Source organism: Erwinia sp. AC075 (assembly GCF_979253995.1).
Window position 1 is genome coordinate 2,396,168 of record NZ_CEEDEU010000001.1, and the last position, 111,805, is coordinate 2,507,972.

Sequence of the window (111,805 nt, forward strand, 5' to 3'; positions counted from 1 at the left end):
CATCGTCGATAGATTCTGAACCTGCGGCTTTCGCCAGCGGTAACGCCAGCCATTCGCCGATGACCGGAATGTGTCCTCGCTGATAAACCTCCAGCGCGGCCTTTTCCAGACGGGCAAGATTAGCGTCAATCAGCGCTTGTTTTCCTTCGGTTCCGCTACGGTAGGGACCTGCGATAATAATCAGCTGCTTATTCATCGTAACCTCGTAAAATGACTTTTAATGCCACGTGATAAAGTAACATGATGGTTTTACCATCAACGATAAGGCCATTTTCGACTGCGGCAAGCGCGTCTTTCAGGGGCATTTCCAGCACTTCAATGTCTTCCCCTTCAGCCTCTATTCCACCGCCCGCGCTGGTCTTGTCACCTGCATCATATTCAGCAATGTAGAAGTAGAGTTTTTCGGTAACCGAACCCGGACTCATATAGGCTTCAAACACTTTCTGTACCGTAGAAATTTTGAAACCTGTTTCTTCTTCGGCTTCCGCTTTTATGCGTCTTTCAGGGTCCATGTTATCCAGCAGACCGGCCGCTGCTTCAATCAGATAACCCTCGTGACCATTCATAAACACTGGAAAACGAAACTGACGAGTCAGGATTACCGTTTCCCGCTCACGGTTATAGAGCAGTACGGTGGCGCCATTGCCCCGATCGTAGACCTCACGCGTTTGTTGCTGCCAGTCACCGTTTCGCCGTTGAATATCAAAGGTGTATTTCTTTAAAGAATACCAATCATCGGAAAGAATTTTTTCGTCGACGATCCGTACTTCTGCACGTTTTGGTTGCATACTTACTCCTCCATACGTAGGATTATCATCATAAGCAGCACACTCGTGCAAATTCAAGCAATATCGTGCAAACCAGGGATAATGACATGCTCACCAGCCAACGGAAACAACGCATCCTTGAACAGCTTCTGAAGGAAGGACAGGTGCTCTCGAAGGATCTGAGTGTTCGCTTTGAGGTCTCAGAAGACACCGTTCGGCGTGATTTACGCGAGCTTGCCGCGGAAGGCCGTTTGCAGCGTGTGCACGGAGGTGCGCTGCCTTCCTCTTCAGCCACCGCCACGTTTTCCGAGCGTAAGTCATTAAAAACTGATGCTAAAAGGAAGGTTGCGCAAAAAGGGGCAGAACTGATCTCTTCAGGCCAGGTGGTGATTATTGATGGCGGCACCACCACCTCAGAACTCATTGCCTGTCTCCCTGATGACCTGCGCATCACCGTGGTTACGCACAGCCCGAGCATTGCTCTTGGGCTCATTGAGCACCCTTCAATTGAGGTGATTTTGATTGGCGGACGGCTGTTCAAACACTCAGTTGTAACCGTTGGTGCAGCAACAATTGAAGGCATTGGCAAAATTCAGGCCGATATTTTCTTTATGGGTGTCACCGGCGTCCATGCCGAGGCGGGATTAACCACCGGTGATTACGAAGAAGCGTGCATCAAACGTGCATTTTCCGGCAGAGCGGCAGAAACGGTCGTGCTGGTCTCTCCTGAAAAGATCAACGCCGCGTCACCCTTTGTTATTGGTGACCTCGGGTTGATCGACACGATCGTGGTGGATAGCGCAGCCGATGAGAATTGGGTTCGCAGCATTGAAGAAAAAGGCGTCACGGTGATGAAAGCGTAATTGCACGACCTTGCAGGGTGTTCCGGCAATGAACGGCCTGGATTAGTTTTAGCGCAGAAAAATTCGCGCTAACTAACGCCATCATTCCCCACCAGCCTGGTTGTATGGCGATCGTCATTGCTCTTCAGACAGCATCCGCCCCTGACTGAAACTCCACTCCCCGGCGCTGTTGAACTGAATCATTACCATCACATCATCCGGATCAATATTCAGGCCACCGTGCAGCCTGTCGCACAATACGCGGCTCAGGTTTTGCTTTTGTGCAAATGAACGCGGCCTGCCCGCAAGGATATGAAACTGAATAAAATTATCGCTACGTCCGCCACTTTTATAATGGCGGTCAAACACGCGGAGTCTGGCAGGCAATTCTTCGAAAACCTGAAAGCGATCGCGGGGCGGCACGGCAAACTCCTGCTCAAGACTCTGTTGCAGGATGTCGGAGATCTGCATTATCTGCACGTGGCTGTATCCCTGGCGCAATATGATTCGCGTAAAAGGCATCTCTGTTATTCCTCTTCCAGACAGGTCAGGGCAGAAACTGCGGCTGGCCAGCCAGCGTAAAATGCCAGGTGCGTGAAGGCTTCGACGATCTGTTCACGCGTCAGGCCATTTTGTTGCGCGAAGTCGATATGCCAGGGCAACTGTTGCACGCGGCCCAGCGCTGTCAGCGCACCCAGCGTAAGCAGGCTGCGTTCGCGCGGCGTCAGCACTTCACGTTTCCAGATATCATTGAAAAGGATCTCCTGACTCAGTTCGGCCAGCTTCGGCGCCAGCTTTGCCAGGGTTTCCCGATTAAGGGATTTCGCCATCATCTTTCTCCTTATTGACAGTGAAGCGAGTCTGACGAAATACTTTCATCCTGAAAATCAAATTAAACGCGATCATAAGTCCCGTTTATCAGGATGATTATGGAAAAGTTAAGTCTGACCCTGGATCTCGATGCCCTGCGCAGCTTTGTGACCGGCATTGAGTGCGGCAGTTTTGCGCTGGCGGCAACCCGGCTTTGTCGTTCCACCTCCGCAGTCAGCGCGCAGCTGAAGAAACTGGAACATCAATGCGGCGCCGAACTGATGGTTAAGAACGGACGCCATCTGATGCTAACCCCTAACGGAGAAATCTTAATCGGTTATGCCCGTCGGCTGCTGGCGTTGAATGATGAGGCGCAGCGTGCAGTGAAAGGCGAGCTGTTACAGGGGGAAATCCGCATTGGGTTGCAGGAAGACTTTGGCGAGTCGCTGATGCCCGGCATCCTCGGCGAATTTACACGCCACCATCCGGGAATGCGGATTATTGCCCGCGTGGACCGCAACCAGGCGCTGCTTAATGCGCTTGATAATAACGCTCTGGATATGGCGCTGTTATGGCAGCCGGAGAACGCACAGCGTGAGGGAAAACTGATTAGCCACTTCCCGCTTGAGTGGATACAGCATGCAGAATTTGACGTCAGCACGCTGCTGGAGCATGGCGAACCCTTGCCGCTGGTGATGTTTGATAGCCCGTGCCTGATGCGCACACCTGCCCTCGCCTGCCTGGACCGGGCTGGCATTCCCTGGCGGGTGGTATTTGTCAGCCACAGCCTGAGCGGTATCTGGGCGGCGGTTCAGGCAGGACTGGGGATTACCGTCCGGACGCGCGTGGGGATGCCGGGTAATCTGCGCGTGACGGGCAGCATTTTGCCTTCGCCGGGGAATCTGGGGATTACGCTACAACAGGGACAACGGAATGAAGCGAATGCTGACGCGCGGACGGTACTGGGACACCTGATGGAGCAGGCTCTGCTCAGCGTGAAGTAAAGATTACTTTTACCCCTGACCTTCATCACGGCGGATTGTTTGCCATAATTCCATGCGGCTCAGACTTACAGACCGCCATGACCGAGCTAAACTCGTTTGGTATCAGCCCGATGATGAATTAACGAAACAAGGGATCCGGCACGATGACGGTAAAAACAATTCTGCTTACAGGTGCCAGCGGCCGTATTGGGCGCACCTATTTTAATAAGATGCGCGAGACCTATAACTTTATTCTTACTGACCGGAACGTACCGGACTATGAGATCGAGTCGCCTCACCGGTTTATTGCCGCGGATCTGTCGACGCCGGGTGTGGCCGCAAAACTGCTGTCCGCAGAACCCCCTGATGCGATCGTGCACCTGGCCGGCATTCCAGACGCCGATGCGGAATTCGAACAGCTCTTGCCGGCCAACATCCTCTCCATCACCTGGCTGCTGGAAGCGGCGGCTGCCACCACATGTCGTCGCTTTGTTTTTGCCAGCAGTGCCCAGACCATTGAAGGATATCCGGTTGACGTGCAAATCTCTCCGGGTATGGCCGTCGCGCCGGCCAATCTGTATGGCGTCACCAAATGCTACGGCGAGGCACTCTGTTCTTTTTATGCCACTCAACATGGCCTGTCATCTGTCGCGCTCAGGATCGGCGCCTTTGAAACCCGACATGCGGATGCACTCAACAATGCCCGCGACTACAGCGCCTGGCTCAGCCCGGAAGATGCCGTGAAGCTCATCACCTGCGCGATTGAAGCGAGGGATATAACCTTCTTTATCGGCTACGGCATTTCAGATAACCGCTTTAAGCGATTCGATCTGTCCGAGACCCGCAAGGTGCTGGGTTACCAGCCGGTCGATGATGCCTTCCGTGAGTTTTATCCCGGGCCGGAGCTTTTCCGCTAACCGGATCACGCCCGTAGCCTGATAAAGGTTTCATTAAAGGTTGTGGGCCGATTGGCCGATATACGCAGTCACAACCTTCTTTACCTGAACGCGTCATCGATAATTCCCGCTCAATTATGCAGGCAAAATGGCATCGTAGAAACCGCTGTCAGACAGGCCCGCGTCAGCAAACACCGGATCCAACCATCATGAACACTGTGATCAAACCTACCCTCTCCGCCGTTTGGTCCATGGACGCCCAAGGCTTATGCATCGCCAGTCAGGAAAGCCCCGCAGGCCTGATGCCTGCGCTGAAAGGCGTCACGCTTTGTGCCTGGCTAAGGCTGGCACAGGCAGATGATGATGCGAAGATCGCGCTGCAACTGGCTGCGGCGTTGGAATGTGTGACGCCTTTTAGTCTCGAAGTGCCTATCCAATGCCTGGACGGAACGACGCGGCGGGTGATTGTCTCCGGCCTGCCGGATCGCCAACCCGGTGTGCCTCGCCTGCGTTACAGCGGCTTTATTCTGGATATCACCGCACAGCGCAAAGCGCTGGAAGACGCGCTGCGCACCGCGGCGGAATATCGTCTGTTGATTGAAAACAGTACGGATTTAATCGCCCACTGTGACGCGGACGGCAGGTACGTTTCGATTTCGCCCTCTTACAGCAAAATGATCGGCTGGTCAGCCGATGAGATGACCGGCCAGCGGGTGGTGGACTTCCTGCATCCCGACGACCGCGCATCCGCCACAGAAGTATTGGAACACCTCTTCAACGGCGGCGAATTACCGGACGTGGTTGAGGTGCGCAAGCTACATCGCGATGGCCATTACATGACGCTGGGCACCAAGGCCTGCAGCGTTAGCGATCCTTCCTCAGGCAAAAACATCGGCGCCGTGCTGATTTCGCGCGACATTACGCGTGATAAGGAAAGGATGCGGAAACTCGAAAAGCTGGCGACTCACGATACGTTGACCGGATTGCCCAATCGGGCCTGGATCAACGAACAGGTTAGCTGCATGCTCTCGCAGGGCGAAGATCGGGCCTGGACAACGGTGCTGTTTATCGATTTGAATGGGTTCAAGGCGGTCAATGACTCGATGGGGCACGCGACGGGAGATGTCCTGCTGCAGCGGGTCAGCGAGCGGCTACAACACTGCATGCGACCGGGCGACTCGGTGGCACGTATGGGTGGAGACGAATTTGTGGTGGCAGCCAAGTGCAGCAATCGCGAGGTGGCGTCGACAATTGCCCAACGCCTGATCGACAGTTTGATAGAGCCCTTTTCTATCAATGGCATCAAGGTACAGGTCGGGGCGGCAATAGGCATCAGCCTCGCACAGTTTGGCACCGCATCGGCCAAAGTGTTATTTGATAATGCCGATAAAGCCATGTACCAGGCGAAGGCCCGGGGTGACGGGTCATATCAGTTTTTTGAGCCACCCGCAGAATAAAAAAAGCCGCCTTCGTGAACTGGACCCCGTTAAATAGTGAGATCCACGTCAGGAAGGCGGCAGATTTAACTGAAATAGCAACGATCAGTGCGGGCGTCGGTCGGGTTTGTTAACACTCTCCTGGACATACAAGGTGCCATCGCTGTGCAAGGTGCCGATACGGCCCGCCTCCAACAGCATTGCTTCTAACACCTCTTCCAGTGCATCTGTACCATGACGCGTTCGCAACAGAACAATTTGCTGACATATGGTTTCTTTACACGTGCCTCCGCGCAAGGCGGATGTGAGCATCAACGAGGCCCACCTTTTGACTTCCGGGTCTGTGAGCATAAGACCTCCTTCACCCATTATTGGGTAGCTAAAGTATAGCTCAGCTGGGCCTTAAGGATGGACGACGAACAGGGATTTACAGTGCGGGCAAAGTAGCGTTTGTTCACGGTTCACTTTGTCGAATGACTGTTGTGATGATTTACCGCAAACCGGGCATTTTGTTTGAGAGGTCCCTTTGGTCATTCTGCCCATGAGCTGATTTAAGAAGGACATTATCGTCGACCTTTTTGGTGAATGGGCCTAATCATACCACCGCTGATTATTTTTTATTCTGTTCGTTCTCGCATTCTGCATGAAAGCCCTGCTTTGCTAGTGCTGCCAGTTTGGCAACGCCCGTTGGTATCAATGTTGCATCAGCCCTGAACGTCATTACGGCAACATTTTGCTTTCAGGGGTTGGTATGAATTTAAATACTTATAAATATTTCAATGAGGTAGTGGCCAGCGGATCGATTCGTCGCGCCGCCGATCGCTTGCACGTCGCCCCGTCGGCCATCAGTCGCCAGATCGCATTACTCGAACACAGCCTCGGCGTTATGCTGCTGGAGCGCACCAACACCGGTATCCGGCTGACGCCCGCAGGCATGATGCTGGAACGCTTTACCCGAAAAATGGTACGGGATTTAGATCGTATCCATGAGTCGATTAAAAATTTAAAAGGCCTGCGCGAAGGGGAAGTCAAAATATGGGTGATTGAAGCGGTGGTTCAGGCGATATTACCGCGCATAGTGACTGAATTTAATGAAAATTACCCAGCCATTCAGTTCTCCATATATAGCGAATCCTCCGACCGGACAATTGAAGCGATCATGCGCGATGAGATTGATATTGGCATCGTTTTTAACATGGGTGAACGCCCCGGCATCGAGGTGATTAAACGCTGCGCTGCACCAATTCAGTGCCTGGTGTCACCGAAACACCCGCTAGCCGACCATGATTCTCTGACGCTGGAAGATATTTGCGCCTGGCCAATCGCCCTGCCCGTCTCCAGCTTCGGTCTGCGTCAGACCTTCGATAAAAATATTCGCAACCTGCATCTGAATCCGCAATCGATTGTGAACACCAATAATCTTGAGCTGACCAAAGCAATGGCGATGGCGGGCAGAACCTTAACCATCGGCCCAGAACAGATCGCCACCAAAGAGATCCAGCAAAATCTGCTGCGCGCCATTCCCATTGAAAACGAGGCGATGCAATCCGCCACCATCGAAATCTGCGTGCATCGCGATCGCTCTCTCTCCTTCGCTGCCCATCAGTTTCTGAAGCATATCTGCAAAGAGATTGGTTAATTCTGCCAAACCGGCGGGCGTTCTAAAACAGTCAACGCGGCGTGCTGCATTCGGTATTACATCACCGCCCGGCGGGCGTGATATTTATTTAGCCATCGAAGACTTCACGCACCTGACCTGGTCAGGCAAGACGCTAACGAGGGTAGAACCATGCCGAGCATCATGACTAACGGGATACTGACCCACTATGAAATTCAGGGCACGGGTCCGGCCATTGTCTTTGTCTCCGGATTGGGCGGAACGGCGGCCTACTGGCAGCCGCAGATTGCGGCTTTTGCCAAAGACTTCACCGTTCTGACCTACGATCAGCGCGGGTCTGGCACGACTGAACATCCCGCCGGACCATACAGCATTGAAACGCTGGTCGACGATCTGTTTTGTCTGCTTAGCGAACTGAAGCTGGAACGGCCGATCCTGATTGGCCATTCCACGGGTGGCGCCATCGGCCAGATCCTCGCCGCGCGTCATCCTGACCTGCTGGCCGGCATGGTGATGTACGCCAGCTGGGCGAAGTCGGACCGGCATTTCAACTGGTGTTTCCGTATGCGCCGCGCGCTGCTTGTGGGCAGCACGGTGGAAGAATATGTACATGGCAGCGCATTGTTCCTTTACCCACCGGATCATGTAAGAGCCAATGCCGAGGTGTTGTCCCCAGCGTTGTTGGCCTCGGCCGCCAAATTTCCGCAGCGCGAGGTGGTGCTCAGCCGCATTGACGCCATTATGGCGCACGATGCTATCGCCTGTTTGCCGCTGATCGCCATCCCGACGCTGGTGCTCTGCGCACAGGATGACGTGCTGACCCCACCTTACCAGTCGCGCCTGCTGGCTGCGGGCATCGCCGGATCGGAACTAAAAATCGTCCCGCAGGGCGGACACAGTCTGTCTGAAACGGAACCCGCATTGTTTAACCAGATTACGTTTGGGTTTGTGGCAGCCATCCACAGCCCGGCAAACGGAGGTGCTTATGAGCAACCACGAATCGCGTAACGTTGAGTTTGGCGTCTTTCTCCCGGTCGGTAACGGCGGCTGGATCACCTCTACCAACAGCCCTCAACTGCCGGCGACCTATGATTACAACCGCGACGTCACCGTGCTGGCGGAGCAATTAGGATTTGATTTTGCCTTGTCGATGGCGAAATGGCGCGGCTACGGCGGTCCGTCTAAACACTGGGACGTCACGCTGGAAAGCCTGACCACCATGGCGGGACTGGCGCAGGCCACCAGCCGAATTGGCGTGTGGGGAACGGTGCATACCATGGTTTTCCATCCGGCGGTAGTGGCCAAAATGACCGCTGTGCTCGATCAAATCTCTAAAGGGCGCTTTGCGCTGAATATCGTTTCGGGATCCAATCCCACCGATCAGGGGCAGATGGGGCTGTGGATGGATCTGGATCATGGCGAACGCTATGAGCTGGCGGCGGAATGGCTGGAGGTGCTTAAACGCCTGTGGACCGAAGATCGGGTCGATCATCAGGGTAAGCACTACCAACTGACCGACTGTATGTCGAACCCTAAACCGGTTTCCCCGCCACCGATCATCTGCGCCGGCGCCTCCGACCGGGGCTTCCTGTTCACCATCGAACATTGCACCGGCAGTTTTATGCTCGGCTCAGACCCCGACGATTTTATTAAAACCGGCCTGCGGGCCAAAGAGCTCGCGGCGCAGCAAGGTAAACCCGACTTCAAAACGTACGGGCTGTTTACCATCGTTCCGGGCGCAACCGATGCTGAAGCGCAGGAGCGGGTGGCCTTCTATGACGCCGGCGTCGATACCATCGCGCTGGATAACCAGACGAGTGAATATTCCGGCGATAAAAGCTTCAAGCAAAACACCATGGCTCAGCGTTTCGTTTCGCAGGGTGAGCAGCGTAATTCGATGACGCGCGCCGCACTGGTTGGCTCTCCGGAGACGATCGGCAACAAGCTGGCGGCGATTGTTAAAGGGGCACAGCTGGATGGCGTCACTGTGATTGTGCCGGACTTCATCGATGACCTGCGCACGGTCGGCACCGAGGTGCTGGAGGTATTGGAGCTGCATGGCGTCGATACCAACGCCCGTGCCTGGCAAAAATCTGTAAAGCGTTGATCGGTAGTCACCTTCAGGCTGGGCCTGTCTCAGCCTCTTATGAATCACCTTTGCCGCTTCGCGGCTCGCCAGGAGTTGAGCTATGAAAATGAAAATGATGTTGGCTTTTGCGGTCTCCTCAGCAATAAGTTACGGCCCGGTTGCGCACGCAGATGACAGCAAACCGCGCGTTGCCGCGTTGTTTACCCAAACCGTCAGCCAGGGCTCTTGGGATATGGCCGGCTATTCCGCATTCAAATCCATGGCGACCAAAGACGGTTTCGCCCCCAGCTATCTTGAAAACACCACCTATGAATCCGCGCCTGCGGTGCTGCGTCAGCTAGCGTCGGATGGCGTGAAGCTGGTTATAGCCCACTCATCCGGCTATTCCGCGGCGATCAAGGAAGTGGCCCCCGCCTTCCCCGGCACCCAGTTTGTACTCTATTCCTACGAGAGCACTACGGCGAACCTGCCGAACTACTCCGCCTGGTCGGTCGACTGGGATGAATATGGCTTTGTGCTCGGTGTGCTGGCCGCGTCTGCCAGTAAGAGCGGACATATCGCGGTGATTAGCGGTGAACCGATCCCGTCGGCTGAACGCACCGTGCAGTTCATCAAAAAAGGGGCGGCTTACGTCAACCCTAAAATCCAGGTCGACTCGGCCTATGTCGGCTCCTTCACTGACGTGGCCCGCGCAAAAGAAATTGCTACCGGCACCATCGCCCGTGGCGCCGACTTTATCATCCCAGCGGCAGATACCGCCGATGCCGGTATTCAGCAAGCGGCCGATGATGAAGGCGTACTGACTATCGGCTCCTATACCGATCAATCAAAATCCTTCCCGAACGCGATCATGACCTCCACGGTGATGAACTTTGACAAGTCGTATGCCGATATCGGTAAGCACTTTGCTGACCACCAGCTGGGCAACCGCATTATCACCGAGAATTTAGCCACCAATGGCTGGTCGCTGAAAACGCCGTTTGCCCATGTCGGCAAAGACGTTGAAACGAAAGTGTTTAAGGTGATTGACGATCTGAAGGCTGGCAAGATTAAGATTGAGGAATAGCCGCATGTCCAGCCCCGTCATCGAACTTGATCACGTCTCGAAGCGCTACCCAAACGGTTTCGTCGCGCTGAATAAGGTCTGCATGTCTTTTTATCCAGGCGAGATCCACGCGCTCCTAGGCGAGAACGGGGCCGGCAAGTCGACCTTGATGAATATTCTGTACGGCGTGCACGAACCGAGTGAAGGTGGCGTGCTTATGGCTGGACGCCAGGTGATCCACCGCCAGCCTGCCGATGCGATAGCCAATGGCATCGGCATGGTTCATCAGCACTTCAAGCTGGTCAGCCCGTTTACCGTTGCCGAGAATCTGGCACTGGTTGCCAGGGGCGAACGCCGTAAAGCGCTGCGGCGGGACGGGGACATTCGCGCCTTTATGCAGGGCTATGGCGTCGATCTCGATCCGCACGCCATCGTCGGCCAGCTACCGCTGGCATTGCAGCAGCGCGTCGAGATCCTGAAAGCGCTGGTGAATGACACCCGCGTGCTGTTGCTGGATGAGCCCTCCACTATCCTTACCCCGGCTGAAATTGTGGCGCTGTACGACACGGTGCGGCGTATCTGTAAAAAAGGCACGGCGGTGGCGGTGGTGACCCACAATGTCGACGAAGTGCTGGCTAACGCCGACCGTTACACCATTCTCCGGCGCGGCAAAACCAACGGCACGGGCATGACTAAAGACTGTCGTGCTGATGAGCTGGTCGAAAAGATAGTTGGCCGTGCGGTCGCCAGCGGCACGCGGCTGGGCAGCCAACGCCAGCCCGGCATTGAGCGGATGCACGTCAGCGGGGTCAATTTACGTCCTGCCAGTGGCTCGCCCGGACTGAGCAATATCAACCTGACGCTACGCCAGCAGGAAGTGATTGGCATCGCCGGGGTGGAAGGCAACGGGCAAACCGAACTGTTTGAACTGCTGGCGGGCCAACGAGTGCCAGAGAGTGGCGAGATCACCCGCTGCGGCGAGGAGGTGACGGTGGCGCTGGTGCCACAGGATCGCCATCACGAAGGGTTATCGCTGGATTTGCCGGTTAGCCATAATTTGCTCTATCCGAAAATTATGCAGGGCCAGTACCGCCGTCTGGGGCTGCTTAACCATGCGGCCATTGCTCAGCGCGCCGGCGAAATGATCGCCCAATCCGATATTCGAACCCACTCGCCGACTAGCCCTGCCCGCGCCCTTTCCGGGGGGAATCAGCAGAAGATCGTGGTAGCGCGGGCGATGGCGGAATCGGCGGCCATCATCGTGGTTTATCAGCCCACGCGCGGGCTGGATATGGCCGCCGCAGAAGCGGTGTTAATCCGCCTCACCGAAGCGGCAGATGCCAGCACTACCGTGGTGATTATCTCCTCCAATATTGAAGAATTACTGCGCATTTCCGATCGCATCGTGGTGATGAACGGCGGCCGTTTTACCGGCGAAGTCGCGGGAGATGAGATGACTATTGAGCGAATCGGCACGCTGATGACTCAGGGTCAGGGCGTGCCGTCGCAAGCAGCAAGGGGTGAACATGTCTGAATCAATCAATCCACTGACCGAATCCAGCGCATCTTTGCGTCGCGTTATCGCCAGGCTTAGCGCGGCCAGTTCCTTATGGGTCACCCTCAGCGCCTTTATCGGATCAGCGATCCTCGGGCTGGGGTTAATCGCCGCAATGGGCGTGCCGCTACATTCCGCCATCAGCGTGGTGTGGGATGGCGCGTTTGGCTCGGTGCGCGCGCTGTCCGATACGCTGGTGTTTATGACGCCGCGGCTGCTGGTGGCGCTGGGTGCGCTGGTGGCCATTCGCGGCGGCATGTTTAATCTGGGTGGCGAAGGACAGCTGCAAATGGGCGCCATCGGCGCGATGTTGCCGTTTCTCGCCTTCGGCGATATTGGCGCTGCCCTGCTGCCGCTGGCGATCCTCAGTGGTGCGCTTTGCGGTGCGTTGTGGGGATTGATCCCCGCCGTGCTGAAAGTCTGGCGTGGCATCGATGAAATCATCGTGACGCTGATGATGAATTTTATCGCTATTTATACCCTCAAGTATCTGGTGCAAGGGCCGATGCGTCCGGCGAATTCCAACTTCAATATGTCCGCGCAGTTACCGGCTGATGGCGTTTTTGAACAGGTGATTGCCGGCACACGTCTGCACTCTGGCGTGTTCTTGGCCCTGATGATTGCCCTCGCCGTCTGGGTAATGCTGAAACATACCGCATTTGGTTTAAAACTGCGGGCCAGCGGCCAGAGCCCGCGCTTTGTGCAGTTTCAGGGTCAGTCTGCGGCAAAAAATGTGATTTCCAGTATGGCGATTTCAGGTGCAATTAGTGGACTGGCCGGGGCATTTGAAGTACTGGGCGTGCAGTACCGTCTGATTGACGGCTTCTCTTCCGGCTTGGGGTTTGAAGGGCTGGCGGTCTCTTTCCTCGCCGGTCTTGAACCCTTCGGCGCCATCATCGTTTCGCTCTATTTTGGCGCGATCAACAGTGCCGCGCTGGCCCTGCAAAGTACCTTTTCGATCCCGGCGGCGTTAGCGGATGTGCTTGGTGGCATGCCGATTATTTTCCTCGCGACCATCAGTGGCGTGATGTTGGTGAAAGGGAGGCCGGTATGGAATTCGACGCTGTAACTCTGGCCCTGTTTTTTGCCGGTGGGCTGAGGCTCTGCGTGCCGGTGATGCTCGCCGCACTGGGCGAAACCGTTTCTGAACGGGCGGGCGTGTTCACCATCGGGCTGGAAGGTCTGATGCTGTTTGGCGCGTCTGCCTCGGCGCTGGGACTGGCAGTAACCGGCTCGCCGATGCTCGCTCTGCTGGCTGGCATGGCGGGCGGACTGCTGGCGGCAGCGGTGCTGGCATTCGCCACCGTTTTTGCCCGTGCCAACCAGATTGTGATGGGCATTGGCTTCAATTTGTTGGCCATCGGCGCGACATCACTGATTCGGCAACTATGGCTAAGCGGTGCGCCGGCAAGCGGCTCAATGCGGTCCGTCTCGATGTTAAAACTGCCCTGGCTGTCGGATATTCCGGTGGTGGGACGCGCCCTGTTCTCGCAAAGCCCGGTGTTCTATCTGGCGGTGCTGGTGGGCATCGCGCTGTGGGTATTGTTCCGCTTTACTCGCGCAGGACTGTTGCTGCGGGCGGTGGGCGAAAATGCATTATCCACCGATGCCGCCGGCCACCCGGTATTACGCCTGCGCTTTTTTGCCGCGTTGTTCACCGGCCTGATGGCGGGACTGGGTGGCGCCTATTTGTGCATCGTCGCCTCGGGCGGGATCTTCGTCGACGATATGACCGCCGGTCGCGGCTATCTGGCGATTGCCATCACCATCTTTGCCCGCTGGAAGCCGCTGCGGGTGCTGATCGTCGCTGTGGTGCTCGGCCTGCTCGAGGCCCTGCAGTTCCAGGGGCAATATCTGGGCATTGATATCGCGCCGTCGCTGTTAATGGCAATGCCGTTTGTGGTCGCGCTGTTTGCCTGGATCATGATGGGTCGGGCGGGCGCGGCACCGGCAGATTTAGGTCGCCCTTTCCTCCGCGGATCGGGGCGTTAATCACTTAACACCGTGGGCGGAAGCCCCAACAGGAGTCAGAGATGAATCAGGCAATAAATCCGGAAGGTTGGATCATTGGCAAAACTGCGACCGGCCTCAATCACCTTAACTGGGGCGTGAAGTCGGGCAACCATATTTCCGTCGCTGGCATGCTCTCGACCGATCCGATTGATGGCAGCATCGTTGGTGAAGGCGATATTGAAGTACAGACGCGCCGGGTACTGGACAGCATCAAAGTGGTGTTAGAGTCGGCCGGCAGCAGCATGGATCACGTGGTGATGAATCAGATCTTCCTGCGTAATCTGGACGACTACCATAAATTCAACGAACTGTACGTCACCTACTTCCCGGCTATTTTGCCGGCACGTTTTTGCGTCAAGCTGGAAATGGTCAGGCCTGAGTTTCTGGTTGAGATTGCTACCACCGCCATCATTCCAGCCTGACGACATGGGCCGTTCGCGGAGCGGCTAAGCTTACTGCTCCGCAAGTGCAACCAAGAGGATTTGCCAGATGCAATACCGTTATATGGGCCGCAGTGGGCTAAAAGTCTCAGAGATTTGCCTGGGCACCATGATGTTCGGCGGAGTGACCGACGAGGCCACCTCGCGGCAGATTATCGCCGCCGCACGCGACAGCGGAGTCAATTTTATCGATACTGCCGACGTCTATAACAAAGGCGAGTCAGAGCGCGTGGTGGGGCGGGCGATTGCCGCCGAACGCGATCGCTGGGTGCTGGCAACTAAAGCCGGTAACCCGATGGGCGAAGGTCCGAATCAGGGCGGCATGTCACGTAAGTGGATCCGCGAAGCGGCCCATGCGTCACTGACCCGCCTGGGCACCGATTACATCGATATCCTCTATATGCACAAAGCGGATTTCAATGCCCCGCTGGAAGAGATGGTGCTGGCCTTCGCCGATTTGATCCGAGAGGGCAAAATCGGTTATTTCGCCGTATCCAATTTCAAAGCCTGGCGGCTGGCAGAAACGGTACGTCTGGCCCATCAGGCCGGCATCGCTGGGCCGGTCGCTACGCAACCGCTTTACAACCTGGTCAATCGTGAAGCAGAAGTAGAAATTCTGCCTTCTGCTGCGTATTTTGGCACCGGCACAGTTTGCTACAGTCCGCTGGCGCGCGGCATTCTGACCGGCAAGTATCGCCCGGATCAGGCACCCGATGCGGGCAGCCGCGCCGGACGAGGCGACCCGCGCATGTTGCAAGCGGAATGGCGGCCCGAGTCGCTGCAGGCTGCGAGCGAGCTGGCGGCGTACGCCGAACAGACCGGACGTAAACCAGCGCATCTTGCCCAGACATGGGTGATGCGTAACAGCCTCGTGACCAGCACGCTACTGGGTCCGAGAACGTTTGAGCAGTGGCAGGACGGTATAGCCGCGATGGCGTGCGACTGGACGGCTGAAGATGAAGCCTTTTGCGACCGGCTGGTTTCGCCGGGTAAAAGCTCCAGCCTCGGTCCGGTGGACAGCCATCACCCGATTGAAGGTCGCGTCACTCGCAGGTGACAGGCATAACATTTTAACCCATTACCGATTGTTAAAGGTTCGTTCATGACAGAGTCCAGAAGTGCCCCTGGCAGCATAATCCCGCCAGTAACCGAAGCGGCAGGCAATGTTGCCGATGCGTATCGCGGCGGGATGCGCCTGCTGCCAGCCGGTGTATGCCTGATCACCACTCATCACGACGGTGTGCACAGCGGCATGATTGCCACCGCCGTAACCTCGGTCAGTGCCGAGCCGCCAACCTTGCTGGTGTGCGTTAACCGCAATGCGTCGATGTTTGCAATGATTCAGGAGGGAGGCCGTTTCTGCGTAAATGTGTTGTCGAAAGAGGCCGTTTCACTGGTGGATATTTTCAGCAACTCCAGCCGTCGGGCGGAGCGCTTTCAGACCGGTGACTGGAGCTTTTCAGCGCAGGGGGCGCCGATCTGTGCCGAAGCGCTGGTGTCGTTTGAATGCCGTCTGGCAAAGATTGTTGACTGGCACAGCCATGGTATTTTTCTTGGCGAAGTGACCGGTGTTACCCATCCTCGTGCCGATGCCGCGCCGCTGCTGTATATGGATCGCCGTTTCCATCATCTTAATGAGCTGGTGGTGACGGAAGTCTGATCTCGGCTGGTGACCGCCCTGACACACGGTCACCGGTTCAGAAACATGTTCGCCAGAGCGGAGGATGTTGCAGAAGACGTTGTTCAGAGCGGCAACATAATAACCAGATCGATTTCCAGCATCAGTTCCGGCTCAGCGAGTGCCGATACCTTGAACAGCGTGCTGGCGGGCAATTCCAGCCCGGCGAAGAAGCGCTCACGCACCGGATGAATTTCGGCCACCAGCGCCAGATTGGTCACATAGGTAGTGGTTCGGACAATGGTATCGCGACTGACGCCTAATCCTGCCAGTAACCTGTCGATATTGGCGTACACCTGCTCAACCTGTTGCCGCATATCGCCCACCCCAACGATTCTGCCGTCCTGATCCCAGGCGACCTGTCCGGTAGGAAACACCGGTGTGCCGGGCCGGATTTTGATGTGGTTGTAGTAACTTCTGGCCTTCAACCCGTCAGGATTTATGACAGTCATAACGATCCCCAATGCACAAAAGAACATCAACATTAGCAGATTGAAACCGGTTACCGTAGACGCATTTCGTCCACGCGGCGTTGCTGATAAGGCAACGCGCTGTAAAGGAAGATGATTGCTAATCTGACCTTGCCCAGACCTTGTCGGTGAAAAGCGGAGCTTTATAACGAGAAAAGGCCGCCGAAAGGCGACCTCTTTAAATACTGCTCCCCATCCGGCGCTTATCTCCGGCACTCGCATTGGCTTAGCTCTTGAAGGGGGCGAGAGAGATTATCCCGCAATCCTTAAGATGATTCTTAGCACTTCTTGCTCTGGTTACTATTAGCCTGCTTAGCAATTAATTATTGCCCTGCCCAGCCTAAAGCTGACTAAACTTTGATCAAGGCTGTCTATCTGATGAGATCACTGTATGGTAGTCGCCTCATTGCCCTATTAATGAACATGCTGGGTACTCCTACTATCCGGCAAGTGAGAAGAAGCCCACCTTCGAGTGGGCTTTTTTTCGTCCTGATAAAGGGTAAACGGCGCAGATAATCCCCCCGCTCGGGGCAGTCATCGCCTTAGTGGTGCAGCATTTCGTCAACCACCTGCTCGTCCGTCATCTGGAACGGATAGTAGGTCGGCCAGCTGTCCATTTCGGCCAACAGGGCCTGTTGGGAAGTATTGCCGGTAAAAATATGGAAGTGGGACGATTTACGCGGACCGATAATATGGTCGCTGAACTGCACGAACTTTGGTGCCTTGCTGCTGGCATCAGAGCAGGTGAACAGATAGCGGACACCCTTCTTACCAGAGACATAGTTCAGGATTTTGTAGCCAGCATAGTCATACTTACAGCTACTGACCTGCTCGCCAACGTGGAACTCCATGGTGCCATTCTCGATGCCAATGCTCTCAATATTGGTGGCATAACCTTTGCGGTAATAGGCTTTAATATCGTCGAAGGTTTTACTTTTATCCTTCTGCGCTTTTTTTTTGAATACCGGATCCAGTTCGCCTTTCAACAGCAGCGGATAAACGGATTGCCAGACGCCATCCCAATCCTCAAGCTTGCGGTCCTTAACGTTTTTGTCGTCAAACACCCCATCAGCCGCCTTTTGCTCGATCTCCGTCAACGGCGTACCGTGCGAATGATGACCATGCGACAGCGCCTGTCCGCTAACCAGAAGACTACCCAGAGCTAACGCAAATTTTCCAAAGTGACCCGCCAAAATTGAATCCTCAAAAAGTAACAGAGGATTTAATGTTATGATATAACATATCAAAACTCAACAAGATGTGTTGAAAATGCACCGGGCGGTGTGAAGCGGGGTTAATGCAGACGGATTCAGGACGAAAAAAAACCGCGCTGATGGCGTGGCCCCCGAAATCGGGTATGGCGCACGCCATTCTGGCGGTTTATCAGAGAATTCAGATGTCTTCTCGTGGATCTACGGGCTCATCATCATCTTCAACGGGATTTTCTACATCGTCCGTGCCTAATGGCAATCCGGCTTCATCTTCATCTTCCTCCTCAGGGAACTCTGCATCATCTGGGAGTGGTTCAAGGTCATCGGGACGTTCAGACATACTCACCTCCGTTAGCCCATATGGGTGTATTAACTATAGGAGGTGCTTTTACGCAATAGGTGCCTGACATCACACATCAGGGCGAAAGAAAAAATAAGCTCAGGCCGGTGATGTTGGCACATCACGGCCAGGATTGAAGCCGCTTCAGGCGGCCCTACTTCGGCTGGGGCAAGATCTCCAGTGAATCACCACCCGCTGCGGCCAGCGCTTCCTGATCGAGTTCGGCATCAGCCTGTTCGATAAGACGCGTCACTTCCAGCAGGTTACGGAATTCGTTCAGCAAAATATCCGCATCGGATCTCAGCACATCATCTTGCGAATCAAGTACCGAATTGATGGCTTTGTTAACGCTCTCCACCATTCGGGTCATACCGCCGTTTTTACCCACCGTCAGCGTCAATGCACCGATCAGTAAGGACTGCGCTTCCACCTGTGCGGTTAACTGCTTGGATTCCGCATCCATTTTTGAAATTTTAGCGAGCATGCTAAAGATAACGTTTTTCATTGAAGGTTCCCCCTGGAAACGAAGGATATCTTACCGCTGTAGAAACTTTACTCAAGATGGGCGAGAAGATTTAATACCGCGAATAAAGCAAGCAGCGGGTGAGCGCCCGCTTCAATCGATAACAGGTGCGGTATTGTGAGTCGGTTAGCGGCGCAACAGCGCATGGCGGAATGACAAAATATGCACTTCCGCCGCGTCGGCGGCGGCCTGCCCGTCCCGTGCGGCCAGCGCGCTGATAATCGCCCGATGTTCCTCAATCACTTCCTGCATATGCCCCTCTTTCGACAGCGAGCTGGCCCAGAAGCGCTGCGATTGCGCATGCAGCACGCTAAGAATATCCATCAACATCTTATTGCCGGAAATTCTGGCCAACAGCTGGTGAAACTGGTTATCCAGCAGCATCATCTCGTCACGATCGCGGCGCTCGCTGGCCGCTTCAATCTGCTGATTGATGGCGTCGAGTTCCGACAGCTCCTGAGCCGAAATACGCGAACTGGCCAGCCGCATGCACAGCATTTCATTCGCCAGCCGGACGTCAATCAGTTCTAACGCGTCATCCACCGACAGCGGTGAAACCATCACCCCTTTGCGCGGAATAATCTGCAACAGCCCTTCGTTGGCCAAACGGTGGATGGCCTGATTCACCGGCGTCCTGCCCATCGCCAGGTCGCTCATCACCTGCGCGGTATTCAGATATTCCCCTGGCTTGTAACCCAGGGTGACCAACGCCTGCCTGAAACGGCTATACGCCTGTTCGTTTAACGATAGCCCTGACTGTTCGCTCACCGGTCGTTCCTCCGTTTCTGTGACATCAGTCTTCATATCCAGCGCGTGCTGAGAAGATTTTTAGACATTCTACACAAAACATGGCACGGAAATCGCTTATTTGATAAATGAAGTTATAGTGAAATTTCACTGTGTTTTCTATTCAATCAGCAAAAGAGGCGTTTCCCGATGCAACTTACCTTCACACTGCCATCAGCTCATAGTGTTGATAATAATACAAAAAACCACCCAGAAAGCCTGACGGTCGACATCAACAAGTTGGTGATCGCCGGATGGGCAGGACGCGATCCTGACGCTATCGCGCACCATATTAGTGAACTGGAAGCCCTGGGCGTGCCCCGTCCGAGTGCAGTTCCCCTCTTCTATCGGGTTGCCGCTAACCAGTTGACACAAAGTCATTCGGTAGAAGTGATTGGCGCCGCCAGCTCTGGCGAAGCCGAAGTGTTTATCTTCACCCATCAGGGCGAGGTGTTTGTCTCACTGGCCTCCGATCACACCGATCGTGAGCTGGAATCGCACAGTGTGGCGCTCTCCAAACAACTGTGTGTGAAGCCCGTGGCAACGCAGGCCTGGAGAATGACCGAGGTCGCCGGGCACTGGGACCAGCTGATCCTGCGTGCATGGATAAAAGAAGACGGCGAATTCCGCCTGTATCAGGAAGGCACGCTCGCCAGCCTGCGCAAACCTGATGACCTGCTAAGCCGCTATTTGCCGGATGGTGAGGTGCCGGCTGAAGGACTGGGGATGACCTGCGGCACCGTCGCGGCAATAGGTGGCATTCGTCCTGCAACGGAATTCCGTATGGAGCTGGTTGATGAGCAGTTGGGCCGCCGCATTTGCCACGACTATCACAGCCTTGAATTACCGGTTATCGCCTGAGCCTGACCCCGATCGTCACCCTTTAAAACTGGGAGTATCGCCATGAATTCTTACCCCTCTTTAAGCCTGCAACAGGCCATCGAACAACTGGAGCTTGGTACGGTGACCTCCGTCCAGCTGACTGAACAGGCACTGGCGGCGATCGCTGCTCGCGAAGGTGAAGGCTCGCGGGCCTTTACCCAGGTGTATGCGCAGTGGGCACGCGAGCAGGCTGAAGCCTCGGCTCAGCGCCGGGCGGCCGGCAACGCGCTTTCGCCGCTGGATGGTGTGCCAGTGTCGATCAAGGACCTGTTTGACCTGCAGGGTGAAGCCACCACCGGCGGCTCGACCGTGCTGGCGGATGCGCCCGTCGCCGAATCCCATGCGACGATTGTCGACAAGCTGTTGCAAGCCGGTGCGGTGATCGTCGGTAAAACCAATATGACTGAATTTGCCTATTCCGGTCTCGGAATTAATCCGCACTACGGCACGCCGGCAAATCCCTGGGATCGCGCTGCACGCCGTATTCCTGGCGGCTCGTCTTCCGGTGCCGCCGTATCGATCAGCGATGGCATGTGTCTCGGGGCAATCGGCAGCGATACCGGCGGATCGGTGCGTATTCCGGCAGCGTTCTGCGGTCTGACCGGGTACAAACCCACCGCACGTCGAATTTCAATGGCCGGCGTACTGCCGCTTTCGGCGTCACTCGACTCTGTCGGCACCCTGGCTCACGACGTCTTAAGCTGCGTCGCACTCGATGCGGTGATAGCCAACCGGCCGTTATCGCTGACGGTAAAAAATCTTGCCGACGCCCATTTTGCAGTGCCCCAGACGGGGGTGCTGGAGGGGCTGGATACCCAGGTTGCCGCCGCGTTTGAGCGGGCGGTGATGGCGCTGAAACAGGCCGGAGCCAGGGTTTCTGCCATTCCGCTGAGGGAAATCGCCGAGCTTTCCGCCATTAATGCCAGCGGGGGATTTACCGCGCTGGAATCCTGGCAATGGCACCAGCCGCTGATAGCGCAACGCGCTGAAGGTTATGACCCGCGCGTGGTCTCGCGCATTCGTCGCGGTGAAGCCCTGGGTGAAGCCGATCGCCAGCGGTTGGTGGAACAACGCGCCGACTGGCAAACGCGCGTCAGCCAGATCGTTCAGCAGTACGACGCGCTGTTAATGCCCACCGTGCCGTTTATTGCCCCGCGCATTGCCGATCTTGAAGCCGATGAGGACGCCTATTTCCGCGTCAACGGCGCGGCACTGCGCAATCCGTCGGTGATCAACTTCCTTGATGGCTGCGCCGTCTCTTTGCCTTGTTCGGCAAAGGGTCTGGCACCGGTCGGCTTAATGGTCGCGGCATTACCCATGCAGGACGACGCGCTGATGAGCTGGGCGCTGGCGATTGAGACCGTGCTTAAAGCACAGCAATAACAGACAGATAACCGCAAACACCTCTTCTCACCATGACACTGAAAACGGCAGGACTAATGATGACTTCTCCAAAAAATCAGGGCATGCTTTTTGTCGCCACCGACGTCGCCGCACAGGATGAAGCGGATTTTAACCACTGGTACGATCGCGAACACGTTGAAGAACGCGTAAGAATTGAAGGTTTTCGCTCTGGTACGCGCTATCAGTCGCTGCAAGGCGGACGCAAATATCTTGGCCTGTATAAAACCGACTCGCTGGAAAGCTTCACTTCCCCGGCGTATCACGCGGCCTTCACGCAACAAACGGCCTGGTCGCAGGCCTGTCTGCAAAAAATGCAGTCACCGATGCGCCGGGTGTGCACCATCAGCGCCCAGGTTGGCCTGGGCTCTGGCAGCCATCTCGCCATTTTGACCCTGGCCGCGGGCATCGCGGAAAGCAACATTGCCCAACTGGGTGAAACGCTGTTCGCGCAGCCTGGCTTCATTCATTCCAGCCTGTTAACGCCGGACGCGACGCTCAGCACACCGCTGCCGAAAGAATCCCCTGACAACCGGCAGCTTCTGCCGATGATGCTGATTGAATCCAGCAGCGCTGAAGCCTCGCAAAGGCTGGCGTCCCAGGCCTGTGATACGCTGGCACTTCGCCACAATGACGTCATGCATTACGCGCTCGGCTGGCAGTTGACCGCGCAGGAGGTGAAATCATGAGTGTGTCATCTACTGATACCCTGCGGCCAAAAACTGCCAGCGCTGAACAGACGCCGCCCAAAACCGGTCGTCTGGCGGCGGCCAGTTCAATCGGCACCGCGCTGGAATGGTATGACTTTACCGTCTACAACATCATGGCCGCGCTGATTTTCAACCACGTCTTTTTCCCGTCGTTTGACCCGCTGGTGGGCACCATTCTGGCCTTCTCAACCTATGCGGTCGGCTATGTCTCGCGCCCGGTTGGCGGCATGATCTTCGGTCATTTGGGCGATGTGCTGGGGCGTAAGTTCGTGCTGGTGACCACGCTGGTGATCATGGGCGTCACCACCGCGCTGATGGGCCTGCTGCCGGGCTACGCCAGTTGGGGGATCTGGAGTCCGCTGCTGCTGGTCAGCCTGCGCTTTATTCAGGGCATCGCGCTGGGCGGCGAATGGGCGGGTGCGGTGTTGCTGTCGATGGAGCATGGCAAACCGGAACAGCGTGGCCGCAACGCGTCATTCGCTCAGGTTGGACCGTCCTGTGGCACGCTGATTGGCACCGGATTGATCACGCTGGTGACGGTGTTCCTGTCGCCAGAAGACTTCCAGCAATGGGGTTGGCGTATTCCGTTCGTACTCAGCCTGCTGCTGGTGATTTTTGGCTTATGGCTGCGCCGTGGCGTTGGTGAAACGCCCGCGTTCCTGGCGTTAGAAAAAGCGAAAAATACCACCCACACGCCGGTCAAAGAGGTGTTTACTCACCATCTGCGTCCGCTGCTGGTGGCGGGCGGTGCCCGCATCGGCTCAGATGTGCTGTATGCGTTGGTGGTGGTGTTTACGCTGACCTATGTTACGACCGTGCTGCACCTGCCGCGTCCGGTGGCGCTGATGGCGACCATGCTCGGGGCGCTGGGCAACGCCATCACCGTACCGATGTTTGGCGCGCTGTCCGATCGGTGGGGACGTCGCCCGGTGTACATCATGGGCGCGGTGCTGGCGATCGCCTGGTCCTTCGTGTTCTTTATGCTGCTCGACAGCGCCCATCCGGTGCTGATCTGCCTGGCGGTTATCGGTGGCCTGCAGGTTCACGCCATCATGTATGGCCCGCAGGCGGCGTTTGTTACCGAGCAATTCCCGACCCGCGTGCGCTACGCAGGCTCTTCGTTAGCCTATACGCTGTCGGGAATTGTTGGCGGCGGCTTCGCGCCGCTGATCATTACCACGCTGTTTACCGAGTTCAGCACCACGTTAGCGGTATCCTGTTATGTCTCGGTGGCGCTGATTGTCACCTTGCTGGCGGTGTTGGCGGCGAAAGAGACGGCCAAAAAACCGCTGTAACCCCGCGTTCTGCCCCTTGAAAACGGAACTTGCGCCAGGCTTGCGTCGGCGCAGGTTCCCCTCCGCCCGTTTTTATACATAAAACCGCGATTTATTTTTCCCTCCGCGAAACTTTCCGCAGCGTGACAGCGAACTGTTTATCAACGCACTTCCTGTAACCCTGTTGGAGCCCGACATGAACCGTACAAAAAAACTTCTCTGTTCTGTGACCGCCGCTGCTGTTATGAGCCTCGCGATGCCTGCCCTCAACGCTTACGCCGCACTGCCGGTCGGCGCGCAGGCCCCGGACTTTAAACTTCAGGGCGCACTGGCGGGCAAGCCGCTGACCTTCTCGCTGCAGCAGGCATTGGCAAAAGGCCCGGTCGTGCTTTACTTCTTCCCGGTGGCCTTCAGCAAAGGCTGTACCATTGAAGCTCATGACTTTGCCGAAGCGACCGATGGCTTTAAAAAGCTCGGTGCCAGCGTGGTTGGCGTGACCGCCGGCAATACCGAGCAGATTGGCGAATTCTCAAAACTGGAATGCCGCGATAAATTCACCGTAGCCGCCGACCCAGGCGCGAAAGTGGCCAGCGAATACCAGACCACCATGCAGATCAAAGGCAAAACCGTCTCTGACCGTACCTCATATGTCATCGCGCCAGACGGCAAGATCCTGCTGAGCTTCACCGACCGCAACCCGGATACCCATATTCAGAAAGCCATGGACGCGGTGAAACAATATTCTGCTTCGCATTCCTGATCTGAGTTTGCCGGTCACCCTTTAGCCTGCTGAGGCCCGTTATGTTAACTGCTATTTTGTCCGCCTTTTTAGGCGGCATTATCCTCAACTTTATGCCGTGCGTGTTTCCGGTGATCTCCCTGAAGGCGCTGGGTTTGCTGCGTCATCAGGGCAGTTCGTCGGCGGCACGCGCCGAGGGACTGGCCTTCCTGGCGGGCGTGGTCGTCACCATGATGGCGCTGGCGGGCATCCTGCTGGCGGCGCGGGCCACCGGTGATGCGGTGGGCTGGGGTTTTCAACTCCAGTCGCCGCTGGTGATTGCCATCCTGGCGCTGATTATTTTGGGTGCGGCGCTGAATCTTCTTGGCGTCTTTGAAGTCGGGCTTTCGTTGCAGCGCGCGGGCGAAATCGAAGTCGGTCGCAGTGCGTTAGTGCGTTCGGCGCTGACCGGTGTGCTGTCGATCGTGGTTGCCACGCCATGTTCCGCGCCGTTTATGGCCAGTGCGATTGGCTATGCGCTGGTGCAGCCGCCGGCCGTCTCGCTGGCGATATTTTTCTCGCTGGCGTTGGGGTTCGCCGCACCCTTTACGCTGGTGTCACTGTTCCCGCAGCTGGCAAAACGCCTGCCTCGTCCTGGCGCGTGGATGGATGTGCTTAAACACGGCCTCGCCTTCCCGATGTTCGGTGCTTACGCCTGGCTGGTGTGGGTGCTGGCGCAACAGGCCGGTACCGGCGCACTGGCGACGATCCTCGCCTGCTCGGTGCTGCTCGGTTTTGCCGGCTGGCTTTACGGCATCGCGCAGAAACGACGTTTTCGTGAAAAATCGCACAAGCTGCTGTATGCCGTTACCGCCGCATTGCTGGTGGCAGTGATAGCGCCGGTGACCGGCATTATCCAGCCTGGCGCCCCGCTGCCTGATGGACAAACCGCCGCAGCCGTTACCCAGGTGAAATGGTCGCCACAAACCGTTGCCGAGACGCGCGGGCACGGTAAAGCGATCATGGTGGACTTCACCGCATCCTGGTGTATTACTTGTCAGGTAAACCAGCGCACCACGCTTTCCACCACGGCGGTGAAAGAGGCGCTGCTGCGCACCGGTACGGTATATATGGTTGCCGACTCGACGAAATTTAACCCCGACATTGATGATGCGATGAACGAATTCGGCCAGGGCGGTCTGCCGCTGTACGTGGTGTATCCGGCTGATGGCAGTGCACCGAAGGTGTTGCCGCAGGTATTGACCCCGTCGATCGTGGTGAATGCCCTTAACCAGGCGAGCGGCAAAAAAGCGTGATCAAAGCAGGACGTGAAAGAAAGGCGGTGGATGGTTAAATCCGGTACGCAACGTGATGAATGGCCAGAATTGATGGCGCAAGCTCAGGCTGGAAAACAGCAGGCCTACACTCGCCTGCTGACCGAGCTGGTGCCGGTGATCCGCACCCTGGTGCATAAGCACGTTGACGATGCGGTGCTGGTTGAAGACGTGATTCAGGATGTTCTGCTGGCCATTCACCGCGTCCGCCATACCTACGATCCCGCCTGCCCGTTTTTGCCGTGGCTGATGGCCATTACCCAGGCGCGATCGGTGGATGCGCTTCGCCGACGCGGCCGCCAGCGTCACTGGGAAGTGGAGGAAGAAGACGCCGCCGCCACCTACCCGTCGACGTCTTTTGTCGAGCCTGAGCGGCCGGAAGCGCGGGAAGAGCTGAGCCTGTATCTGAATCAACTCTCATCCCGACAGCGGCAAATCGTTGAGCATGTCCATCTGCGGGAGATGACCCTGGCGGAAGCCGCCACGCAGAATAATTTGACGGTTCCGGCCGTAAAGTCACTTTTGCATCGCGCATTGACCAATCTTCGCCGTTTTGGAGCAAAGCATGACCGATCATAATGCCTTAATTGAAAAACTCAGCCGCAGCGCGGCGCCGGTAAAAAGGACGGCACCCACCGGGTGGCGCGTGGTCGCCGCGATAGTGATGGCCCTGCCCTGCGGCGCAGCGGCCAGTTTGCTGGTGCACCGCAGCCTGACCGACTGGTCTCAGCCTGGGATGGGATGGGCGATTTTTCAGCTGGTGCTGGCGTTTATCGCCGGAACCCTGGCGATCCGTAATGCCTTTCTGACCAGCATTGCCGGTCGCCGACCGTTGAGCTGGAAATGGTTTGTGCCGCTGGCGGTGTTGTGGCTCGGCAGTATTCTGTTCAATATGCGCAGCGTTTCCCCGATTCATGGCCAGGGTGAAGGCACCAATTGCTACCTGTTTATGCTGGTAGTCAGCGTGCCGATGGCGGCAATTATGATTGGCTATCTGCGTCAGACGCGGGCAATTTATCCGGTAAAAAGTCTGGCTGCAGCCGGCGCCGGTACGGCGTGCATGGCCTTAGTGATGCTGACACTGTGCCATCCAGTTCATCTGGTTATGCCGGATTTGATCCTGCATCTGCTGGCCTTCGCGACCATTGTACTGACCACGATTGTTGTCGGTCGCAGGCTGGTCGTTCTGTAAGAAAATCCGCGACCGCAACACTTCGAAATGGTTCAACACATTCTTTTGCATTGCCAATCAAAATGATTATACTTCTCATTCGTTTTTTGGTGCGTTCAGGAATTTTCTTGCTCTGCATTGTGCGAAGTAAAAATAATAAAATCATTTTGAGGGTAAATAATGTCCTTTGCTCCTTGCTCTTCCCAGGGAACTCGCGCCAGCGGATCCAGATTCACCCCCGTTTCCACGCCGTCTTTATCACTGCTTGCCGTGCTGATTGCCTCTGCGTTGCCGGTTTCCGCCGCAGAAACGGCGCAGAAAGAACAAAACCTGGTGGTCAATGCCGCCACGGATGACAGCAGCAACACCGCAGACACCGACTACAACGTCCCCGTCACCCGCGCGGCCACGAAACTGGCCCTGACCGCCCGTGATACGCCGCAGTCGATAAGCGTGATCACCAAACAGCGTATGGAAGATCAAAAGCTGGAAACGCTGAACGATGTGCTGAAAAACACCACCGGCATCTCTGAATTTAACTCCGGCGCGAACCGCAGCAATTTCTATTCGCGCGGATTTATGATCGATAACTATCAGGTTGATGGCGTTCCGGTGCTGGTCGATCCGCGCTGGAATATCGGTGATACCCTCTCTGATACCGCGATTTATGATCGGGTCGAAGTGGTTCGCGGCGCAACCGGTCTGATGACCGGTGCCGGCAGCCCGGCGGCCTCGGTCAACATGGTGCACAAGCATGCGGACAGCAAAGAATTTGTCGGCAACGTCTCGGCCAGCTACGGCACCTGGGACAATCAACGCTATGTCGCCGATTTATCTGCGCCGCTGACCGAGTCAGGTAACGTCCGCGGCCGCATTGTGGCCGGCTACCAGGACGGTGACAGCTGGCTGGATCGCTATCACAGCCAGAAGAAATTCCTCTACGGCATAGTGGATGCGGATCTGACCGACTCCACCACCCTTTCCGTCGGGTATGACTACCAGGAAAACCATATCTCGGGCAACACCTGGGGCGGTTTGCCAACTTACTATCTGGATGGCAGCAGAACCCATTACGATCGCAGCACCAATACCGCGCCAGACTGGGCGTATAACGACAGCGACTCGAAAAAGGTCTTCGCCAGCCTGAAGCAGAGCTTCAATAACGGTTGGGAATTTAACCTGAGCGGCAGCCACACCGAAGCGACGATGGACAGTAAAGCGCTGTATATCGACGGCTACTTTGATAAAAATACCGGTATCGGCGTCGGTCCTTATGCGGGTTACGACCTGTTAGGCGGCACCGGTTATAACAGCGCCAAACGGAAAGAAAATGCGCTTGATGCCTATGTCAGCGGACCTTACGAGCTGTTGGGTCGTCAACATGAGCTGATGGCCGGCGTGAGTTATATCCGCCAGAACGATCGTTATTTCAGCGCCTTCACCAACCTGACGTCAGCCGATGTCGGCGACTTCAACAACTGGGGCAATTATCCGGAACCGGACTGGGACGATCAGGCCCTGTCGGAAGACAACACCATTCATCAGAAGTCAGCCTATATGGCAACACGCATTTCGCTGGCCGATCCGCTGCACCTGATCCTCGGCGCGCGCTACACCAAATACAGCGCAGACACGCTGACCGAGAATACCGAGAAGAACAACATCACGCCGTATGCCGGCCTGGTGTATGACATCAACGATACCTGGTCTGCTTACGCCAGCTATACCTCGATCTTTAAGCCGCAGACCTACCGCAACGCCAGTGGCGCTTACCTTGCGCCGGTGACCGGGAAAAGCTACGAGACCGGGATTAAAGGCGACTGGATGAACAGCCGCGTAACGGCGTCGCTGGCGGTCTTCCGTATCGAGCAGGATCACCTTGGCACAACAGATTACGCGATTATCCCAGGCACCAGCGATTACGCTTACTACGAGCAGGATGGCACGGTCAGTAAAGGCGTCGAGTTCGAAATCAATGGTGCGGTGACCGACAATCTGCAAATGACCTTCGGTGCTACCCGTTATGTGGCGAAAGACGGCGAGGATCAGGCATTGAATCCGACCCAACCGCGCACCTCGCTGAAACTGTTCACCAGCTATCGCCTGCCGATGCTGCAGGATCTGACGGTAGGTGGCGGCATCAACTGGCAGACTCACACCTGGGATCATGTTGACGGTCCAGACGGTGCCAGCACGATTTACGCCGAGCAAGGCAGCTATGCGCTGGTGGATCTGTTCAGCCGCTACCGCGTGACTAAGCAACTGTCGGTGCAGGCGAACCTGAACAACCTGTTCGACAAGAGCTACAACATCGACGTCGGCAGAAACACCGTTTACGGCGAGCCACGTAACGTCTCGGTTACCGCCAACTACAGCTTCTAATCTGCTTTCTGCCTGCCTCAGCAATGGGGCAGGCTCTCCCCTTTTATGCCTGGCGCGGTATACTGGTGCCGACTTTACACCGCATTGCAGGGATCCAAGCCATGACGTATGACATCTTAATTTTGACCGGTACCGGGGGTGACTTAGTCAGCTTCCAGCAATATGAGGGCGGCCCAGGCTTCCCGGCAACCCTGACCTTCGACGATGAGCCTTATGACTTAACGTTGTTCAGCCTGGGGGAAAAGCGCTACCTGATCGCGCATAATCAGCCCATTGAGCATGACGTTGCCGAAGAGGTGATTGGTCAGTTCTCACCAAGACCGGTTTAATCCCGGTTCCAGCAACGACAAGCCATCCAGCGGATGGTTTTTTTTTGCCAAAATTTCAGGTCTCCGCTTCATTAACCCGGTAAGAAAACACCTACTTTTTCAATGGAATTTTTCTTCCAAAGTAATCACAAAATGAACATAAATTGCTTAAGAAATGTACTAATCATGCGTTCCAGAGTTGAGCGGGTTTGAGGGGAATTTGCAGACGTCATTATCATCAAACATAAATTCAATAAAAATCATAAAGTTGCGCATTTGATCTGAAATAGACAAATCGAACAGAAATACCAAAAACCGCCAGTAACGAAATCAATCAATCGCAGTGTGACGTAAGTAGAATTTTTATTTCAAACATAATGCTATCTTCTTTGACGATATCGCTCGGTGAGTACCTCACCGTTGGATAGCCAGAAACGGGTCCCCAGTCAGCCATTGGCACCCTTTGTTGTCATCAGATGAGAACAGAGATGAAGCCATCATGGGTTTTTAACCGTTCCGGCTTTAAACGGATAATCAAATAAAAGGTAGAAATATGTCTTTGGCGATGCACCTTAATCAACATCAGAGAAAACGATTACATCAGATTGCGCTGGTTGCTACGTTTGGCGGTTTGCTGTTTGGTTATGACACCGGCGTCATTAACGGGGCGTTCTCTTCACTGAAAGAGAATATGGCCCTGACGCCGACCACCGAAGGCCTGGTAATGAGCGTGCTGCTGATCGGTGCCGCCATCGGCAGCGTCTGTGGGGGAAAGCTCGCTGACTTCTTTGGGCGTCGAAAATATTTACTCTGGCTCTCCTTTATCTTCTTTATCGGGGCGATCTGCTCCGCCATGGCTCCTAACGTCACCACTCTTCTGCTGGCCAGATTCATCCTCGGTTATGCGGTAGGCGGCGCCTCGGTCACTGCCCCCACCTTTATTTCCGAAGTGGCCCCGACCGAAATGCGCGGCAAGCTGACCGGGCTGAATGAGGTGGCGATCGTGATTGGACAGCTGGCCGCCTTTGCCATCAATGCGGCCATTGGTTTCATGTGGGGACACCTGCCGGAAGTCTGGCGCTATATGTTAATGGTGCAGGCGATACCGTCAGTATTACTGCTGGTGGGGATGTGGCGTTCACCTGAGAGCCCGCGTTGGCTGATCAGTAAAGGCCGTCGCGAAGAAGCGCTGGTGATCCTGAAACAGATCCGTCCCGAAGCGCGTGCGGTAAAAGAGTACGAAGACATCATCACGCTGATGGAGATTGAAAAAGAAAAGAAGCTGCATACCCGTGGTGCCATGGAGATTATCTTTAAGACGCCATGGATCCTGAAACTGCTGCTGGTGGGCATTGCCTGGGCTGCGATTCAGCAAACCACCGGCGTTAACGTCATCATGTATTACGGCACGGAAATCCTTAAAACGGCCGGCTTCTCGGAAAGAACATCGTTAATCTGTAACGTGCTGAACGGGGTATTCTCAGTTGGCGGTATGCTGTTTGGCGTGCTGTATCTGGTGGATCGCTTTAAACGCAAAACGCTGATCGTGTCGGGTTTCGCCCTGATGGCAACGCTGCACCTGTTAATCGCTGCGGCGGACTATTATCTGACCGGCGATATGAAGGCAACCACTATCTGGCTGCTGGGCGCACTCTTTGTGGGCGTGATGCAAGGTACGATGGGCTTCCTGACCTGGGTGGTGCTGGCTGAACTCTTCCCGCTGAAAATCCGCGGCCTTTCGATGGGTATTTCGGTGTTCTTTATGTGGGTGATGAATGCCATCGTCAGCTACCTGTTCCCGGTGCTGGAGGCTAAACTTGGCCTTGGACCGGTGTTTCTGATTTTTGCCGTCATCAACTATCTGGCCATCGCCTTTGTGATAATCGCTTTGCCAGAAACATCCAATAAATCGTTGGAACAACTTGAAGAAGAGCTGTCTGCGGGTAATTGATACCTTCACACTTTGGAAAATGAAAGGAGACGGGCAATGATAGATACGATTACCGTAGAGAATCTTCATCTGGGATGTCAGGCAAAAAATAAGGCCGATGTTTTAGCGATGGTGGGGAAAGAGTTTAAGGCCAAGGGTTATGTCAGCCAGGACTGTATCGCTTTCCTGAATGAAAGGGAGCATCAGGTCTCTACCTTCCTTGGCAACGGAATTACCCTGCCCCACTTACCGAAATCGCAAACGGGCATCATCCTGAAAACCGGCGTGGAAATCTTTCAGTTCCCCGACGGGGTGATCTGGGACAGAAGCAACGTGATGTTTATCGCCATCGGCGTGATTGCTAAAGAGAAAGAACACATTGATGTGTTGAAAGACGTTGCGTCGATTTTCAGTGATGAAATCATTTCCAATGCGTTGTCGCTGATTTCCAATAAAAACGACTTCCTGCGCATTCTTAATCGCAAATAGCGCGTAGCCCCGCAGTGTTGTGTTGCGGGGCTAGGTTTATTCGTCACAGATAACCAACACGCTGACTTTATCGTCATGGTGCATATAGAGCACAATATAATCCGTCACCATTTCGGTGAGTTCATTGTTATTGTTAAAGGGGAAGAGTGTATGATGCGATTTCAATCTGGCATTACCCTAAATTAAACAACTTCCCATAGCGACGCCCAATCACATCAAAATAATTAACATCGGAAAATTTGTGATTCTCTCGGATCCCTGCCGTGTTATAACACTGAAGAAGGCTATTTATAAATAAACAGATTAAACTGAAAAAAATCAACTCAACACTAATCGTTACACCATCTCTGCGACAAATCGCCCATTTTCAAGCTCTATCTCCCCTTCTTCTTTCAGATCCTTCAATATACGGCATATCGTGCTTTTTGATAAATGTGAGCTGTTTGATAGCAGATATAAGACGGAGTATCTATTCTTCAAACGCATTGGGAGGTTTTTCCACATATTCAAAAGCGCGATGACCTGTTCACGGGCGTCAGCTCTGCTCACCATAAGATAGTTCATTAGATCGGTATAATGTCCTGCGATGATATTCATCACATCCGCATGCGAATTATTATAATTGATCACCCGCCAGAACTGATCGTAATCAATTGTTTTTATTATGCCGTAATCAATACGCTCAAGAAAAAGTGGTGTGGGTTCCAAGGCCGGCGTTGCGCCAATGACATAGGGAGCAGACACAATGCTGAGAATTTTATTCTCATTAATCGTACGTAAAAGGAAATCGCCTTCAGTGATAAAAAATACTCTCTGGCAATTCTCTTTATTCAAAAAATAGTGCCGTTTTCCTCTGACCACTTCATCAGGCGCTGCAACGGTGCTGTAGCATGATAAAGCAGTAATGATCCGGTTGTGGTTCCTGAGCAAGCACTGAGACATACTTCACCTTCATTAATTTCGGATAAATGAAAATCGAAATACCCCTGCGGCTAACCAGAAGTTATTTCGCTAACCAAAATATCTCGAAACCTTCAAAGATAGAATATAATGCAGAAATAAATACATACTCAGGATTTTGTATCGCCAATCATGCATAATTTATAAATTAGTATCGCCTGCGAATACGGCGGGCTGCTGTTGCTTAGTATGAAATCAAAAACCTGCCGCTCCCCTTGAGTCTTTACTCACATGAAAGCGTTGTGGTCATGATGCCTTCATAAAGGCCAGGGTATGTGGTATCAGGGACACTCTCCAACTGCAGATAATAGTCGTTGGTGAGTTCACCTTGCCACTGCCCATCAGCCGCATTCCACAGATTAGATGAGGAGGTATCCATAACGGAATACTTTAGCGTTCCCCCGCCAGTGTTTTTAATTAAGCCACTGTTGCTATCATGTTCGCCTGGCCTAAATGTCACCTTGCCATTTCCAGATGCATTTGAGCTGACCAGTATGTTTTTTTTCGCTTGCCCCGTTGTAAGATTGCCGAGATCGGCCGTCGTATTTACATCCAGGGCACAAACTGAAGCAGCGGGTAAGGTCGCGCCGCCAATACTGCTAAATCCCAACTGCGAATTCCCCCAATTATTCTCATCCGAAGCGACTATTTTAATATTTATCGACGTATCTTTTTGAGATATATTTTGTAATCTTCCTGTAAGTGATAATCCCGTAATCACCGGATTGGTTCCACCTTCCACTGCCTGCCCATCAAAGGTGGGTACATTCACCCAATAGGCGGAGTTATCCCAGCACTGCCACTGATCGGCATCCTGGCATAACGGTAGTTTTGCACTGAAAGAGCCTTGAGTGGTTGTGATCACGACATCACCGTAACCAATTATCCCTGGGTTACGTCCATTAGGTATTAGTATCAGACGCGTGAAGCCCACCTTTTTGTCAATAACTGGGTACTCCCCCTTGTTATAAAGTTTTAAGCCAGTTATTGGGATCTCAACAATACTTGATGCCTGTATAGTCATTGCTTCACAAGGTATAACTGCACTAAACGCAACGACGTACAACAGCCCTGACAGGCGTTTTGAGCACTGCCTGGCCTCACTGTGATTTCTGAAATTCATCATTTATTCTTCTTACTCTTTTGTAGTACGGAGGTATCCCATCCTCTGTATTTTCTACACTATTAATTCCTGGGAGCCACTTGTTATTGCTTCTACAGACTCCCGATGGGTTATTTATTTCTACAAATACTCAAAATTCATGTTCACCACGGTCATGAAACTCCCCGCAGCCACGGTATCTTTTGTACCTACATAAGATGCTTTGTAATTCAGGGTATTGTCCGCGGAGGGTGTCAGGTTGCTGGTTTCTGTCACACTGCCATCGGGGTTGTATTTAGTCGTTCCATTGGTCTGATAAAAATAGAGTGCGACGCCATCCGCACCGCCGTCACTTTTAGCAATAGCGTTGCCGAAAGCCTGGTTATCCTCGCTGTCAGCACTCCCCCAGGCGCTCACCTTCACGGCAGATGCGGCGGTGCCGCAATCTTTCAGCACGATACTGATATTTTTATCACCGCCGGTGACCCCTTTACCGCGAATGTCCCGGTCAGCAATATCATTAAGCGTGACTGTCTGTGTTGCAGAGCCACTGCTCATAGTGCAAGTGTTCGCAACCACTTTCCCGGTAATAGTGATAATCGCCGTATCTGTTGCCGCATAAGCATTTCCCATTCCAACCGCAATCAGAAGTAATGCCGAGTGAGAAAGTTGAGTAAGGACACCCTTTCCGCGAGTTTTCATGTTTTATCCTCTTATCTGGATTATTGATTGCGCTTTTTGCGCGATGGCTTGGCTACTGTCCTGATTTATCATTTGCAGTTACTGTTAATTCTGATCACCGGATCGCGCTGTTCCTTTGTTGCTGACGGCAGACGATAATCGCCAACGCACTGTTTATCGACTCCCCACTGTGCGATGACTGTTCCCTTATCCGGCATGCCTGACAGATAAACCTGCCCACCATCCCCAACTATCCCGCCACGCTCGCCAGCCTTGACGATAGTGCCGAACGGAAGCGGTTTGCCTGCGCTGGTCAGGGTCATCAGAACCCGGCTACCTGAATGGCCTTTAAATCCGGCCTTCACCACGGCACCACGGGTAGGCACCACGCGGGTTACCGTAGAATCCATATCGGTTTGATCATCCAGTGAGCCGGTATCGATGGCGATACGATTCTCACGATAAGCGGAGGCGTAAGGCCGCAGGGCATAACCCCGCCAGTCGGTTTTGACGCCGGTTTCATTTTCCACTTTGGCATTGGCTACCCCTGGCATGGCAACCAGCACGCTGGTTTCACCAAGTGATTGCCCCAGCGTCACGCCTTCATTGTGTAAAAGCACCCCTCCGCTGACGCCATAGCTGGTCTGCTTATAACTGTCACTGTAGCTATAGCCAAGATTGGTGCTGCCATACCCGCCACGATAGGAGGTGCTCAGGCTGCCGCTATTGCCTTCATTGCGCGTCATCCCCTGGCTGAGACTCCAGTTCAGGTTGTTATCTTTCAGTGCCGTGCCGCTCAGGCCGGCCTGATGGGAGATATCTCCCTGCTGGTTTCTGCCGGCGCTGTAGGTGGCATAAGCTGAGTGCGGGGCACTTTTGCCACCAAACAAGGTGCTAATCGGCAATGACATCGAGAAAAATAGTGAATTATCCGCATCGGCCTGACCTGTCTGTCGGCTGTAGCTATAGGTCACACCGTAGTTCACCTGCCCCATCGCCCCGTTAAACCCCATCTGTAGAGAGTCGTAATGGCCGTCAGTGTTCCAGTATGTCTGCCTTACGCCAGACAGGAATAAAGAGCCATGATCGCCCGCTCGCTGGGATACGCTGGCCTGGATTTTTGCCCGCTTGTTGTTATAGAGATTGTAATAATCGGTGTAAGGCTGCTTCACCAAGCTGCCGTCGGCCGCGACGGTGTCAGCCTCATATCGCCAGCCTTTCATGCCCTTTAGCGCCGTTTCATCCAGCGTATGGAAACCTTCGGTCGAATAGCGATAGCCGGTTAGCTGGAAACTGGTTCCCAAAGTATTAAGGGAGCGCGCATAGAGAAAGCGTAACGAACGTCCCTGATATTGATTACCATCGGCCAGCGTGCTGTTGGCCTGGGTAATATCCGCCGAGATCGCCCCCAGATAACCGAGGTTGAATCCCAGACCTAATAAGCCCGACAGATAATTTTCGGCGTACTGCATACCGCCGTAGCCAGTCATGTTATGCGGTAAGCCGCTGATAAGCGTGGCCTGCACAAACACTGGGCTGTTATAACTGTCGCTTGATGAACGGTACTGACCCGCCGTCAGGCTGTATTTCATCCGCCCTTCGCGCTGCAAAACGGGTACCGACGAATACGGCACGGTAAATACCCGAACGCTGCCATCGGCCTCAGTCACGGTGACTTCAAGATCGCCGCTGGAATAGACCGGGAAAAGGTCGTCAATGGCAAATGCACCAGGCGCAACAAACGTCTGATACACCGTATAGCCGTTCTGCCGGATATTAACGCGGGCGTTAGTATTGGCCATCCCTCTGATAACCGGCGCGAATCCCCGCATACTATCCGGATACATGCTGTCATCCGTGGCAATTTGCACACCTCTGAAGGCGAGAGAATCAAAGATATCGCCATCCGACGTGCCGTCCCCCAGCATCAGGTTGCTGCGCAAGGGAATGATGGCACGTTGGGCATAGGTATAGACGTGCTGCCACTTGCGGTAGTTATAGCGGTCACTGCTGTACTCATTCCACGTGCGGTAGTCGCGCAAACGCCATGGCCCCACGTTGATGCCGCCCTTAAGATTCAGATAGGTGTTGCGGCTGTCACCATAGCGCCCGCGGTTGTTACTGCCGCTGAAGCTGTAATTCATCATTGCCGCATTAATACCTTCGTCCCAGCGTTCCGGCGAAATATATCCTTGGGCGCGGGTACGCAACGCGGCTTGCGGTACGCTGATCTCCAGTCGCTGGCGCTGAAAATCGAAAGAGGTAAAGGCGCCGGGTATAAATTCTCCCGGAGAAATACAGGTGTCGCCAACGTCGGCCGGAATTTGCCGAACGTCTACGCCAAGCTCTTCCAGTTCACTGCGATTCAGACAAGCCATTAGCCCGGTGCTATCACGCACTTCTCTTTTGTTCCTGGCGTCTGGCGCATCAATAAACATCAGGCTGCGCTCGTTAACGCGGGTACCGTTAAGGTAAATATCCACTTCATAGGCGCCCGGAAGCTGATTACCTGCATTTTGCAAACGCGTCAGATCGGCCACCATCGCCGGATCGGAAGAGATCAGTTCAGGGGCAAAATAGAGCTCAGCATGCCCTGATGATGGAAACAAAGCGGCTCCCATCAGTAATGTCATGATGGACATCGGAAGACGAACTGGAGAATTCAGGGTGCTGACTGTTTTTTTATTATGTGATATTTGCATCTGAATACCTGTATTTCTGCCTGTAAACGCCTGTCGGAAAAAGAGCGCTATTTTATTTCTGCACGCATTTCTGGTGTGGCGGCACCGAAATCATTGATGGTTCTGAACGTAATACTTTTCCCAGCACTGGCCACGAGTGGCAGAGAGAGAGTGCCTTTAGGACTGACCATCGAATCGGGCAGTGTCTGATTGCCGACTTTCATTTTGGCCAGCGTGATGTGATACGGCGTGGGATTATCAATGCGCAGCTGTCCATTTATGCGTGAAAAGGTCAATGATTCAGGCGCCTTGGCCACATCTGGCTTCAGGCCTGCCGGACGAACAAAAAGCTTGATGCGCGTGATGGCGGCGAGCATCAGGATGTTTTTATTCTCAATCTCTTTTTTATCCATAGAGGGGATAGATTTGGTATTGAAGTAATAAAGACTTTCTTGATCCTGACGGATTGGTTTGCCGACATACATCAGACGCAAGGTGTTCTCATTACCCGGACCGCTGACGTAAATTGGCGGGGTAACGACAAAATCCTGGCTCTTCTGCCCGTCCGGTTGTTCAACCCATGACTGCACCATAAAGCTGGCCCGATCGGCGGTATTACGTACCGACATAGTGACTTGTTTCTGACCCGCCGGATAAATGACCCTCGTGCCGCCCAGCGTAATTCCGCCCGCACTGGCAAGAGAAGGAATCAAGCAAGAGGTAGACATAACAACAGCACACAAAATATTTCTTAAATGATAATTAAACATGGGATGCCCTGTAAAAAAGTCATTGAAAAAATGCCCGCGCAGTAGTTAAAAAACTACGCAGGCGGCATAAAATTAATTACTCGTAGCTAACCTGGAAATTAACCGTGGAGTTAGCGGAGCCTGCAACAACACCATCAGCGGTAGCAACGTAAACCGCACTGAATGGAATTTCGTTGGTGCCAGCCAGAATGCGCTGGACATCTGTGGCAGTACTGCCGTTCACATTCACCGCTTTGTTATTCTGTAATATCTGGATACCGACGTTTTGTGCCGCGGTCGTGGTATCGCCCGCGCCGTTGGAAGCAGGCTGGATAGCCAGTGTGGTAGCTTCCCCAGTGGTCGCACCGTTAAAGATGATGGACGCACTGGTATAACTGGCTGTCGTTTTCGGATCGCTCTTTTCGATACCGCTCAGGTCACAGCCGGTAAGTTTAATGGTGAAAGGAACAGCGGAGCTCGAGTCTCCTTTTGACGCAAGACGGTTGGTAGGAACCTGTCCAAGTTTCACCGTCTGACCGTCTGTGACGTTGTCCACTGCACAAGGTGCAGCAACCACAGAACCGGTAAAGTTGATCTTGCCGCCATCAACGGTTACCGGATCTACTGCGGCCAACGTTGAGAAGGAAAAAATTGCGAGTGCAGGAATCAATGATGCAATAATATTTTTTTTCATACTTACAAGTCCTTAATGATTTAATAAAGGAATGAAAATACTTAACCAAGATAAGTGATGTTTTTAGAACTCAACATTTAAATTAACGACAAAGGCAAAATAAACAATTAGTTCATCTTTTACTTCGTCCCCTATTTGGAGAGTGATTATTTCCAGAGGACGAATTTGAGAACTTATTTGACGAGAGTAATTCTGTCTAAAACTGCATTCTTCGTCAACCTGGCGATTAAAGGGTATTATTAATCAAAAAAGCACAAGGAAAGGCCCTTAAGCCCGATGTAAAGAAATGTGTAAAGCAATGTTTCCTCAGGGAATACATACCCACCATAAAAGCCGTTAAATGACGATAGCTAAGGCGTTCGATAAATAAAAAGCGCGTTTTTATCTTAAGCGGATGAAAATATCGATTCTCAGATGGGGATGAGATGGATGCTTTTGTTAATAGCCTGTAAGCGAGATGCTATGCGCAGCACTTTAGGCTATATTTATTTTTGGTTACTTTTGCAATGAGTTGATTAAATTTGAATGTTTTTAATGATAACCTGCAGCAAGCGATGCATCGCCAGGATGCGCATTCTCTGTGCCGCTAACAACATCTCCCACACCTGGTCGACTGCCATTGTCCATATCGTCAGCGTGCTGCTTGCCCAGCAATTATTTCACGCAACCGTAATATCCTTCCTGTGTATCAGCGGCAAAAAGTGAACCCGATACCATTACCATTGGCAATGTGAATAAAATTTCTTCCGTGTCTAAGTATCTCTGGTTGTGAATATAACAAAGGATGCGTCTTATTGGTTTGGCTTACTACTTTAACCCGGTAAACATTAAGTAACGCGGTTTACGCAAACTAATGGCATCAGCAGCTGGGGCACCAGGTATTTTTACCTGTGCCATCGGAGACAGGGGAATAAACCATGAAAAGCCTTGGTTATTAAGCTGATAACGGACCAGTAAGGGACGGCTTAACATTGAATAAAACGTTAGCACTGCAAGATATGCCCGCGCGTACTGAAATAATAAGGTTTAATATGGACATGTACGGTGAGGTGGACTGGTTGGCATTAGATCTTAAAGCAGGGATATTCTGAAAGTAAACCGACAGGGAGATACTAAAAGAAGAAACAGAAGAGAGTATGGTACGCGCTTCATGATGCCAAAGTATGCAAAGGCTTGGTAAAGGGTACAAACCCAATCTGGTCCCATCAGATTGTCGGCCGGCGCCCCTCGTAAACGCGTCGGGTGTGAAAGGTTACTTTGCCGATCACATTTAGCTCATCCAGCATTATTCCCTCTATGCCATTTAGATCCAGTCAATAATCAATTCCTAAACCATACCTACACCAGAAAACTCCGAACTTGGATGACATAGGAACATGCCTGGAGTCATTCCTGTTCATGCATAGTAGGCTAAAAATTCTACACATGCGGATTACTGCTTGTGTAGTGCAAGAGTAAAACTGTTCCAATTCCCGGCTCCACGGCCGGGTTTTTTATGGCTCAAATTTGAGCAAGGGCATGTTGAAATGATACTTATCGTCACGATAAAAACTGCTAGCTTTCTAAAGATTTTTAGCTGATATCTTTCGCATCCGTGATTATTTGTACGCGAATTTCTTTGTGATTCTGAACTTCAGGAGCCGACCATAGTGTCGGTTTTTTTTCGCCTGTGATTTACAGTTTAGCATGGCACTACTATGGTTATATCAACGATATTCATCGTTGAACTTATTAGATCCACCCCTGTGCTAAAATAAGTTGAGCCCGCCGCCATGCGGGCTTTTTTTTGTAATTTTTTAGCCGTTATATTATTGGCCGATTGTCTTCGTGGAAGGTCAGGCCATTCTATGAGCTGGCACGTCGTTCCGCATATCAGGATGAAGAGGACTTCTATTCATATGAATAGAAGCCATTGATTAAGTTGTAATTTGCCGCGCCTACTCCCTTCTCAGTTGCCACAATCACCGTCTGAAACTGGGATCTGGTTTCTGGCATTGCATCTCCTACAGAAATCCACTTCATTGCATTCCCCCGTGTTGTAGGAGGAGAAATCCTAATATGACCATGCTGCAAAAAAACGCATAAAGGCTGATCTTTTATCAGGATTCCTATTGTTAAACTTAAGAGTATATTAACTGTGGGGTTTTCCCAACTGGCAAAATTACTAACAGGAACACAATGAAAAAAGTTACAGCAATCCTTCTGGTATCAATCCTCGGCATCATGTCTGCGTCAGCTTTAGCATGCCCAAAAGGACAGCATCCACATGGTGGAACTGGCTCACATCATAAAGGTGGCTATTGTTCTTTTGATTAAAGACTGGTTGGGCAAGGATGCCCATAGATTAAAAAAGGCCCACCAGAGAGGGCTCGTAACAACAATCTAAGGAGAGATAATATGGGGGAAACACACAACAACCTGTTCATCATCATGTGAATAATCTCCTTCTTCCCATGCCAGAGAATGGTTAGGAAAGCAGACTTAGGATGGCCAATGGCTCTGGTTCTTTCAATTCCAGTGATCCACTACATCTCGCTCTACTTCTTTGCTTTCAGGAAGTGGCCTAGCTTACCTAAAGCTTGCTCCCAGAAAGCAAAAACCCGCCTGGTGGCGGGTTTAATATAAGGTATCTTTACTCATCACATTAACTATGTGATGGCAAGAGTCGGAACTGAATGCCCTTCCCTTAACTGCCCTATTATCTTGCCTGCCGCCCTTTCGCCTTAAAGCTCGAAACAGAGCATATCCCCTGACATTGGATTAGAGCCGGAGAGAGAATGGCCTCTTCTCTACCTCCTAAAATAATCGCCCGAAAAATAAACCGCTCATGTGAATCAATTCGTCAGATGGCTAAACGGATGGGCATCCGCTTCTTAACTGCTCGCGGTGTGGGTCTGCTAGCAAAATCCTAGCCAAGTTTATGACACAAACACTGTATTTATATACAGTATTTTGCTTTGAAAATGATTAGTTTTCGGTTACTATTTTTCCTGAGTCAATACGATAAACTACTAAACTGAAAAGGAATTAATCATGTCTGATACAGCTGAACAACTTGCTAGTCAAGCAATTGAAAAAGTCAACGAATTGAAAGAGCTCGCTATTAATGCGGACGTAGCGCTGAGCGATGCGCAGTCACAGATTGAAGGCTATTTCAATCAGGTCGGGGAATTAGAAAGCAAAGTTGACGATCTCGAAAACCGCTGTGAAGTGTATCGAAACGAGATTTTGACCGATAGCGAGATGATTGGTTTAGCCATTGAAATCATGGATAAGATTAAATCAAAGAATGATTCTGGTGTTTTCACTATGCCTATTGATGAGCAAAATCAGCTCAATGAGACATTGATGTACCTTAAGCAACGCAAAGAAAGCATTGAACAGTATCGTACTGCCACCGATCCCAAACCACGCACCTATGAACAATATCGTAATCCGTAATACATATTTTTGATTAATGTGACCGCCTTCGGGCGGTTTTTTGTTTTCTAAATTCAGGAGCCACCTCATGCATGCAGACATAACAGACCAGCCCGCTGAGCTTGAAGAACTGGAAAGGACTATCGCTTTGGCTAACAGGCAGTAGGCGGAACCGCCGTCACCCATTTGCCGCAATGGCAATTGTGGGGAGCCATCTCAGCCGGGCGCGAGCTACTGCTGCCCGGAGTGCAGGAAAGATGATGAGCTTAATCAGTGGGCAGGCAAACAACGGAGGGTGACATGACTGAAGCAGAGAAAACCTTTGAGCACTACATGGATGAGATTATCCAGTGGGCAGGCCAGACCGGAAAGCGCCGCTTAATCTGGACCATACCGCGCTGCACTCTGGCCCGTGAGGTGTGGATGGAATTGCACGACCAAAGAAAAGCTGAGCTATCGCGGATAGAGAAACTCGGTGATTTTCCCAGCGTGACTTTTGACGAAGCCTGCATGCGCTGGCTTGAAGAGAAAGCACACAAAAAGTCACTGGATGCCGATAAAGGCCGGATGGGATTCTGGCTGATTCACTTTGAGGGTGTTCTGTTGAAGGACATTACCGAAGCGAAGATTTACACCGCTGTAAGCAGGATGAATAACAGGAAGTCTGAGGAGCGCTGGAAACAGCGGGCTGCAGGGATGCAGAAGAAGGGAATCGATATGGGGGTTTATAAACCGGAGCCGGTTTCAACTTCAACGAAGGCGAAGCACCTGGCTTTAATGAAAGCATTGATGCGGGCGGCGGAGCGTGACTGGAAGTGGATCGAAAAAGGGCCGGTAATTAAGGTTCCTCAGGAAAGGAAAATGCGGGTTGATTCAAATACTGCATGGAGAGCCGCACTTGTTCGGGCGGGTATAGAGGACTTCCGTTTTCACGACTTGCGACATACGTGGGAGAGCTGGCTTATTCAGGCAGGAGTGCCACTGTCAGCATTGCAGGAAATGGGAGGTTGGGAAAGTATCGAGATGGTACAGCGTTATGCTCATCTGGCACCGAACCATTTGACCGAGCATGCACGTCATATTGATGCGATTTATAGTGCCTCTGTCCCAAATCTGTCCCACAAGGAAAATTTGAAGTCAGGGTGAGTCTTGCAACTCATTGAAATATAATGGTACGCCCTACAGGATTCGAACCTGTGACCTACGGCTTAGAAGGCCGGTGCTCTATCCAACTGAGCTAAGGGCGCATTGGGAACTGCGTCGAATTATACGGTGCGCACCTGCTGAGTCAACGATTTATCGGGCTGACGCGCTCTGTTGCTGCACTATTGAACAGTGTGCCTTGAAACTGTGCCTGACAGCAGCGTCCGCTTCTGACAAAATAGGCACCAATCCCCGTATTAACTCAACACAGATGGATCCCCTCTCTGATGGTAGCAAAGATTATTGACGGTAAAACGATTGCGCAGCAGGTGCGACAAGAGGTTGCGGTAAAAGTACAGCAGCGTCTGGCCGCTGGAAAACGCGTCCCAGGCCTGGCAGTCGTTCTGGTCGGTGAGAACCCGGCCTCGCAGATTTATGTCGGCAGCAAACGCCGTGCCTGTGAAGAAGTGGGGTTCCTCTCCCGCTCCTACGATCTGCCCGCCTCCACCAGCGAAGCCGAGCTGCTTGAACTGATCGACACGCTGAATCACGATGGCGAAATCGACGGGATCCTGGTTCAGCTGCCTTTGCCGGCCGGCATTGATAACGTGAAGGTGCTGGAAAGCATTTCGCCGTCGAAAGACGTGGATGGCTTCCACCCGTATAACGTTGGCCGCCTGTGTCAGCGTGCGCCTAAGCTGCGCCCTTGTACGCCTCGCGGCATCGTTACCCTGCTCGAACGCTACAACATCGATACCTTCGGTATGAATGCCGTGGTGGTGGGTGCGTCCAATATCGTTGGACGTCCAATGAGCATGGAGCTGCTGCTGGCCGGCTGCACCACCACCGTTACGCACCGCTTCACCAAAGATCTGCGCCACCATGTGGAGCATGCCGATCTGCTGGTGGTTGCGGTGGGCAAACCGGGCTTTATTCCGGGTGACTGGATCAAACCGGGCGCGGTAGTGATTGATGTGGGGATTAACCGCCTCGAAAGCGGCAAAGTGGTGGGAGATGTCGACTTCGACGCCGCCTCTGAGCGCGCTTCTTATATTACCCCAGTACCAGGCGGCGTAGGCCCGATGACCGTGGCAACGCTGATTCAGAATACGCTCTACGCCTGCGAAACTTTTGATGATGGAGCAGTAGAATAATGGCCACTTTCTCTTTAGGTAAACATCCGCACGTCGACCTGTGCGATCTGCTGAAGCTGGAAGGTTTAGTTGAAAGCGGCGCGCGCGCTAAAGCGCTGATTGCCGAGGGCAATGTCACCGTTGATGGCGTGGTGGAAACCCGTAAACGCTGCAAGATTGTCAGCGGTCAGACCGTGGTGTTTGAAGGTAACAGCATCGCAGTCGTCGAATAATGCCTGCTGCCCCACCGCACTGGTGGGGCTCTTGATCCTACAGCACCACCGTTTCCCCTTCCCTTTGCGCCAGCTGATAATGGCGAAGCTCACAATGCCTGCCAATTTGCTCCGCCAGTTGGGACGAGTGGCTGGTGACCCAGATCTGGCTGTATCGGCTTGCTTCAGCAATTAACAACGCCAGCGCGGGCAACAAATCCGGATGCAGACTGTTCTCCGGTTCATTGATTGCCATAAACGTCGGCGGCCTTGGGCTGAGCAGCGCGACCACCAGGCACAGAAAACGCAGCGTGCCATCGGACAGTTCTGCCGCATCAAGCGGACGCAGAATGCCTTCACGCTGCATCAGCATCTGAAAGCGGCCACCCTGCTCTTCCACAAAGAATTCACTGCCCGGAAAGGCTTCCGCCAGCACCGAATACAGCAACTCGGTATGCCCACGCTCGCGCAGCGTTTCAAACGCCGCGGCCAGATTATGGCCGTCATGCGCCAGCACCGGGGCGCGGATGCCGACCTGAGGCGCGCGAATCGGCGATCCCGGCCAGACGGCAAATTCATGATAGAAACGCCACTTGCGCATATTTTCGCGCACCTGCGAGACTTCCGGATAAAGATGGGGATCGGACAGTTGCGAAAAAACCGACTCTTCTTCATGTAATGAGGAAGGATAGGCTATCCGCTCGCCCTGAATATTATTCAGGAAGGCCGCCTGGTTTTTGCGTTCTAATAACAGCGAGGACGGTCGACGGCGTTGACCGGATAACCAGATGTGCTCGGCCTTGACCAAGGGATCAAGGTTAAAAAGGCTGATCAACGGCTCGGGAAAACCAATTTCCAGCTGATAGGCGTAATCTTCCATTTCCACGCCCAGCACCATCCGCTTGCCGTTGCGCTTGTTTTCGCCCCGTTTCGGCGCACCCGCCCACATCGTTTTCTGGATACCGCCCTCGTCTGCCAGCGCGGCCGATAATCGCCCGCTCGCCGCTTCGTGCAGCAGACGCACGGCTTTATACAGGTTCGATTTGCCACAGCCGTTCGGTCCGCTAATCACATTCAACTGCGAGAGCGGCAGTTCGACATCGCGAATGGAGCGGAATCCCGCCAGTGAGAGTTGCTTAATGGTCATAAACGCCTCCTGCAGATAGCAAAAAGGGGCTTTCGCCCCTTATGGTGTTGACTGCCGTATCACCCGATTACTTGCGACGCCAGCTGGTACCCTGCGGGCCGTCTTCCAGCACGATGCCCATCGCCACCAGTTTGTCGCGCGCCATGTCCGCCTGCGCCCAGTTCTTCTCGCGGCGCGCATCCAGACGCTGTCTGATCAACGCTTCAATTTCTGCCACTTCATCATCGTTGCTCTGCGCGCCGTTTTGCAGGAACAGCTCCGGATCCTGCTCCAGCAGGCCCAGCACGCCAGCCAACTGGCGAAGTTTAGCCGCCAGGCCGTTAGCCGCCGACATATCTTCTGCTTTCAGGCGGTTCACCTCACGCGCCATATCAAACAGCGCGGAATAGGCTTCCGGGGTGTTGAAATCGTCGTCCATCGCTTCGCGGAAGCGCGTTTCAAACACCTCGCCACCGGCAGGCTCAGCGCTGCGGTCGGTGTTGCGAATGGCGGTATAAAGACGCTCCAGCGCCGAACGCGCCTGCTTCAGGTTATCTTCGCCGTAGTTCAACTGGCTGCGATAGTGGCCTGACATCAGGAAACAACGCACGGTTTCTGCATCGAAGTGCTGCAACACATCACGCACGGTAAAGAAGTTATTCAATGACTTGGACATCTTCTCGCGGTCAATCATCACCATGCCGGAGTGCATCCAGTAGTTGACGTAAGGACCTTCGTGAGCACAGGTGGATTGCGCAATCTCGTTCTCATGGTGCGGGAACATCAGATCCGATCCGCCACCGTGGATATCAAAATGCTCGCCCAGCTGTTTGCAGTTCATCGCGGAACACTCGATGTGCCAGCCAGGACGGCCTTCGCCCCATGGAGAGGACCAGCTTGGCTCGTTGGCTTTCGACATTTTCCACAGCACGAAGTCCATCGGATTGCGCTTCACGTCCTGCTCAACTTCCACGCGCGCGCCTGCCTGCAGCTGCTCAAGATCCTGACGGGATAACTGGCCGTACTGCGGATCGCTTGGCACCGAGAACATCACATCGCCGTTGCTGGCCACGTACGCATGCTCGCGATCGATCAGCTTACTGACGATCTCAATGATCTCGCTGATATGGCGCGTGGCACGCGGTTCCTGATCCGGCGGCAGAATATTCAGCGCGGCAAAATCCTTGTGCATTTCGCCGATCATCCGGTTAGTCAGCACCTCAACGGTTTCGCCATTTTCATTGGCGCGCTTGATAATCTTGTCGTCAATATCGGTGATATTGCGGACATAATTGAGTGAATAGCCGAGATAACGCAGATAACGTGCTACCACGTCAAACGCCACAAACGTTCTGCCGTGGCCAATATGACACAGGTCGTAAACGGTAATGCCGCACACGTACATGCCGATCTTACCTGCATGAATAGGTTTGAATTCCTCTTTTTGACGACTCAGGGTATTAAAAATCTTTAGCATTGAGACATTCCGTTTTGACGTGTGCGGGTTAAAACCAGTAAAAGGCTTATTCTGACGTATTGTTAACGGAAGCGCCACGCAAAGCAAGGTTATGCCCCGTGCCGTTTATGCACTGGTGCTGACTCGTCATCACATTTTGTGATATAAAAGCCGTCTATTAATTGCGTACTGGCGCCCTCGTGCTGCCGGTGCTGCTCTACCATTCACACTTCCAACCTTTACAGGATGAGAACATGGTCACTTTCCAGACAAATCATGGCGATATCGTTATCAAAACCTTCGATGACAAAGCGCCAGCTACCGTAGCTAACTTCCTGGATTATTGCCGTGAAGGTTTCTACGACAACACGATTTTCCACCGTGTCATCAATGGCTTTATGGTTCAGGGCGGCGGCTTCGAGCCGGGCATGAAGCAGAAAGACACCAAAGAAGAAATCCAGAACGAAGCCAGCAACGGCCTGAAAAACACCAAGGGTACGCTGGCAATGGCCCGTACTCAGGCGCCTCACTCGGCAACTGCGCAGTTCTTCATTAACGTGGCAGACAACGACTTCCTGAACTTCCGTGACGAAAGCCTGCAGGGCTGGGGTTACTGTGTGTTTGCTGAAGTAGTTGAAGGCATGGACGTGGTAGAGAAAATCAAAGCGGTCGCCACTGGCCGTAGCGGTATGCACCAGGACGTTCCGAAAGAAGACGTTGTGATCCAGAAAGTCACCGTCAGCGAATAATGCCTCACACGCTGTTTATCGCAGATTTACATCTGTGCGCAGAAGAACCGGCAATTACTGCCGGTTTTCTTGCTTTTTTACGCCGTGATGCGTTGCATGCCGATGCGCTGTATATTCTCGGCGACCTGTTTGAAGCCTGGATTGGCGATGACGATCCTGAACCGCTTCATGCTGAGATCGCGGCCGCACTGCTGACCCTGAAGCAACAGGGGGTCCCCTGCTATTTTATTCACGGTAACCGCGACTTCCTGGTTGGCAAACGCTTTGCCCGCGCCAGCGGCATGACCTTATTGCCGGAAGAACAGGTGCCGGAACTTTACGGAAAGCGCATGTTGATCATGCATGGCGACACGCTCTGCACCGACGATCAGGGCTATCAACGCTTCCGCAAAAAAGTGCATCAGCCCTGGCTGCAATGGCTGTTCCTTGCCCTTCCTTTATTTGTCCGCCAGCGGATTGCGCTGAAGATGCGCGCAGGCAGTAAACAGGCGAACAGCAGCAAAGACGTGACCATCATGGACGTGAATGATGAAGCCGTAAAAGCCGCGATGACCCGTCATCAGGTGCAGTATCTGATCCACGGCCATACGCATCGCCCGGCAATTCATCCGCTTGAGGTGAATGACCAGCCTGCCGAAAGACTGGTGCTGGGTGCCTGGCATCACGAAGGTTCAATGATCCGCGTTAGCGAAGACGAAACCACCCTTATTTCCTTCCCATTCTGAGCCCTAAAAAAATCCCGCAAATGCCCGTTTCATGCCTGAGCAAACGTTTTCCTTGATGTCGAGTCATGCTATTCTCTTTGCCCTTCCCATCTGACCGCCTAAACGGCTTTCAGGTGACGTATGTACAATCACAGGAGTCAGACCCGCATGTCATCCAACGCCGCGCAGGCCCGCATCGCTATTGTTATGGGTTCCAAAAGTGACTGGGCAACCATGCAATTTGCCGCCGAGATCCTCACTACTCTGGCTGTGCCCTTCCAGTGTGAAGTCGTTTCGGCGCATCGCACCCCGGACAAGCTGTTCAGCTTCGCTGAGCAGGCTGCGGATAATGGCATTCAGGTAATCATTGCTGGCGCTGGCGGCGCGGCGCATCTTCCGGGCATGATTGCGGCGAAAACGCTGGTGCCGGTGCTGGGCGTGCCGGTGCAGAGCGCAGCGCTGAGCGGCGTCGACAGCCTTTACTCCATCGTGCAGATGCCACGCGGTATTCCGGTTGGCACCCTGGCGATTGGTAAAGCCGGTGCGGCCAATGCGGCGCTGCTGGCGGCGCAGATTCTGGCCACCCACGATGCGGAACTGCGTTCACGGCTGGCAGCGTGGCGTCAGGCACAGACCGATGAAGTGCTGAATAACCCGGATCCGCGGGAGGAAGCATGAAGCCGGTCTGCGTATTAGGAAATGGTCAGCTGGGCCGCATGTTACGTCAGGCTGGCGAGCCGCTGGGCATCGCCGTCTATCCGGTAGGATTAGATGCCGAGCCGGAAGCGCTGCCGATCCAACAAAGCGTGATCACTGCGGAAATCGAACGCTGGCCGGAAACCGCCCTGACGCGCGAACTGGCGAACCATAACGCCTTCGTGAACCGCGATATTTTCCCGCGTCTGGCCGATCGCCTGACGCAGAAACAGTTACTGGACCAGCTGGGTCTGGCCACCGCGCCCTGGCAGCTGCTGGCGGAGGCCGCAGAGTGGCCGCAGGTGTTCAACACCCTCGGTGAACTGGCCATCGTTAAGCGCCGCACCGGCGGTTATGACGGTCGTGGCCAGTGGCGTCTGCGCGCGACGGATACGGATTCATTGCCAGCCGATTGCTACGGTGAATGCATCGTTGAGCAGGGCATCAACTTCTCTGGCGAAGTGTCGCTGGTGGGCGCACGCGGCCATGATGGCAGCACCGTTTTCTATCCGTTGACCCATAACCTGCATGAGGACGGCATTCTGCGCACCAGCGTCGCCTTCCCGGATCCTGACGCAGCCCTGCAGAAGCAGGCCGAAACCATGCTGTCAGCCATTATGCATGAGCTGAAGTACGTCGGCGTGATGGCGATGGAGTGCTTTGTGGTGCCGGAAGGCCTGCTGATTAATGAACTGGCGCCACGCGTTCATAACAGCGGGCACTGGACGCAAAACGGCGCGTCCATCAGCCAGTTTGAACTGCATCTGCGGGCGATCCTCGATCTGCCTTTGCCGAAGCCGGTGGTCAGCACGCCGTCAGTGATGGTTAACCTGATTGGCACCGCCGTGAATCTGGACTGGCTGAATCAGCCGCTGGTGCACCTGCACTGGTACGAAAAAGAGGTTCGTCCCGGCCGCAAGGTGGGCCATCTGAACCTGTCGGACGTGAGCAAACCGGCGTTGCAGGCCGCTATTGAGGCGCTGGTGCCGCAGTTACCCGCTGAATATGCCAGCGGCATCGCCTGGGCGGTTGAGAAATTGCAGGGCTGATGGGAAAAATCTGGCAGGAACGTCGGACAAACGGACGATTTTCCTGCCCGAGCTGCAAAAGGACAGTCCTTAACTGTACTTAAGTATGGCTATCAATTGCCTGGCAAAAAACGTATTGTATTGGCGAACAAAAATATAAATATTCTTTATTATTAGTACATTAGATTTAATTTGCCAACACCAAGGGAACCAGTACCAAATTCGTTGTGTATAAAAAGGTAAATAATATTCACCTTTACGATACCCCTGATGCGATCTGGTTCACCCTTACCGCCCCGCCCTTCTCTGCCAGTCTGACATCAAAAACGCCTGATTTTTCCGCCGACTTCTCCGACTTTATCAAGCGGTGCTTTTCCCGCGATCCTTTGCGCGCCGGGGTTAGGCGAATGTTTGGAGTTATGATAAAATTCTGTATTAACTATGGAAGAAATATTTTCCCAGGGAGATAATGACATGGCTAAATTATTTTTTGATAATCAGGCTATTAATACGTCAGTCAAAGAGTATCTGGAAAGGAAGCTGGTCCAGTTCAATAACATTAAATACGCCTATGCCATTATGAGTAAAAGGAATCCGGCGGATTTCTCCATTATCTCTAACCGGCAGGAGTGGTTTAAGGTTTATATCGAGAACAATTTCCAGTTTATCGATCCGGTGTTGATTACCGCTCTTTACCGTATGACGCCTTTCTCCTGGGATGAAAACCTGATGCTGAATAAAGGCGTCAAGGTACCCAAGCTGTTTGATATGGCAAGAAACCACGACATTATTAACGGTTATACCTTTGTGCTGCATGACCATAATAATAATCTGGTGGTGCTGTCGATTATGCTGGATAAACACTGCGACGATAATATTGAAGAGCTGATCCAGCTTAACAAAGATAAATTGCAGATGTTATTGATCACCACGCATGAAAAGCTGACACAGCTCTATCAGGAGCAGTCCAGAAAAGCCGATTTCGAAGAGATGAACACCCGCGAACTGTTCACCAGCCGCGAAAACGAGATCATTTACTGGGCCAGCGTCGGCAAATCCTACCAGGAAATCGCCCTGATCCTTGGGATCAAACTCACCACGGTGAAATACCATATCGGCAATGCGGTGAAGAAGCTGGGCGTAACCAATGCTAAACACGCCATCCGTCTGGGGATAGAGCTGAACCTAATCCGTCCGGTGCTTCCTGACGGGGAATGACAGCGGCCAGCTATCCAGTTCGCAGCGTAATGCGGGAACCTTCGCTTTCACCAGCGCCATCAGCGTTGACTGGTTCCCGGCATCGACAGGCATAAAAATCAGATAGATATTCTCCTGCTTCTCTGACATTGCCTGTTCCACCACCGACACCTTCCAGCCTGACTTTTTAAATATCAGGTACATCGGATGGCTGACAATGGCGTAAATCCCTTCGTAACCATAATGTCGGGCATAATTGATCATCGAGAGAAAAAGTAACGCGCTGACCGGCTGCTGCTTAAGCTCTTTCGCCTGAACCTGATCCTTATCGATAAATAACCGGCTGGCTTCGACATAATTACCCTTCGGCAGATCAATATTTTTAAACCAGGATTTAAAGGTGCCGGTAATCATATTCGGGTATTTAATTTCGATAAAGCGCAGGCTGCAAATACAGGACTCTTTATAAATGCCGAAAATATAGGTGGTGCGCGGATTGTCGTATTGATCCGACTCCATATTATTTTCAGTATTGACCATCCAGTTAAGACGATCTTTGAAGACTTTTTTACGAAGAGAAAACAGCTCCTGAGATTTTAATTCAGACAGGAAATTATATTTCACATCAAGCAGGTGCAGCATACTTACTCCATCCTTAGCTAAATTTTGCGCTAATAATACCTGCAATATTAACCTGTCACAAAGCACTATCCGAGGAGGATGTGAGTCGCGAGGCGAAAAAGGATGAGGATGGCGGGGGAAGAAATGAAGCAGGCCGGAGCGATCCGGCCTGTTTTTTTAGTCTGCGTTATAGCTTCTGAACAGCGCTTTGCCTTTCAGCAACCGCACGCCAAGCCAGCCGCCGCACACCGACAGCAACACCGCGCCGGTCAGCGGCAGCGCGATCCACAGCACAAAGTCTGGCTCCCACGGGAAGTCGAACACCTTGCGCTGCAGTCCCCATAAGGCGGCCTCGGCACCCATGGCGGCAGCCAGACCGGAAACGCCACCTAACAACGCAAACTCACTCCACAGCGTCCCGCGCAGCAGTTTCTTACTGGCACCCAACGTGCGGTAGACCACTAACTCCTGTCTACGCTGGCGCATGCCAACCTGAACCTGCGCCAGCAGCAGTAATATGCCGCAGGCGGTTACCAGAATCACCATGATTTCCAGCGCCTGGCTGACCTGTGCCAGAACCTGGCTAATCTGGCGCAGGATGCTGCCGATATCCAGCAGGCTCAGGGTGGGGAATTCCCGGTTGAGCTGAGCCAGCAAGGCATTGTTGCCTTCCAGACGGAAGCTGGTCAGCCAGGTTTGCGGCTGATCGTCCAGTGCGCCAGGCGGGAAGATAAAGAAGAAGTTTGGCTTCAGGCTCTCCCAGTCAACTTTGCGCAGGCTGGTGATTTTGGCCGAGAACTCCTGCGTATCGCCGGTAAAGGTCAGCGTATCGCCGAGCTTCACGCCCAGTCGTCCGGCCAGCGCCTCTTCCATCGACACCTCGCCTTTTTTCGGCGGCCAGCTTCCTGCCGTCAGCGGATTATGATCCGGCAGCTGTTCCTGCCAGGTCAGATTCAGCTCGCGGTTTAAGGCATTATCCAACGCTGGATCGGCGGGCTTCTGGTTGATGCCAGTCAGCCGGACGCGGGCAACCGGATAGAAGGTTTGCGGCTCAACGTGATTCTTCTCCAGGAAGGTTTTCACCTGAGGCACCTGATCCTGGGTGAGATTAAGCAGGAAATAGTTTGGGCTGCCCGGCGGAAGCTGTTGCTGCCAGCGGTCCAGCAAATCCCCGCGCATCACCAGCAGCAAAGCCAGCAGCATAAAGGACAGCGAGAAAGCCGCCAGCTGGCTGAGCGTGGTCCAGGGCTGACGTAACAGCCGGTTGATTGCCAGCCTGAACGCCAGATTACGTACGCTAAGACGGCGGAGCAGCATTAATCCGCCCCAGCCAATCGCCCCCAGCAGTGCAGACAACAGGATAATCCCGCCGACCAGCGCCCACAGTAATTTGCTGCCGCCCACCAGCAACGCCAGCAGCGCAATCACCACCAACGCCATGGCCGGCAAATAGAACTTCAGCGGCCAGACATCGGCCACGACATCACGGCGCAGTACGCGCAACGGCTGAGTCGCCAGCAGCAGGCGATAAGGACGAAGGCCCACCAGCAGCGAGATGATAAACAGCGAGCCGATGGCCCACAGCCACGGCCAGACGCTGGCGGCAGGCAGTTCACCCGGCAGCACCGGCTTCAACATCCGCAGCAGCAGTACTTCAAAGCCCATGCCGATCGCCCCACCGCACACCGCGGCCAGCAGCAGCACCGCCAGCCATTGGCCGACAATCAGCTTTCTTAACGCGGCACGATTGGCGCCCAAAGTCTTCAGCACCGCAACCAGATCGTAACGGCTCTTACAGTAATGACTCATGGCCACGGCCACGGCGGCAATCGCCAGCATCAGCGTCAACAATGCCGACAGCAACAGGAACTGCTGGGCACGCACCATCGACTTGCCCAGCGCATCTTCCGAATTTTCCACGCTGATCCAACGCTGATCGGGTTTGATCTGCGCGCTGATATAGCTGTCGTAACGGCTGAGCTGCTCAGGGTTGCCTGCAAACTTATAACGCCAGGTGACGCGACTTCCCGGCTGGATCGCCCCGGTTTTACCGACGTCGGCCAGATTCATCAGCAGCCGTGGCGCAGTCTGGAATGGGTTAAAGCCCGCATCCGGCTCCTGCACCACCTCACCCGCCACGCGTAACGTGGTATCGCCGACATCCAGATTTGCGCCAGATTTCAGGTTGAGCAACGCCAGCAGACGCGGCGCGGCAAGCACGGTGCCGGCCGCAGGCTTCAGCCCCGCAGGTTCCGTGGCCAGCGTGCCAAACATCGGATAGAGATCGTCGACCGCTTTAACCGACGCCAGCTGCGGTGTATCAGCGGCAAAGGTCATGGTCATAAACGTCAGCTGGCGTCCGACCTGTAATCCCTCTTTCTTCGCTTCATCCAGCCAGGCCTGCGGCACTTCCCGCGAGCTTTGCAGCGTCCGGTCGCCGGCCATAAAATCACGGCTTTGCTGGGTCAGGCCTTTTTCCATGCGATCGCTGAGTGACCCCAACGCCAGCACGCAGGCCACGGCCAGCGTCAGGGCCAGCCAGACAATCAATAACGATGGCGATTTCCATTCACGCCAGAACCACCGCCAGATCATGCTTCCTCCCACAGCTTACCGTCGCGCACCCGTAAGCGCCGGTCGCAGCGGGCGGCGAGCTGTTCATCGTGGGTGACCAGAATCAGCGTGGTGGCAAGGTCGCGGTTAAGCGAAAACAGCAGGTCGGCAATGCGATCGCCGGTTTTACGATCCAGGTTGCCGGTGGGCTCATCGGCAAACAGCAGCGCCGGTTTGCCGTTGAAGGCGCGTGCCAGCGCCACGCGTTGCTGCTCGCCACCGGACAGCTGCGAAGGCAGATGCGTCAGGCGCTCTGACAGTCCAAGCTGAGCCAGTAACGCCTGCGCCTGTTCGCGACTTTGACGATCGCTCTCACCGCGCAGCAACGCCGGTAGCTGCACGTTTTCTAACGCGTTTAGCGTCGGCACCAACATGAACGACTGGAAAACAAAACCGACGCTTTTGGCCCGCAGTTCAGCGCGTTGCTCCTCATCCATTTTGTGCAGCGGCGAGCCCAGCAGAAAGACTTCACCTTCGGAACCGTCATCCAGCCCGGCCAGAATACCCAGCAGAGTCGACTTACCGGAACCCGACTCGCCAATCAACGCGATGGTCTCAGCCGGTTTGACAACCAGCTCAACTCCGGTAAGGATGGAAAGCTGATGCTCACCCTGACCGACGGACTTACTAAGACGATGAACTTCAAGAATGTTTTCCGCTGGCATTACCCTTTCCTGTTATTATTGGCCCTGATGTCGCTGCGCGCGACGGCGGCAGATACGCTGTTAGTGCTGGGCGATAGTTTAAGCGCCGGTTACCGGATGTCCGCCACCACGGCATGGCCCGCGTTACTCAATGATAAATGGCAGAAATCGCCCACTATCATTAACGGTAGCATAAGCGGCGACACTGCCACCCAGGGGCTTGCGCGCCTGCCCTCGCTGCTGAAGCAGCATCAACCGCGTTGGGTGCTGATAGAACTGGGAGGAAACGACGGTTTACGGGGCTTCCCACCGCAAAACATTGAGCAGGACTTGAGTAAAATTATTGCTCAGGTAAAAGCGGCAAACGCACAGCCGTTGCTGATGCAAATCCGTCTGCCGGCCAATTACGGCCGCCGCTATACCGCGTCGTTCAGTGACATTTATCCGAAGCTGGCAAAAGAAAATGCCATCCCGCTGGTGCCTTTCTTTATGGAACAGGTGTACCTGAAACCAGAATGGATGCAACAGGATGGGATCCACCCCAATCCCGATGCTCAGCCGTTTATTGCCGGGCTGATGGCCAAAGAACTGGCTCCACTAGTTAAGCATGAGTAACGGGGTTTGCAGACGGCTCACAGGTAAAGTTATGCAAAATAACAAGTTACTACTATTAATACACTTCTAAATCAATTATTTACATAACTAAATGATTTAATTGGCGACAAAATGGCGACAGCCATTTAGCGCCAATGCGATTAACTGAGTTATCAAACATAGCAAAGATGAGCGTTATCAATCCAATGTATTGACCATTCCTTACTCATTACCAAATGACAGACGTAAAAAAACCCGCTTCGTGCGGGTTTTAGTTTGATTTGCAGTTAGAGCCAAAGCGCGCCTTGCAGTGATCTATCCGGGTGAGGCGGGACTGGTTTTACCGTTCCGGGTTGCATGATGATCTTGGCTACGGTTTCTAAGGACTTGAACGTGCAACTGCAGTTGATGTTCTGACACTGGTTATATCTTTCTTTGGTATCTTTCGAGACTTGAAAACTACTGCGGGTATGCGCTGCGCCCCCACATAATGGACAGTTCATCATAGTTAAATACTCCGTTACTTGTACACAAGTGGGAACTTGTGGCGAGTATATAGATAAATTGGCCCCAATAGGAATCACTTTATTCCATTTCTATCCCATCAATTTTCACTTCAAGTTCCAGACTTGTTGTAAACCCACTGTCGCCCAGGTTATGGGTCAGCGTGGTGATGATCCATTCAGCCGCATCAATCTGCTGCTTAAACCCGCTCACCTTTACCGGCATTTCCGTATAAAGCTCCGCCCTGCCGCGCGCCAGCTCAATGGAAAACGTGGCCACGCCCCGCTGCAGCCGTTCCCACTGCATTTTGGCTGCCCGCTCAGCATTAGCCCGGCTGGCATATGTCCGGCTCAGCACCAGCACGTTTTCATCCGTGCCGATCAGATAATCACCCTGTTTGGCTTCCGGCTCTTTTTTCTTTGCCGTGGTTTTGCGCCTGCGCTTCACTTTCGTGACTTCTTTCTTTACAGGTTCCCGCGTGTGCAGCCAGCTGGCTATCACGCCCGTATAGGCATCCCGATCTGCCAGGCTGAACCGGTGGCTGTCGCCGTCCCTGCGCTGAAGGGTGATAACCGGCAACACCTTTCCGCTGGCCGTTTTCCCCTGCCCCTGACGGATAAACAGCAGGCTGCCATTTTTCACGCAGGCTAGCGCCCCGGACTGGCGCGCAAGGCGCATCAGAAAGCTGGCGTCTGACTCGTTCGTCTGGTCCAGATGGTCAATGGCAAGCTTTGCCACGTCATCACCCAGCGCCAGCTTCAGCTTGTGCCTGGCCGCAATATCGCGCGTGATGTCGCCCACCGTGACCTTATGCCATGACTTTTCACGCTTCGTGTTAAGCGTCTCGCGGAAGTCCGCACTTCGCGCGCGAAGCGTCAGCCGGTCAGGCGTTCCCGAGTGTTCAATTTCATCAACCGTGTAAGTGCCTTTGGGGATAAGCAGCTGCCCCTCCCACCCCAGCGCCAGCGTCAGCGCAACGCCACGGCGGGGAAGCTGCAGCAGGCCGTCCGCATCGTCCAGCTGAATATCCAGCTGGTCAGCCTCAAATCCACGGTTGTCCGTGAGCGTCAGGCTGATAAGCCGCTTCTCAATCTTCTGCGTGATGTCGGCACCTTCCATCGTCAGGCGGAACTGCGGCGCGCTGATGGCGCCGTTAGCCCAGGCGGAACTGTTCATTGCAGAAGCCCTCCCACCGCAGCGTTAAGCCTGCCCGCCGCGCCGCTTGCCACACTTTGCATTGCCGTTAACTGGTCGCTCAGGCTGCCAAACATCTCGCTCAGCGATTCATCCGTTCGCCGGAGCGTGAGGGTAAACTCGATACGTCTGCACGCGCCGTTACTGAAAAACTCAGTACTGGTCTTGTTCACGCTCTCGATAACAAACATGCCGTAAATGGCTCCACTTCCCTCAATCAGCGGCCACGCGCGGCCAAGCTCCGCAATCTGCTCCAGCGCGAACAGCGTCAGGCGGCCACCGGTCATTTCAGGCAACAGAACGCCAGTCAGCGTGATGGTGTCGTTATCCGGCCCCAGAAACTGCATTGACGGACGGACACCCACCCGGCTGTTAGTCGGAAACCGCCAGCTGCGCTGGTGTTGCAGCTGCTGATAGGGGGCAGTTTTCAGCATGAAAACAAACAGCCCCAGCGTCATCATCATGATTCAAACCCTCCCCTGTCACTGTAGGAACTGCGCGCGCGGGCCTGAGCCTGCCGCTCTTTTTCTTCAATCCGTCGCATCACCTCATCCACCACACTCTGATGGCTTTCGCCCGGCTGCTGCACGATGGTAAATGCAAAGCTGTTATGCACCGGGGCAGCCGCGCCGGCAGACATTACGCCGCCGGTGACACCCGCTGGTTGTGCTTTGGCGGGCAGGCTCATTGGGTGCAGTGGCCGTGCTGCGGCCGGTGTACCTGCAAGCCCCATCGCCAGCGCGGCGGACGCGGCCAGTGATGCGGTGCGCCTGCGGCTGGTGATACTGGCCGGACCGTTCACAAGCTCCGGCCCGTTCTCGCCCGCAATCCCGAACTTCCCGGCGGGAATAAAGCCGCCGCTGTCATACAGCCCGGCAAACCCCGTTGCCGATCCCGGACTCTTACCCGGCACGCCCGCCATCACCGGCGAGGCGTCACCCGGTTTCATCCAGTCAGGCAGGTAACTGGTCAGGGATGAAAGCTTGCTTTTCAGTCCCTCCCACTTCGCGCTTATGCCCGCCATCAGCCCGTCAATCATCTGCGAGCCGGCCTCCTGAAAACGGGCCGGCAGCGCCTGCACGTCAGCAACAATTTCACTCCACTTTGAACTGATGTACGTCCTGATGGCGTCCCATACGGCGCTGACCTTGGTGCTGATGCCATCCCATAAGGCGGCAAGCTTCGGCCCCAGCGTGTCCCAGTTCTGCCAGATAAGCAGCGCCCCGGCGGCTATCAGGCCAATAACCGCAAGAATCGGGTTCGCCAGCATTAGTCGGCCCAGCCATAAGATGCCGTTGCCCATCAGGCCAATCGCACCCCGGATTAGGGTGAACGCGCTGACGGTTTTAATACCCAGCACGCCGCAACTCAGGCGCAACAGGGCCAGCGGGCCAAGAATGGCGGCAGCGGCCAGCGACAGCACGCCCACGGCACTGGCCGCAATGGCAAACCCCGCGCCAAGCTTGAACAGCCCGGCGGTCAGCTGCGGATGCTGCTTCACGAAATTACCCAGCGAGGTGGCAAGGTCACCCAGCCAGTCAGACAGCCTCTTGAGGTCCGGCGCGACGGTTTCACCAATGGCGGCCATTGCGTTGGTAAACGAACCGGTGGCCGCCTCCCATTTGTTGCCCAGGGTGTTCAGTGACGCATTGACGCGCTCACGCAGGGACGCCTGATTTTCAAGCTTGGCGGCCGTTTCCCGGTAACCCTCCACGCCTTTGGAAATCATGATGTTCAGCACCTGCAGCGTCTCCGCATCATCGCCAAACATATCCTTCAGGGTGGTGAGTCGCTTTTGAGTGCTCAGGCTCTTAAGCTGCGCCAGCTGCTGATACATCTTATCGATTCCGCCGAACTCGCCCTTGCCGTTGGTGAAGTCAAACTTCACGCCGGTGCCTTTCAGGTCGCTGTTTACGCCCTTCATCTTGTCTGCGTCCATCATGCCCTGAAACACCTTACGGTAGGCGTTACCGGCAGACTCACCCGCCATGCTGGACTGATCGGCCATGACCAGCAGCGGCGCAAAGGTCTTTGAAGCCTCCAGCCCTTTCTGCTTGATGATGTCCATCGCGCTGCCGATTTTTGCATACCCCTGCAGCATATTTCCCGGATCGACACCGGCATAGAATCCCTTCTGGATGATGTCGGTCAGGGCCATCATGTCCTTTTCGCTGGTCTGCGTGGCGTCCTGCAGCTTGGCGGCAAATTCCGCCGCGTCAGTGGGCGCCATCTTCAGCTGAACGCCCAGATATGCCGTTGCCTCACCCAGCCCGCCCAGGATTGACTGCGCGCTCATACCCTGACGCCGCAGCATGGTCATCATGTTCTGAAAGTCCGCCGTGGTGCCGGGCAGCTTGTCGCCCAGCCCCACCGCCAGCTTGTTGATTTTCTCAAACTCCGGCAGCACTTTGGCCCCCGGCCCCATCATGGACGCGGCCAGCTGCGTGGAGGCATCCTCTGATTCTGCGTAAGCCCTGACCGGGGCCATCATCGTCATCCCGGTGGTCACGCCGGTGGCAACCATGCCCGCCCCGTTCCCGGCGAGGTTGTTACGCAGCTCCATCGATTTGTCATGCCGCGCCCGGATGGCGCTCAGCTTCTGCTGCCGTTCGCCCAGCTTTCGCAGCTGCGCCTGCTGGCGCTCAATTGCCGCGCTGGCACCGTTAGCATCCGTTCTGAGCCGGCGCTGCGCCGCGCTCAGCTGTTTGGTATCAATACCGGCAGTAATAAGCGCCTCGCGCTGGCGCTGAACTGACAGCCGCAGACCGTTATAAGCCTGCTGCAACTCGCTGGCGCGCCCCTTAGCCTGTGACAGCAGCTTTGCCTGCTGCGCCGTGGGTTTGTTGGTCGCCGCAAACTGGGTCGCCAGCTGCGCGGCCTCATGCCGGGCGGTTGCCAGATTCTTTTCCGTAATGGCCAGCTGGGAGCGCGTCTTGCGAAAGCCGTCAATGCGACCCGCCTGTTCGTTCAGGGATTTCAGGCCGTCTTTGCTGGCCCTGAGTGCGGCGGCCAGCTCCTTAGAGCCAGCCTGCGCATTTTTGAAAGGGCGGGTGATTTTATCCACCGCGTTAAGAACCACCTGCAGACGCAGGTTTGTATCACTCATCGTCACCGGCTCCGCTGCGTAAAACTGCCCTGTGCCGCCACTCCAGCACCTCTGTCAGTGGCATGTTCTCCGTTGCGGAGGGCGGCCAGTGAAATACGGTGGCGATGTCCGCCACCAGATCGTCAACCGTCAGGCCGTCTGGAAATCCGACGTCACCGACTTCGGCAACAAAAAAGTCACCACCTCAACCGACAGCAGCAGCAGATCGGCAGGGTCCATTTCGTTGATTTCGTGCGGCTGAAGCGCAGGCACGGAAATGCGCGGTAGCACAACCATCATCGCGTTTACGTCCATATCCATCAGCGCCTGCAGGCGGGTGCCGCGCAGCGAACCGGACTGGGGCTTACGCAGGGTGACCTGGGTGATGGTTTCTTTGCCGCGCTGGATAGGCGTATCCAGCACAACGATTTTTTGCAGCGGCAGGGTTACCGCCTGTTCAGCTTCTTTAGCCATGTTGTTCAGTTCCTGAATTCAGTGAGAATAAGCGGCAGGATTTCACCTGCCGGAGTTATCAGAGTCCCAGCGCGTTGCGGTGTGCTTCCAGCATGTCCACGCCGCCCACAATTTCGACCATGTTCACCAGGTCAACCTCGTAAAGCACTTCGCCGTTAATGGTCAGCTTGGCGTAGCTGTTGGTGCCGGACACTTTGGTGGTGCTGGACTCACCCGGTTTCCATTCTCCAGAGTCCACCTCCTTGTGGCGGCCACGAACGACCAGCTCAACGGCCTGCACTTCAGCGGTGTCATCGCGCTGGATGGAGCCGGTAAAACGCAGCTGGATACCGTCCACGGTGGTGGCTCCCAGCTGCTTGAACAGCAGCAGTTCGGTTCCGCCAATGCTAAATTCCGTATCCAGCGCGCCATCATCCAGCCCCATATCGATGTCCACAGCGCCGGGCATTCCGCCGCCACGGTATTTTTCAAACTTGCGGGTGAATTTTGGCAGCGTCACGGACTCCACGATGCCCATCCAGTTGTTTCCGGCGTTAAACAGGTTGAGGTGCTTAAGCTTGCGGGGTAAGGCCATGTTTCCGTCTCCTTATGCGCTGACGCGGCTGGCGAAGTTCACCAGATACTGGTCAGTGATACGCTGGCGCAGCAGCAGGTTTTCAAGCGGTGGCACCGGCGTGTAGTCGTAATCGATCAGCAGCTGGCCTGCTTTCAGCGTGTCTTTGGTATTCACGCTTTCGTCCAGCCAGCAGTCACCGCCAATGAGATAACCCTGGTTAACCAGCTGGCGCATTTGGGCGCGGATACCTTCAATGATGTCGCGGGCCAGTGACGGGTTAAGCGGGCCATCCACAGCCCACATGTGTGCTTCAGCCATCGTGTCGGCCAGAACCTGCGCGGTGCGCGTGTAGTTCTCAAAGGCAAACAGCGGATCGTCACTGAGGCAGCGGGAACCCCAGAAGCGAAAGCCATCCTTGCGGATAAGCGTGGTGATGTCGTTCTTGTTCAGCAGGCCCGCATCGGTGGCCGGATCCTGCAAATCCCAGAACACATCGGCGGAAATGCCGGTGACGCCGTTCACGCCCACGTTCGACAGGGTTTTGTGCCAGCCGGTCTGCTCGTCAATTTTGGCGCGCAGACCCAGCGCGCGGGCGGTGGCGTAGGCCGTTGCGTCCGCACTGGTCACGGTGTCAAAGTTGATGAAGTCCGGCCAGATTAGCATCCCTTCGCGCTGGCTGAAGTTGTCGCGATAGGCAATCGCCTCTTCAACGGTTTTACAGCCATATGCCGCCAGATAGGCAAAGCCGCGCAGGCTCTGCGCGACGGACAGCAGCTCGGTGGCCACCGCCTGCGTGTCATGCCCAGGTGCGCCAAGAATACGTGGCTTGACGCCCAGCTGCGCCTGCGCGGCCAGCAGCGCTTTCATGCCGGTGCGTTTGCCGTCAGTCGTCACGCCGCCGATGATATTGGTTGTGGTTTCTGCTTCGGTTTCGCCCTGCGCCACGCGCACAATCACGGTAACGGGTTTCGCCTGGTCGGCAATGGCATCCAGTGAACGGGCCAGCGTGCCGGATTCCCCGGCCTTGCCGCTGGCGGTCAGTACGTCAGTGACCAGCACGGGCTTGTTGAGCGGGAACATCGCCGCATCGGCATCATCGCCGGTGCAGACCATGCCCACGATTGCCGTGCTGACGGTGGTGATGGTTCGGGTGCCTTCGTTGATTTCCTCAACGCGCACGCCGTGGTGATAGTCTTGCGCCATGTAACGAATCTCCTGTTAAGGGGTTTCGCTATGGTGAGAGGTAAGGCGGGCTACTGCACTCGGTTGCCGTTGTGTGGGGAGTGGTACAAATAAAACAGGCCCGGATACGGGCCTGGTGGTTATGCTGGCATCTGCGGCCAGATGATATTGTAAGGGAAGTCGCTTGCTGCCGTGATGTCTCTCAGGAGCTGCCGGTACGCTTTGATTTTTTCTTTATAATCCGGCTCAACCGGGTAGTCATCCACCATGTAAACGTCAGTTTCTGCCAGCATGGCATCACGTTTAGCCCGCGCCATGGCTGAAAGTTGATCCGCGCCGAGTTCGGCAGGCTCCATCAAAATGACGCCCCCCTTTTTATCGACCTCCACGACCTTACCAAGCGAAATACCTTCCAGGAGTGAAGTCCACTTTTCATCGCTGATTTCAACTGAGTCGGCAGGAATGTCTTCTCCGTGAATATTTAGATCATAAAAACCAAATGTTGATGGGCTGTAGCGCTTAGTCATAACCGTTCCTCAGTAGCCGATGGCAATCCATTGTGAACCCGTAACACCCATTGTGAAGGATGTTCCATTTAGTGTTACCGCCCGGATGTTCAGGGTGGTGAGGGATGTTGCTGCAGGCCCAAATACAGTGAAGTTAGACGAACTCCACGAGCTGGAACTGATATCCCCACAGAAGCACCGGATCACCGCTTTGGGAAAAGCAACAGGGAACGTTGCCTGCCCCGCTCCGGCTGAAAGATTTAAATAACCCCACTGAATGATTAGCCCTCCCGGCACATCAGGAATACGGATGTAATCACTGCCCGCAAACGTGCGCTTCCCAAACAGGCCCATCACCGCCGCGATTGTTGGAAGAAGCTTATCGCTGTTCCCGGTCATGTCAGCAGCTGCGCCAACGTTGAGTTTTGCAGCATTCCCAAGGCCAAGATTCAGAAATACCTTCGCAAGTAAGTCACCCTCTTTAAATTCAGAAAGCGCATTTTGTCCCTGTAGGTACTGCTTGTGAGGATTGACCGCCGCGACATGGTCTTTCATAAGATTGTCTGCATAAGCTCCAACCTCAATAACCGCGGTATCAACATACTTACGCGTTGCCAGTACCACTGACGGATCAATTTTCAGGGTGATAGCATCCGTGCTGTTCACAATCAGGATCATGCGGACGGTCTGCGTGCGCCCGCTTCCCTCCTGCAGCGCTGGCTTGTAGGTTTCCGGCGTATTGCACACGGCAATCAGCGTGCCGTCCTCGGAAAACAGCCCCATCTCACGGATCCAGAATCCCCCGTCCGTTTCGGGAATAATCTGCTCTGCGACAATCTGGCTGGTGTTCGCCGGATCAATGCTCAGCGCATTGATAGCTGCCCGTCGGTTCTCATGCACCAGCGCCGTTTGTGTTGCGGTGGGCGTTGGCAGCACGCCGTTCCCGTCACCCACGGCCATCTGGGTAATGTTCAGTTTGGTGCCCAGCGCGGTGGCATTCGCAATCTTCGCCGCGCCGAGGTTAGTCACGATGGCATAATATTTTTGTGTCATGGTCCCACTTCCAGCAGATCGATAACGTGAACCGCCGCGCCGCCGTAAAGGGTGCCGCTGACGGAGATAATTTCCGGGGTGTAGGGATAAACGGTCATGTCGTCACCGTCATAGCTGGCGGCCGTCACTCGCATCTGGCCGTCAACCTGCAGATTAATGGACATCCCCAGCATATGGCGGCTACATGGCTTGGCATCGCCGATCAGCCGCTCCAGCTCCTGATAGGTTTCTTCAGTAATGCCCTGGTCCTGCACGCCGATATCCAGGCGGAACGTGCCGGGTGCTTCACCGGACTGCCACCACTCAATAATGCGAATGAGAAAGCCGAACGGCTCCACCACGCGGCGGATGGCGCTGGTTGTGCCTTTATGCTGATGGATATAAAACGCATCCAGCACCACCCGGCGCTTGACGCTTTCCGCCCAAGCTTCGTCCCAGCGGTCTACCGAAAACGCCCAGGCAAGATACGGCAGGAACAGCACCGGGCAGGTGGCCGGATTCCACAGGTCACGCAGCGGCACCTCAAGACCTGTAATCCCGCTGCACACCTCCGCCATTCGTCGCTCAAGCGTGGACGATCCCGGCGGCATTAGGCTGTTATTCAGGCTCATACCGCCTCTTCCTGATCCGCAATGGTTACAGCCGTTCCTGTGCAATAACCGGTCTGCGTGCGGTCCATAATGATGTCCGCTGCAGGTTCGATTACTTCCACCCAGTCAACACCGGCCACGCGCATCACCGCGCCATAAGACTCCCTCCGCACGCTGCGCCCCAGCCTGCCCTGCTCAGTCAGATAGGCAGCCAGCGCAGTCTTCGCAGCTGCCAGACATGGCCCGGCCGTCACGCCGTCAAAAAGATGCAGCCTGGCATCCACGCTATAACTGAAAATCTCTGCCCCCTGAGTCGTCACTCTGTCCGCCACCGGCCTGACGGTTTCGGCATTCAACGCCTTATCGACAATGGTCAGCAGATCAGCTGATGCCGTGCCGTCACCCTCACGGCTCAGCACGGTAATCAGCACCTCCGCCGGTGACGGACTGGTGGCCGACACATCCGCCACGCGCCCGTCCGCGCTCTTGGCGTAAAACTCGTAGGCCGCAGTTGGCCCGGCGACGGATAAGCCTTCAAAAGCGTTTGGCACCCTGAGACGCAAATCGTCATCAGACTCCATTACGGCATCCACCGGCGGCACGGCATCGGTATCAGCAGGCGAAATGGTCAGGCGGGATACGTTGTAGTTGGCTGCCAGTTGGTCCAGATCGCTGCTCAGAGCATAGGCAACCATCACCGCCTGCGCCGCCTCATTAATCCGCTGTAGGAGCAGGATTTCCCGATAGACGTTTTCCTGCAGGGTTTTTACCTGCGGATCGGATTCCAGCGCTAATACCCGGCGCACCGCCTCCTGTTTATCCGCCGGATAAAGTGCGATCAGCGCCTCTTTACGCTCAGCCAGCAACACCTCAAAGTCCGGCACCTGGACAACCTGTGGCGCGGGTAGTTGGGATAAATCAATTACTGCCACTGTTCACCCCCGTTGATACCGCCATGGAAACCGGTGAGCCGTCATCGCGCTGCCCGGTGATCTCAACCTGCATTGAGCCGTCAAAATCAGTCGTCAGGTTCACCGTATCCAGCCGGATACGAGGCTCCCAGCGACTGAGGGCCGAATAGGTGGCCGCCATAACCTGCAGGCGCACCACATCGTTTTGCGGCTGGTCAATCAGCACCGATAAAAGTGAACCGTATTCGCGCCGTGCCACCCTGCTACCCTCGGGCGTAACCAGAATGTCACGCACCGACTGGCGGATATGGTCAATATCGGTAATGGCTTCGCCGGTATCCCGGTTCATCCCCAGATACATCATCAGTGTGGCCCTCCGGTATTTGCGCTGCCTTTTGCCACGCCATCATGGGTATGGCCATCCGCCACCACACCATTAGAAGTCATCGCCCCGCCGCCCTGCGTCACGCCGCCGTTGATGACTACCTCGCTGTTAATTTGCGTCTGGTCTGCGGTGACAATGAATGTGCCTGTTCTCAGCTCTATGTTGTCCGACGCTTCGATCAGCACGCTCTTTATGCCCTTTATGAGCCAGCGCCCCGTGGCGGGTTCATATTCAAACCAGCCGCCGTCCGGGTACTCCGTCACGCTGCCGTCTTCAGAATTTGAGGGCGGCGGAAAAGAATCGGAATACACGGCGGGCAGCGCAAAGGCGGTTTCCAGATTGCCGCCCAGACTCAGCAGTACCACCTGCTCACCCACGGACGGTTTCCACCAGGTGCGTGAAGTCCCTGAGCGTAATGTCAGCCAGTTAATCCAGTTGGTTTCAAGGTCGCCCGTTTTCACCCGGCAAAGCCATTTATCCTTATCCACTTCCGAGACGGTCCCGGTACGGATAAGGTTGGTGATAAGGCGCATGATTTCGGTCAGTTGTGCGTTCATACCTAGAGGTTGCCATTAACAAAAAATCATTGGCAGCAATGAGTATTGTGAGATGAGCGATACAAATGTTTAGCTCTGCTGATCCATCACAAAACTGAACCAGCCGGCCGACTTGGATTTGATATTAAAAATTAGGTGAGAAATTTTTTGGGACTCTCTCACGTATTTCATAAAAAAAAAGATCAACGTTTACTAGACAATAAATTTCAGATAATTTTAGTTTAATCACATTTCCATTAGTACTTTGAGCTGAATGAGGAGCCTTGACATATAAATGGAATTTAGAGCGATTCAAATAGCGCCACCTAAGAGCTGGGAACGATTTGAAGATCTCTGCCATGCTTTGTTCAAACAGGTGTGGTCAGATCCGCTTACGCAAAAAGAGGGTAGACGAGGGCAGCCACAGCATGGTGTAGACATTGTTGGGTCTCCGATGTCAAAAAGAGATCAATTTTATGCCGTGCAGTGTAAAGGAAAAGAAGCAAATTACGGTTCATCCGTAAAGTGGCATGAAGTGCTTGCGGAAGTTGAAAAGGCTGATCATTTCGAGCCGGGAATTGAGCATTGGATCTACGCAACTACAGCGCCAGTGGATGGCAAGCTACAAGAAGAAGCCAGAAAACTCTCAGTAAAACGTTCTGAGACCGGCCGGTTTACGGTAAGCGTTTTAGGCTGGGAAGAAATTCAGTCTTTAATGGCAGAACATATTTCCGTAGTTGAGGAATTCTATCCGGAAGCAGCCTATCGATTACCCTTAATTCTTAAGGCACTTCAAGATATTTCTGACCAAAACGCAAAACCAAATACCATTAGAGAACATCTAGCCTTGGAGCCACAAAACCACACTGGATTTCACGCTACTGTCTGGCATGACATATCATTCGATGGTTCACGAGATTTGGGTCCTGCTCTTTTGGGGAGGCCTCTAGGCCCAGCAGATACAGCCGCTTGTCCGCAACTGATTGAAGTAACTCATATAGTCAACATACTTAGAACTGCGTATAGCATTCAACTATTCGGTATTCCTGGAGCTGGTAAATCTATTTGTGCTTATCAAGCAGCCATGCGGTTTTCTCAAGAAGGTTTCATAGTGAAGCGCTTGGCTAACTCAGAAGTTCAAAATATTGTTCTGCATAGAGGTGTGTTATCAGATAAAACTCTTTATCTGGTTGATGACGCACACCTTATGTCTCCCGACACACTTAGGCTCTTACAGGATGCTACCGATACCAATACTTTATTATTGTCTATTCATAATGCAGTTGAGAATCAGTCAATTCCTAGAGGCGCTTTATTTCTCGATCACAAGCGCGCTGTTAAAACGATAGCTGCAGGTTTACTTTCTAACAGAAAAACCACCTTGGAAGTTGTGCGTCGAGCCGATAACGAAATAGGCGATAGAATGATGGATACTAGCCTTGAGGATCGGATTCATACCGCTGAAGCTGGAGCAACAATGCCTTGGCAATTCTGCTTTATTCTCGGTGGAGGGTGGCGTCGCGCAAAGCAGGTTGCTGAGGCGGCCAAGGGTGTCAACGCCGATTTTGTACTGGCCATTATTGCTGCAAGGCAAATAGCTTCACGTGACGAAATTGTAAATTACGAAGACATTATAAATTTGTGTGAAGTTCATGATAATAGTTCAGAGCTGTTGAGAACGGCTCTCAACTGGCTTGTTAGTGAGCGGCTCATTTTATCACTTCATGACTGTAGAACACCGCATCAAAGGTTTGCTGCAGTAGTATTTCATCAAATACTAATAAATAGAGATAATGATGGTCGCATTGAAATATTCAATCACTTAGATAAGATTCTAAACAACTCTAAGTACCCACTGGCTGGCATCCGTAGTCTTTTACATGAAATAAAATTCGGCTATGGTGATTATCGATGGATTTGGATGGAACCACTGAAAAAAAACACCATTCACAAGATAGCTGACCGATGCTGGCATAACACAGAAAGTGAAGACCGAAACGCTTCTTGTTTAACACTGAACGAACTTGATGGATTTGAAAAAAATTGGGCAACTGCAATTATCGAGCCTAACATACCACTATTATCCGATTGGATAAGCACCCCCGGCACTGCAGGTGGTGGATTAAGTTGGTTACTCAATCACATTCGAAACACCAATCAAAATTTATTCACAAGAATTATTGCCCGAGTATCGCCAGAAAAGCTGGGGGAAATCACATCTGAGATAACTCCTGAGACTGCTTATGGAATATCAGCTCTTTTAAACTCCACATATAATCACCTAGACCTAAGATGGACAACTCGTTTAGCAAACTCCATAGATAGAAACAAACTTGAAATGTTAGCATTAGAATGGAAAAGTGAAGATTTAGCATTTTCATTCGCAAACACATGTTTTACGATAAGCCATTACGATGAGACACTTGCGTTTAATATGCTTAAGAAATACATCCCTACTGCACAAAAAATCATTTCCAAAGACCCTGTCGGTGGGATTCAAGATTTACATGACATTGTCATGGGGATGTTGCGAGTTCTAGATCCATTAGGTGTATTTACCGGCAAACATAAACCTGATGCCATTCGCTGGAAAATTGCGCGAGAAATCTGCTCCAAAATTGACACTCAACAAGTTGCAATCAAGTTATCAACGACACCAAAACGCGATTTTCAACAAGCAGCATTTTTTCTCAATTTTTTATATAAATGCGCCCCTAAGAAACTCAATCTAATTATTAACATTCTAGACTGGGAAAAAATATCTGACACTATAAGTACTGACTGGGCGAATCCTCCCCATGAGGTAGAAGTTTTCTTAGGAACATTACATGTTGAAAAATCGAAGACTCCAAAAGTATCAAAATTCATTTCAGATAACGCCGAAAAAATAATTAAATTCCCACCAAGGTTTGTATTAATGGCACATGAATCAGCATTTCGGCATATTGAAAACGGTAGAGATATCCGACTTTCCCAACATGACCATGTCGATTGGACCTTTGGCGCTTACGTAATTGAGGTCTTTGCAGATATTCGGCCAGATTTGCTTTCTTCTGTATTGAACCCCTTCATTAAAGATATTTCAAAGTCTCTCTCGAGGAGTAATCATAGTTGGTTTAATCAGGCTTACTCTTTCCTTGAATCATTACGAACCAATGCCCCAGAAATTCTTGATAAAATAATATCTGAAATAGATACTACAACCGCATATAATGGTTGGAGTGATAGCCTTTCAAAGAATAATGGGGCAAGAGCATCAGTAGCAATTCTAGTAGAACACGCCATTAACACTGAAGGAAGCATTGGCACAATGGCAAGAGATTTAAGGAAAAGATTCCCTTCAGCATCAGTACCTAAACGAAAAAATAATTTTATAAACAGTGGAGAAACCCGCAAAAAAGCTAATTAGGCTTTAAAGGAAAAATAAGATTAGAAATTTATTATCGGCTATCAAAACTAAGTATCGAGTTAATTACCCCTTTACATTACAGCTGAACATTAGATTTAATTTTTCATAATTTAGTTAATTTGTAATGATAAATTCATTCTTCAAGCCAGCGTTTTAAAGTGCCCCTCACCGCTTCTTCAACAACTCCATTCACCCCTATTAATGGGCGTTCTGCATACTTCACTTCAGTACCGCGCTGGTTCACCTTGTCCCGCAGTCCATAATGATGAACGCGGGCCAGCCTCTGAACCTGTCCGGTAAAAAAAACCTCAGCCTGATTAGCATTGGCCTGCGCTTTTAGGTACTTCGCCGTTTTAAGCTTCGTAAACATTTTACGCCGAATACGGCCTTTCTTCGTTCTGGCCGTCACGCGCTTAGGCTCCCATGACGTTCCGTCCGGCGCACGTTGTGCGGTAATGTTCGCCTGCTGAATTATGCGCACGTTCCGCGCCACCTCGCGCAGCATCCGTGAACGTTTGGCGGGTTCCAGCTGATTCAGCAGCGCGGCCAGCCAGGCATCAACCTGCTGCAAATTATCCATGTTGATGTAATGCCCAGAATTCGTCCGGCTGCTCAGGCTCCGGCACGGCCTCCACCTGCATCACGCCATCCACCTCGCGGGCGATCACCCGTTCGGTCAGCTTAAGATTCAGGCTCAGATCGCAGCGGTCATTACCAAGAATATCCACCTCAAACGTAAACAGCTTTTCCCTCTCTGCCGTATTCTGCAGCGCGTCAGGCTGGTTATCGCGAAGCCAGAACTGGACGGGTGCCATCAGCAGATTCTGATCGCCGGTGAAGTCCGTAATGACGATGTTCAGCGTGTAACGATACTCCCACGAAACGGAAGTTGCTGACGTGGCAACCAGCGAACCGTTATCCACAAACAGATGGAGCCGGTCAGGATTTTCGCGCACGTATGGCACTGCATCATTCAGGGCTTTTCGTAAGGATTGCGGCTTGTTCATCGTCTTTTTCCTGACAGGTCACTATGGTGTCCACCTTATCGGCGCAGTTCGCCCAGGCGGCTTCAGCGTCATCCAGTGCGGCCAGCAGCTCGCCATTACTTCGGGGTGCTGACGGCCCCAGGTGGCACCGGGTGATTTTGGGACAGCCACTCACGGTAAGATTCACCTCCGGCGATGGCCGGTCTTGCGCGCAGCCGGACAACAGCATCAGGCAGAAGGGAATCAGCCCATATATGAAGTTCTTCATTTTCACGCTTCAGTTCCTCAATCCGCCGCTGCCTGTCACGCAGCAGCGTATTATTTTTTTCAGCCGCGGCATAAAGCTGCGTCTGCGCCTGGCTGCTGGTCTGCGTCAGGATATTCAGGGCAATCAGCTGGCTGTTCTTCTGCGTCAGCGCCTGCTTTTTACTGTTCAGTTCTTTGCCCTGGCTTTCAATCGTGTGGCTGGCGTTATTCAGCCGCCAAGACTGCCAGCCCAGCGCCGCAATCAGCAGAGCCATAATCATGACCACCAGGCGCATCATGTACCGACACCCTTTAAGCACCAGGCCAGTTCACGCGCGCGGCGGTTATCCAGCCCCTGATTGAACACGCCTCTGACGTACACCCAGCGCGGCAGCTGATTGCAGGCATCGCGCCAGCGCTCAGCTTTCAACAGCTTCACCATCGTGGAAGTGCAGGCGTTGCCGGTGCCGACGTTGAACGCAAAAGACACCACCGCGTCATACACCTTTTGCGGCATCACCACCCCGGCACAGCGCGCCAGCGCGCTTTCGACCCGCAACACGTTGGTGATGAAATTCCCCGCCGCCTGCCGCTCCGTGATTGTCCTTCCCAACACCACGCCGTGGGTGTTTCCGATCCCGTCTGTCCAGACGCCCGCGCTGCACTGATAGGGACTGAGGCGGCAGCCTTCATAGTCCGCAATCAGCCGCATCCCCTCAACCGAGGTGTGCAGCTGCTGGAAGCCGGGCAGCGTGGCGGCAATTGTCAGCACCACACCCACGGCGCAACGCTTAACGAGTTGCAGATTCATAGTCCTCCCGACTGATACGCCCGCTGGCCAGCAGCTGGTAGGTCTTGCGTTTGTAGTACCAGCTGATGAACGCCATCAGGATCCCGACCAGCAATCCGGCCACCGTTGAAATATCCTTGAGCGACAGATCGCCCAGCCACGCCATCAGAATTGCAATGCACCAGGTGATAACGGTGCTGATTTTCTCCGCCATGATTCAGTCCCAAAGCTGAACGGTCTGAGAGGTGGCAGCAGGCGCAGAGTCCGGCAGCTCAACCTCAAGGCCGTGAGGTAAAATCGGGCCATGTTCGGCCAGTCCCGGATTCGCCTGCAGCACCTGCTCCGTCACGCCCTGCGTGCGCCCGTAGTGACGCCAGCAAAGTGCGTCCACCGTGTCATACTGCAGCGCACGCACTTTCATCAGATCAGTTCCACAATGTTGTGCGGCATATCCTGCACCCGGCTGATCGCCCAGCGCGCATCGCGCCACAGGTCACCACTGGCATCGTCCAGCACCTCCCCCCGTTTTGCGGCGGCTGCCGTGGCGTCAAAGTCCTGATAACGCTCGTTCAGCACCGCCCGCGCCCAGCACCAGACCGCATTTCGGTAGTGATGCAGGCGCTGGCTTTCCCCGGCCAGCTTTTCTGACGGCACGTCCGCAAGGCTGTTGAAACCCCTGATTTCCTGCCGTTCGCGGTAGCCATAAAGCTCCGCATTCACCTCTGACATCGCAGTCAGAACGACCTGACGCAGGCGGGCCGGGGTAACCGTGCCGTCGACGCGCATCGCCGCGCGAAAGCCCGCCAGATCGATATCCGGCCAGAAAGAGTTGTTGAGGATAATTTCCGGCGTATCCGACGCCTTTTCTGGCGCAACAAACTGCATTGTCATTGCCGTGGTACTCCTGAATTAGTCGGGCGGTGGACGGGGTTTTGATGCGGCAATGCCTGTCGCCACCCCGTGCCGCCCCGCGCGTTGGCACGTCCGGTTATCAGCTGGCGTTGCGGAGTTTCCGCTCCAACTGCTCTGTGTCTTTTTTCACGCCGCATTTGTCGTCAAGCTGCATGGCGCGTTTCAGGTGATTCAGGGCCGAAACGGGCTGGCTTTCGCGCAGCACGTAGCCAAGCGACTTGTGCAGGCGGGCGCGTGACTGGTCAGGCATATCCAGGCCATCGATCATGTCCAGCGTCTGCATCAGCAGCTCAGCATCAAACGGGATTTCGGCCAGAAGGGCGGCTTTGGCGGCATCGGCCATTTCTTCCGTCAGCAGCGTCTGCACGTTCCGGTTAAAGCCGGTAGGCATAACCCAGCCGTGTTTCAGTGCGTGGCGGCCAATAGCAAGCGCACCGGCATATTCCCCGGCATCGATACGCCACAGCATCACGTACATCAGCACGTCATCCTGACGCGTACCGTCAGCGGCCAGCACGCCCTCCGCCCAGGCGGCATATTTGGGAAGTACTTCCAGCTTGATTTCCGCTTTCTTAACCGTGGACTGGATGCCCTTCAGGCGGCGGCGGTCTTCACCCAGCTGCATCAGCATCAGGTCATAGCCTTTTTCATGGCGAACGCTGCCGCCCTGACGGGCGGCCTGTTCGGCCTGAATGCGCTGGCGGTGTTGCCGTGCGGGACTCAGGCTCATGGGTTACTCCCCTGCTTCCGGTGCCACGGCTGAGAAGTCCCCGATGGTGATGTTTTCTACCAGCGCGGCGCAGCGGTAATCCTCAACAACGTAGGCTTCGTTGACCGACTCAAAGTTTTCGATGCGGTCACGTTTCGGATTGTCGATAACCGAACGGCGGCGGGTGTCTTCCTGCCAGTAGATGGACAGGTTATCCAGGCGGGTGATCAGCACCGCATTGGCCGGGAAGTACGGCGCGCGGACTGCCTGAAGGCCACCCATGCGTTTCTGGCTGATAATCAGGTCAGCAGCCAGCTTTTCCGTATTGGCCTGATCGCTGTTGACCAGCGGGAAGTACTTGTCAGACAGCAGCTCACGGCCACAGATAACAACCAGCTCGTCATCGTCCTGGAAAATCGGATCGATAAGCTCATTGACCGCATCCATCACCAGCGCGTCCAGGTTGGCGTAAGCGCCACCTTTGCCCACCTTCACCGGTGCGGCAGTAGTAGTGCCGTCTTCTGCCGTGGTGCTGCCCAGCACGTTATCCGGCGCATCCTCACGCACCTTCTGCAGCCAGCCCTTGTTCACGTCCTGCAGCAGCTGATTCTCTGCGCGGTTGGAGGTTTTGACGCGCTTCACGCCGTTAAAGCCGATCATGATGCGGTCCAGCGACTGACGCTTGATGATCGCGTCACGGATACGCACCTGGAAGTCCTGGAACTTGGCCCACATGTCCAGCTTCGCGTAGGTCAGCGCCGTATCGAAATTGGTCTGCTCACACTTGTACTCGACGCCCGCCATTACCGTTGGATCGGTTGGCTCACGGTCTTTCGCGGTGGTGTCGGTGGTACCAGCAATGGTGCTGCCCACGCCAAGCCCCAGCAGCTCGCCGGACTGCTCGGCCACGCCGATCACGTTGATGTTGGTGAGAAATGCGGCCGACTGCTGGATCTGGTCTTCCAGCGTCTGCGCCACAGACGCCTCCACGTTGAATTTGCTCGACAGGTCAACGACCTCCACGCCGTTCAGGCGGGCCAGCTGCATCAGGTAGGCGTTAAAGGCAAAGCGGGTTTTCTGTTTCATCGGGTTTGTTGCTCCATCAGCAATTGGTCAGGCCGCCAGCCGGTACGTCACCGCCCGGCGCGCGCTGGCGATAATCGGTGCGGCTGTCCTGACGGCTCAGCTGCGCCTGAAGTTCGTTAAATGCGGCCACCTGCTCAGAGAAAGCGGTCTGCTGCGTTTGCAGCTCCGTTTCCAGCTGGCTCAGCCGTCCGGCCTGCCCGCTCAGCGCTTCATCCGTGCGACTGCTCAGGCTCTGCTGCTCGGTGGCAACCAGCTCCACCGCCTTATGCACGTCAGAAAAGCGCGCATCGTCGGACTGCTCTTTCTTGCTGAACAGCGCGGTAACGCGGGTGAACAGGGACGGCTTGTCGTCCTGGGCTTCCGTCAGTTCGATAACCGCTTCTTCGGCGGCGGAAAACAGGTTTTCAGGTGACTGCTTGCGGTTTGCCAGCGGATTACGCGTGGCCGTTGCGCTGAACGACAGGATTTCCGTTCCCAGGCTGGCCGGATCGTCAGTGGCTGCCAGGCCAATCAGATACGCCTTGCCGGTGTCGGCAAATTTCGGGCTGATTTCCATTGAGGTGAACAGCTTCTGGCCAAGCTTAACCAGCGCCACCAGACCGTCAGTCGGTTCGATATCCGCATACAGCGCCATCTTTCCGACCAGCGGCCCATCCTTGATTTCTTCAGCCGCCAGCGCCGTCACTTTGCCGTAGCGGTTAAACGTGCTGTCCGGGGAGTAAGACTTGATGTGCTCAAGGTTGATAGTGGCCGTGTACAACTCCGGGTTATACGCGGCGGCCATCTGTACCAGCCATTCGCGCGTGATTTCGCGTCCGTCCGTGGTGGCACCTTCCACCCCGATACGAAAACGTTTTGCTTTTACCGTCATGAGCCAGGCTCCGTTGAGAAATAACTCTGTGAGGCCTTATGTTTGCGGTGATGGGGGGTCTGAAACAACGGGCTGGCATTGTGGGGGGAACCACACAATCAGATGCGGCAGAAAAGGCGGCGTCAGGGCCGTATTTTGGGGCAATGAATACGACACTGACGCCCGCAGACCTCGATCCCCGCAGACAGGCTCTTATCCTGTACTTTCAGGGATACCGCATCGCCCGCATTGCTGAAATGCTGGGAGAGAAACCCGCAACCGTTCACAGCTGGAAGAAGCGCGACAAGTGGGGCGACTACGGCCCGCTTGATCAGATGCAGCTGACCACCGCAGCACGTTACTGCCAGCTGATTATGAAGGAGCAGAAAGAAGGGAAGGATTTCAAGGAGATTGACCTGCTGGCGCGCCAGTCCGAGCGCCACGCCCGCATCGATAAGTTCAGCAACGGCGGGAATGAGTCGGATCTGAACCCGAAGGTGGCCAACCGTAACAGCGGCCCGCGTAAGCCGCCTGAGAAAAACGTCTTCAGCGACGAACAGATTGAAAAGCTGCAGGAGGTTTTCCACGGTTCGATGTTCGGTTATCAGCGCAACTGGTGGGAAGCGGGCAACAGGCACCGTATCCGCAACGTTCTGAAGTCCCGTCAGATTGGCGCAACCTTCTACTTTGCCCGTGAAGCGCTGATTGATGCGCTAACCACCGGCCGTAACCAGATTTTCCTGTCAGCCAGTAAGGCGCAGGCGCACGTTTTTAAGCAGTACATCATTGAGTTTGCCCGTGAGGTGGACGTGGATCTGAAGGGCGACCCGATGACGCTCAGTAACGGCGCGTGCCTGTACTTCCTTGGCACCAACGCCCGTACCGCGCAGAGCTATCACGGAAACCTCTATCTGGATGAATACTTCTGGATCCCGAGATTCCAGGAGCTGCGCAAGGTGGCATCCGGTATGGCGCTGCACAAAAAGTGGCGGCAGACCTATTTCTCCACCCCGTCCAGCCTGACGCACAGCGCTTACCCGTTCTGGTCCGGTGCCCTGTTCAACCGGGGCCGCGCCAAAACGGATCGCGTGGACATCGACCTGACGCACGGCTTTCTTTCGCCGGGTAAGTTCTGCGATGACGGCCAGTTCCGCCAGATTGTCACCGTTGAGGATGCGGTGCGCGGCGGCTGTAACCTGTTTGATATCGACCAGCTGCGCCTGGAGTACAGCCCGCCGGAATATCAGAACCTGCTGATGTGTGAGTTTATCGACGACCTCGCGTCCGTGTTCCCGCTGGCCGATTTGCAGGCTTGCATGGTGGACAGCTGGGAAGTCTGGCAGGACTTTGAGGCGCTGGCGCTGCGTCCGTTCGGCTGGCGTGAAGTCTGGATCGGATACGACCCGGCCAAAGGTACGCAGCACGGCGACAGCGCCGGGTGCGTGGTGATTGCGCCCCCTTCCGTTCCGGGCGGCAAGTTCCGCATTCTGGAGCGCCACCAGTGGCGCGGCATGGACTTTCGCGCGCAGGCCGATGCCATCAAAGAGCTTACCCGCCAGTACAACGTGACCTATATCGGCATTGATTCCACCGGCGTGGGGCATGGCGTCTATGAGAACGTGAAGATGTTCTTCCCGGCGGTAAAAGAGTTTGTGTATAACCCGAACGTGAAAAACGCCCTGGTGCTTAAGGCATACGACATCATCAGCCACCGCCGCTTGGAGTTCGACGCGGGCCACACCGACATCGCGCAGTCATTCATGGCTATTCGCCGGGCCACTACCGCCAGCGGCAACCGTCCGACCTATGAAGCCAGCCGCAGCGAAGAAGCCAGCCACGCCGATTTAGCCTGGGCAACCATGCACGCCCTTTCCAATGAGCCGCTTCAGGGTGAAGCCGCACACACCAGCAACATCGTGGAGATTTTTTAATGAGCAAACGCAGGAACCGCAGCGGCCAGCAGGCCATTACCCGAACCGTTCAGGCCAGCGCACCGCAACAGCCGCACGCGGAGGCGTTCACCTTTGGCGATCCGGTGCCGGTGCTGGACCGGCGGGAACTGCTGGATTACGTCGAATGCGTAGTGATGGATAAGTGGTATGAGCCGCCAGTGAGCTTTGACGGGCTGGCGCGTACGTTTCGCGCGGCCGTTCACCACAGCTCGCCGATTTCAGTTAAGCGCAACATCCTGACCAGTACCTTTATCCCGCACCCGCTCCTGAGCCAGCAGGCGTTCAGCCGCTTTGTTCAGGACTATCTGGTGTTTGGTAATGCCTATCTGGAAAAGCGCACTAACCGTTTGGGCGGCGTGCTGTCGCTGGAGCCTGCACTGGCAAAGTTCACCCGGCGAGGCACCGACTTAGACACCTACTGGTTTGTGCAGTACGGCCTGACATCGCAGCCGTATGAATTCACCAAAGGCAGCATTTTTCACCTGATGGAACCGGATCTGAACCAGGAGGTTTATGGTCTGCCGGAGTACCTGTCAGCCATTCCGTCCACGCTCCTGAATGAGTCGGCCACCCTGTTCCGCCGCAAGTACTACATGAATGGCAGCCACGCGGGCTTTATCATGTATATGACAGACCCGGCGCAGAGCCAGGAGGACGTGAACAATATCCGCACCGCAATGAAAGGAGCCAAGGGGCCGGGCAACTTCCGTAACCTGTTTATGTATTCGCCGAACGGTAAGAAGGACGGCATTCAGATCATCCCGCTGTCAGAGGTGGCGGCAAAGGATGAATTCCTTAGCATCAAGAACGTTAGCCGCGATGACATGATGGCCGCGCACCGAGTACCGCCTCAGATGATGGGAATCATGCCAAGTAATGTTGGGGGATTTGGTGATGTTGAGAAGGCTAGTCGGGTGTTTGTAAGGAACGAACTAATTCCCATACAGAAACGGTTAGAAGAACTTAATCATTGGATTGGTGATGACGTAATCAATTTTACACTGTACTCATTAGAGTAAATGATATTTAGACTATGAAAAAGGAACCCCATTTCAATGGAGTTCCTTTACTCATTCAAAATCCAAACAGTGAATTACTTCTAATTGCTGGAACTTCTGCGGAATTTCTTTTTGCAGCAGGAACCATAGCTTTTCTTTTGTCGAATGCCTGATCTATAAAATATTCAGGATTAACTACAAATTGTGAAAACCTCACCAAAGAGCAAAAGACATCACTATCATTATAATGTGGCACTGTTTTTTCATAAACATGATTTTTCTTAACAAGGTATGGAAGATATAAATCATAACCGACACCTGGAGTTCTCAGACCCATTGAGCACCCACAACTCGTATCAGAGCATGTGGCAGGAGAAAAGATGCTATCGTAAAGATCATCTCGAATGACTCCCACTAGCCCATTATAACCATCACCCCATAAGGAAGCTTGTATTTCTGAGTTAACAAATTTTCTTTGCTTTGTTTCCCTACCAATCAAAACCACAGTAACAGTAGAATCTTCAAGGTATTCCTCACGGATTTTTCTCATGATACTTTCTTCACTGATAGTTGTACTTATATCCCCATCACTAACAGATTTATCTATAAATGACTCCCCCCCAAATTTCTCAATAAGATCATCTTTGAGGTCTTGCTCATTCGCATGATGATAACTTAGAAAAGTCTTGTGCATCACTACTCCCATTTTTCAATTTCTATTTCAAATTTAATAGCAAAAGATTTTTTGAAAAAATCATTCACATCCATAAAACCCTCAACAATCTTAGCAAAATGGTAATAATGTGTTTGAATTGTGCCGATAGGGGTCAAATGGTAGGATAAGGAGATAATCTTACCTTCTGAATCTTGATCTTGCGTTTGCACACAATCCTTTTCAGATATAAATTTATGCCACCGCCTGTAATTATTTTGATGTTGTGTCAAAAAATCATTGAGCGTTTTAAGGGCTTCATTGGAAATCAAGTAAAGATCTTTATCTCTTTTTCTCTTGATATTAAGTATTTTCATTTCACTTCTAATGAAGTTATAACATTCGAAATAAGAGTTCAACACTTCATCAAAGGCATCATAATTTGGATTAATTTTAAAAACGGTGCGCTTCGTATCAAAATAATTCTTTATTGATTTCTTGAACAAAATGTCGGAATTATCAAATAGAACATTAATACCACCAAAGCTTAACTGTTCAACTTTGAAAGAATAACGCTTGTGCGCGGCTCCTACTAGAAGTAGGTATGCCACAAGACACAAAATAAACACTGATAATAATGCTTTGATGATGCCAACATTTGACATGAAATTGGCAGTAAACCACCATTTCTCCATAGGAGAAAATGGAACTGAACCAATGATAGTCATGAGCAATACAAACAAGCACCCCCATGAAACCCAATACTTTAACATCGGATTATCCTTAATTTTTCTTTAATAATACTCTACATTTTGGGTGTATGGAAGTCACTGCGCGCGCTCGTACCCCCGCCACGCCTGCCCGCTTTATGAAGTGGTTTTCATGCACTGCATGACCTACGCAAAAGCCCGCCATTGCTGGCGGGCTTCAGGTAAAACGATCCTCGCGGGATCATGCGATCTCATGCAGCATAGGCATGCACTGCCCAAGCATCAGCTATAACAAGGAAAAGTCATCGTCAGCTGGCAGATTTTCCGTCACGTCTGAAGATAGCTGTTGAAGATATAAAAGACCTCGTGAAAGTGAAACAGGCTCTGGTAACTCGAACATGAAAGCGCCATCAATAGTCTTACCTAACCAGTAACCTCCCCCGTTCTTCTTTGGGCGTTGGAAGAAAACCCATCCGCCAGGAACGTATTTTGTGAGTGAGTCACCGCGATAGATTATCTGATAATTGTCGTCGCGCTTGGCCATACGTCACCATCTTTTTCAAAGCTGCCGTTACGGTTTAACATCTGAATTCTAGCCCTCTCCTACCTTCTTTCTTACGCCGTTCTTCTGGTCTCGAATCTCATCCACAATCCCAGTGAACATCTCAGCTACCCAGACCATAGCAATTTCTTTGTCGTCATCATTGTAGAGATCGTTGACCAATGAACGTGTAATCAAATCAATGCGCTGCAGCCGAATAGACTCCATGTAAAAATCTTTCATTCTCCCTCCCCAAAGCAAATACTGTATGCATGTACAGTATATAAAGTCTCATCAAATGTGAAACGATTTTTACCCTTTACTAGGATTAACCTGAGCCTTTTTGATTACATAGGTTTACCTCTCTGCTTCTCCGCAAGTAGATGAAATCTGGTAAGTAACTCTTTTGCCCTAGTTCTCTTGCGGGGCCGTAACAGCTCACCTTGTGCAGTACTGCTGAACCACATCCCGCCAATACGCGTTTCAGTTCCATCAACCAAACGTGATGCAAGTCCGCGGCTGATAACTTCGCCACTGAGATCACGCACTTGTTCAATCACACGAATGCAGGCGGACTCTTTCTTATCCGATCGCTTGAACACTTTGGCTGACTTTTGAGGCTGTTCGGAACGTATTCTGGTCAACTGCTTGCGCCGTTCCTTTCTGCTCATACTTCCAAAGTCCAAATCAGGCATAATTTCCGGTTTCGTCAGATCCTCAGATCCCGATCTCCCCGTACAGTTATTGACAGAACTCCGAGAGGGCGCATTCGCACCCTTAAGGTCAACCCCCAAATCAACGGCGATTTTTGAAACAATTTTCCACTTGGTAAGGCGGGTTAAAATAGGCGTGTCGTCGCCGACTGAAGGAGCATAGACCCCTTGAATGCGCGTGATTTCTTCTCCGTACTCGTTAGTGTCCTGGCTTGTTTGATACCAGTTACGCGCCACCAAATCTTCACGCTTAACAAACGGGCCACCCTGAGCATTTACATACTCTGCCCATTTTCCGCCGTCAGCCGCATCATGGACCGTACCAAACTCAACACTCAACCCGTGTGCAGTTTCGCTATCTGCCATTTTGCGAAGCTCACGAAACACCGTCACTGGCGCGCCACCAATAAACTGAAACTGGCGGATATGCCAACGTGCAGCCCAGGCCGAAACGGCAGGCGCAGTATCTTTAAGCTCTTTACCGCTTTCGTCATCCAGTTCGCCATCAAGAGCGTAACCGTCGATATTCTTGGAAATATACTTAGCTATATAACCGGTAGCGCTGCCTTTATCCGGATCGATGGCCTCAGCATGGAATCGTGCCTTTCTGGCTTTGTCAGTGGCAAGCTCGCTGCTGTCTTCCTGATAAGCGTAATCACGCAGAATCTGGCCGACCCTTTCAACATTCTCAGGAAGCATGAACATCAGCATGTGCCAGTGCGGCGTTGCGTCATGGTGAGGCTCAGCAACACGGATGCCAAAAATGCGAATGTCTTCACGATGAAGTTTCGCGCGTACTTTCTGCCAGACGTTACAGAGATACCGTTGCGTATCAGCGGGGCTGGCTCCGTTCCATTTGCGGTTACGGTGACCGGTTTTGATTGTTGCGTGATAGCGGGATGGGGCGGTCACAGTATAAAACTCGCCTACGTAACCCATCTCATTACAGATTTTTTCAAAGCCGCTAATGCGGTTCATCAGCTCACCACGGCGAATAGACGGATTTGCCACGCTGCCGTCGAATTTTTCGATCAGGCTTATGCGCTCCCCGGTTTCCTCGTTTTCCAAATCCAGTCCCTTTAAAAATTCGCGGGTGCGACGCTTCTGCTCACGCCATTCGATAACCGTCATGCTGCTGGCGTAAGGGGTGTGTTTTTTGCTGACGTTAGCAAGGGCGATCTGAAGATGTTCGCGCCATGAAGCAGCTATACGGCGCAAGCGGCCTTTCCACCATTTTTCCGTCTGCATACGCATAATGGCCGGCGTCACTTCTTCGGGATCAAACAGGCGAGAGGTTACTTTCTCCCAAAGCGGCGGGGTCTGCTTCAGCTCCCGCGTAATGGTGGCCGCTATCATGTAGATGCGGTGAGTGTACTTATAATCTGATTCGTCGCTGCCCTGGCCATGTGCCTGCACCAGTTCAGCGAGAAGAAAACTGGCAACATCGCCAGCCAGCAGATCAACATCCGTACGGGCCATTTCCGGCAAGCGGTTAAACCTTCTCATCAGTTCCCATAATGTGCCGGCAGCAGTAGCAGCCCGGCTGTTATCTCCAGCATTCTCAGTGAGCGCCGTAAATGTGCCCTGGTTCATTTCACCCAGGCGATACTGCGCGTTTACCAGTTCAAGGCGTGGCAATGTCCGCTCTACGAAGGTTTTCGTTAAGTAGGCATTGGCCCGCAGAACACCATGCTCTTTCTCCAGTTCGGACAAACGGCGGTTAACATCAATACGGACAAGGGCGGGCTGGGCTTCCAGTAACTCCCGCGCATGCGAAACAGCCGCGATCAGCTGATCACGGCGTTGGATTTCCTCATAGGTAAGATAGGGACTGGCTATAGCTTCCCGTGGCGCGTTCCACGGGTAAGCGTAATTCTCATTCATGATTGTGTTCACCACAGGCCGCAGTAAAAGCCTTAATAAACTCTGCAGCAGCCTGCGGTACTATCGCGTTTCCATAACCGCGCAGGCGTCCCACTCTGGCGGGAACCCCATAAGCCAGCGGGAATGAGCCGGATTCAACTGGCCGGAATTTTCCATCCCGGCAGCCGAGCCAGTCAGCACCTGACCAGAAGCTGTTATGCGGACTGGCCGGGGTAGATGCTTTGCCTGCCCGGCTAATGATCTTATCCCGCGTTCCGTGTCCGGCTGCGCATAACGATTTGTCGTTGGTGTATTCCAGGATGCCATCCACACAGCCCGCCCCAGCAAGCTGTTGATCGGCACGTTCAGGCATTCTTTCCCGTCCTTGTAGTCGCGTGTTGTCGGTGTCGGCCACGCTGCAATTTTCACCTGCTGCGGCAGGCTGCTTCCCGTCATCCCCGGAGTTATCCCAGTACCTCCCCGCTTGCCGTCCGAATGGCTGGCCGTCGTCCAACTCGCCAGCTGCGCCAGGTCCTGCAAATTCTGCTGACTTCCCTTTTCCTTGCGGCTCTTTATTTTCTCCGGGTCGCGGATCGCTGCTTTCACGTTGCTGTGTGTCGGAGTGGGCCAAGATGCGGACAGCGCCAAAGAACAGTCGATCTCTTTTGTGCGGGGCACCGACGCTTGCCGCTGGCAGTACGGACGCCCCGCAGGCGTAACCTTGTCTTTCCAGCTCAGCGAATAAATCATCGAGCCAGTGTTTTCCAATCGCTGCCGCAACCTGCTCGCCAAAGAGGATTGCAGGCTGGCACTGGTCAACGAGCTGCATAAAAGTTGGCGCGAGGTGTCTGTCATCGAGCTGTCCGAGTTGCTTTCCAGCAACGCTGAACGGCTGGCATGGGGGGGAACCTGTCCACAATGGGTAAGTGTCCGGCACACCGGCGAGGCGCAGTGCGAGACTCCAGCCACCGATCCCGGCAAAGAAGTGACACTGCGTGAATCCGTTAAGGTCTGCTGCTGTGACATCATTAATACTCCTGTCATCTACAATGCCGGGCGCAATCAGGCCCGCTTCAATGAGGTTACGCAGCCACTGCGCTGCAAAAGGGTCAAATTCGTTGTAATAGGCGGTCATGCTAAAGCACCTTTTTCCATGCCGGGGAATACAGCCGGGTTGGCATGTTTAACCTGCGTCCCTATCGGACGGCTGACACAGATAAGTTCTTCAGCGCTCTTACCTTTACCAGCGGCTACGCCAATGCTGCGCGGGGCGGTAATCTGATGAAGGTCAAACTGGCGATAGAGGCTTTTAACCAGGCGGGTGTGGCTGTTGGAAGCGATGACCGGATGGCGGGTAGCCACATCACTCAGGACAGATGCCAGCTCATACTGTTTATCTTTTCCAAAGCCTCCGCTGTGATAATCCCCAAAAGTGTCATCGTAAGGAGGATCGCAATAAACCACATCGCCAGCTTTAAGCATGTTCAGCGTTTCAGTAAAATCAGCACAAATGAACGTTGCCCGTTTTGCTTTTTCTGCAAAGGCTTTGATTTCTTCCAGCGGAAAATACGGCTCTGTGTAATTACCAAAGGGGATATTGAAATTGCCCTTCTGGTTATAGCGACACATGCCGCGATAGCCATTGCGGTTCAGATAAAGGAAATAGGCCGCGCGTTCCAGCAATGGCAACCCAAGATGATGATTAAATGCTTCGCGGATTGAGTAATAACTTTCCTGCGTGCGATTTTCCGCAAATGCCCGGAATGCCAAAATAATGAACTGCTGAGAGTTATCTTTAATCTGACGATAAAGGTTAGTCAGGTCTGGATTAACGTCCGCCACCAGATACGCCGAATAATCAGTGTTCATCATCACAGCACATGAACCCGCGAAAGGTTCAACGAGGCGATCACCCGCCGGCAAGTGTTTATTAATCTCAGCCATGATGCGTGACTTACTGCCAGCCCACTTCAACACGGTGTTCATACAGACGCCCCTCTGAAATGAGAAGCGTGTAGCTCCTCAACTTGTTTACAGGTCACACACAGCGTCACGCCAGTTAGTGCCTTGCGGCGTTCTTCGGGGATCGGTGCTTCGCATTCTTCACAGAAGAACGCGCTAATCTTCACAGGGCGATTGATCACGTTTGCCAGACTGCGGGCCAGATTCTCAGCCTCGCGCTGCTGCGCTAAATCCATTGAATCAGCCATTAGTGCAGCTCCTGCGCCTGTTTCTGAATCTCTTCAGCTTCTTCGCGAATCAGTTCAGCGGCTTCAATAGAATTCGCCGCACCACTGGCAATTTTTTCCGCAAGGAAATTAAGGCGGGATGAAAAGACGGCGGCACGATTGCGGCGCTCATCCATACGTGCAGCATTCAGCAATGACTCGATCGCTTCAGGGGTGGTTTTCATTACTTTCGTTTCAATGTTTCTCATTAACTCTCTCCAGATTTAAGGCAAAAGAATGCCCGGCGGGTTTACGCCTTTAATTTCGGTTGGTTACTTAATTAGGTAGTGAAAGCTTCTTAGGAAATAAACTCACGACTGCACGAAAATGGTTCATTGCACCTATCAGCGCGTACTTTTCATCACTCGTCAGCTCATCAAAGTCACATTCATGACGCTCTGACTTAAGGTTTGCCAGAAAGAATATTGCGGCCAGCGCACGCTTATTCTTTTCAAAATACACATCGCGCTTATCGCGCATATCAAACATGAACCGCTTAAGCTCGTCACCGCAGCTTTCACCGAAAACTTTTGTACGAAGATTTGCAATGTGGCTCAGGCCTTTGACGCGTTCCCCGGCCGTCATTGGGACAATAGCTTGTTCAGCATTGATAGCCATTTGCTCTTACTCCCTGTGGTAGTTAAACCTGCCAGTAATTCCGCCTGTGAAATTGACGGATGCCAGCGCCTGCCCTTCTCACCCATGATCCAGCCATTTCCGTAAGATGGAGAGGGATTCTGACGCTTCAAAAGAGGTGCTACAGAAAAAGCCATAGTTCCCTCAACTCAGACCGATAGAAGCAGTGATACCACTTACCGCGTCTACGGTGGATGACAACGTGGGGTTACTGTGAATACGCGCTTGCACTGCAAGAGCTGCCAATGATAGATAACGGACGCCGGCATTAATGCTGGTCACAAGCGCACTTCTACCTCCAGCTGTCATTCGACCACCTGACACTGCATATGCTGCTAGCTGGCCAACCTCCGCCGTGGCTTTCAGTGCGTAGATATCCAGCTTGTCTGCCGTCATTTCATTAACCGGGACAGATGGCAGACAGTGCATCTGAGCCAATAGCGCATCAAGCAGGCTTGCATCCTCAGTAACATCTGTCAGCCGCATAAGATCCGCACAGGTCAGTTGGTGCTTTTGATCGGGGTTGAGTTTGTTACGCAACATCTGCACGTTCATGGTGGCTTCAACCGCTACATCTGCCAGGTTATGACGCTGCGCGAACGCCCGGCACGCATCGTCAAAATGCGGGTGTTTGGAAACCTGAAAATCAAACATTTCAAAAGTTCCCTATTGGGTACAGGATGGTTCACGGCCCACGATGATCTGGAAACGATTATGTCCCAGTGCCTGACGGGTTTGGCGCTCAATGTATTTGAGGTAATGGATAGTGTTTCTGCTGTTCTTATGGGACTTCTTGTCCTGAGAAAGGATCCCCTTCTCACACCAAGAGCGAACGGTACGAGGCTTCATACCGTGCAGTTCTGCGAACTCTTTGGTGGTAAGTTTCGCTTTTGGGATATAAATTGAAATCAAGGTCGCCATCGGGCATATTCTCCTGTTAGGTCGCATGTAGTTAACATCGCGTATCACCCAGTTCGCACCTGGGATACGAAAGACAATAGGATCACATTAATCAAATGTCAATAAAAACGTTCGCAGATGGGATACAGCTGACGCCAACAGAAGGTGGTAAAGAGGCAATTGAGAGGATTTGCGAGGCTTATGGGTTCGGTAAAAGACAACAGCTAGCCGATCACATGGGGGTCTCAAAGGGAGGCATGGGAAACCGTTGGATGAGGGATACATTTCCATACGACTGGATTATCGTGTGCGCCGCTGAAACTAAAGCCTCCTTATCCTGGTTAATGACTGGTAAAGGACCGATGTTCACCCCTCAAGAATCAGATCTAATTAGTGTCAATAATATCAAAATAGTAAATGGGCTTATTGAAGATGCAAAATTTTCATTGTTCGATACGTCATTCTTAAGAAGTGATATCAAAGAACCGGTTCAACTTATCGAACATCAGGCAAGATACATTTTAGAGAGTAAATTCAACGATATTACTGATGGCCTTTGGCTGGTTGAAATCGAAGGTACAAACAGCCTGAGAAAACTCTCACGCTTGCCTAATAAAAAATTAAGAGTTAGTGACGATGAAATTTCCTTTGAGTGCAACATCGATGATATCAAACCGATTGGTAAGGTTATCATGACTACCCTTTATTCTTAGGTTATCAAGTGTCTGTTAGAAAGCTTGATAGCGGTAAGTGGCTGTGTGAATGCTACCCTGCCGGACGTTCTGGACGCAGGGTTAGAAAGCAGTTCTCAACGAAAGGCGAGGCTGTTGCGTTCGAAAAGCACACTATGTCTGAGACTGACGCTAAGCCCTGGCTTGGCGAGAAAGATGATACCCGCCTCTTAAGTGAACTGATCCAACTGTGGTGGGAACTGCATGGCGTCACACTAGCTGACGGCAAAAACAAGAAATTACGCTTTCAAAATTTAAACAGAACTTGTGAAGCTCTTGGCGATCCCATCGCTGCTGACCTTACCCCTTTCGACATATCAGAATATCGAAGAAAGAGAATTAGCGGTGAGGTCTTTAGCAAAAAACGTAACCGGTTTAGATTACCGGCCGCGCTATCTACAATAAATATCGAATGCACATACCTCACTTCCGTATACAACACGTTAAAAAAACTTGGCCATATTAAATACCCCAATCCTATCGAGAACGTTCCGCCATTCAGGATTAAAGAAAAAGAGCTATCATTCCTGAACATTGCCGAGGTGAACGCGCTGCTCAAGGCTTGTGAGGCATATGACAATGCCGATTTGACGACTATCGTGAAGATTTGTCTGAGCACTGGCTGCAGATGGGGTGAAGCTTTGAACCTAAGAGGTTCTCAGGTCATCCCCTACAAAATCAATTTCGCTTATACCAAAAGCGGTAAGAATCGATCCGTACCAATCACTAAAGAGCTGTTTGGCGAGATCAATAAAAAGCAGGGAGCGCTTTTTAAAGATGTGACCAAGCGGTTCAATACCGTCCTTAAGATGGCTAATATTGAACTGCCTCATGGTCAGAAAACGCATGTTTTGCGTCATACGTTTGCTAGCCACTTCATGATGAACAGCGGAAATATTCTGGTGCTGAGACAAATTCTTGGCCACACAGACATCAAAATGACGATGATTTACGCTCACTTTTCGCCCGATCACTTAGAAGACGCAACGACGAAAAATCCGCTGGCCATGATTGATGTTACTGCGGATTAAATGGCGACAAAATGGCGGCAGAGAGTGTCAACTCATAGATACTGAAGGCATACATAAATTGGTTAAATCATTAATTAGTAATAATTTTTCATATTAATCAAGGATGTATTAAGTTATGCAAAAAATCATAGTAATAACCGGCTGTTCCAGCGGGATTGGCCTGGTCGCCGCCAACGATTTACTGCGTCGTGGCTATCACATTTATGCGGCCTGTCGTAAGCCGGCAGACGTGGCGCGGATGAATGAACTGGGGTTTACCGGCATTCAACTCGATCTGAACGACAGCGAGAGCGTTGAGCGCGCCGCCGCAGAAATCCTCACCCTCAGCGAAGGGCGCGTGTTCGGCCTGTTTAATAACGGCGGCTACGGCGTGTATGGCCCGCTGGAGTCGATTTCCCGTCAGCAGATGGAACAGCAGTTCGCCACCAATCTGTTTGGCACCCACCAGCTGACCACCCTACTTTTGCCGGCATTGCGCGCCAGTGGCCAGGCGCGGATTGTGAATACCAGTTCGGTTTTAGGGCTGATTTCCACACCCGGTCGCGGCACCTATGCCGCCAGTAAATATGCGCTGGAAGCCTGGTCCGATGCGCTGCGGATGGAGCTGCACGGCAGCGGCATTCGCGTCAGTCTGATTGAACCGGGTCCGATTAAAACCCGCTTTACCGATAATGTCAGCCAGGGGCAGTCAGACAAACCGGTGAGGAACCCTGGGATTGCTGCCCGTTTCACGCTGCCACCCGAAGCAATTTTGCCGAAGTTGCGCCATGCTTTAGAGAGTAAGCATCCGCGCCTGCGCTACCCGGTGACGGTTGTCGCCCATGGCATGAGCCTGTTGCGCCGTTTACTGCCCGGCTGGATGCTGGATCGCATTTTGCGCGGGAAATAGCCGGATCGCGACGATAAGCCTTGAAGCACCGCGCTGCGCCCCAATAAAGTAAGAAACCCGGATAAAGAGACAAATTCATGTCACAACAAGCTGCAATTGTTACGATTAACGAAACCAACCTGCAACAGACGCTAGAGCAGTCGATGCAGGTGCCGGTACTGTTTTACTTCTGGTCTGCCCGCAGCCAGCATTGCCAGGAGCTGTCACCGGTGCTGGAGCGCCTTGCGCAGGAGTATGCCGGTCAGTTTATCCTCGCCGAGCTGGATTGCGACGCCGAACCGGCAGTCGCGCAACAGTTTGGTCTGCGCTCTATTCCGACCGTTTATCTGTTCCAGAATGGCCAGCCGGTTGATGGCTTCCAGGGACCGCAGCCGGAAGAAGCGATCCGCGCGCTGTTGGAAAAAGTGCTGCCAAAGCCGGAAGAACTGAAGGCGCAGGAAGGCATGCAGTTAATGGATGAAGGCAAAGTGCTGGATGCCCTGCCGCTGCTGAAAGACGCCTGGCAGCTGAGTAATCAGAACAGTGAAATGGGCTTCTTGCTGGCAGAAGCGCTGATTGCCTTAAACCGCAGCGAAGAAGCTGAGCAGGTGCTGAGCGTCGTGCCGTTGCAGGACAAAGATACCCGTTATCAGGGATTGATGGCGCAGATCGACCTGCTGAAGCAGGCGGCCGATACGCCGGAGATCCAACAGCTGCAACAACAGCTGGAAGCGGAACCTGAAAATGCTGAGCTGGCGACCAAACTGGCGCTGCAACTGCATCAGGTGGGACGAAATGAAGAAGCGCTTGAGCTGCTGTTTACCCACCTGAAGAAAGATTTGGGCGCGGCCAATGGTCAGGCGCGCAAAATGCTGCAAGAGATCCTGGCCGCGCTGGGAACGGGCGATGCACTGGCGGCGAAATACCGCAGACAGCTCTACTCTTTGCTGTACTGATCCTCCCGGAACCGTTCAGCCTGCGGCACAGGCAGGCTGAATGATGACGGGGTTGGGCCGAATGAGTCGGCCCAGGTAACAACAATCCGGAGGTTATATGCTTACAGTCATTCCTGTCATTATTGTTCTGGCCCTCATTATTGTCTGGTCAGGCATTAAAATTGTCCCGCAGGGCTATCAGTGGACGGTGGAGCGCTTTGGCCGCTATACCAAAACCCTGCAGCCTGGCCTGAATCTTCTGGTGCCGTTTATGGATCGTGTCGGTCGCAAGATCAGCATGATGGAACAGGTGCTGGATATCCCCTCGCAGGAAATCATCTCTAAAGATAACGCCAGCGTCACCATTGATGCGGTCTGTTTTACCCAGGTGGTGGATGCGCCGCGTGCTGCCTATGAAGTGCGTAATCTTGAACTGGCGATCGTCAATCTGACCATGACCAATATGCGTACGGTACTGGGGTCAATGGATCTGGATGAGATGCTGTCGCAGCGCGATAACATTAATACCCGCCTGCTGCGCATTGTCGATGAAGCGACCAATCCGTGGGGCGTTAAAATCACCCGTATTGAAATCCGTGACGTGCGGCCGCCGGTTGAACTGATCGCCTCAATGAATGCGCAGATGAAAGCCGAACGTACCAAGCGCGCCGGTATTCTTGAAGCCGAAGGGGTGCGTCAGGCCGCGATCCTGCGGGCTGAAGGTGAGAAGCAATCACAAATTCTGAAAGCCGAAGGTGAACGCCAGTCGGCCTTCCTGCAGGCTGAAGCCCGCGAACGTAGCGCGGAAGCGGAAGCGATTGCCACCAAAATGGTTTCTGAAGCGATTGCCGCCGGCGACATTCAGGCCATCAACTACTTCGTTGCGCAGAAGTACACCGATGCGTTGCAAAAAATTGGTTCGTCCAACAGCAGCAAAATCGTGATGATGCCGCTGGAAGCCAGCAGCCTGATGGGTTCCATTGCGGGGATTGCCGAGTTGATGGGCGAGAGCAAAAAGGAACGGGGTGTGAAATGATCACCGAGCTGTTAGCGAACCCCTGGTGGCTGTGGCTGTCGGTCGGTGGCGTGCTGCTGGCGGCGGAAATGCTCGGTGCCAGCGGCTACCTGCTGTGGAGCGGTGTCGCAGCCCTGCTGGTCAGCCTGCTGGTGTGGCTGGTGCCGCTGCCATGGGAATGGCAGGGCGTCAGCTTTGCGCTGTTAACGGTGCTTTCGGCGCTGTGGTGGTATCGCTGGCTGAAAGGCAAAGATCGCCAGCAGCCGCCCTCTTCGCTTAATCAGCGCGGCATTCAGCTGATTGGCCGCGAACTGACGCTGGACGAAACGCTGGTCGATGGCTTTGGCCATGTGCGCATTGGCGATAGCGGCTGGCGTGTGCAGGCGGCTGAAAACTTCCCGGCGGGCACCCCGGTCACGGTGGTTGCCGTGGAAGGGGTCACGCTGAAAATCATCAGGCGCGCAGGAAGTCCTGCCAGCGTCTGACCAGATAGTTATGTTCATCCATCACTGAGTTCCAGACGCCAATATGGCTCATCCGCTGTTCGTAGCTGCCGCCATCGCGAACTTCGCCTTTGGCGATCAGCGGTTGGCCTGAGGCATCAGGCAACACGTCACTGGCCGGTTTTCCGCCATACCAGAAATCCCATTCCGCTTCCGACAAATGCTCGCGCGTACGTTGCGGATTGGAGATGTAATAGCCCTGACGGGCCATAATGGCGCCAGGCCAGCCCGACTGCCACCAGTTAAGGTAGGCGTAGGCCGCATCCTTGATTTTCCCCGTCGCGCAACGCGACAGAGACATGCCGCCGTACCAGGCGCGGTAACCTTCTTTTGGCGTCGCCAGTTTATAGCCGCTCTGACGGAAATGGTGCCGGAAATAGGTCGGAGCCCACAGGCTTTGCACGCCGACCTGCTGATTCTCAATCAGCGCACAGGCCTCATCCTGAGTAGACCAGAAGGCGGCGAAATGTCCCTGGCGCTGCAATCCCGCCAGCACGCCGGTCAGGCTATCAATCTCTTCCAGCGTCAGATTGCCGACGTTGCTGAATTCGCCCAGCCCGGCGCCCTGCACGGCCAGCACCGCATCCAGCGCGCCCATGGCCGCATCATCCTGCAATGCGGCCTGGCCCGAAAACGCCGGATGGAGTAACCAGCCCCAGCTCTCCTCTTCGCGGCTTAACGCGGCGGGTAGCCGGTCGGCATGGTACGCAAAACTGTCGGCATTGTGCGTCAACGGCAGCATGCTGATCAGCTCTGTCGGCTGGCCGCCAAGGCTGCCATCGTGCTGCACATACAGACGGTTGACCGGGACGCTGCCGTCGCCCAGCTTGCCGCCGGGGATCAAGGTGCCCTGCTTCGGCAGCGCGTTGATCTCATCCCAGTATTTCAGTCGGCTGATTTCCAGCGGCTGAATGGCGCGGGCTGGCCAGACAAAATCGATATTGTGGAACCACTGATCGTAAAGATCGTAGCTTTCAGGCTCCATTACCGCGATGCGCTGAGCATCTTCCACGCTGCGTAACAGGTAGACAATTTTGATGCCTAAATCCTGTTCGGCGCGCAGGCGAAGGCGCTCAAGCAGGGTGACCGATGTACCCAGTACGCGCAGAGTGATTTGATTGGTCGCCACGGCCGCGGAATTCATTACTTATCACCGATTAAAAAGGGCTGCTGAAAACGCAGAAAGGCGCTCTGCAACCGCGAGGCGCTAAGGCCCCGGAGAATAAATACCAGCTGGGAGCTTTCCAGCTCGCCCGGCCAGTCTGTCAGATGAACCGGCGGATGCAGGCTGTGCTGAACGCCGTGGATCACCACCGGCGTGCTGCTCTCCAGGACCCGTAAAATGCCTTTCATCCGCAGTATCGCACTGCCATGACAGTGTAATAGCATCGACAGCCAGACCGCAAAGGCCGCCCAGTTAAACTTCTCCGTCAGGGTGATAACGCAGGTTTCCGTTTGCGGATGATGGCTACCGAGGTGGGCGACAGCGGTAGCGTCGGCCTTGAGAGCGGCCGTTGCCGGGGCCGGATCGCTGCTGATAACGCCGATCTTTTCCGCCGCCAGATTGCCCAGCCAGCGAAAACGCTGCTGAGCGCTGCCCTCACTGATAGCGGCTTCGAACAGCGTATCAGCCTGATGCAGAAAGGTGGTGGTTTCAGCAATTTCGGCCAGCGGGTTGAGCTGCTGAAGATAGGCTTCCAGCTGATGCCGTTGCGCCGTGCTCACCCGATCGCCTTTACTCACCGCCAGCTTATCTGCCGCCGTAACCTGCGCCAGCCATTCCGGCTGGTTTTTTGCCTGCTGCCAGCCGTGCTCAGCATCGACCAGCGTCACCAGCACGCCCTGCGCAAAGTGATACTGCAGCTGACGATCGTGCAGCAAGGTAGAGAGGATTGGCGAGGGATCGGCCAGCCCGGTGGTTTCAAGGATCACCTTTTTAAACGGCGGCAGCTGTCCGCGCTCACGCCGTTCGCTCAGATCCAGCAGCGCCTGCTTCAGTTCTCCCCGCACCTGGCAGCAGACGCATCCGCTGGGCAGTAACACCGTATCCGGCGCAACTTCGCCCAACAGCAGATGATCGATGCCCACCTCACCAAACTCGTTAACCAGCAGCGCAACGTCTGCCAGCGCCTGTCCGCCCAGCCAGCTTTTGAGCAGCGTGGTTTTACCGCTGCCCAGGAAGCCACTCAGCACGTGAACCGGGATCTTCTGCCCATCCTGCATCTGCTACCTCGTCTGTTCCAGTGCATCCAGCCAGTCATCATCCAGCGGATCCAGCGGACGCTTTAACAGCGCTTCCGCTTCCTGCCAGATTTGCTCCAGGCTGTTAACTATCACCTGCTGCCCGGTCGGGCTGGCCAGCACCCAGCTAGTGTGAAAATCCGTCAGCTTCAGGCGGAAAGGGGCCAGCGCATGGTTTAACATCGCCATTTGCTGCAGCCGCAGCTGTCGGCGGGGCAAGGTATTTTGCAGCGGATCGCTCCACTGCGGACCGCTATCCAATAAACCACATACGCCACACATGTTGCGCTCCTTGTTTCAGGGCATCACGTCGCCGGAGTTCGGCCCAAGGGTCTGCCCGACAAACAGGTTGCCGCCGGGTTCACTTGCCAGCAGCAGCGCCACCGGTGCAATCTCCTCTGCCCGGCCAAAACGGCCTAAAGGCAGTTCGGCGGCTTTGGCTTTCTTCCACTCGCTGTTCAGACCCTCAATCAGCGGCGTTTCGATCGGGCCTGGCGCAATGGCATTCACCAGCACATTCTGCGCGGAAACTTCCAGCGCCAGCGATTTGGTAAAGCCAATCACACCCGCTTTGGCGGCAGCATAGTGGCAAAGCTCTGCTCCACCCTTGATGCCGAGCTGTGACGCCACGTTGATAATGCGACCCCATTTCTGCGCCAGCATCCATGGCAGCGCGCGTTGTGAAGCGAGAAATACGCTGCGAAGATCGACCGCCATCATCTCGTCCCACATCGCGAGGCTGATATCAGTGCAGCGCGCCTGGCTGAGCATCCCGGCGTTGTTGACCAAAATATCGATGCCGCCGAACTGTTCGACACAGGCATCAACCCCCGACTGCGCGCCCGCCACCTGGCCGACGTCCGCCACCACGCCGATGCAGTCAGCTCCCCGTTCACGGCAGGCCGCAACCGCGTTTTGCAGGTTATCCGCATGACGATCGGCCAGCACCAGTCGGGCGCCCTCGCGGGCGAACAGGCTGGCGATGGCCAGGCCAATTCCGCTGGCAGCACCGGTGATGACCGCTCTTTTCTGTTCCAGTTGCATCATTGCCTCCTTCATTCTGGCCAGCGAACCGTCAGACCGCCGTCAATAATCAGGCTTTGTCCGGTGAGATAGCTACTGGCATCGCTGGTCAGAAAACTGATCAGGTTAGCCACCTCATCAGCGCGGCCGGGACGCCCTAACGGGATCACCCGTGAGGCTTTTGCCAGCCCTTCTGGCCCCAGCGAGTTCTCTTTATCCAGCGACTGCGGTGTTTCAATAAGTCCTGGGATCACCGCGTTACAGCGCACGCCTTTTGGCGCAAGTTCCACTGCCATCGAGCGACAAATGCCGGGAATGCCGGCTTTAGCCGCCGCGTAATGGGCATGATCCTGCCAGCCATAGACGCCGCCGGCGATGGAGGACACCGCCACCAGACTGGCACCCTCACCAAGGTGCGGCGCCGTCGCGCGGAAGCAACGCATCACGCCGGTCAAATCGACATTCAGCATCTCATTCCAGCGATCGTCGCTCATCTCTGCAATCGGCGCGCGGCGCAGCACGCCCGCGTTGGCAACGACATAATCAATGCGGCCAAAATGGGCGATGGCTGCGGCGACAAACGCATTAACCGATTCCGTTTCCGCCACATCCAGCGGCAGCCAAAGCGCGTCGCCTCCCAGCGCCTCCACTTCTGCGGCGGCGCGTTTCGGGTCGTGTGGATCGGCGGGATAAAACCCGCCCACCACCTTCACGCCACGCTGGGCATAGTTTTTTGCCAGTGCCAGCCCGATGCCACTCGCTGCGCCGCTGATCAGCGCTACCGGGGTTGTTTGCGTTGTAGTCACAGTTCACTCCTGAATCTGAATAGTGCCGTTATGCGATGCGTTCTGCGCTGCAGCCGCTTTTTCCGGAACGTGGCGTGCCAGTAAAATGATCATTCCTGAGATAAAGCACGGCAGCGCGCCAAACCATAAGGCCGCTTCTTGCCAGTGGCCGCCGTTGCTGAGGATTGAGGTGGTGCCGACGCCAGCGATAATGGCGCCAACCGGCCCCATCGCACCAATCAGCGCACCTGCGGTGGCGCGAATAGCGGTGGGGAAGCTTTCACTGATAAAGAACAGCGCGGCAGCGTAAGGGCCAATCAGGAAGAACAGGCCAACGCTGTACAGCGCCACGATGATGGCAAAGTTATCCGGGCAGAACAGCATGCCGGCGAAGGCCACGCCGCCCAACATCCAGCCTACGGCGATGGTGTTGCGACGACCAAACCTATCGCCTAACCAGCCGTGCGCCAGATAGCCGCAGTAACCCACCAGGTTGGACATAATCAGGATCAGCAGCGAGTTATCGAAGGACACGGCATGCGTTTTGGTGATCACCGTGGTGCCGAGCACGCTGAAGATCTGTATCGCGAACCAGTTCAGCAACACCGCGCCGCCTAGCACCAGCGTTGCCCGCAAGGACGTGCCGCGAAACGCCGCCGCGAGGCCGGACTTCTGCTGCTCTTCGTACGGCATGTCATAGTCCTGCGCAACCTGACGCGCATCGGTTTCATTGCCGGCGGCCCGCAGCTGTTTGATATGCTGATGAACCTGGAACTGCGGTGTCTCTTTCAGTTTTAACGCCATCACCGCAATCACCAGAGACGGAACGGCCGCAAAGATAAAGCTGCCCTGCCAGCCGATAACCGGCATCAAAATCGCGGTGAGCGCCGACGCCACCAGCGCACCAACCGGCCAGCCGCCCTGCACCAGGCTGTAGATAAAGCCTTTACGCTTGTTCAGTTTCGGATCGTCAATCGCCGCATACAGCTCGGAAAGATAGGTGGCGTTAACCGTCTGCTCGGCATAACCAAGGCCAGCCACTGAACGAATGGCGGTGAGCGCACCTTTGCCCCACGCCCCGCCGATGGCGGTCAGCAGCGAACAGAGCGCGGCGCCACCGACGGTAATCACGATGCCCATTCGACGTCCCAGTCGATCCACCAGCGGACCAATCGCCAGCGCAATCACTGCGCCGCCCACCGCCACCCAGGTGGCAATTTCAGCCTGCTCCACTTCACTCCAGCCGAAGTGGCCGCCAATCGCCGGCAGCAAGGTGCCGAATAAAATGAAGTCATAGACCGCGAACACCCAGGCAAAAAAGGCAATCCAGGTAGCAAACTTCACATCTTTGATGCTCAGCTGCTGTGGAAGCCAGCCGTTAACAGAGGGACGTTTAAACAGGCTCATAGTGCGCTCACTCATTAAAAGGTAATGGGCTTAACCCTTGCGCGGATTGCGCTTCAGGTGGTCATCAGCGATTTCGTCGAAGGTGACAAAACGCACGCCTTCATGGCTTTGAATGTATTTAATCAGGCGCTCAAGCATCAGCAGCACCTGTGGGCGACCTGACACGTCCGGGTGAATGGTCATGGTGAACACCGCGAAGTCGTTTTCGCGATAGACCCAGTCAAACTGGTCACGCCACATCTCTTCCAGATGGCGCGGGTTAACGAAGCCATGGCTGTTAGGGGATTTTTTGATAAACATCATCGGCGGCAGATCGTCGAGGTACCAGTTGGCCGGGATCTCCACCAAATCGGTTTCCACGCCGCGCTCCAGCGGTTTCATCCAGCTGTCAGGGTGTTTGCTGTAATCAATCTTGGTCCAGCTGTCACCGACGCGAACGTAATAGGGATGGAAGTCGTTATGCATCAGGCTGTGGTCATACTTGATGCCTTTCTTCAGCAGCAGCTCGTTGGTGACGTTGCTGAATTCCCACCATGGCGCCACATAGCCGGTCGGGCGCTTGCCGGCCAGTTTGCTGACCAGCTCGATGCTGCGATCGAGAATGGCTTCTTCCTGCGCCGGGGTCATGGCGATCGGGTTTTCATGGCTGTAGCCGTGAATACCAATTTCATGGCCCGCGTCAGCCACGGCCTGCATCTGCTCCGGGAAGGTTTCGATTGAGTGGCCGGGAATAAACCACGTGGTTTTTAACTGATGTTCGGCAAACATCTTCAGCAGACGCGGCGCGCCCACTTCACCGGCGAACATGCCGCGTGAGATATCGTCGGGAGAATCTTCACCGCCGTACGATCCCAACCAGCCGGCAACGGCATCCACATCGACACCAAACGCACACAGGATTTCTTTGGCCATCTTTCACTCTCCTCATCGGGTCGACTCACAAGCCAGGCCTGAAGCCGCTCACTTTGTCGCCTATAAAATGGATATTAAAAACAAATGTACATTTTTAAAGTAGCAAAGAGGATGCCAGGTTTTGGTGATGCGCCTCGCAAATCGCGGAAAGGTAAAATTAAGCAATTGATTAATATTATAAAATAGTTGGATTAATCGCGTATCAGGCGCACGGTAAGCCGTTAAGGCGTCTCGGCGAGGCAGCCGGTGAATAATGACTGGTGTGCTAAACGATCCATTATTGTGCAGCCTGCACCATGGCGATGCGCACGGCTTCGCTCCCCTGAAACTGAGGGGATATGGCATAATGGCGGTCTGTTCAGCGGGAGAGTGGGATTAAGGATGGTTAACGACAGTGACAGTTTGAAGGTGGAGGCCAGAGCGCCCGCGCGCTATGAAACCATTCGTCAGGTACTTGAAGATGCCATCGCTTCCCGCAAGGTTCCCCATGGCCTGGTACTGGTTGAAGGCCCGCTGGCCCAGCTGTTTGGCACCAGCCGCGTGCCGGTCCGCCAGGCACTGAGTTTGCTGCACGATCAGGGCTTGATCACCCGCTTTGAGGGCCGTGGCTTTATCGTTGCCCGGCAGAATGAAGAGGTTGAACCCCTGCGTATCGCCCTGACGCGCAGCGTGCTGGGACTGGATCAGCAGCGGGAACTGGTTGATACCCGCAGCACCGGCGAAAAACTGCTGCAAAGTTTGCAGGAAGCGCTCTCCACCTGCATGGTTTTCGGCCACTACCAGCTGAATGAAGCCCAGGCTGCCGAGTTCTATAACGTCAGCCGCAACAGCATCCGCGAAAGCCTGATGCGCCTGCGCGACAAAGGGCTGGTGGAAAAAGAGCCCTATTCCCAGTGGCTGGCAGGCCCGTTAACCGCCAGAGAGATCACCGATCATTATGAGATCCGCGCCAGCCTGGAATCTGCCGCGCTGCGTAAAGCCGCACCGCATCTGCCGCAGCAACAGATCCTCGACAATCTGCAACGGCTGGATCAGGTTGAAGGCAAACGGGTCAGCTCCGCCGAGCTGGAACTGGTCGAGGACGATCTGCATCTGTTTTGCCTGGAGCCTGCCGGCAACCGCACGATGATGGAGATCCTGCGGCAGAGCCAGTCACCGTTGATCGTCACGCGGATTTTTTATGAGATGCTGGCGATCCCGATTGATGACGCGATCGTCAAAGAACACCGTCTGGTGTATGAGATGCTGCTGAAGGGAAGCTGGGATTTGGCGGCGATGGGGCTGCGGGAGCATCTGGAACGTTCGCAGATCCGCACATTACAGAAGCTCAAGGTGCTCTCTGTGTTACCGGTGCCTGAACTGCCGCCCTACCTGCTGCGTTTAAGCTGAGATTCTGGCGGACAATCAGCCGGCCTTTTTGCTGTGGCAGCAGCCGGCAAGATCGTTAATGATCGGGCAATCGGCACTGTCGTCGCCAGGGCAGCTTGCCGCCAGCGCCAGCAAGCGTTCACGCATTCTGGTCAGTTCCTCAATATGCGACTCAATTTCCGCCACTTTGACCAGCGTTCTAGCCTTCACATCCGCGCTATGCCGCTGCGGATTATTGAACAGCGTCACCATCTCGCCGCACTCTTCCAGATTGAAACCCACCTGCCGGGCCTGGCGCAGTAGGGTCAGTTCTTCCAGGTGCTTCGCCGTGTAGCTGCGGTAGCCGTTTTCGCTGCGCAAGGGCGCGGTAACCAGACCTTTCTCTTCGTAAAATCGAATCGCTTTGCTGGTCAGCCCGGTTTTTTTCGCCACATCGCTGATATTCATCTTCTCTCCTTGACCTTCCCCTTGATGGAAGGTTTAACCTTCATTACTACTGTAAAACCCCATTGGGGTCAAACCGGATAACCAGGAGCTTACACCATGTCACAGACCACGTTATTGGCGCTGGATGGCTTAACCTGCGGCCACTGCGTAAAACGAGTCAAAGAGGCGCTGGAGCAACGTGCCGACGTTGAACAGGCCGACGTGTCGATCGCTGAAGCGCGTATCAGCGGCAGCGCTGACGCCAGCGAACTGATCGCCACCGTTGAACAGGCCGGGTATCACGCCAGCCTGGCGCAGGACGACAGCTTCCCAAAGGCTGAACCGCTGACAGCATCAGACACCCAGCCGGAAGCGCTGACAGCGGACTCCCACCAGCTTCCGGCGCCACAGGCCTCTTCAGCTGAAGCGGCTCCGCTCGCTCAGCCCATCGCCCACGCTGAGCCGCTGACGGCATCAACTCCACCTGCAGCGAGTTTTCACCTGCTGATTGATGGCATGAGCTGTGCCAGCTGCGTCAGTCGGGTGCAGAACGCGCTGCAACAGGTGAGCGGCGTCAGCCAGGCGCGGGTCAACCTTGCCGAGCGCAGTGCGCTGGTGATGGGTGATGCCGCCGCTGAGTCGCTGATCGATGCGGTGAAAAATGCCGGTTATACGGCAGAAATTATTGAAGATGACGTCGAACGGCGGGAAAAACAGCAGCAGACTGCCCGCCAGGCCGTTCGCCGTTTCCGCTGGCAGGCCGCGCTTGCCCTGACGCTGGGCATTCCGCTGATGCTGTGGGGAATGGTCGGCGACAATATGATGCTGACCGACAGTAACCGCAGTGGCTGGCTGGCCGTTGGCCTCGCCACCCTGCTGGTGATGGTGCTGGCAGGCGGCCATTTCTATCGCAGCGCCTGGCGCAGCCTGCTAAAAGGCACCGCGACCATGGATACGCTGGTCGCGTTGGGAACCGCAGCCGCCTGGCTCTATTCCATTACCGTGAACCTGTGGCCGGACTTTTTCCCGCCTCAGGCGCGCCATCTCTATTACGAAGCCAGCGCGATGATTATCGGCCTGATTAACCTCGGCCATATGCTGGAGCAACGTGCCCGGCAACGCTCCTCAAAAGCACTGGAGAAATTGCTCGATCTGACGCCGCCTACCGCGCGCGTGGTGACGGAAGACGGTGAAACAGTGCTGCCACTCAGTGACGTTCAGCCAGGCATGATGCTGCGTCTGACCACCGGCGATCGCGTCCCGGTTGATGGCACGCTCAGCCAGGGTGAAGCCTGGCTGGATGAAGCGATGCTGACCGGCGAAGCGATGCCGCAGCAGAAGGTGGCGGGTGACGAGATCCACGCGGGCACGCTGATGCAGGATGGCAGCGTGCTGTTCACCGCCAGCGCCGTCGGCAAAAACACCACCCTCGCAAGAATTATTCACAGCGTGCGCCAGGCACAAAGCAGCAAGCCGGAGATCGGTAAGCTGGCTGACCGCATTTCCGCGGTCTTTGTCCCGGCGGTGGTGGCTATAGCCCTGATCAGCGCCGCCATCTGGTACGTTGTTGGCCCGGCACCGCAGGTGGTGTACACGCTGGTGATTGCCACCACCGTGCTGATTATCGCCTGCCCTTGTGCGCTGGGTCTGGCCACGCCGATGTCGATCATTGCTGGCGTCGGGCGTGCCGCCGAATTTGGCGTGCTGGTGCGGGATGCCGATGCACTGCAACGCGCCAGCACCCTTTCCACTCTGGTGTTTGATAAAACCGGCACCCTGACCGAAGGGACACCGCGCGTGGTCGACATCATGCTGTTTAATGGTGCCGATGAGCAGCAGGCGATCGGCTGGGCCGCCGCACTGGAACAGGGTTCTTCCCATCCGCTGGCCCGCGCGTTGCAGGAAAAAGCCGACGGGCAAACGCTGCCGACCGTTGAGCACTTCCGCACCCATGCCGGTAAAGGCGTCAGCGGTAAGGTCAGCGGCATTGAACTGTGGCTGGGCAACCGTGCACTGATGGATCAGCAGCAGATCGACAGCGAAAGCCTGAACGATCGGATCGATCGGCAAGCCGCCAAAGGCATTACGCCCGTGCTGCTGGCCGCCGATGGCAGAATTGTCGCGTTATTCTCAGTGCGCGATCCGCTGCGCAAAGAGAGTGTATCGGCGTTGAAACGCCTGCGTGAGGGTGGCTATCAGCTGGTGATGCTGACCGGCGATAACGAAATTACTGCCCAGGCCATCGCCAGAGAAGCCGGTATGGACCGGGTGATCGCCGGGGTGTTGCCGGAAGGCAAAGCTGAGGCGATTCGCGCGCTGCAACAGCAGGGGCAGATTGTGGCGATGATTGGGGATGGCATCAACGATGCGCCCGCCCTGGCCCAGGCCGATGTCGGCATTGCGATGGGCAGCGGCAGCGATGTGGCGATTGAAACGGCCGGCATCACCCTGATGCGCCACGATCTGAATGCGGTAGTCGATGCGCTGGCCATCGCCAAAGCCACCTTACGCAATATGAAGCAGAATTTACTGGGCGCCTTTGTCTATAACGCCCTCGGTATCCCGATTGCCGCCGGCGTGCTTTATCCGTTGACCGGCACCCTGCTCAGCCCGGTGGTCGCGGGTGCCGCAATGGCGCTGTCTTCCATTACCGTGGTCAGCAACGCCAACCGACTGATCCGCTACCAGCCACCGGCGGAATAACGGATTTATCGCACGTCGGATCCGCCGTTTTTACCTGTTACTCAGCCAGTTAAAGCGTTAGCATGGCTGGCTAACTGACAAGGCGGAAAGTATGGGAAAACTATTGCGTAAGGCGGCATCTCTCTGGCGATTACTGTCGCCAGTGCGCTACGCCTACCCGGCACAGGATGTCACCACAGATCACAGTCAGCTGCATCTGGTCGGCAGTATTCATATGGGCACCCAGAATATGATGCCGCTGCCAGCGACCCTGCAGGCACAGCTTGAGCGGGCGGATGCGCTGATCGTTGAGGCGGATATCACCGGCAGCGCGTCCCCCTTTAGTGAAAGCGAAACCTGCCCACCGCTGGCAGAACGCCTGACGTCAGAGGAACTGACCCGGCTGCATCGCCTGTGTGACGAAGTGGCGATCAGCCCCGAAGCGATCGACACGCTGCCCGCCTGGCAGGTTGCGCTGATGCTTCAGGCGCAGCAGGCCCAGCGTCTGGGACTGCGGGCGGATTACGGTATCGACTTCCAGCTGCTGAAAGCGGCCCGCGCCTTACAAAAGCCGGTGATTGAACTGGAAGGCCCGGAAACGCAGCTGGCGCTGCTCAGAGCCCTGCCGGATAACGGCCTGACGCTGCTGCAGGACACACTGATCCACTGGCATACCAACGCGCGCCTGCTGCAAACCATGATTAGCTGGTGGCTGGAAAGCCCGCCGGGCCAGAAACAGACCGCGCTGCCGAGTACCTTTAACAGCGCGCTGAATGATGTGCTGATGCTGCAAAGGAATCAGCGCTGGGTACAAACGTTACGGGATTTGCCGCAAGGCAGGTATGTGGTGGCGGTGGGCGCACTGCACCTTTATGGCGAGGGCAATCTGCCCGATCTGCTGAAAAACAGATAAAAAAAAGGCCAATATTGCTATCGGCCCGTCAAAGAGGAATTTTTTTATGATTTTAGTTATCCGGTAGCAATCAGGTTGCCAGCGGGGGGCCGATTGTCGCTCAAAGCCTGAAATTTCGCCACTATTATTGTAGATATTGGGTCCAGCCAGACGCTTACAGAAGGACGTGAAGTATGACACCGGCAGTAAAACTTCTCGAAAAACAAAAGGTCAGCTTTCAGCTGCATGCCTACGAACATGACAGCAACGATACCCATTTTGGTGATGAGGCCGTACGTAAACTCAATCAAAATGCCGAACAGGTGTATAAAACCCTGCTGGTGTCGCTGAACGGCGATGGCAAAACGCTGGCGGTGGCCGTTACGCCGGTTGCCAGCCAGCTGGATTTGAAAAACGTGGCGAAAGCGCTGGGTGCGAAAAAGGTCGAGATGGCCGATCCACAGATTGCGCAGCGTACCACCGGTTATCTGCTGGGCGGGATCAGCCCGCTGGGGCAAAAGAAGCGGCTGCCAACGGTGATCGACAGCCTGGCGCAGCAGTTCCCGACCATTTTTGTTTCCGGCGGCAAGCGTGGGCTGGAAATTGAGCTCTCACCGCAGGATTTAGCCCAGCTGCTGAGCGCCACCTTCGCCGATATCGCCCGGCGCGACTGATCGCCGGTCAGTCCGCCGTCTGGGCCAGCAGCTGGTCAATCATCCATTGGCCTGCCGGTCCGGGCGGCGAACGCCGCGACCAGGCGACATCCACCGAAATTTTTTGCGGCCAGCCGGTGACCGGCAACTCGCTTAACACCTGATGACCAAACTGCTCCACCAGCCAGCGCGGCAAAATACTCCAGCCAAATCCCTGCTCAGCCATCTCCAGCAGCAACAGGTATGACGGTGCCGACCAAATCCCCTTCCCACCCTGATAACGCTCATTCTCCACCCAGGTATTCAGACAGAGTTGACGCAGGGTTTTCAGCTCGGCTTCGGTGACCTTCGCTTTACTGGCCAACGGATGATCCTGATGCAGATAGATCGCCATCTGCGCTTCAACCTGCAGCCGCGAGGTGGCGATCTCTTCCGGGTAATCGGGCTGAACGCGGATCACGCCAATATGCGCCCGACCGGCCTGCAGCAGATCGATCACGTCGGCATCTTCGGCAATCATGCACTCAAATTCGATGTCGGGATAACGCGCATCCAGCCGTTTCAGCAGCGACTCGTGATAATCCGCCTGCCAGAAGTCCGAGATCGCCAGACTGAGGCACGGTTCCACCTCGCCTGCCAGCCTCACCGCCAGCTCATCCAACTGCGCGCTGGCGTTAAGGATCTCCCTGACCTGCGCCAGCGCCCGTCGGCCATTTTCAGTCAGCACCGGCGAACGGGCATCACGGCTGAACAGGGAAAATCCCAGATCGGTTTCCAGATTAGCTACGCCAGTACTGATGGTGGACTGGCTTTTGCGCAGCGCCCTCGCGGCGGCAGAAAACGAACCGCTTTCGACGGTCTGCACAAAAGCTTGCAACGATTCCGGTGAATAACGCATTGAAGTATCGCTTTTCTAGATAGGTAGTCATTTTATCTTAGCAAAGAAAACGGGGAAAATAGCGTCCGGTAACAACTAAGGAGCATTTATGCGTACCAGAACACTGAAAGAACGTTTTTATCATGCCGCAGGCTTTGAGGTGCTGGCGATCCTGCTGGTGTCCCCTCTTGCCGCCTGGATCATGGAGAAGCCGCTGTTTCAGATGGGTGCGTTAGCCATCATGCTGTCTACCGTGGCGATGGGCTGGAACATCATTTATAACGCCGGTTTTGACCGACTGGTGCCGCCAACGGTGAAACGCGGGCTGCTGCTGCGCGTCCTTCATGCGTTAGGCTTTGAGGGTGGCTTTATCGGTATTGGTTTGCCGATTGCAGCCTGGATGTTGGGGATTGGTCTCTGGCAGGCGTTTCTGCTGGAAGTCTCCTTCTTCCTGTTCTTCCTGCCGTACACCGTGGCCTATAACTGGGTTTACGACACCCTGCGCGCCAGGTTGATCCAGCGCAGACAGTGCCAGGTTTAACCGGCAACGTAAAAAAACGGCACCGCCAGTTGGGGTGCCGTTTTTTTTCGTCTAGCGCTGGGCGGTCTGGATTTTAAATAATTTCCACACCTTCGGCAGCAGCGGCTCGTCCTGCTCCGCCGGATCTTTTTTCTCTACCGGCGCCTCTTTCTGGTAGACGATTTCGCCTTTTGGCGCGAACGCCTCCGCGTTCAGCGGCGAGTGATTCTGGATGTACTGCTTCAGCACTTCGGCATCGACAAATCCGGTATTCACATAGCCAGGCAGCTGATTGACCGGTGGATAACCATCGCCTCCGGTGGCGTTGAAGCTCAGCGTGGCCATGCGGTAGATTTTATCCGCCTGCAGCGGTTCGCCGTTGATTTTAATCTCGCTGACGCCGGTGCCATAAGCCACCAGGCTGACGTTGGCGAACTGCGCGTAGGCCCCGGAATCCACCTGCTTATTGGCCACCACCGCCAGATACTTCTCAACGTCGCTGCCTTTCATCTCCACATAGGTCAGCGTATTGCCAAATGGCTGCACCTTCAGCACGTCTTTATAGGTAATGGTGCCGGACTCGATTGAATCACGCACGCCACCGCCGCTCATCACCGCAAAGTCGGCTTTGGTGCGTTCCATCTGAGACGCCAGGATCAGGCGGGAAAGGTTGGTCTGCACAAATCGTACCTTGCTGCGGTCGCCTTCAAGATGGCCGTTAACGCTGCCGATTTTTACCCCCAGCTGCGCTTCGCCTTTTTTCTGGAACGGCGTCAGTAACTTCATCATCGCCGGGTTTTTCGCGATTTCCTGGGTGTAGTTAATCCAGCTGACGCTGCCGTCGGCGTTGGTCACCTTGTGGCGCAGGTTGATTGGCACCAGTTCGTAATTTTCTAAGGTCAGTTTGCCATTGAGGAAAGTGAAGTCGGCACGGCCAATGTATTTGCCCCACTCATGCGCCTGCACAATCCAGGTGCCGTTTTGCTGGTCCGGCGTGCACGGCGTTCCCGGCACGTAATCCTTCTGGCTGACGTTCTCTTTCGCCATGCAGACCGGATCCTGCGAGTGGCCGCCGACAATCATATTCAGATAGCCTGCCGGCAATTCACGCGCCATTTCCACATCGCCCGGCGCATTGGAACCGTGGTTACCGTTGTCGTAATGGCCCATATGCGTGGCGGCGATAATCACATCCGGCTTCTCTTTCTTCCTCAGCGCTTCCACCACTTCTTTCGCTTCAGTGACGGGCTTGCGGAATTCCATGTCGGTGAAGTATTCCGGGTTACCAATTTTCGCGGTGTCGTCGGTTGTCAGACCAATCACGGCAATTTTCAGGCCCATACGGTTAAATAACGCGTAAGGTTGAAACAGGCGTTTGCCGGTGCTTTTCTGATAGATATTGGCCGAGAGCAGCGGGAATTTGGCCCATTTCTGCTGCTGACGCAGCACCGACAGCGGATTATCGAATTCATGATTGCCAATCGCCATCGCGTCATAGCCCACCAGATTCATGCCGCGGAAATCCGGCTCCGCATCCTGCAGGTCGGATTCCGGCACGCCGGTATTGATATCGCCGCCAGAGAGGATCAGCACCTGGCCGCCGTGGGCCTGAACGTCATAACGAATTTCATCCATCATGGTTTTCTGCGCGGCCAGGCCATATTCATCGTGCTCGTTCTGCCAGAAGTGTCCATGGTGGTCGTTGGTGTGCAGCACGGTGAATTTATACACCCGATCCTTCACATAGGCCTGGGCCACCAGCGGCAGGCTTAGCATCAGTAACGTCAGGGCTGGCACCAGCCTTTTATTCAATGAAAGCACAACGAATCTCCTTGTTATGAATGGGTCGCGCGGTATCGCGTAAACTGGATGTCAAAAATTAACGGCGGTTTTGTCATTTATTTGTGACTATTTATCGATTATGCCGCAGGATAACTGAGCGGGATAATAATTAGCCTTCTTACTGCTCCTCCAACCCTTCGAACGAACAGGTTTTCTCATGGCCAGCGAACAAATACTGTCTTCTGCTTCTTCTGCCCCAGCCAGGACGTCATTTGGCATTCTTGGCGCCATCAGCGTGGCCCATCTGCTGAACGATATGATCCAGTCACTGATTCTGGCGATCTATCCGCTACTGCAAACGGAGTTTACCCTCAGCTTTGTGCAGGTGGGCCTGATCACCCTGACCTTTCAGGTCACCGCCTCGCTGCTGCAGCCGGTGATCGGTTACTACACCGATAAACATCCGCAGCCGTGGTCGCTGCCGATCGGCATGGGATTCACGCTGGGCGGCCTGATCCTGCTGGCGCTGGCAACGAACTTCCCCACCATTCTTCTGGCGGCGGCGCTGGTCGGTACCGGCTCTTCGGTGTTTCATCCCGAATCGTCCCGCGTGGCGCGTATGGCGTCCGGTGGGCGACATGGCCTGGCACAGTCCCTGTTCCAGGTGGGCGGAAACTTCGGCAGTTCCCTTGGCCCGCTGCTGGCTGCGCTGATCATCGCCCCCTACGGCCGCGGTAACGTCGCCTGGTTTACCCTCGCCGCGCTGCTGGCGATCGTCGTGCTGCTGCAAATCAGCCGCTGGTATCAGGCTCAGCATCGGGTGGCAAAAAGCAAGGCGATGCCGACAGAGGTGACAACCTTACCACGCAAAAAAGTGGCCTTCGCTATCTCAATACTGCTGGTGCTGATCTTCTCAAAATATTTCTATCTGACCAGCCTCAGCAGCTATTACACCTTCTACCTGATGCAGAAGTTTGGCCTGACGGTTCAGAGTGCCCAGTTCCACCTGTTTGCCTTTTTATTCGCGGTCGCCGCCGGGACGGTGATCGGCGGGCCCATCGGTGACAAGGTGGGCCGTAAGCGGGTGATCTGGGTATCGATCCTCGGCGTGGCCCCGTTTACCCTGCTGCTGCCGCATGTGTCGTTGTGGTGGACCGGCGTGCTGTCGGCCATTATCGGCTTTGTGCTCGCCTCCGCCTTCTCGGCCATTCTGGTCTACGCCCAGGAACTGATGCCGGGCCGGATTGGCATGGTTTCCGGCCTGTTCTTCGGCTTCGCTTTCGGCATGGGCGGCCTGGGCGCGGCGGTGCTGGGCGTGGTTGCCGATCACAGCAGCATTAATACTGTCTATCAAATCTGTGCTTACCTGCCACTTCTCGGTATTCTGACCATATTCCTGCCTGATAACCGGGCTAAATAACCCTTCCCGGCGCAGATAATTGCGATCTGCGCCGCTTAATTTCTGCCAAAAATCAAGCTTCCACCCCGATAACTCACAGAAATCACACTTCTGTGCGATTCCGGCTAAGGAATTGCAGTTTATTGCCGTTATAACCCTTTATATCAAGCAGTGTGATCAATTATGTTATACGCTTAATATTACAACCGGACACATTTTCACACAGGAGAGAGGCATGCACCACACCACACCGCTTATCACCACCATTGTGGGAGGCCTCGTTCTCGCCTTCCTCTTTGGTATGCTGGCAAATCGCCTGCGAATTTCTCCTCTGGTTGGCTATCTGTTAGCGGGTGTGCTGGCCGGTCCTTTCACCCCTGGCTTTGTTGCCGATACCAACCTGGCACCGGAACTGGCGGAACTGGGTGTGATCCTGCTGATGTTCGGCGTCGGCCTGCATTTCTCGATGAAGGATTTGATGGCGGTAAAGGCCATCGCCATTCCCGGCGCAATCGCGCAGATTGCCGTGGCGACACTGCTGGGAATGGGGCTTTCATGGGCGATGGGCTGGCCGTGGTTAACCGGCCTGGTGTTCGGTCTGTGTCTTTCAACGGCCAGTACCGTGGTATTGCTGCGTGCGTTGGAAGAGCGTCAGTTAATTGACAGCCAGCGGGGGCAAATCGCTATCGGCTGGTTGATTGTGGAAGATTTAGTGATGGTGCTGGCGCTGGTGCTGCTGCCCGCCATTGCCGGTATGTTCGAAGAAGGCAACGCCAGCATCAGCATGGTGTTGTATGACCTGCTGATCACCATCGGCAAAGTCGTGGCCTTTATGGTGCTGATGATGGTGGTGGGTCGCCGCGTGGTGCCGTGGATCCTCGCCCGCAGCGCGGCAACCGGTTCCCGCGAACTGTTTACCCTCGCCGTCCTCGCCCTGGCGCTGGGCATTGCCCTCGGTGCGGTGGAATTTTTCGATGTCTCCTTTGCCCTTGGCGCCTTCTTCGCAGGCATGGTGCTGAACGAGTCGGAACTCAGCCACCGTGCGGCCCATGATACCCTGCCATTACGTGATGCCTTTGCGGTGCTGTTCTTTGTCTCTGTCGGCATGCTTTTCGACCCGATGATCCTGCTGAAAGAGCCGCTGGCGGTGATTGGCGTGTTGGCGATTATCGTGCTCGGTAAATCGCTGGCGGCGTTGGTGCTGGTCAGGATGTTTGGCCACTCACGCCGCACGGCCTTAACCATTTCCGTCAGCCTTGCGCAGATTGGTGAGTTCGCCTTTATCCTTGCCGGACTCGGGATCTCCCTTAACCTGTTAACCGGCGAAGGACGCAATCTGGTGCTGGCAGGGGCGATCCTGTCGATTATGCTCAACCCGATCCTGTTTACCCTGTTGCAGAGTTACCTGAATAAAACCGAGACGCTGGACGATCAGGTGATCGAAGAAGCCATTGAGGAAGAGAAGCAGATCCCGGTCGATCTCTGTAATCACGCCATTGTGGTAGGTTTTGGTCGCGTCGGCAGTCTGTTGGGGAAAAAGCTGATCGAGGAAGGCGTGCCGATCGTGGTGGTCGAGAACAGCCGTCCGCGCGTTGAGGCTTTGAGAGAACAAGGGATCAGCGCGGTGTTGGGCAATGCGGCCCGCGTCGACACCATGGAATTAGCGCGGCTGGACTGCGCACGCTGGCTGCTACTGACCATTCCCAATGGCTATGAAGCGGGCGAGATTGTCACCGCCGCACGCGAGAAACGGCCTAATATCGAGATTATTGCCCGCGCCCATCATGATGATGAAGTGAGCTATATCATTGAGCGTGGTGCCGATCAGGTGGTGATGGGAGAGCGCGAGATTGCCAGCAGTATGCATACGCTGATGCACACCAGTCTGAGTGAATTGCCACGAGAGTGTCCGATCTGACTGGCCTTCCCCGCCGGCCAGATAGCCGGCGGGGAAAACCGTTAGCGTTCCCAGTAGGACTCTTCCAGGCTGTCCTCACGCTCCGGCAAGCCACGTGAAAGCCGGGGAGAATGCTGATTAAGCACCTGATAGCTGACGCGGTTGGCGTATTTACACACCTGGGCCAGTGACGAATAGGTCAGATAGTTGCGGCCATGCTTGCTGGAGTTGGGCACATTCAGACGGTGATAATTATTGGCGGTGATATCGTGCAGCATCGCCGCCAGCGCACCGTCTCCCGCACCGTTGGTGTTCATGATTTTCTCCGGGCCGCCCATATAAGGCGCAATGTGCGAGAAAATCTTCAACGGCTGCTCACAGTCCTGATGGCGCATCG

The 111,805-nt window shown here is 54.2% G+C and carries 121 protein-coding genes, 1 tRNA gene and 1 pseudogene (2 of these 123 cut by a window edge); 52 read left to right on the top strand and 71 right to left on the bottom strand.

Annotation, left to right across the window (positions count from 1 at the left end; all coding sequences use genetic code 11):
- Together AC0IXH_RS11335 and AC0IXH_RS11340 are read right to left on the bottom strand one after the other, a co-directional pair.
- Positions 1-196, bottom strand: the 5' portion of a protein-coding gene (locus AC0IXH_RS11335; RefSeq protein ID WP_013201198.1) for a DUF4406 domain-containing protein. It extends 167 nt beyond the left edge of the window; 196 of the gene's 363 nt are visible here — the first part of the coding sequence; its start codon is at positions 194-196; the stop codon falls past the left edge of the window.
- Positions 189-788, bottom strand: a complete 600-nt coding sequence (locus tag AC0IXH_RS11340; protein ID WP_013201197.1) for an NUDIX hydrolase — start codon at positions 786-788, stop codon at positions 189-191. The genes AC0IXH_RS11335 and AC0IXH_RS11340 overlap by 8 nt, the downstream gene beginning before the upstream one ends.
- An 86-nt stretch (positions 789-874) precedes the next feature.
- Here AC0IXH_RS11340 and AC0IXH_RS11345 point away from each other — a divergent pair, with 86 nt between their 5' ends.
- Positions 875-1,630 carry a DeoR/GlpR family DNA-binding transcription regulator gene (locus AC0IXH_RS11345; protein ID WP_338570323.1) on the top strand — a complete coding sequence of 252 codons (756 nt, stop codon included), beginning with the start codon at positions 875-877 and terminating at the stop codon, positions 1,628-1,630.
- Between the two features lie 114 nt (positions 1,631-1,744).
- Here the strand turns inward: AC0IXH_RS11345 and AC0IXH_RS11350 are convergent, their stop codons facing one another.
- Positions 1,745-2,131, bottom strand: a complete 387-nt coding sequence (locus AC0IXH_RS11350; RefSeq protein WP_471720439.1) for a tautomerase family protein — start codon at positions 2,129-2,131, stop codon at positions 1,745-1,747.
- A gap of 5 nt (positions 2,132-2,136) precedes the next feature.
- On the bottom strand, positions 2,137-2,439 hold the full coding sequence (locus AC0IXH_RS11355; protein WP_346599690.1) for a carboxymuconolactone decarboxylase family protein: 303 nt from the start codon (positions 2,437-2,439) through the stop codon (positions 2,137-2,139).
- Positions 2,440-2,526: 87 nt separating this feature from the next.
- Between AC0IXH_RS11355 and AC0IXH_RS11360 the strand changes: the two genes are divergently transcribed.
- From AC0IXH_RS11360 to AC0IXH_RS11370, 3 genes are all read left to right on the top strand, one after another.
- Positions 2,527-3,423, top strand: a complete 897-nt coding sequence (locus AC0IXH_RS11360; RefSeq protein WP_471721146.1) for a LysR substrate-binding domain-containing protein — start codon at positions 2,527-2,529, stop codon at positions 3,421-3,423.
- A gap of 143 nt (positions 3,424-3,566) precedes the next feature.
- Positions 3,567-4,319 (top strand): NAD-dependent epimerase/dehydratase family protein, encoded by a 753-nt coding sequence (locus AC0IXH_RS11365; RefSeq protein WP_471720440.1) that lies wholly within the window; start codon positions 3,567-3,569, stop codon positions 4,317-4,319.
- A 188-nt stretch (positions 4,320-4,507) separates the two neighbouring features.
- Positions 4,508-5,755, top strand: coding sequence for a diguanylate cyclase domain-containing protein (locus AC0IXH_RS11370; protein ID WP_471720441.1), 1,248 nt, complete (start codon positions 4,508-4,510; stop codon positions 5,753-5,755).
- A 381-nt stretch (positions 5,756-6,136) separates the two neighbouring features.
- Here AC0IXH_RS11370 and AC0IXH_RS11375 read toward each other — a convergent pair whose 3' ends face one another.
- Complete coding sequence (locus tag AC0IXH_RS11375) at positions 6,137-6,298, bottom strand: YnfU family zinc-binding protein (RefSeq protein WP_471720442.1); 162 nt, start codon at positions 6,296-6,298, stop codon at positions 6,137-6,139.
- Positions 6,299-6,485: 187 nt separating this feature from the next.
- Here AC0IXH_RS11375 and AC0IXH_RS11380 point away from each other — a divergent pair, with 187 nt between their 5' ends.
- The 10 genes from AC0IXH_RS11380 to AC0IXH_RS11425 all read left to right on the top strand — a co-directional run bounded on the left by AC0IXH_RS11380 (position 6,486) and on the right by AC0IXH_RS11425 (position 16,154).
- Entirely contained in the window at positions 6,486-7,373 is an 888-nt protein-coding gene (locus tag AC0IXH_RS11380; protein ID WP_013201190.1) for a LysR family transcriptional regulator, read from the top strand.
- A 150-nt stretch (positions 7,374-7,523) separates the two neighbouring features.
- Entirely contained in the window at positions 7,524-8,360 is an 837-nt protein-coding gene (locus AC0IXH_RS11385) for an alpha/beta fold hydrolase (RefSeq protein ID WP_471720443.1), read from the top strand.
- Positions 8,338-9,459 (top strand): LLM class flavin-dependent oxidoreductase, encoded by a 1,122-nt coding sequence (locus AC0IXH_RS11390; RefSeq protein WP_471720444.1) that lies wholly within the window; start codon positions 8,338-8,340, stop codon positions 9,457-9,459. Before AC0IXH_RS11385 ends, AC0IXH_RS11390 begins: the two co-directional genes overlap by 23 nt.
- 82 nt (positions 9,460-9,541) lie before the next feature.
- On the top strand, positions 9,542-10,507 hold the full coding sequence (locus AC0IXH_RS11395; RefSeq protein ID WP_013201187.1) for a BMP family protein: 966 nt from the start codon (positions 9,542-9,544) through the stop codon (positions 10,505-10,507).
- A 4-nt stretch (positions 10,508-10,511) separates the two neighbouring features.
- Positions 10,512-12,020 carry an ABC transporter ATP-binding protein gene (locus tag AC0IXH_RS11400; RefSeq protein ID WP_013201186.1) on the top strand — a complete coding sequence of 503 codons (1,509 nt, stop codon included), beginning with the start codon at positions 10,512-10,514 and terminating at the stop codon, positions 12,018-12,020.
- Entirely contained in the window at positions 12,013-13,110 is a 1,098-nt protein-coding gene (locus tag AC0IXH_RS11405) for an ABC transporter permease (RefSeq protein WP_346595091.1), read from the top strand. The genes AC0IXH_RS11400 and AC0IXH_RS11405 overlap by 8 nt, the downstream gene beginning before the upstream one ends.
- Positions 13,092-14,033, top strand: a complete 942-nt coding sequence (locus tag AC0IXH_RS11410) for an ABC transporter permease (protein WP_049789586.1) — start codon at positions 13,092-13,094, stop codon at positions 14,031-14,033. Before AC0IXH_RS11405 ends, AC0IXH_RS11410 begins: the two co-directional genes overlap by 19 nt.
- Before the next feature lie 41 nt (positions 14,034-14,074).
- Complete coding sequence (locus tag AC0IXH_RS11415) at positions 14,075-14,476, top strand: RidA family protein (protein WP_013201183.1); 402 nt, start codon at positions 14,075-14,077, stop codon at positions 14,474-14,476.
- 67 nt (positions 14,477-14,543) lie between these two features.
- Entirely contained in the window at positions 14,544-15,551 is a 1,008-nt protein-coding gene (locus AC0IXH_RS11420) for an aldo/keto reductase (protein WP_053146372.1), read from the top strand.
- A 45-nt stretch (positions 15,552-15,596) separates the two neighbouring features.
- Positions 15,597-16,154: a flavin reductase family protein gene (locus tag AC0IXH_RS11425; RefSeq protein WP_013201181.1), complete on the top strand. Its 558-nt coding sequence runs from the start codon at positions 15,597-15,599 to the stop codon at positions 16,152-16,154.
- Between the two features lie 83 nt (positions 16,155-16,237).
- Here AC0IXH_RS11425 and AC0IXH_RS11430 read toward each other — a convergent pair whose 3' ends face one another.
- From AC0IXH_RS11430 to AC0IXH_RS11450, 5 genes are all read right to left on the bottom strand, one after another.
- A complete protein-coding gene (locus AC0IXH_RS11430; RefSeq protein ID WP_049789585.1) occupies positions 16,238-16,624 on the bottom strand; it encodes a RidA family protein in 387 nt (128 codons plus the stop codon).
- A 560-nt stretch (positions 16,625-17,184) separates the two neighbouring features.
- On the bottom strand, positions 17,185-17,835 hold the full coding sequence (gene zinT, locus AC0IXH_RS11435) for a metal-binding protein ZinT (protein ID WP_134823643.1): 651 nt from the start codon (positions 17,833-17,835) through the stop codon (positions 17,185-17,187).
- 199 nt (positions 17,836-18,034) lie between these two features.
- Entirely contained in the window at positions 18,035-18,193 is a 159-nt protein-coding gene (locus tag AC0IXH_RS11440; protein WP_167738374.1) for a hypothetical protein, read from the bottom strand.
- 154 nt (positions 18,194-18,347) lie between these two features.
- Positions 18,348-18,698: an anti-adapter protein IraP gene (iraP, locus tag AC0IXH_RS11445; protein WP_013201178.1), complete on the bottom strand. Its 351-nt coding sequence runs from the start codon at positions 18,696-18,698 to the stop codon at positions 18,348-18,350.
- A gap of 144 nt (positions 18,699-18,842) precedes the next feature.
- Entirely contained in the window at positions 18,843-19,520 is a 678-nt protein-coding gene (locus AC0IXH_RS11450; protein WP_346599508.1) for a GntR family transcriptional regulator, read from the bottom strand.
- Positions 19,521-19,652: 132 nt separating this feature from the next.
- Here AC0IXH_RS11450 and AC0IXH_RS11455 point away from each other — a divergent pair, with 132 nt between their 5' ends.
- The 12 genes from AC0IXH_RS11455 (at position 19,653) to AC0IXH_RS11510 (ending at position 32,101) form a co-directional block, all read left to right on the top strand.
- Positions 19,653-20,363 carry a DUF2848 domain-containing protein gene (locus AC0IXH_RS11455; RefSeq protein WP_471720445.1) on the top strand — a complete coding sequence of 237 codons (711 nt, stop codon included), beginning with the start codon at positions 19,653-19,655 and terminating at the stop codon, positions 20,361-20,363.
- Between the two features lie 42 nt (positions 20,364-20,405).
- The gene (locus AC0IXH_RS11460; RefSeq protein ID WP_471720446.1) at positions 20,406-21,767 is read left to right on the top strand and encodes an amidase; all 1,362 of its coding nucleotides are present in this window, start codon (positions 20,406-20,408) and stop codon (positions 21,765-21,767) included.
- A 59-nt stretch (positions 21,768-21,826) separates the two neighbouring features.
- Positions 21,827-22,474 (top strand): hypothetical protein, encoded by a 648-nt coding sequence (locus tag AC0IXH_RS11465; RefSeq protein WP_346565786.1) that lies wholly within the window; start codon positions 21,827-21,829, stop codon positions 22,472-22,474.
- A complete protein-coding gene (locus tag AC0IXH_RS11470) occupies positions 22,471-23,790 on the top strand; it encodes an MFS transporter (protein WP_346565785.1) in 1,320 nt (439 codons plus the stop codon). The genes AC0IXH_RS11465 and AC0IXH_RS11470 overlap by 4 nt, the downstream gene beginning before the upstream one ends.
- Before the next feature lie 175 nt (positions 23,791-23,965).
- Positions 23,966-24,529: a peroxiredoxin gene (locus AC0IXH_RS11475; RefSeq protein ID WP_053146398.1), complete on the top strand. Its 564-nt coding sequence runs from the start codon at positions 23,966-23,968 to the stop codon at positions 24,527-24,529.
- Positions 24,530-24,570: 41 nt separating this feature from the next.
- Positions 24,571-25,803, top strand: a complete 1,233-nt coding sequence (locus tag AC0IXH_RS11480; RefSeq protein WP_471720447.1) for a protein-disulfide reductase DsbD family protein — start codon at positions 24,571-24,573, stop codon at positions 25,801-25,803.
- A 30-nt stretch (positions 25,804-25,833) separates the two neighbouring features.
- A complete protein-coding gene (locus tag AC0IXH_RS11485) occupies positions 25,834-26,400 on the top strand; it encodes a sigma-70 family RNA polymerase sigma factor (RefSeq protein ID WP_471720448.1) in 567 nt (188 codons plus the stop codon).
- Positions 26,387-27,013, top strand: a complete 627-nt coding sequence (locus tag AC0IXH_RS11490) for a DUF1109 domain-containing protein (protein WP_041691935.1) — start codon at positions 26,387-26,389, stop codon at positions 27,011-27,013. The genes AC0IXH_RS11485 and AC0IXH_RS11490 overlap by 14 nt, the downstream gene beginning before the upstream one ends.
- A gap of 159 nt (positions 27,014-27,172) precedes the next feature.
- Positions 27,173-29,374: a ferric-rhodotorulic acid/ferric-coprogen receptor FhuE gene (gene fhuE / locus AC0IXH_RS11495; RefSeq protein ID WP_455916323.1), complete on the top strand. Its 2,202-nt coding sequence runs from the start codon at positions 27,173-27,175 to the stop codon at positions 29,372-29,374.
- Positions 29,375-29,475: 101 nt separating this feature from the next.
- Positions 29,476-29,703 (top strand): hypothetical protein, encoded by a 228-nt coding sequence (locus AC0IXH_RS11500; RefSeq protein WP_134823634.1) that lies wholly within the window; start codon positions 29,476-29,478, stop codon positions 29,701-29,703.
- A gap of 532 nt (positions 29,704-30,235) precedes the next feature.
- Positions 30,236-31,633, top strand: a complete 1,398-nt coding sequence (locus AC0IXH_RS11505; RefSeq protein WP_013201166.1) for a sugar porter family MFS transporter — start codon at positions 30,236-30,238, stop codon at positions 31,631-31,633.
- A 36-nt stretch (positions 31,634-31,669) separates the two neighbouring features.
- On the top strand, positions 31,670-32,101 hold the full coding sequence (locus AC0IXH_RS11510) for a PTS mannitol transporter subunit IIA (protein ID WP_013201165.1): 432 nt from the start codon (positions 31,670-31,672) through the stop codon (positions 32,099-32,101).
- Between the two features lie 336 nt (positions 32,102-32,437).
- On the opposite strand, the gene AC0IXH_RS11515 is transcribed toward AC0IXH_RS11510, so the two are convergent.
- The 6 genes from AC0IXH_RS11515 to AC0IXH_RS11540 form a co-directional block, all read right to left on the bottom strand.
- Positions 32,438-33,043: a cyclic nucleotide-binding domain-containing protein gene (locus AC0IXH_RS11515; protein ID WP_013201164.1), complete on the bottom strand. Its 606-nt coding sequence runs from the start codon at positions 33,041-33,043 to the stop codon at positions 32,438-32,440.
- Positions 33,044-33,284: 241 nt separating this feature from the next.
- Positions 33,285-34,187: a hypothetical protein gene (locus tag AC0IXH_RS11520; RefSeq protein ID WP_346595105.1), complete on the bottom strand. Its 903-nt coding sequence runs from the start codon at positions 34,185-34,187 to the stop codon at positions 33,285-33,287.
- 117 nt (positions 34,188-34,304) lie between these two features.
- Positions 34,305-34,865: a fimbrial protein gene (locus AC0IXH_RS11525; RefSeq protein WP_013201162.1), complete on the bottom strand. Its 561-nt coding sequence runs from the start codon at positions 34,863-34,865 to the stop codon at positions 34,305-34,307.
- A 68-nt stretch (positions 34,866-34,933) separates the two neighbouring features.
- Entirely contained in the window at positions 34,934-37,546 is a 2,613-nt protein-coding gene (locus AC0IXH_RS11530) for a fimbria/pilus outer membrane usher protein (protein WP_013201161.1), read from the bottom strand.
- Positions 37,547-37,593: 47 nt separating this feature from the next.
- Positions 37,594-38,295, bottom strand: coding sequence for a fimbria/pilus periplasmic chaperone (locus AC0IXH_RS11535; RefSeq protein ID WP_134823631.1), 702 nt, complete (start codon positions 38,293-38,295; stop codon positions 37,594-37,596).
- 76 nt (positions 38,296-38,371) lie between these two features.
- A complete protein-coding gene (locus AC0IXH_RS11540; protein WP_134823630.1) occupies positions 38,372-38,968 on the bottom strand; it encodes a fimbrial protein in 597 nt (198 codons plus the stop codon).
- 3,033 nt (positions 38,969-42,001) lie between these two features.
- Between AC0IXH_RS11540 and AC0IXH_RS11545 the strand changes: the two genes are divergently transcribed.
- Complete coding sequence (locus AC0IXH_RS11545; protein ID WP_013201158.1) at positions 42,002-42,409, top strand: hypothetical protein; 408 nt, start codon at positions 42,002-42,004, stop codon at positions 42,407-42,409.
- A gap of 405 nt (positions 42,410-42,814) precedes the next feature.
- Positions 42,815-43,534 (top strand): annotated as a pseudogene (locus tag AC0IXH_RS11550) (site-specific integrase); the annotation flags it as partial.
- Positions 43,535-43,558: 24 nt separating this feature from the next.
- On the opposite strand, the gene AC0IXH_RS11555 reads toward AC0IXH_RS11550, so the two are convergent.
- Positions 43,559-43,635 (bottom strand) — tRNA-Arg (locus AC0IXH_RS11555).
- Positions 43,636-43,818: 183 nt separating this feature from the next.
- Between AC0IXH_RS11555 and folD the strand changes: the two genes are divergently transcribed.
- Positions 43,819-44,685, top strand: coding sequence for a bifunctional methylenetetrahydrofolate dehydrogenase/methenyltetrahydrofolate cyclohydrolase FolD (gene folD / locus AC0IXH_RS11560; RefSeq protein ID WP_013201156.1), 867 nt, complete (start codon positions 43,819-43,821; stop codon positions 44,683-44,685).
- The gene (gene ybcJ / locus AC0IXH_RS11565; RefSeq protein WP_151038039.1) at positions 44,685-44,897 is read left to right on the top strand and encodes a ribosome-associated protein YbcJ; all 213 of its coding nucleotides are present in this window, start codon (positions 44,685-44,687) and stop codon (positions 44,895-44,897) included. Before folD ends, ybcJ begins: the two co-directional genes overlap by 1 nt.
- Positions 44,898-44,934: 37 nt before the next feature.
- On the opposite strand, the gene AC0IXH_RS11570 is transcribed toward ybcJ, so the two are convergent.
- Both AC0IXH_RS11570 and cysS read right to left on the bottom strand, forming a co-directional pair.
- Complete coding sequence (locus AC0IXH_RS11570; RefSeq protein ID WP_471720449.1) at positions 44,935-46,023, bottom strand: AAA family ATPase; 1,089 nt, start codon at positions 46,021-46,023, stop codon at positions 44,935-44,937.
- Positions 46,024-46,090: 67 nt separating this feature from the next.
- On the bottom strand, positions 46,091-47,479 hold the full coding sequence (gene cysS, locus AC0IXH_RS11575; RefSeq protein ID WP_134823628.1) for a cysteine--tRNA ligase: 1,389 nt from the start codon (positions 47,477-47,479) through the stop codon (positions 46,091-46,093).
- A 233-nt stretch (positions 47,480-47,712) separates the two neighbouring features.
- On the opposite strand from cysS, the gene ppiB reads away from it, so the two are divergent.
- The 5 genes from ppiB (at position 47,713) to AC0IXH_RS11600 (ending at position 51,853) form a co-directional block, all read left to right on the top strand.
- Complete coding sequence (gene ppiB, locus AC0IXH_RS11580; protein WP_013201152.1) at positions 47,713-48,207, top strand: peptidylprolyl isomerase B; 495 nt, start codon at positions 47,713-47,715, stop codon at positions 48,205-48,207.
- Positions 48,207-48,932, top strand: coding sequence for a UDP-2,3-diacylglucosamine diphosphatase (lpxH, locus tag AC0IXH_RS11585; RefSeq protein WP_471720450.1), 726 nt, complete (start codon positions 48,207-48,209; stop codon positions 48,930-48,932). The genes ppiB and lpxH overlap by 1 nt, the downstream gene beginning before the upstream one ends.
- A gap of 147 nt (positions 48,933-49,079) precedes the next feature.
- Positions 49,080-49,589 (top strand): 5-(carboxyamino)imidazole ribonucleotide mutase, encoded by a 510-nt coding sequence (purE, locus tag AC0IXH_RS11590; protein WP_053141923.1) that lies wholly within the window; start codon positions 49,080-49,082, stop codon positions 49,587-49,589.
- Positions 49,586-50,656 carry a 5-(carboxyamino)imidazole ribonucleotide synthase gene (gene purK / locus AC0IXH_RS11595; protein ID WP_471720451.1) on the top strand — a complete coding sequence of 357 codons (1,071 nt, stop codon included), beginning with the start codon at positions 49,586-49,588 and terminating at the stop codon, positions 50,654-50,656. Before purE ends, purK begins: the two co-directional genes overlap by 4 nt.
- A gap of 453 nt (positions 50,657-51,109) precedes the next feature.
- Complete coding sequence (locus AC0IXH_RS11600) at positions 51,110-51,853, top strand: helix-turn-helix transcriptional regulator (RefSeq protein ID WP_013201148.1); 744 nt, start codon at positions 51,110-51,112, stop codon at positions 51,851-51,853.
- Here AC0IXH_RS11600 and AC0IXH_RS11605 read toward each other — a convergent pair.
- From AC0IXH_RS11605 to ybbA, 3 genes are all read right to left on the bottom strand, one after another.
- A complete protein-coding gene (locus tag AC0IXH_RS11605) occupies positions 51,821-52,474 on the bottom strand; it encodes an acyl-homoserine-lactone synthase (protein WP_013201147.1) in 654 nt (217 codons plus the stop codon). The genes AC0IXH_RS11600 and AC0IXH_RS11605 overlap by 33 nt on opposite strands.
- Positions 52,475-52,630: 156 nt before the next feature.
- The gene (gene ybbP, locus AC0IXH_RS11610; protein ID WP_346595112.1) at positions 52,631-55,048 is read right to left on the bottom strand and encodes a putative ABC transporter permease subunit YbbP; all 2,418 of its coding nucleotides are present in this window, start codon (positions 55,046-55,048) and stop codon (positions 52,631-52,633) included.
- Positions 55,045-55,731, bottom strand: coding sequence for a putative ABC transporter ATP-binding protein YbbA (gene ybbA, locus AC0IXH_RS11615; protein WP_346565769.1), 687 nt, complete (start codon positions 55,729-55,731; stop codon positions 55,045-55,047). The genes ybbP and ybbA overlap by 4 nt, the downstream gene beginning before the upstream one ends.
- On the opposite strand from ybbA, the gene tesA reads away from it, so the two are divergent.
- A complete protein-coding gene (tesA, locus tag AC0IXH_RS11620) occupies positions 55,702-56,325 on the top strand; it encodes a multifunctional acyl-CoA thioesterase I/protease I/lysophospholipase L1 (protein ID WP_013201144.1) in 624 nt (207 codons plus the stop codon). The genes ybbA and tesA overlap by 30 nt on opposite strands.
- Before the next feature lie 266 nt (positions 56,326-56,591).
- On the opposite strand, the gene AC0IXH_RS11625 is transcribed toward tesA, so the two are convergent.
- The 14 genes from AC0IXH_RS11625 to AC0IXH_RS11690 all read right to left on the bottom strand — a co-directional run bounded on the left by AC0IXH_RS11625 (position 56,592) and on the right by AC0IXH_RS11690 (position 67,301).
- Positions 56,592-56,810 (bottom strand): ogr/Delta-like zinc finger family protein, encoded by a 219-nt coding sequence (locus AC0IXH_RS11625; protein ID WP_013201143.1) that lies wholly within the window; start codon positions 56,808-56,810, stop codon positions 56,592-56,594.
- 79 nt (positions 56,811-56,889) lie between these two features.
- Positions 56,890-57,984, bottom strand: coding sequence for a phage late control D family protein (locus AC0IXH_RS11630; protein ID WP_471720452.1), 1,095 nt, complete (start codon positions 57,982-57,984; stop codon positions 56,890-56,892).
- Positions 57,981-58,466: a phage tail protein gene (locus AC0IXH_RS11635; protein WP_471720453.1), complete on the bottom strand. Its 486-nt coding sequence runs from the start codon at positions 58,464-58,466 to the stop codon at positions 57,981-57,983. The genes AC0IXH_RS11630 and AC0IXH_RS11635 overlap by 4 nt, the downstream gene beginning before the upstream one ends.
- On the bottom strand, positions 58,463-61,108 hold the full coding sequence (locus tag AC0IXH_RS11640) for a phage tail tape measure protein (RefSeq protein WP_471720454.1): 2,646 nt from the start codon (positions 61,106-61,108) through the stop codon (positions 58,463-58,465). The genes AC0IXH_RS11635 and AC0IXH_RS11640 overlap by 4 nt, the downstream gene beginning before the upstream one ends.
- Positions 61,101-61,223 carry a GpE family phage tail protein gene (locus AC0IXH_RS11645; protein ID WP_071822138.1) on the bottom strand — a complete coding sequence of 41 codons (123 nt, stop codon included), beginning with the start codon at positions 61,221-61,223 and terminating at the stop codon, positions 61,101-61,103. The genes AC0IXH_RS11640 and AC0IXH_RS11645 overlap by 8 nt, the downstream gene beginning before the upstream one ends.
- 14 nt (positions 61,224-61,237) lie before the next feature.
- Positions 61,238-61,561 carry a phage tail assembly protein gene (locus tag AC0IXH_RS11650; RefSeq protein ID WP_053143713.1) on the bottom strand — a complete coding sequence of 108 codons (324 nt, stop codon included), beginning with the start codon at positions 61,559-61,561 and terminating at the stop codon, positions 61,238-61,240.
- 58 nt (positions 61,562-61,619) lie between these two features.
- Positions 61,620-62,135, bottom strand: coding sequence for a phage major tail tube protein (locus tag AC0IXH_RS11655; RefSeq protein WP_471720455.1), 516 nt, complete (start codon positions 62,133-62,135; stop codon positions 61,620-61,622).
- A gap of 12 nt (positions 62,136-62,147) precedes the next feature.
- A complete protein-coding gene (locus AC0IXH_RS11660; protein WP_471720456.1) occupies positions 62,148-63,320 on the bottom strand; it encodes a phage tail sheath protein in 1,173 nt (390 codons plus the stop codon).
- Positions 63,321-63,439: 119 nt separating this feature from the next.
- Positions 63,440-63,826 carry a tail fiber assembly protein gene (locus AC0IXH_RS11665; RefSeq protein WP_471720457.1) on the bottom strand — a complete coding sequence of 129 codons (387 nt, stop codon included), beginning with the start codon at positions 63,824-63,826 and terminating at the stop codon, positions 63,440-63,442.
- 9 nt (positions 63,827-63,835) lie between these two features.
- Positions 63,836-64,858 carry a phage tail protein gene (locus AC0IXH_RS11670; protein WP_471720458.1) on the bottom strand — a complete coding sequence of 341 codons (1,023 nt, stop codon included), beginning with the start codon at positions 64,856-64,858 and terminating at the stop codon, positions 63,836-63,838.
- Entirely contained in the window at positions 64,855-65,469 is a 615-nt protein-coding gene (locus AC0IXH_RS11675; RefSeq protein WP_471720459.1) for a phage tail protein I, read from the bottom strand. The genes AC0IXH_RS11670 and AC0IXH_RS11675 overlap by 4 nt, the downstream gene beginning before the upstream one ends.
- On the bottom strand, positions 65,466-66,380 hold the full coding sequence (locus AC0IXH_RS11680) for a baseplate J/gp47 family protein (RefSeq protein WP_471720460.1): 915 nt from the start codon (positions 66,378-66,380) through the stop codon (positions 65,466-65,468). The genes AC0IXH_RS11675 and AC0IXH_RS11680 overlap by 4 nt, the downstream gene beginning before the upstream one ends.
- Entirely contained in the window at positions 66,367-66,726 is a 360-nt protein-coding gene (locus AC0IXH_RS11685) for a GPW/gp25 family protein (RefSeq protein WP_471721147.1), read from the bottom strand. The genes AC0IXH_RS11680 and AC0IXH_RS11685 overlap by 14 nt, the downstream gene beginning before the upstream one ends.
- Positions 66,723-67,301, bottom strand: coding sequence for a phage baseplate assembly protein V (locus tag AC0IXH_RS11690; protein ID WP_471720461.1), 579 nt, complete (start codon positions 67,299-67,301; stop codon positions 66,723-66,725). Before AC0IXH_RS11690 ends, AC0IXH_RS11685 begins: the two co-directional genes overlap by 4 nt.
- 274 nt (positions 67,302-67,575) lie before the next feature.
- Between AC0IXH_RS11690 and AC0IXH_RS11695 the strand changes: the two genes are divergently transcribed.
- Positions 67,576-70,689, top strand: a complete 3,114-nt coding sequence (locus AC0IXH_RS11695; protein WP_471720462.1) for a hypothetical protein — start codon at positions 67,576-67,578, stop codon at positions 70,687-70,689.
- 133 nt (positions 70,690-70,822) lie between these two features.
- Here AC0IXH_RS11695 and AC0IXH_RS11700 read toward each other — a convergent pair whose 3' ends face one another.
- The 11 genes from AC0IXH_RS11700 to AC0IXH_RS11750 form a co-directional block, all read right to left on the bottom strand.
- The gene (locus tag AC0IXH_RS11700) at positions 70,823-71,269 is read right to left on the bottom strand and encodes a phage virion morphogenesis protein (protein WP_471720463.1); all 447 of its coding nucleotides are present in this window, start codon (positions 71,267-71,269) and stop codon (positions 70,823-70,825) included.
- Positions 71,262-71,696, bottom strand: a complete 435-nt coding sequence (locus AC0IXH_RS11705) for a phage tail protein (protein ID WP_471720464.1) — start codon at positions 71,694-71,696, stop codon at positions 71,262-71,264. Before AC0IXH_RS11705 ends, AC0IXH_RS11700 begins: the two co-directional genes overlap by 8 nt.
- Complete coding sequence (gene lysC, locus AC0IXH_RS11710; RefSeq protein WP_471720465.1) at positions 71,659-71,904, bottom strand: Rz1-like lysis system protein LysC; 246 nt, start codon at positions 71,902-71,904, stop codon at positions 71,659-71,661. The genes AC0IXH_RS11705 and lysC overlap by 38 nt, the downstream gene beginning before the upstream one ends.
- Positions 71,792-72,220: an Rz-like lysis system protein LysB gene (gene lysB, locus AC0IXH_RS11715; RefSeq protein WP_471720466.1), complete on the bottom strand. Its 429-nt coding sequence runs from the start codon at positions 72,218-72,220 to the stop codon at positions 71,792-71,794. The genes lysC and lysB overlap by 113 nt, the downstream gene beginning before the upstream one ends.
- Positions 72,217-72,732, bottom strand: coding sequence for a lysozyme (locus tag AC0IXH_RS11720; RefSeq protein ID WP_471720467.1), 516 nt, complete (start codon positions 72,730-72,732; stop codon positions 72,217-72,219). The genes lysB and AC0IXH_RS11720 overlap by 4 nt, the downstream gene beginning before the upstream one ends.
- Positions 72,713-72,925 carry an HP1 family phage holin gene (locus tag AC0IXH_RS11725; RefSeq protein ID WP_053143689.1) on the bottom strand — a complete coding sequence of 71 codons (213 nt, stop codon included), beginning with the start codon at positions 72,923-72,925 and terminating at the stop codon, positions 72,713-72,715. The genes AC0IXH_RS11720 and AC0IXH_RS11725 overlap by 20 nt, the downstream gene beginning before the upstream one ends.
- A gap of 3 nt (positions 72,926-72,928) precedes the next feature.
- Positions 72,929-73,132: a tail protein X gene (locus tag AC0IXH_RS11730; RefSeq protein WP_053143687.1), complete on the bottom strand. Its 204-nt coding sequence runs from the start codon at positions 73,130-73,132 to the stop codon at positions 72,929-72,931.
- On the bottom strand, positions 73,132-73,596 hold the full coding sequence (locus AC0IXH_RS11735) for a head completion/stabilization protein (protein WP_041692225.1): 465 nt from the start codon (positions 73,594-73,596) through the stop codon (positions 73,132-73,134). The genes AC0IXH_RS11730 and AC0IXH_RS11735 overlap by 1 nt, the downstream gene beginning before the upstream one ends.
- A 106-nt stretch (positions 73,597-73,702) precedes the next feature.
- On the bottom strand, positions 73,703-74,353 hold the full coding sequence (gpM, locus tag AC0IXH_RS11740; RefSeq protein WP_471720468.1) for a phage terminase small subunit: 651 nt from the start codon (positions 74,351-74,353) through the stop codon (positions 73,703-73,705).
- A 3-nt stretch (positions 74,354-74,356) separates the two neighbouring features.
- Complete coding sequence (locus AC0IXH_RS11745; RefSeq protein WP_471720469.1) at positions 74,357-75,418, bottom strand: phage major capsid protein, P2 family; 1,062 nt, start codon at positions 75,416-75,418, stop codon at positions 74,357-74,359.
- 16 nt (positions 75,419-75,434) lie between these two features.
- On the bottom strand, positions 75,435-76,289 hold the full coding sequence (locus AC0IXH_RS11750; protein WP_471720470.1) for a GPO family capsid scaffolding protein: 855 nt from the start codon (positions 76,287-76,289) through the stop codon (positions 75,435-75,437).
- 143 nt (positions 76,290-76,432) lie between these two features.
- On the opposite strand from AC0IXH_RS11750, the gene AC0IXH_RS11755 reads away from it, so the two are divergent.
- Together AC0IXH_RS11755 and AC0IXH_RS11760 are read left to right on the top strand one after the other, a co-directional pair.
- Complete coding sequence (locus tag AC0IXH_RS11755; RefSeq protein ID WP_471720471.1) at positions 76,433-78,199, top strand: terminase ATPase subunit family protein; 1,767 nt, start codon at positions 76,433-76,435, stop codon at positions 78,197-78,199.
- A complete protein-coding gene (locus AC0IXH_RS11760; RefSeq protein ID WP_471720472.1) occupies positions 78,199-79,239 on the top strand; it encodes a phage portal protein in 1,041 nt (346 codons plus the stop codon). Before AC0IXH_RS11755 ends, AC0IXH_RS11760 begins: the two co-directional genes overlap by 1 nt.
- A gap of 55 nt (positions 79,240-79,294) precedes the next feature.
- Here AC0IXH_RS11760 and AC0IXH_RS11765 read toward each other — a convergent pair whose 3' ends face one another.
- The 13 genes from AC0IXH_RS11765 to AC0IXH_RS11825 form a co-directional block, all read right to left on the bottom strand.
- Positions 79,295-79,912 carry a TIR domain-containing protein gene (locus AC0IXH_RS11765; RefSeq protein WP_471720473.1) on the bottom strand — a complete coding sequence of 206 codons (618 nt, stop codon included), beginning with the start codon at positions 79,910-79,912 and terminating at the stop codon, positions 79,295-79,297.
- Between the two features lie 2 nt (positions 79,913-79,914).
- Positions 79,915-80,643 carry a hypothetical protein gene (locus tag AC0IXH_RS11770; protein WP_471720474.1) on the bottom strand — a complete coding sequence of 243 codons (729 nt, stop codon included), beginning with the start codon at positions 80,641-80,643 and terminating at the stop codon, positions 79,915-79,917.
- A gap of 223 nt (positions 80,644-80,866) precedes the next feature.
- A complete protein-coding gene (locus AC0IXH_RS11775; RefSeq protein ID WP_471720475.1) occupies positions 80,867-81,124 on the bottom strand; it encodes a hypothetical protein in 258 nt (85 codons plus the stop codon).
- 48 nt (positions 81,125-81,172) lie between these two features.
- Positions 81,173-81,364: a hypothetical protein gene (locus tag AC0IXH_RS11780; RefSeq protein ID WP_338570658.1), complete on the bottom strand. Its 192-nt coding sequence runs from the start codon at positions 81,362-81,364 to the stop codon at positions 81,173-81,175.
- 104 nt (positions 81,365-81,468) lie between these two features.
- A complete protein-coding gene (locus AC0IXH_RS11785) occupies positions 81,469-83,718 on the bottom strand; it encodes a replication endonuclease (protein ID WP_471720476.1) in 2,250 nt (749 codons plus the stop codon).
- Positions 83,711-84,832, bottom strand: coding sequence for a DNA cytosine methyltransferase (locus tag AC0IXH_RS11790; RefSeq protein WP_471720477.1), 1,122 nt, complete (start codon positions 84,830-84,832; stop codon positions 83,711-83,713). Before AC0IXH_RS11790 ends, AC0IXH_RS11785 begins: the two co-directional genes overlap by 8 nt.
- Positions 84,829-85,683 carry a DNA adenine methylase gene (locus AC0IXH_RS11795; RefSeq protein ID WP_471720478.1) on the bottom strand — a complete coding sequence of 285 codons (855 nt, stop codon included), beginning with the start codon at positions 85,681-85,683 and terminating at the stop codon, positions 84,829-84,831. The genes AC0IXH_RS11790 and AC0IXH_RS11795 overlap by 4 nt, the downstream gene beginning before the upstream one ends.
- Positions 85,680-85,907, bottom strand: coding sequence for a TraR/DksA family transcriptional regulator (locus AC0IXH_RS11800; protein ID WP_338570667.1), 228 nt, complete (start codon positions 85,905-85,907; stop codon positions 85,680-85,682). The genes AC0IXH_RS11795 and AC0IXH_RS11800 overlap by 4 nt, the downstream gene beginning before the upstream one ends.
- Positions 85,907-86,134: a DUF2732 family protein gene (locus AC0IXH_RS11805; RefSeq protein WP_053143662.1), complete on the bottom strand. Its 228-nt coding sequence runs from the start codon at positions 86,132-86,134 to the stop codon at positions 85,907-85,909. The genes AC0IXH_RS11800 and AC0IXH_RS11805 overlap by 1 nt, the downstream gene beginning before the upstream one ends.
- A gap of 67 nt (positions 86,135-86,201) precedes the next feature.
- Positions 86,202-86,543, bottom strand: coding sequence for a DUF5347 family protein (locus AC0IXH_RS11810; RefSeq protein ID WP_053143659.1), 342 nt, complete (start codon positions 86,541-86,543; stop codon positions 86,202-86,204).
- The gene (locus tag AC0IXH_RS11815) at positions 86,507-86,698 is read right to left on the bottom strand and encodes a phage filamentation protein Fil family protein (protein WP_151038075.1); all 192 of its coding nucleotides are present in this window, start codon (positions 86,696-86,698) and stop codon (positions 86,507-86,509) included. Before AC0IXH_RS11815 ends, AC0IXH_RS11810 begins: the two co-directional genes overlap by 37 nt.
- A 7-nt stretch (positions 86,699-86,705) precedes the next feature.
- On the bottom strand, positions 86,706-87,215 hold the full coding sequence (locus tag AC0IXH_RS11820) for a phage regulatory CII family protein (RefSeq protein WP_471720479.1): 510 nt from the start codon (positions 87,213-87,215) through the stop codon (positions 86,706-86,708).
- 12 nt (positions 87,216-87,227) lie between these two features.
- Positions 87,228-87,482: a MerR family transcriptional regulator gene (locus tag AC0IXH_RS11825; RefSeq protein WP_013201107.1), complete on the bottom strand. Its 255-nt coding sequence runs from the start codon at positions 87,480-87,482 to the stop codon at positions 87,228-87,230.
- Positions 87,483-87,577: 95 nt separating this feature from the next.
- On the opposite strand from AC0IXH_RS11825, the gene AC0IXH_RS11830 reads away from it, so the two are divergent.
- The 6 genes from AC0IXH_RS11830 to AC0IXH_RS11855 all read left to right on the top strand — a co-directional run bounded on the left by AC0IXH_RS11830 (position 87,578) and on the right by AC0IXH_RS11855 (position 92,526).
- Positions 87,578-88,174, top strand: a complete 597-nt coding sequence (locus tag AC0IXH_RS11830) for a phage repressor protein CI (protein ID WP_013201106.1) — start codon at positions 87,578-87,580, stop codon at positions 88,172-88,174.
- A gap of 8 nt (positions 88,175-88,182) precedes the next feature.
- Positions 88,183-89,223 (top strand): phage integrase, encoded by a 1,041-nt coding sequence (locus AC0IXH_RS11835; protein ID WP_471720480.1) that lies wholly within the window; start codon positions 88,183-88,185, stop codon positions 89,221-89,223.
- A gap of 115 nt (positions 89,224-89,338) precedes the next feature.
- Positions 89,339-90,112 (top strand): SDR family oxidoreductase, encoded by a 774-nt coding sequence (locus tag AC0IXH_RS11840; protein ID WP_134823621.1) that lies wholly within the window; start codon positions 89,339-89,341, stop codon positions 90,110-90,112.
- Between the two features lie 77 nt (positions 90,113-90,189).
- Positions 90,190-91,047: a co-chaperone YbbN gene (locus AC0IXH_RS11845; RefSeq protein ID WP_471720481.1), complete on the top strand. Its 858-nt coding sequence runs from the start codon at positions 90,190-90,192 to the stop codon at positions 91,045-91,047.
- 97 nt (positions 91,048-91,144) lie between these two features.
- Positions 91,145-92,062 carry an SPFH domain-containing protein gene (locus tag AC0IXH_RS11850; RefSeq protein ID WP_013201102.1) on the top strand — a complete coding sequence of 306 codons (918 nt, stop codon included), beginning with the start codon at positions 91,145-91,147 and terminating at the stop codon, positions 92,060-92,062.
- Positions 92,059-92,526, top strand: a complete 468-nt coding sequence (locus AC0IXH_RS11855; protein ID WP_105759596.1) for an NfeD family protein — start codon at positions 92,059-92,061, stop codon at positions 92,524-92,526. Before AC0IXH_RS11850 ends, AC0IXH_RS11855 begins: the two co-directional genes overlap by 4 nt.
- Here AC0IXH_RS11855 and AC0IXH_RS11860 read toward each other — a convergent pair.
- Genes AC0IXH_RS11860 through AC0IXH_RS11890 form a run of 7 tightly spaced genes read right to left on the bottom strand, consistent with a single transcriptional unit; the run spans position 92,495 to position 98,912 of the window.
- A complete protein-coding gene (locus AC0IXH_RS11860; protein WP_013201100.1) occupies positions 92,495-93,688 on the bottom strand; it encodes an ABC transporter substrate-binding protein in 1,194 nt (397 codons plus the stop codon). The genes AC0IXH_RS11855 and AC0IXH_RS11860 overlap by 32 nt on opposite strands.
- A complete protein-coding gene (locus tag AC0IXH_RS11865) occupies positions 93,688-94,767 on the bottom strand; it encodes a CobW family GTP-binding protein (protein ID WP_471720482.1) in 1,080 nt (359 codons plus the stop codon). Before AC0IXH_RS11865 ends, AC0IXH_RS11860 begins: the two co-directional genes overlap by 1 nt.
- Before the next feature lie 3 nt (positions 94,768-94,770).
- On the bottom strand, positions 94,771-95,067 hold the full coding sequence (locus AC0IXH_RS11870) for a hypothetical protein (RefSeq protein WP_013201098.1): 297 nt from the start codon (positions 95,065-95,067) through the stop codon (positions 94,771-94,773).
- A gap of 15 nt (positions 95,068-95,082) precedes the next feature.
- Positions 95,083-95,829 (bottom strand): SDR family NAD(P)-dependent oxidoreductase, encoded by a 747-nt coding sequence (locus tag AC0IXH_RS11875; RefSeq protein WP_013201097.1) that lies wholly within the window; start codon positions 95,827-95,829, stop codon positions 95,083-95,085.
- An 11-nt stretch (positions 95,830-95,840) separates the two neighbouring features.
- Complete coding sequence (locus AC0IXH_RS11880) at positions 95,841-96,614, bottom strand: SDR family NAD(P)-dependent oxidoreductase (protein WP_013201096.1); 774 nt, start codon at positions 96,612-96,614, stop codon at positions 95,841-95,843.
- 3 nt (positions 96,615-96,617) lie between these two features.
- Positions 96,618-98,000 carry an MFS transporter gene (locus tag AC0IXH_RS11885; RefSeq protein ID WP_471720483.1) on the bottom strand — a complete coding sequence of 461 codons (1,383 nt, stop codon included), beginning with the start codon at positions 97,998-98,000 and terminating at the stop codon, positions 96,618-96,620.
- A 30-nt stretch (positions 98,001-98,030) separates the two neighbouring features.
- Complete coding sequence (locus AC0IXH_RS11890) at positions 98,031-98,912, bottom strand: polysaccharide deacetylase family protein (protein ID WP_013201094.1); 882 nt, start codon at positions 98,910-98,912, stop codon at positions 98,031-98,033.
- Positions 98,913-99,293: 381 nt separating this feature from the next.
- Here AC0IXH_RS11890 and AC0IXH_RS11895 point away from each other — a divergent pair, with 381 nt between their 5' ends.
- A complete protein-coding gene (locus AC0IXH_RS11895) occupies positions 99,294-100,301 on the top strand; it encodes a GntR family transcriptional regulator (protein ID WP_013201093.1) in 1,008 nt (335 codons plus the stop codon).
- Between the two features lie 15 nt (positions 100,302-100,316).
- Here the strand turns inward: AC0IXH_RS11895 and cueR are convergent, their stop codons facing one another.
- Entirely contained in the window at positions 100,317-100,727 is a 411-nt protein-coding gene (gene cueR / locus AC0IXH_RS11900) for a Cu(I)-responsive transcriptional regulator (RefSeq protein ID WP_013201092.1), read from the bottom strand.
- 96 nt (positions 100,728-100,823) lie between these two features.
- Between cueR and copA the strand changes: the two genes are divergently transcribed.
- The 3 genes from copA (at position 100,824) to ybaK (ending at position 104,954) form a co-directional block, all read left to right on the top strand.
- Positions 100,824-103,409: a copper-exporting P-type ATPase CopA gene (copA, locus tag AC0IXH_RS11905; protein ID WP_471720484.1), complete on the top strand. Its 2,586-nt coding sequence runs from the start codon at positions 100,824-100,826 to the stop codon at positions 103,407-103,409.
- Positions 103,410-103,500: 91 nt separating this feature from the next.
- Positions 103,501-104,301 carry a TraB/GumN family protein gene (locus AC0IXH_RS11910; RefSeq protein WP_013201090.1) on the top strand — a complete coding sequence of 267 codons (801 nt, stop codon included), beginning with the start codon at positions 103,501-103,503 and terminating at the stop codon, positions 104,299-104,301.
- Between the two features lie 173 nt (positions 104,302-104,474).
- Positions 104,475-104,954: a Cys-tRNA(Pro)/Cys-tRNA(Cys) deacylase YbaK gene (gene ybaK, locus AC0IXH_RS11915; protein ID WP_013201089.1), complete on the top strand. Its 480-nt coding sequence runs from the start codon at positions 104,475-104,477 to the stop codon at positions 104,952-104,954.
- Between the two features lie 7 nt (positions 104,955-104,961).
- On the opposite strand, the gene AC0IXH_RS11920 is transcribed toward ybaK, so the two are convergent.
- A complete protein-coding gene (locus AC0IXH_RS11920) occupies positions 104,962-105,831 on the bottom strand; it encodes a LysR family transcriptional regulator (protein ID WP_471720485.1) in 870 nt (289 codons plus the stop codon).
- An 88-nt stretch (positions 105,832-105,919) separates the two neighbouring features.
- On the opposite strand from AC0IXH_RS11920, the gene AC0IXH_RS11925 reads away from it, so the two are divergent.
- A complete protein-coding gene (locus AC0IXH_RS11925; protein WP_053141892.1) occupies positions 105,920-106,351 on the top strand; it encodes a multidrug/biocide efflux PACE transporter in 432 nt (143 codons plus the stop codon).
- 51 nt (positions 106,352-106,402) lie between these two features.
- Here AC0IXH_RS11925 and ushA read toward each other — a convergent pair whose 3' ends face one another.
- On the bottom strand, positions 106,403-108,106 hold the full coding sequence (gene ushA, locus AC0IXH_RS11930; protein ID WP_471721148.1) for a bifunctional UDP-sugar hydrolase/5'-nucleotidase UshA: 1,704 nt from the start codon (positions 108,104-108,106) through the stop codon (positions 106,403-106,405).
- Between the two features lie 223 nt (positions 108,107-108,329).
- On the opposite strand from ushA, the gene AC0IXH_RS11935 reads away from it, so the two are divergent.
- A complete protein-coding gene (locus AC0IXH_RS11935; protein WP_013201085.1) occupies positions 108,330-109,532 on the top strand; it encodes an MFS transporter in 1,203 nt (400 codons plus the stop codon).
- A 214-nt stretch (positions 109,533-109,746) separates the two neighbouring features.
- Positions 109,747-111,429: a YbaL family putative K(+) efflux transporter gene (gene ybaL, locus AC0IXH_RS11940; protein WP_013201084.1), complete on the top strand. Its 1,683-nt coding sequence runs from the start codon at positions 109,747-109,749 to the stop codon at positions 111,427-111,429.
- A gap of 41 nt (positions 111,430-111,470) precedes the next feature.
- On the opposite strand, the gene AC0IXH_RS11945 is transcribed toward ybaL, so the two are convergent.
- Positions 111,471-111,805 carry the final stretch of an inosine/guanosine kinase gene (locus tag AC0IXH_RS11945; RefSeq protein ID WP_013201083.1) on the bottom strand. Its footprint extends 970 nt past the window's final position, so the window shows 335 of its 1,305 coding nt (coding positions 971-1,305); the start codon falls outside the window, past its right edge; its stop codon occupies positions 111,471-111,473.

Bases quoted from the DNA above. Each gene is read 5' to 3' on its own strand.
- AC0IXH_RS11340 (WP_013201197.1), bottom strand. From the start codon at position 788: ATGCAACCAAAACGTGCAGAAGTACGGATCGTCGACGAAAAAATTCTT.
- AC0IXH_RS11345 (WP_338570323.1), top strand. From the start codon at position 875: ATGCTCACCAGCCAACGGAAACAACGCATCCTTGAACAGCTTCTGAAG.
- AC0IXH_RS11350 (WP_471720439.1), bottom strand. From the start codon at position 2,131: ATGCCTTTTACGCGAATCATATTGCGCCAGGGATACAGCCACGTGCAG.
- AC0IXH_RS11355 (WP_346599690.1), bottom strand. From the start codon at position 2,439: ATGGCGAAATCCCTTAATCGGGAAACCCTGGCAAAGCTGGCGCCGAAG.
- AC0IXH_RS11365 (WP_471720440.1), top strand. From the start codon at position 3,567: ATGACGGTAAAAACAATTCTGCTTACAGGTGCCAGCGGCCGTATTGGG.
- AC0IXH_RS11370 (WP_471720441.1), top strand. From the start codon at position 4,508: ATGAACACTGTGATCAAACCTACCCTCTCCGCCGTTTGGTCCATGGAC.
- AC0IXH_RS11375 (WP_471720442.1), bottom strand. From the start codon at position 6,298: ATGTCCTTCTTAAATCAGCTCATGGGCAGAATGACCAAAGGGACCTCT.
- AC0IXH_RS11380 (WP_013201190.1), top strand. From the start codon at position 6,486: ATGAATTTAAATACTTATAAATATTTCAATGAGGTAGTGGCCAGCGGA.
- AC0IXH_RS11385 (WP_471720443.1), top strand. From the start codon at position 7,524: ATGCCGAGCATCATGACTAACGGGATACTGACCCACTATGAAATTCAG.
- AC0IXH_RS11390 (WP_471720444.1), top strand. From the start codon at position 8,338: ATGAGCAACCACGAATCGCGTAACGTTGAGTTTGGCGTCTTTCTCCCG.
- AC0IXH_RS11395 (WP_013201187.1), top strand. From the start codon at position 9,542: ATGAAAATGAAAATGATGTTGGCTTTTGCGGTCTCCTCAGCAATAAGT.
- AC0IXH_RS11400 (WP_013201186.1), top strand. From the start codon at position 10,512: ATGTCCAGCCCCGTCATCGAACTTGATCACGTCTCGAAGCGCTACCCA.
- AC0IXH_RS11405 (WP_346595091.1), top strand. From the start codon at position 12,013: ATGTCTGAATCAATCAATCCACTGACCGAATCCAGCGCATCTTTGCGT.
- AC0IXH_RS11410 (WP_049789586.1), top strand. From the start codon at position 13,092: ATGGAATTCGACGCTGTAACTCTGGCCCTGTTTTTTGCCGGTGGGCTG.
- AC0IXH_RS11415 (WP_013201183.1), top strand. From the start codon at position 14,075: ATGAATCAGGCAATAAATCCGGAAGGTTGGATCATTGGCAAAACTGCG.
- AC0IXH_RS11420 (WP_053146372.1), top strand. From the start codon at position 14,544: ATGCAATACCGTTATATGGGCCGCAGTGGGCTAAAAGTCTCAGAGATT.
- AC0IXH_RS11425 (WP_013201181.1), top strand. From the start codon at position 15,597: ATGACAGAGTCCAGAAGTGCCCCTGGCAGCATAATCCCGCCAGTAACC.
- AC0IXH_RS11430 (WP_049789585.1), bottom strand. From the start codon at position 16,624: ATGACTGTCATAAATCCTGACGGGTTGAAGGCCAGAAGTTACTACAAC.
- AC0IXH_RS11440 (WP_167738374.1), bottom strand. From the start codon at position 18,193: ATGTCTGAACGTCCCGATGACCTTGAACCACTCCCAGATGATGCAGAG.
- iraP (WP_013201178.1), bottom strand. From the start codon at position 18,698: ATGAAAAACGTTATCTTTAGCATGCTCGCTAAAATTTCAAAAATGGAT.
- AC0IXH_RS11450 (WP_346599508.1), bottom strand. From the start codon at position 19,520: ATGAAGACTGATGTCACAGAAACGGAGGAACGACCGGTGAGCGAACAG.
- AC0IXH_RS11455 (WP_471720445.1), top strand. From the start codon at position 19,653: ATGCAACTTACCTTCACACTGCCATCAGCTCATAGTGTTGATAATAAT.
- AC0IXH_RS11460 (WP_471720446.1), top strand. From the start codon at position 20,406: ATGAATTCTTACCCCTCTTTAAGCCTGCAACAGGCCATCGAACAACTG.
- AC0IXH_RS11465 (WP_346565786.1), top strand. From the start codon at position 21,827: ATGACTTCTCCAAAAAATCAGGGCATGCTTTTTGTCGCCACCGACGTC.
- AC0IXH_RS11470 (WP_346565785.1), top strand. From the start codon at position 22,471: ATGAGTGTGTCATCTACTGATACCCTGCGGCCAAAAACTGCCAGCGCT.
- AC0IXH_RS11475 (WP_053146398.1), top strand. From the start codon at position 23,966: ATGAACCGTACAAAAAAACTTCTCTGTTCTGTGACCGCCGCTGCTGTT.
- AC0IXH_RS11480 (WP_471720447.1), top strand. From the start codon at position 24,571: ATGTTAACTGCTATTTTGTCCGCCTTTTTAGGCGGCATTATCCTCAAC.
- AC0IXH_RS11485 (WP_471720448.1), top strand. From the start codon at position 25,834: ATGGTTAAATCCGGTACGCAACGTGATGAATGGCCAGAATTGATGGCG.
- AC0IXH_RS11490 (WP_041691935.1), top strand. From the start codon at position 26,387: ATGACCGATCATAATGCCTTAATTGAAAAACTCAGCCGCAGCGCGGCG.
- fhuE (WP_455916323.1), top strand. From the start codon at position 27,173: ATGTCCTTTGCTCCTTGCTCTTCCCAGGGAACTCGCGCCAGCGGATCC.
- AC0IXH_RS11500 (WP_134823634.1), top strand. From the start codon at position 29,476: ATGACGTATGACATCTTAATTTTGACCGGTACCGGGGGTGACTTAGTC.
- AC0IXH_RS11505 (WP_013201166.1), top strand. From the start codon at position 30,236: ATGTCTTTGGCGATGCACCTTAATCAACATCAGAGAAAACGATTACAT.
- AC0IXH_RS11510 (WP_013201165.1), top strand. From the start codon at position 31,670: ATGATAGATACGATTACCGTAGAGAATCTTCATCTGGGATGTCAGGCA.
- AC0IXH_RS11515 (WP_013201164.1), bottom strand. From the start codon at position 33,043: ATGTCTCAGTGCTTGCTCAGGAACCACAACCGGATCATTACTGCTTTA.
- AC0IXH_RS11520 (WP_346595105.1), bottom strand. From the start codon at position 34,187: ATGATGAATTTCAGAAATCACAGTGAGGCCAGGCAGTGCTCAAAACGC.
- AC0IXH_RS11525 (WP_013201162.1), bottom strand. From the start codon at position 34,865: ATGAAAACTCGCGGAAAGGGTGTCCTTACTCAACTTTCTCACTCGGCA.
- AC0IXH_RS11530 (WP_013201161.1), bottom strand. From the start codon at position 37,546: ATGCAAATATCACATAATAAAAAAACAGTCAGCACCCTGAATTCTCCA.
- AC0IXH_RS11535 (WP_134823631.1), bottom strand. From the start codon at position 38,295: ATGTTTAATTATCATTTAAGAAATATTTTGTGTGCTGTTGTTATGTCT.
- AC0IXH_RS11540 (WP_134823630.1), bottom strand. From the start codon at position 38,968: ATGAAAAAAAATATTATTGCATCATTGATTCCTGCACTCGCAATTTTT.
- AC0IXH_RS11545 (WP_013201158.1), top strand. From the start codon at position 42,002: ATGTCTGATACAGCTGAACAACTTGCTAGTCAAGCAATTGAAAAAGTC.
- folD (WP_013201156.1), top strand. From the start codon at position 43,819: ATGGTAGCAAAGATTATTGACGGTAAAACGATTGCGCAGCAGGTGCGA.
- ybcJ (WP_151038039.1), top strand. From the start codon at position 44,685: ATGGCCACTTTCTCTTTAGGTAAACATCCGCACGTCGACCTGTGCGAT.
- AC0IXH_RS11570 (WP_471720449.1), bottom strand. From the start codon at position 46,023: ATGACCATTAAGCAACTCTCACTGGCGGGATTCCGCTCCATTCGCGAT.
- cysS (WP_134823628.1), bottom strand. From the start codon at position 47,479: ATGCTAAAGATTTTTAATACCCTGAGTCGTCAAAAAGAGGAATTCAAA.
- ppiB (WP_013201152.1), top strand. From the start codon at position 47,713: ATGGTCACTTTCCAGACAAATCATGGCGATATCGTTATCAAAACCTTC.
- lpxH (WP_471720450.1), top strand. From the start codon at position 48,207: ATGCCTCACACGCTGTTTATCGCAGATTTACATCTGTGCGCAGAAGAA.
- purE (WP_053141923.1), top strand. From the start codon at position 49,080: ATGTCATCCAACGCCGCGCAGGCCCGCATCGCTATTGTTATGGGTTCC.
- purK (WP_471720451.1), top strand. From the start codon at position 49,586: ATGAAGCCGGTCTGCGTATTAGGAAATGGTCAGCTGGGCCGCATGTTA.
- AC0IXH_RS11600 (WP_013201148.1), top strand. From the start codon at position 51,110: ATGGCTAAATTATTTTTTGATAATCAGGCTATTAATACGTCAGTCAAA.
- AC0IXH_RS11605 (WP_013201147.1), bottom strand. From the start codon at position 52,474: ATGCTGCACCTGCTTGATGTGAAATATAATTTCCTGTCTGAATTAAAA.
- ybbP (WP_346595112.1), bottom strand. From the start codon at position 55,048: ATGATCTGGCGGTGGTTCTGGCGTGAATGGAAATCGCCATCGTTATTG.
- tesA (WP_013201144.1), top strand. From the start codon at position 55,702: ATGAACTTCAAGAATGTTTTCCGCTGGCATTACCCTTTCCTGTTATTA.
- ybbA (WP_346565769.1), bottom strand. From the start codon at position 55,731: ATGCCAGCGGAAAACATTCTTGAAGTTCATCGTCTTAGTAAGTCCGTC.
- AC0IXH_RS11625 (WP_013201143.1), bottom strand. From the start codon at position 56,810: ATGATGAACTGTCCATTATGTGGGGGCGCAGCGCATACCCGCAGTAGT.
- AC0IXH_RS11630 (WP_471720452.1), bottom strand. From the start codon at position 57,984: ATGAACAGTTCCGCCTGGGCTAACGGCGCCATCAGCGCGCCGCAGTTC.
- AC0IXH_RS11635 (WP_471720453.1), bottom strand. From the start codon at position 58,466: ATGATGATGACGCTGGGGCTGTTTGTTTTCATGCTGAAAACTGCCCCC.
- AC0IXH_RS11640 (WP_471720454.1), bottom strand. From the start codon at position 61,108: ATGAGTGATACAAACCTGCGTCTGCAGGTGGTTCTTAACGCGGTGGAT.
- AC0IXH_RS11650 (WP_053143713.1), bottom strand. From the start codon at position 61,561: ATGGCTAAAGAAGCTGAACAGGCGGTAACCCTGCCGCTGCAAAAAATC.
- AC0IXH_RS11655 (WP_471720455.1), bottom strand. From the start codon at position 62,135: ATGGCCTTACCCCGCAAGCTTAAGCACCTCAACCTGTTTAACGCCGGA.
- AC0IXH_RS11660 (WP_471720456.1), bottom strand. From the start codon at position 63,320: ATGGCGCAAGACTATCACCACGGCGTGCGCGTTGAGGAAATCAACGAA.
- AC0IXH_RS11665 (WP_471720457.1), bottom strand. From the start codon at position 63,826: ATGACTAAGCGCTACAGCCCATCAACATTTGGTTTTTATGATCTAAAT.
- AC0IXH_RS11670 (WP_471720458.1), bottom strand. From the start codon at position 64,858: ATGACACAAAAATATTATGCCATCGTGACTAACCTCGGCGCGGCGAAG.
- AC0IXH_RS11675 (WP_471720459.1), bottom strand. From the start codon at position 65,469: ATGAGCCTGAATAACAGCCTAATGCCGCCGGGATCGTCCACGCTTGAG.
- AC0IXH_RS11690 (WP_471720461.1), bottom strand. From the start codon at position 67,301: ATGAACGCACAACTGACCGAAATCATGCGCCTTATCACCAACCTTATC.
- AC0IXH_RS11695 (WP_471720462.1), top strand. From the start codon at position 67,576: ATGGAATTTAGAGCGATTCAAATAGCGCCACCTAAGAGCTGGGAACGA.
- AC0IXH_RS11700 (WP_471720463.1), bottom strand. From the start codon at position 71,269: ATGGATAATTTGCAGCAGGTTGATGCCTGGCTGGCCGCGCTGCTGAAT.
- AC0IXH_RS11705 (WP_471720464.1), bottom strand. From the start codon at position 71,696: ATGAACAAGCCGCAATCCTTACGAAAAGCCCTGAATGATGCAGTGCCA.
- lysC (WP_471720465.1), bottom strand. From the start codon at position 71,904: ATGCTGTTGTCCGGCTGCGCGCAAGACCGGCCATCGCCGGAGGTGAAT.
- lysB (WP_471720466.1), bottom strand. From the start codon at position 72,220: ATGATGCGCCTGGTGGTCATGATTATGGCTCTGCTGATTGCGGCGCTG.
- AC0IXH_RS11720 (WP_471720467.1), bottom strand. From the start codon at position 72,732: ATGAATCTGCAACTCGTTAAGCGTTGCGCCGTGGGTGTGGTGCTGACA.
- AC0IXH_RS11725 (WP_053143689.1), bottom strand. From the start codon at position 72,925: ATGGCGGAGAAAATCAGCACCGTTATCACCTGGTGCATTGCAATTCTG.
- AC0IXH_RS11730 (WP_053143687.1), bottom strand. From the start codon at position 73,132: ATGAAAGTGCGTGCGCTGCAGTATGACACGGTGGACGCACTTTGCTGG.
- AC0IXH_RS11735 (WP_041692225.1), bottom strand. From the start codon at position 73,596: ATGCAGTTTGTTGCGCCAGAAAAGGCGTCGGATACGCCGGAAATTATC.
- gpM (WP_471720468.1), bottom strand. From the start codon at position 74,353: ATGAGCCTGAGTCCCGCACGGCAACACCGCCAGCGCATTCAGGCCGAA.
- AC0IXH_RS11745 (WP_471720469.1), bottom strand. From the start codon at position 75,418: ATGAAACAGAAAACCCGCTTTGCCTTTAACGCCTACCTGATGCAGCTG.
- AC0IXH_RS11750 (WP_471720470.1), bottom strand. From the start codon at position 76,289: ATGACGGTAAAAGCAAAACGTTTTCGTATCGGGGTGGAAGGTGCCACC.
- AC0IXH_RS11755 (WP_471720471.1), top strand. From the start codon at position 76,433: ATGAATACGACACTGACGCCCGCAGACCTCGATCCCCGCAGACAGGCT.
- AC0IXH_RS11760 (WP_471720472.1), top strand. From the start codon at position 78,199: ATGAGCAAACGCAGGAACCGCAGCGGCCAGCAGGCCATTACCCGAACC.
- AC0IXH_RS11765 (WP_471720473.1), bottom strand. From the start codon at position 79,912: ATGCACAAGACTTTTCTAAGTTATCATCATGCGAATGAGCAAGACCTC.
- AC0IXH_RS11770 (WP_471720474.1), bottom strand. From the start codon at position 80,643: ATGTTAAAGTATTGGGTTTCATGGGGGTGCTTGTTTGTATTGCTCATG.
- AC0IXH_RS11775 (WP_471720475.1), bottom strand. From the start codon at position 81,124: ATGGCCAAGCGCGACGACAATTATCAGATAATCTATCGCGGTGACTCA.
- AC0IXH_RS11780 (WP_338570658.1), bottom strand. From the start codon at position 81,364: ATGAAAGATTTTTACATGGAGTCTATTCGGCTGCAGCGCATTGATTTG.
- AC0IXH_RS11785 (WP_471720476.1), bottom strand. From the start codon at position 83,718: ATGAATGAGAATTACGCTTACCCGTGGAACGCGCCACGGGAAGCTATA.
- AC0IXH_RS11790 (WP_471720477.1), bottom strand. From the start codon at position 84,832: ATGACCGCCTATTACAACGAATTTGACCCTTTTGCAGCGCAGTGGCTG.
- AC0IXH_RS11795 (WP_471720478.1), bottom strand. From the start codon at position 85,683: ATGAACACCGTGTTGAAGTGGGCTGGCAGTAAGTCACGCATCATGGCT.
- AC0IXH_RS11800 (WP_338570667.1), bottom strand. From the start codon at position 85,907: ATGGCTGATTCAATGGATTTAGCGCAGCAGCGCGAGGCTGAGAATCTG.
- AC0IXH_RS11805 (WP_053143662.1), bottom strand. From the start codon at position 86,134: ATGAGAAACATTGAAACGAAAGTAATGAAAACCACCCCTGAAGCGATC.
- AC0IXH_RS11810 (WP_053143659.1), bottom strand. From the start codon at position 86,543: ATGGCTATCAATGCTGAACAAGCTATTGTCCCAATGACGGCCGGGGAA.
- AC0IXH_RS11815 (WP_151038075.1), bottom strand. From the start codon at position 86,698: ATGGCTTTTTCTGTAGCACCTCTTTTGAAGCGTCAGAATCCCTCTCCA.
- AC0IXH_RS11820 (WP_471720479.1), bottom strand. From the start codon at position 87,215: ATGTTTGATTTTCAGGTTTCCAAACACCCGCATTTTGACGATGCGTGC.
- AC0IXH_RS11825 (WP_013201107.1), bottom strand. From the start codon at position 87,482: ATGGCGACCTTGATTTCAATTTATATCCCAAAAGCGAAACTTACCACC.
- AC0IXH_RS11830 (WP_013201106.1), top strand. From the start codon at position 87,578: ATGTCAATAAAAACGTTCGCAGATGGGATACAGCTGACGCCAACAGAA.
- AC0IXH_RS11840 (WP_134823621.1), top strand. From the start codon at position 89,339: ATGCAAAAAATCATAGTAATAACCGGCTGTTCCAGCGGGATTGGCCTG.
- AC0IXH_RS11845 (WP_471720481.1), top strand. From the start codon at position 90,190: ATGTCACAACAAGCTGCAATTGTTACGATTAACGAAACCAACCTGCAA.
- AC0IXH_RS11850 (WP_013201102.1), top strand. From the start codon at position 91,145: ATGCTTACAGTCATTCCTGTCATTATTGTTCTGGCCCTCATTATTGTC.
- AC0IXH_RS11855 (WP_105759596.1), top strand. From the start codon at position 92,059: ATGATCACCGAGCTGTTAGCGAACCCCTGGTGGCTGTGGCTGTCGGTC.
- AC0IXH_RS11860 (WP_013201100.1), bottom strand. From the start codon at position 93,688: ATGAATTCCGCGGCCGTGGCGACCAATCAAATCACTCTGCGCGTACTG.
- AC0IXH_RS11865 (WP_471720482.1), bottom strand. From the start codon at position 94,767: ATGCAGGATGGGCAGAAGATCCCGGTTCACGTGCTGAGTGGCTTCCTG.
- AC0IXH_RS11870 (WP_013201098.1), bottom strand. From the start codon at position 95,067: ATGTGTGGCGTATGTGGTTTATTGGATAGCGGTCCGCAGTGGAGCGAT.
- AC0IXH_RS11875 (WP_013201097.1), bottom strand. From the start codon at position 95,829: ATGCAACTGGAACAGAAAAGAGCGGTCATCACCGGTGCTGCCAGCGGA.
- AC0IXH_RS11885 (WP_471720483.1), bottom strand. From the start codon at position 98,000: ATGAGCCTGTTTAAACGTCCCTCTGTTAACGGCTGGCTTCCACAGCAG.
- AC0IXH_RS11890 (WP_013201094.1), bottom strand. From the start codon at position 98,912: ATGGCCAAAGAAATCCTGTGTGCGTTTGGTGTCGATGTGGATGCCGTT.
- AC0IXH_RS11895 (WP_013201093.1), top strand. From the start codon at position 99,294: ATGGTTAACGACAGTGACAGTTTGAAGGTGGAGGCCAGAGCGCCCGCG.
- cueR (WP_013201092.1), bottom strand. From the start codon at position 100,727: ATGAATATCAGCGATGTGGCGAAAAAAACCGGGCTGACCAGCAAAGCG.
- copA (WP_471720484.1), top strand. From the start codon at position 100,824: ATGTCACAGACCACGTTATTGGCGCTGGATGGCTTAACCTGCGGCCAC.
- AC0IXH_RS11910 (WP_013201090.1), top strand. From the start codon at position 103,501: ATGGGAAAACTATTGCGTAAGGCGGCATCTCTCTGGCGATTACTGTCG.
- ybaK (WP_013201089.1), top strand. From the start codon at position 104,475: ATGACACCGGCAGTAAAACTTCTCGAAAAACAAAAGGTCAGCTTTCAG.
- AC0IXH_RS11920 (WP_471720485.1), bottom strand. From the start codon at position 105,831: ATGCGTTATTCACCGGAATCGTTGCAAGCTTTTGTGCAGACCGTCGAA.
- AC0IXH_RS11925 (WP_053141892.1), top strand. From the start codon at position 105,920: ATGCGTACCAGAACACTGAAAGAACGTTTTTATCATGCCGCAGGCTTT.
- ushA (WP_471721148.1), bottom strand. From the start codon at position 108,106: ATGCTAAGCCTGCCGCTGGTGGCCCAGGCCTATGTGAAGGATCGGGTG.
- AC0IXH_RS11935 (WP_013201085.1), top strand. From the start codon at position 108,330: ATGGCCAGCGAACAAATACTGTCTTCTGCTTCTTCTGCCCCAGCCAGG.
- ybaL (WP_013201084.1), top strand. From the start codon at position 109,747: ATGCACCACACCACACCGCTTATCACCACCATTGTGGGAGGCCTCGTT.